Origin of the sequence: Alcanivorax profundi (assembly GCF_003597125.1) — a bacterium.
Classification (GTDB): Bacteria; Pseudomonadota; Gammaproteobacteria; order Pseudomonadales; family Alcanivoracaceae; genus Alcanivorax; species Alcanivorax profundi.
Genome location: NZ_QYYA01000006.1, coordinates 1 through 115,343, shown reverse-complemented (window position 1 = coordinate 115,343; position 115,343 = coordinate 1). Strand labels below are relative to the sequence as shown.

The following is a 115,343-nucleotide window of genomic DNA, read 5'->3' as shown; positions in this document are numbered from 1 at the left end:
CTGTGGCACCATCAGCTATGAATTGTTCTGTCAGATCACCGCACGTCCGGCACGTATTGTCGTTTAATCCGAAGGCCGCAACGCGAAACGGTTTGTTCGCACCTCAAGAGGTACGACTGCCGTGGCCTTGTAGACACCTCTCCCGGAGAGGTGGGCCCGCTGTTTTGACACGGGTTGAGTTGAAAGTTCAAAGTTTAAAGTTGAAAAGCGCGAGCGGTGTTTTGATGCCAAATGATGAGCGTCTGAGCCGCGCCGTGACCTTGTACACAAAAGGCGGCGGTTTTTTTACTTTGAACGCATTGCTCAACCCTAATCATGAATCGTGGGCATGGCTTGCCAGTGCGGCAAGGTCCTGGCCTGCGCTTCAACTTTACACTTTGAACTTTCAACTGGGTTCCCATGGCCAAGAAAAAAGTCGCTTTTGTCTGCACGGAATGTGGTGGAGATACGCCGAAATGGCAGGGGCAGTGCCCCTCCTGCGGTGCCTGGAATACCTTGCAGGAATTCGTTCACGACCCGGCTACTCCTGCGTCAAAAGGGGCGGGTAGCCGTGGTGGTTTTAGCGGTCAGCTCTCAGAGGTGCAAAACCTCAACGACATTGTGCTGGAGGAAACGCCGCGCATTGGTTCCGGTATGGGGGAGCTGGATCGGGTGCTGGGCGGTGGTCTGGTACCGGGGTCGGCCATTCTGATCGGGGGGCACCCGGGCGCGGGAAAATCCACCCTGTTGTTGCAGACCCTGTGCAAGCTGGCGGACACCCAGAAGTCCCTTTACATCACTGGTGAGGAATCGCTCTCCCAGGTGGCCATGCGCGCGGATCGTCTGAAATTACCCAAGGACAAGTTGCGACTGGCGGCGGAAACCGATGTGGAGCAAATCCTTGAGCTGGCCCGCAAGGAGCAGCCGCGGATTCTGGTGGTGGATTCCATCCAGGTTATGTATCTCTCAGCGCTGCAATCTGCCCCCGGCAGTGTGGCTCAGGTCCGGGAATGTGCCGCTGCGTTGACGCGTTTCGCCAAGCAGACGGGCACGGTGTTGTTGCTGGTGGGGCATGTGACCAAGGACGGAACCCTGGCTGGCCCCAAGGTGCTGGAACACATGATCGATTGTTCGCTGATGCTGGAAGGATCTACGGATTCCCGTTTCCGGACGCTGCGGGGCTTGAAAAACCGCTTTGGGGCGGTGAATGAACTGGGTGTCTTTGCCATGACGGGCGAAGGCCTGAAAGAAGTGAAAAACCCCTCGGCAATTTTCCTTAACCGTGCCGACGAGATTGCTTCGGGATCACTGGTGACGGTGGTCTGGGAGGGTACGCGTCCGCTGCTGGTTGAGTTGCAGGCGCTGGTGGATGCTTCCCACTTTGGTAACCCCCGCCGGGTTTGTGTCGGCCTGGAGGGGAACCGGCTGGCCATGTTGCTGGCGGTGCTGCATCGCCATGGCGGCATTCAGGTGGGCGACCAGGATGTGTTCATGAATGTGGTGGGCGGTGTGAAGGTGACGGAAACCGCAGCGGACCTGGCGCAGGTGCTTGCCATTGTCTCCAGCTTCCGCGACCGGGCACTGGAGCGGGAACTGGTGGTCTTCGGTGAGGTGGGGCTGTCCGGTGAGATTCGTCCGGTACCCCAGGGGCAGGAGCGTCTCCATGAGGCGGTGAAACATGGCTTCAAGAAAGCGATTGTGCCAAAAGCGAACCTGCCCAGGAATTTGCCGGAGGGGGTGGAGGTGATTGGGGTGAGCAATGTGGCGCAGGCGCTGGAATACCTCTAAGAGCAGTTAATAGTTAACAGTGAATAATTAATAGCTAAAAACTTGAAACCCCTCACGAGGCAGGTGAAAGGGGGATGTTTTGCAGGAGGCTCAACGTGTTGAGCGAAGGAACGCGCGCAGGGCGTCCCGCTACTGTTTGTTCAACTTCCAGTTGTAGTCCAGGTGGCGGATGGTGATGTCATCATTTTTCATCAACTGCCGTTTTTCTTCCGGTACCCCTAGTTTATCGGCGTAGGGCAGCAGGTATTCTGCCAGGCTGCCGGCGGCGTTTTCGAAATCTTCTTCGTACCAATCAAAAATTTTCGATACTTCCAAGGCGTTTTTGTCGGCGTTGAACCGGTTGCGTTGTTTGTCACTGAGGAATTTTCTGGTGCTGTCTTCCAGCTGGGCCTCCAGGTTGTCGGCGGTATAAGCCTCCGGGCGCAGGGCAGGGCAGCCGATGGAGGCGCAGTTCACCGCGAAGTGAATGCGCGGGTCCAACAAGTCCGGGTTGCCGCGGATCATTTCGTGCTCCAGTTCGTCAAGAGTACGTGCTTTGCCGAGCAGGAAAATGAACTCCTTGTCCCAGGGACCGGAAAGGAAATTGCCGATATCACGAATGGAGTCCGGTGTGTCTTCAAGCAGGATCAGCTTGATGGTGTAGGCGTTATAGGCATTGATCAGAAAAGCCAGCTTCTCATCACGGCTGAAATCCTTGAAGCCCTGTATGGAAACCCCTGACAAACTCTCCAGGTAAGCGTCGAGTTGCTCCTGATCGCGGCGCATGCCGGCATAGTCTACGGCGGTTGCCACGCCACCGCGCAGGGGGGCGACATGCTCGGCAAGCAGTGTATTCCAGCCGCTGTGGTCGAAGGCCAATAATGGTCCGCTGACGATCAGCAGGACGATTTGAAGCATCATGCGCATGGTCGTCTCCCTTGGTATCCAATTTCTCAATGTTCTTCCCTTGTGGCTTGTGGGTGCACCGAGTGAATTACCGGCGCCAGGCGTGCAGTTTTTCTACCCAGCGTAGCAGGCCTTCCGGCTTGCGGGCTTTTTTCCATTCGCCTGCGGCGAATTTGTTGGCCTCGGCCATAGTCGGGTAGATGTGAATGGTGCCAAGGATCTTGTTCAGGCCCAGTCCGTGTTTCATGGCCAGCACATACTCGGCAATCAGCTCGCCGGCGTGCTGGCCGACAATGGTAACCCCGAGAATCTTGTCGCTGCCTTTGGCGGTCAGCACTTTCACATAGCCCAAGTCTGCACTGTCGGCGATGGCCCGATCCAGGTCATCGATGCCGTAGCGGGTAACCTCATGCTCGATCCCTTGCTCGATAGCTTCCTGCTCATTGATGCCCACACGAGCCACTTCCGGGTCGGTAAAGGTGCACCAGGGGATCACGCGATAATCCACCTTGAACGATTTAAGAAATCCAAACAGGGCATTCACCGCGGCATACCAGGCCTGGTGAGAGGCGGTATGGGTGAACTGGTAAGGGCCAGCCACATCGCCGCAGGCATAAATATTCGGGTAGCGGCTTTGCAGTCGCTCGTTGGTCTGGAGGGTCCCATTGGTGTCGGTGGGCAGCTGAAGGGCATCGAGGCCCAGTCCGTCGGTGTTGGCTTTGCGGCCAACGGCCACCAGCACCTGATCGAAGGGCAGGGCGCTTTCCTGGCCATCCTGCTCCACGTATAGAACCTTCTCGCCATTGTCGTGGCAGAAGCGCACGGCCTTATGATTGGTCAGCACGGTGACGCCACTGTCCTGCAGAGAGCGGGTCACGATCCGGCTGGCTTCCTCGTCCTCACGGATCATCAGTCGAGGCAGCATTTCCACCTGGGTGACATCGCTGCCCAGTCGCGCAAAGGTCTGCGCAAGTTCGCAACCGATGGGGCCGCCACCCAGTACCAGAAGGCGTTTGGGTTGTTCCTCTAGCTGCCACAGGTTATCGGAGGTAAGAATGTCCATCTTTTCGATGCCGGGGATGGGCGGCACAAAGGGGCGGGCGCCGGTGGCGATAATGATGCTACGGGCGGTGAGTGTTTCGACCTGGTCGCCGTTGCGGATTTCCACTTCCCATGGGGAGACAAGGCGTGCCTCTCCCTGGCGGCAATCCACCCCCAGTTCGGTGTAGCGCTCCACGGAATCGTGGGGTTCGATCGTCTCGATGACCTTGTGTACCCGTTTCATCAGACGAGGGAAGTGAAACTGGCTGGAGATGCTGTCAAAACCGTATTGGTCTGCCTGTTTGTCGTGGTAGGCGACCCGGGCGCTTTTGATCAGTGCCTTGGAGGGAACGCAGCCCGTATTGAGGCAGTCGCCGCCCATCTTGTGTTTCTCGATCAGGGTGACTTTGGCTTTTACCATGGCGGCAATGTAGGCACTCACCAGGCCTGCGGAGCCGGCACCAATGACGATCAGATTACGGTCAAAGGTTTTGGGTTTGCGCCAGCCGGCGTAAACCTTGCGGGCTTGCAACCGTGCCATGATGGCCTTGGCGATCCACGGGAAAATCCCGAGCAGGACAAAGGCGCCCAAGAGTTGTGGAGAAAGCAGGCCGCCAAGGCTGTCGATTTGCCCAAGCTGGGTGCCCGCATTCACGTACACAGCGGTGCCGGCCAGCATGCCAATCTGGCTGACCCAGTAAAATGTGCGTGTCTTGATGGGGGTCAGCCCCATGACCAGGTTGATCACAAAGAACGGAAAGGCAGGCACCAGCCGCAGGGTGAAAAGGTAAAAGGCGCCTTCCTTTTCGATGCCCTGATTGATTTTTTTCAGGCGCTCGCCGAAGCGTTGCTGCACGGTATCCCTGAACAGAAAACGGGAGGCCAGAAAGGCCAGGGTGGCGCCAATGGAAGAGGCAAATGACACCAGCACCAGCGCAACGGCAAAACCGAACAGGGCGCCGGCGGCGAGGGTCATGATGGCGGCGCCGGGCAGGCTCAGAGCCGTTACCGCGACGTAAGCGGCAAAAAACGCCCCCAGCACCAGCGCGGGGTTGTCGGCATACAGGGCATCAAAGGCGCCTTGCTGCTCTTTCAGATACTCCAGGCTAAAAAACTGCCCCAGATCGAAGATAAAGTAGCTGGCAACGAGCGCGGCGATGATGACAACTAACAGCGCTTTTTTGAGGTTCATGGGGCGTCCTTGGTTAGTAAAAGTCGTGCTCGCATGGCGATTCAGCAGCAGCTGGCCGCGCCGCTATCTTCATTGTCCTCAAAAGGGACATTCAATCCGCAGCCTTCAAAGATGCCGTAGTGCGTATCGAAGTGTCCGATAAAGTCGAAGTGTTCCGCAAAACGACTTTGTTCCAGCATGAGCCAGGTGTTGCCGCAGACCGGGAAAACTTTGCCGGTTTCGATAATGTGATGGTCGTCGAGCATGAAGGCATGCGGGCAGTTTTCCAGGGTGCCCTTGTAGACCACCGCCTGGCCGTAGTCTTCGCAGGCAGGCTCCAGGTTGTCGATGTTAAACAAGCGGTAGGTGGCGGAGTAAAAGCGAATGCGGCCAAGCTTTCTCTCTATGGCCGGGTTTTCAATGGTGAGGCGACGTGATTCCACCAGGCGCGGGTCGGCAAAGCCGCAGCGTTTGCCAAGATTGATAAAGTCATTCCAGTAGAGCGCGCCGGAAAGGCACTCCCCGTAGAGTACGGGATCATTTACCAGTGCGACAGGTACCCGCCGGTCAGCATAGACGTCGGAGAAATAAAACTCGCCGCCCGGTTTGAGCAAGCGTTTCACATCCCTGAGCACTTTTGCCTTGTCGGTGCTCAGGTTGATTACACAGTTGGAGATGACGATATCAAAATAGCCGTCTTCCAGATCCAGGGTGTCGAGCGCTTCAATGTAGCCTTTTAAAAAGCGCACATTGCTGTTGGTGTAACCGAATGCGTCACGATGATAATCCTGGTGACGGCGGGCGACCTCCAGTTGTTCGTCGGTCATGTCGACGCCGACGACTTCGCCCTGCTCCCCGACCAGTGCAGACAGCAGGTATACATCGCGACCAGAGCCGGAACCCAGATCCAGAATGCGCATCCCCTGGAGTTGTTCGGGGGCCACCAGTCCGCAGCCATAGTAGCGGCTGACGACCTCGTCATGCAGACGGGCAAGCAGGGGTTTCAAGTGTTCGGGGGGCGCCTGATCGCAACAGGCATTGGTTTGCAGGTCGGCACTGGATTGCAGCTGCTTGCCATAGTAATCCTGAACATCTTCGCGCATTGCGAGGGCTCCTGAGTCGCGTGTGTGGGTTCTCAAAATGGATGCCGCTGATGCATGAACGTTACAGCGATAGCTTCCAGAATGACTCAGTAGTCTGGCCGCGACAAGCTAAAGGGTGCGTGAACATGGTGCGGACGTGATGCCGCCGGAGCGACTTGGTCGCGCATTAGCGGAACTGCTGATCAAGGCTCAGCAAGGTGTCATGTTCACGCAGCAGGTAAAGTGCCAGGCACGCTGCCAGCATGGGCCAGGCGGCAAAGAACAGCAGGTGGTCGAACGGATCAAGGTACTGGCGCCATGAGGAAAAGGTGGAGCCCGCATGCATTAGCAGTATGGCTCCGTAGCTGTACCGGCGCAGCGCTCCCGCCGCAAATGCCAAAACAATAACAAGTTGCAGGCAGGCCAGCACTGTAAGGGCCTCGCCTCCGAGTCCCTCGAGGCCATAAAACTTGGCGAACACTTTCCCGGTGTGGGCGGGGTTGATGAATTTATCAAGTGTCCACATGAACATGACCACGAATACCCCGATACGGAGTGAGAGCAACGAGATAGCGAGTTTGCGTTCCATTGAATTCCTTGTCAGTCAACAAAGGGAATGCGGCTGCTGCTCGGTCGTGTCTGGAAACGGCTAATTCCCTGGGGAATCGATCTTCTTCAGGATGCGTTTCGTCTGTTCATCGTCCAGGGGCTGGGGCTCATGGGGCAGGCTGGTCACCAAAGCATTTAGCTGCCGGATGTAGCGCCGGCAATGGTGGCACATAATCAAATGCAGACGCATGGCAAGGCGCTCTCGCCAGCTTAATGGCATGCCATCCACGAGGGCGTCTGCTTTTTCAACGACCTCTTTGCACTTCAGCATTCGCCTGTCTCCTGGAAATGGTCCACCAGCTCGAACAGCCTGGCACGGGCACGGTGTAGCAGCACACGGACATTGGATGCACTGATATCCAGCATGTTACAGATGGCATCGAAATCCATGCCTTGCAGATCCCGTAGTTCCAGCACCAGACGCTGATTTTCCGGCATTCTCTCAAGACATCTTGCCATGCAGTGACGAAGTTCATCACGGGTTAACAGGGCGTCCGGCCCGCCGAGATCCCATTGTCTGGGGCCATCCTGCCAGTGTCCGCCTTCTCTGAAACGGTGCGCCAGAGGGTCTTCTTCGCTGGTGGGGTCGAACTGAATCTCCCGACCCTGCTTGCGGAGCATCATGCGAGCCTGATTGATGACAATGCGTGTTAACCAGGTTCTTAATTGACTGCGTCCCTCGAATTTGCCAATTGCGCGATGAATGGCAATCCAGGCATCTTGCACGGCCTCTTCGGCATCGGCATGGGAGAGCATGCTGCGTGCTGTGGCAAGCAGGTAGTTATGCTGGTGTTGTACCAGTTGAGCGAAGGCTGTGTTGTCCCCTCGCTGCAGCCGGGCGACGAACTTCGGGGCGTCAATATCCAAGGCTAGTCCTCGCTCAGTATCGAAGCCGGATCGTCGTCGCCGTCTTCGCCCTGATGCAGGGCGACCAGACGACGCAAGTGCTGCATGACATCCACATCGGGTCGTTCGAAGTGGATACCTACCTCCATGGCTGCCTGGCGAATCACCCTGCCAGGCAGAGTGAGGGTCAGGTCGCTGTCATCAAAGGCAATCTGCAGCGTTACCGAAGCGTCGTCAGGGAGAGCGAGAGGGGTGGTGCAGATCACTCGAGCCCCGGAAATGGAGATATCCTGGAGCTCAACATCGTGACGGTCCTGCTCAAACAGCAGCTCCGCCTCTCCGTCGAAATCGACACGTCCGGCTCTGCGCCTTTCATTCATGAGCGACTGTCCTGATCAGATCACCGCAATGGCTTCTTGCCTGCCGCTGAAAAGCCACTTGCAGGCTCAGCGCAGCCAGAAAGATGCAGCTATTGTGTTTTGTTGCGACGAACATGGTCGTTCCCTTTCCTGGCGGCAGAGCGCAGCAGCTGCGCTCCGGCTCCCCGGGGGCTTCCCGGCTGCCCCATAGAAAGGGCGAACCCGCTTGCTAGACATCAATTCGCTTGTACTTCATGCGCTTGGGCTGCAAGGCTTCATCGCCCAGCTGCTTGCGCTTGAACTCTTCGTACTCGGTGTAGGAGCCTTCAAACCACTCCACTTTAGCATCCCCTTCAAAGGAAAGGATGTGGGTGGCGACACGGTCCAGGAACCAGCGATCGTGAGAAATGACAATGGCACAGCCGGGGAATGCCAGCAGGGCTTCTTCCAGAGCCCGCAGGGTTTCCACGTCCAGATCGTTGGTGGGCTCATCGAGGAGCAGCACATTGGCGCCCTGCTTGAGCAGTTTGGCCAGGTGCAGACGGTTGCGCTCACCACCGGACAGGTCGCCGACCCGCTTCTGCTGGTCGCCGCCCTTGAAGTTGAAGCGGCCCAGGTAGGCACGGCTGGGGACTTCGTAGTTGCCGATGCGCAGGATATCGTTGCCGTCGGACACTTCTTCCCACACGGTCTTCTTGCCTTCCAGGTCTTCGCGGCTCTGATCCACGTAGGCCATCTGCACAGTTTCACCGGTGGTGATTTCGCCCTTGTCCGGGGTTTCCTGGCCCGCCAGCATGCGGAACAGGGTGGTCTTACCGGCCCCGTTGGGGCCGATGATGCCGACGATGGCGCCGCGTGGCACCTTGAAGCTCAGGTCTTCGTAGAGCAGCTTGTGGTCGAATTCCTTGGCCACCCCGTTCAGCTCAAAGACCTGCTCACCGAGACGCTCGCCGGGCGGGATATACAGTTCCTGGGTCTCGTTGCGCTTCTGGAATTCCTGACTGGCCAGTTCCTCGAACGCCGCCACACGGGCCTTGTTCTTGGCGCGCCGGCCTTTCGGGTTCTGGCGCACCCACTCCAGTTCCTTTTCCACGGTCTTTCGGTGGGCGGATTCAGACTTGGCTTCCTGCTCCAGACGCTGTTCTTTCTGCTCCAGCCAGGAGGAATAGTTCCCCTTCCAGGGAATCCCTTCGCCGCGGTCCAGTTCCAGAATCCACTCACAGGAGTTATCGAGGAAGTAACGGTCGTGGGTTACTGCCACCACGGTGCCGGGGAATTCGTGCAGGAAACGCTCCAGCCAGGCTACGGATTCGGCATCCAGATGGTTGGTCGGTTCGTCCAGCAGCAGCATGTCCGGGGCGCTCATGATCAGGCGGCACAGAGCCACGCGGCGGCGTTCCCCCCCGGACAGGTTCTTGACGCTGGCGTCCCACGGCGGCAGACGCAGGGCGTCGGCGGCGATCTCCAGTTTGCGCTCCAGGTTATGGGCGTCACTGGTTTCAATGATGGCTTCGAGCCGGGCCTGCTCGGCGGCCAGCTTGTCAAAATCCGCGTCTTCCTCGGCATAGGCGGCATACACCTCTTCCAGGCGTTGCTGTGCCTCCAGGATCTCGGACAGGGCCTCTTCCACGATTTCACGGACGTTTTTGTTCGGGTCCAGTTCCGGCTCCTGGGGCAGGTAACCGATGTTGGTGCCCGGCTGCGGCCGTGCTTCACCCAGGAAATCCTTGTCCACCCCGGCCATGATCTTGAGCAGGGTGGATTTACCCGACCCGTTCAGGCCCAGTACGCCGATCTTGGCGCCGGGGAAGAACGACAGGGAAATGTCTTTGAGGATGTGCTTCTTCGGCGGGACAACCTTGCCCACCTTGTCCATGGTGAAGATGTACTGGCTCATAAACTCCGACCGCAATGTCGTTAAGTGTGCGGGGATGGGCGCAGCAGCCGCGAACCCCGGCGGAATGGCGCCTAAGCTAACGGAAAGCGCCCTCAAGTGAAAGGCCGCAGGGTCCATTGCGCGGCGGTTTTGGCCGCGCGTTGAGCATGAGACGACCGGCCAGTTCCCATGAGGCGTCTTCATGTGTCTTTATGGCCGGTTTTGGTTAGAATACGCGCCCCTGAATCCACCAATGACTGCGTAGGGTAGCCCATGTTCCCGAAATCCATGTCCATCGCCGAGTTTGATCCTGAAATCCAGGCCGCCATCAAGGCCGAGGAAGTCCGTCAGGAAGAGCACATCGAGCTGATTGCCTCTGAAAACTATGCCTCCCCGCGGGTCATGGAAGCCCAGGGCTCCGTACTGACCAACAAGTACGCCGAAGGCTACCCGGGCAAGCGCTACTACGGTGGTTGCGAGAATGTGGATGTGGTTGAGCAGCTGGCGATCGACCGTGCCTGTGAACTGTTCGGGGCCGATTGGGCCAACGTGCAGCCGCACTCCGGTTCTCAGGCCAATGCCGCGGTCTACATGGCCGTCCTGCAGGCGGGGGATACCGTGCTGGGCATGAGCCTGGACGCGGGTGGTCACCTGACCCACGGTGCCAAGCCGAACTTCTCCGGCAAGACCTATAACGCCATCCAGTATGGCCTGGACAACGAGACCGGCCTGATCGACTACGCGCAGGTAGAAAGCCTGGCTCGTGAGCACAAGCCGAAGATGATCGTGGCCGGTTTCTCTGCCTACTCGCAAGTGGTGGACTGGCAGCGTTTCCGTGACATTGCCGACGAAGTGGGCGCGATCCTGCTGGTGGACATGGCCCACGTGGCCGGTCTGGTCGCTGCGGGTGTGTACCCGAGCCCGGTGGGCATTGCCGATATCACCACCACCACCACTCACAAGACCCTGGGCGGTCCCCGTGGTGGCCTGATCATGGGCAAGGCCAACGAAGAGATTCAGAAGAAGATCAACTCTGCGGTTTTCCCGGGTGGTCAGGGTGGCCCGCTGGAGCACGTGATTGCCGCCAAGGCGATCTGTTTCAAGGAAGCCATGCAGTCTGACTTCAAGGGCTACCAGGAGCAGGTCGTCAAGAACGCCCAGGCCATGGCCGGCGTGTTCATCGAGCGGGGTTTTGACGTGGTCTCCAACGGCACCGAGAACCACCTGTTCCTGCTCAGCCTGATCAAGCAGGACATCACCGGTAAAGATGCCGACGCGGCCCTGGGTCGTGCCAACATCACCGTGAACAAGAACGCCGTGCCCAACGACCCGCGTTCCCCGTTCGTCACCTCCGGTCTGCGGATCGGCTCCCCGTCCATCACCCGTCGCGGCTTCAACGAAGCTGACGCCAAAGAGCTGGCCGGCTGGATCTGCGACATCCTCGACAATATGGGCGATGAGTCTGTGATTGACGCTGTTAAGGGTAAGGTGAAGGAAATTTGTGCGCGTTTGCCGGTTTACGAGCGCTGAGATTAGTGAACAGTTAACAGTGAAAAGTTAACAGCTAAAAGCAGAAAAAACGGGGGTCATGGATGACGGACCGGTTTGTGGCGCGGGAGAAATCCCGCGCTTTTGCGTTGCGGGTAGTAAAAAGTTTCCAGTATCTGCAAACGGTAAAGAAGGAATATGTGCTCAGTAAGCAGTTGCTGCGCAGCGGAACGGCCATTGGCGCTCTGGTGAGAGAGGCGGAGTATGCCGAGAGCCGGGATGATTTTATTCATAAGATGCACATTGCCTTGAAAGAGGCCAACGAAACGGATTACTGGATTGATCTGTTGTCGGACTCGGGTTACTTCAATGAGCTTGCAGGTGATTCTTTGCAGGCAGATTGTCGCGAGCTGTTGCGGTTGCTGATAGCCATTATCAAAACGACAAAAAGTCGAAGATAATGGGTGTTTCGCTATTAACTGTTCACTGTTAACTATTCACTGAGGTTTGTATGTATTGCCCATTCTGCTCAGCCCAGGACACCAAGGTGATTGATTCCCGTCTGGTTGCCGATGGTGGGCAGGTGCGTCGGCGGCGGGAGTGTTTGAGCTGTAATGAGCGTTTTACCACGTTCGAGACCGCTGAGTTGGTGATGCCCCGGTTGGTGAAGTCCGACGGCACTCGCCAGCCGTTTGATGAGGCCAAGCTGCGCGCAGGGATGCTGCGGGCGCTGGAGAAGCGGCCGGTGAGCATGGAAGATCTGGAAGCGGCGATCAGCCGGGTCTGCCACCGCCTGCGAGCCACGGGCGAGCGGGAGCTGCCGGCCAGGGAGCTGGGTGAATTCGTGATGGAAGAGCTGCAACAGCTGGACGATGTGGCCTATGTCCGTTTTGCCTCTGTTTACCGCAGCTTTCAGGATATTTCCGAGTTCTCAGCTGAGGTGGATCGTCTGCGCAGCAAGGGCGGCAGTCGTGACGAGGATCAGGCAAAATAGGGTTTCAGCCCATTCTGACAGGGCCGCATGGCTGCAACGGTGCCCCTGACGCCGTTTCTGTTGCCTGCATCAGTGATTTCCGGCCAGGTATTTTGCCTTGCCATGGGGTGGGTCACCCGCTGATTCCACTTCCTTGCAGCCACTGTGCAAGCAATAAATACAAAGGGATACCGGCCAGAACATTAAACGGGAAAGTGATGCCGAGTGATGCTGCCATGGAGAGGGTTGCATTGGCCTGCGGCAGGGCCACGCGCATTGCTGCAGGGACGGCAATGTAAGATGCGCTGGCGCCCAGCACGGCCAGCAGGGTAATTCCCCCAACGGAGAGTCCCAGTCCGTGTGCGAGTAATCCGCCAAGGGTGCCGGCCAGCAGTGGCATAAACACCCCGAAGGCTGCCAGAAAAGGGCCGTCCTGTTTGAGCGCGCCAAGCTGTTCGGTCGTGATCAGTCCCATTTTCAGCAGGAACAGGGCCAGCACACCCTGAAACAACTCCATGAAAAACGGCGACACTTTCGTGAGTGTGTCCCCCGAAAAAGCGCCGATCAGCAGACCTCCCACCATTACAACAATGCCAGGGCTGAGCAGTGTCTCGTGTGCCAGCTCGCGGTTGGCAATGCCTGCAGACAGCCCTTTGGCCAGCAGCAGGCCGACGATAATGGCGGGAATCTCCAGTAGCACTACAAACAAGGGGAAATAGGCTTCATAGCTGACGCCGCTGGCATCGAGAACGGCGACGGCGACGGCGTAGGTGGCGACGCTGACACTGCCGTAATGGGCTGCAATAGCCGCAGCGTTGGTCCGGTCGAGCCCGCCAATGTGTCGCAGCAGCGGGAACGCCAGCAACGGCAGGACGGCCCCAAAACTGATCACCAGAAGGGATTGCACGATGATTCGTGCGTCGGCGTGTTCAGCCAGAGCGGCACCGCCTTTTAATCCAATGGCCAGCAGCAGGAACAGCGTGAGGCTTTGGTAGAGGCTGGTGGGGAAAGGGATCCTGACTTTCAATACTCCGGCGATCAGTCCTGCCACGAAGAACAGCACTACGGCATCAAGCTGCATGGTTGTCAGTCTCCGTGAGGGGGAGAGCGCTCACCGAGGGTTGGCGACCGGTCAGCCAGGCGAGAGGCAGCAATACGATCCCGATGACGGCCAACGGTAAGCCGTCATGGTGATTGAGGACCAGTACGGCGGCAAGGAAGAGGTTGAGCAGGGCGACCAGGCTGATAAAAAGGCGTTGGCGGGTGAGCTGTGACATGGGGCCTCCAATAGTAAGCGGGGCCATTATCAATAGATTGAATGTTAGATAAAAATAGATACTATCTAGCTTTTATATAGATAAGGATCTATGAATGAGCCGGCTTCATGCCCGTGTGGGAACGCTGAGACAGTTGGAAATTCTGCTGGCGGTTCACGAGGCGGGCAGCGTGACAGGCGCCGCGTCTGCCTTGCATCTTACCCAGCCGACCGTGTCGGCCCAGCTGCACAAGCTTGCCGATGCCATGGGGGTTGCCTTGTATGAGCAGCACGGCCGCAAGTTGCGTTTTACGGATGCCGGGCTGGCTGCTGTGGCCTCCGCGAGGCGGGTGATGGAGGAGTTCGCGCTGCTGGATATGACCTTGGCGGACCTGCGTGGCCTTAAAGCGGGGACGCTGCGGTTGTCAGTGGTTACCACAGCCAAATATTTTGTCCCCCATCTACTGGGCCCTTTTTGTCAACGTTATCCCGGTGTCGACGTCTCTTTTCACGTGGGCAATCGAGGGCAGATTATTGATCGACTGGAAGAGGGGCTGGACGATTTTTATGTGTTCAGCCATGTCCCCGGGGGATTGTCCCTGGATTCGGCTGCATTTCTGGATAATCCGTTGGTGGCTATTGCGGCTGAGAATCATCCGTTAGCACAGGCGGAGTCCCTGCATTTTCAGGATGTCGCCTCGGTCCCTTTTCTGATGCGCGAGTCCGGCTCCGGTACTCGCCACGCCATTGAGCAATACCTGATTCAGCATGGGTATTCATTGAATGTGAAGATGACCGTAGAGAGCAATGAAGCCATCCGGCACTCGGTGATGGCCGGGTTGGGGATTTCCATCCTGTCAGCGCATACCCTCAATCTGGGGGGGKGGGTKGGGCTTGCTCCCTTGCCTGTTCAGGGGCTCCCCATCATGACCCAGTGGCATCTTGTGCGCCCTGCAGGTAAGCGCCTGTCTGTGATAGCTCAGGCTTTCCAGCACTTTATGGAAAAAGAGGGTAGAGAGGTGCTGGCGAACTTTGTTGATGATAGCGATCGCTTTGTTGCGACATCCCGCCCTGTGATCCAGTAGAATACTCCCATGTTCACCGACTTTGACCGTCAGATGATGGCGCGGGCTTTGCAGTTGGCTCGCCGCGCTCTTTATACCACCGACCCTAACCCCCGGGTCGGGTGTGTATTGGTGCGTGATGGGGTGGTTGTCGGTGAGGGATGTCATTACCGTGCCGGTGAGCCTCATGCCGAGCGGCATGCGCTGGCCGCGGCGGGTGAACAGGCTCGCGGTGCCACGGCCTACGTGACGCTGGAGCCATGCTCCCACACCGGTCGAACGGGCCCCTGTGCCGATGCGCTGGTCGAGGCCGGTGTGGCACGGGTGGTGGCGGCCATGGAAGATCCCAATCCCCGGGTGGCGGGTCAGGGGCTGCAGCGGTTGGCCGATGCCGGCATCGAGACGGCGTCCGGGTTGCTGGAGGCCGAGGCACAAGCGCTCAATCCCGGTTTTATCTCGCGCATGACCCGTCAGCGCCCCTTCAATCGTATCAAGATTGCCGCCAGCGTAGATGGCCGTACGGCCATGGCCAGTGGCGAGTCGCAGTGGATCACCGGGCCGGCAGCCCGGGAAGACGTGCAGCGATTGCGGGCGCGCAGCTCTGCGGTCATTACTGGGGTGGGCACGGTGCTGGCGGACCGTCCCTCCTACACGGTGAGAGCGGAGCAATGGGCTTGCGCCGATTATGGCAGTGACTGGGTGCGCCAGCCCCTGCGCGTGATTCTGGACCGGACCCTGAAAACGCCGCCGGATGTGCCGGTGGTCAGTGCCCCGGGGCATTGCCTGGTGATTGCCGGTGAACAGCATCGAGGGCGCCAGAATGCGCTGGAGTCGGCAGGGGCGGAAGTGATGCATCTGCCCGCATCCGGCTCGGGAATTGATCTGCAACAGCTGCTTAGGGAATTGCACCGGCGCGAATGCAATGAAGTGCTGGTAGAATGTGGCGCCACGCTGGCAGGCGCGTTCGTGCGCGAAGGCCTGTTTGATGAACTGATTGTCTATATGGCACCCGCCTTGCTGGGCTCGTCGGCCCGCCCGTTGTTGGGCTTGCCGCAGCTGGCCAGCATGAGCGAAAAGGTGGCGCTGAGATGGCAGGATGTGCGGATGGTAGGGAATGACCTGCGTCTGACGCTGGTTCCGGCCTGACAAACCCTGCTGTAGGAGCGTCGCTGGCGGCGCGATCAAGCAGTATCGAGTTGCGAGCTACGAGTTTCGAAAGGCAAAACCAAAAGATGGCACGGTCTGAAGGTTTTCGCTTCTCACCCTAATTATCGCGCCGCGAGCGACGCTCCTACGGAGAGAGGAAGAGGTTTTTGCATGTTTACCGGCATTATTGAAGCCATGGGCAAGGTGGCATCCATGACCCCCAAGGGGGGCGATGTGACCCTGCTGATTCAAAGCGACGAGCTGGATTTCAGCGATGTACAGCTGGGCGATTCCATTGCCGTGAATGGGGTCTGCCTGACGGCGACCGCCTTGCCCGGTGGGGCCTTCGCGGCGGATGTGTCTGGTGAAACCCTGTCACTGACATCCCTGAAGCAGATCAGCGTGGGCAGCAAGGTCAATCTGGAAAAGGCGCTCACACCCACCACCCGTCTGGGTGGTCACCTGGTCAGCGGGCATGTGGATGGGCTCGGCAAGATCGTCGAAATGAAACAGGATGCACGCTCCGTACGCATCGATATTGAGGCCCCGGCCGAGCTGGCCAAGTACATCGCTCACAAGGGCTCCATTACGGTGGATGGCATCAGTCTCACGGTGAACAGTGTTGCCGGGGCGGTTTTTTCCCTGAATATCATCCCGCACACCCAGGATGTGACCACCATCGGCCAGTGGAAGGTGGGGACGCCAGTGAACCTGGAAGTTGATATAATCGCCCGCTACCTGGAGCGCCTGTTGCTGGGAGAGAAGGCCGCCGAGCCCACATCCCAAGGAATTTCCATGGCGTTTTTGGCGGAAAACGGGTTTTTAAAAGGCAGTTGAAAGTTAAAAGTTGAAAGTTAAACCGCGGTTAAGAGCAGTGCGAGGCTGAAAGGTGAGCACTGCAATTACCGGTAAGACGCGGGCATTGCATGGCTCAACAGGCGTGTGCCTGATCTTCGCTTTTCAACTTTGAACTTTAAACTTTCAACTCCAACAGCGAGTGAAGTTATGCAGCTCAACACGATTGAAGAACTGATCGAAGATATCCGTCAGGGAAAGATGGTTATTCTGATGGATGACGAGGACCGGGAAAACGAAGGCGACCTGGTGATGGCGGCGGAGCATGTGGATGCCCAGGCCATCAATTTCATGGCCAAGTACGGCCGTGGCCTGATCTGTATGCCCATGTCCCGTGAGCGCTGTGAGCTGCTGGAGCTGCCGCTGATGGTGCAAAGCAATGGCAGTGGTTTTGGCACTAAATTCACCGTCTCTATCGAGGCTCGTGAAGGGGTGACCACCGGGATTTCTGCGGCAGACCGGGCTCGCACGGTGCAGGCTGCGGTAGCGCGTAATGCTCGCGCCTACGATATTGTCCAGCCCGGGCACATTTTTCCGCTGATGTCAGAGCCGGGCGGTGTATTGCGCCGCGCGGGTCACACCGAGGCGTCCTGCGATCTGGCCCAGCTGGCCGGCTGTGAACCTGCCGGGGTGATCTGTGAAGTCATGAATGAAGATGGCTCCATGGCCCGTCGGGAAGATCTGGAAGTGTTCGCCAAGGAGCACAATCTCAAGATCGGCACCATTGCCGACCTGATCCAGTATCGCGCCCTGAATGAGAAAACCATTGAACAGGTGTCCGATAATGAACTGGATACCTGGTATGGCGATTTCCGTTTGGTGGCGTTCCGCGACACCGTTGACGGCCTCACTCATGTGGCGTTGGTCAAAGGCGAGATCAGTGAAGAGCAGGTGGTCACCGTGCGCGTGCATCAGGTGGATCCGCTGCGCGACCTGATGAGCGCCAAGATGAATGGCCGTACCGGCTGGAACATGCACCGAGTACTGGAAGAAGTTTCCGGCTCGGATGCCGGGGTGGTGATTATTCTGGGGCAGGATTACGACTCCCAGGACATGGTCGACCGCCTTGATACGTTCTTCGGCGGCGGCACCCGCAAGCCCAAGGGCGAGTCCCGTGCTTATCGCAACATCGGTACCGGTTCCCAGATTCTCAAGGCCCTGGGTGTGCGCAAGATGCGCCTGCTGAGCTCTCCCATGCGCTTTAATGCCCTCAGCGGTTTCGACCTGGAAATTACCGAGTACGTGGAAGCAGACAGTTAAACTGGCGTCGGCACGTCGCCCTGGTGGCCGGCGTGTTTGCGCAAAGTGTGTTAGCGAGGATTACACATGCAAAACATCAAGACTCTCGAAGGTACCCTGAATAACGTCGGTGGCCGTTACGGCATCGTTGTCGCCCGCTTCAACAGCTTTGTGGTCGAAGCCCTGCTGGATGGCGCGATCGATGCGCTGGTGCGTCATGGTGTCAGCCGTGATGACATCGAAGTGATCCGCGTACCCGGTGCCTGGGAGCTGCCAGTGGCCGTGAAGAAAGTGATCGAGAAGCGTGACTACGACGCGGTCATTACCCTGGGCGCGGTCATCCGTGGGGGCACTGCCCACTTCGAATACGTGGCGGGCGAAGCCGCCAAGGGGCTGGCCGGTGTGCAGAATGCCACGGGCGTGCCGGTGATCTTCGGTGTACTGACGGTGGATACCATTGAGCAGGCCATCGAGCGTTCCGGTACCAAGGCGGGCAACAAGGGCGCAGAAGCGGCCATGTGCGCGCTGGAAATGGTTTCCCTGTTCAAATCCCTGTAAGAAGCCGGGCTTGGCCTTCTCGCGGGAAGCACCGCGTAAGGCCTCCCTGGCGTTAGACGCACCATAGAGAGTGTTATGAGCGAAGCAACACCCGCCGCCCGTCGCAAGGCACGACGTTTTACCCTGCAGGCGCTGTACCAGTGGCAGCTGGCCGGGGCCAGTGTGACGGATATTGAAGCCCAGTTTCTGGCGAACAACGATTTCGCCAAGGCGGATCGTGGCTACTTTCATGACCTGTTGCACGGAGTGCCCGGGCAGGTGAAGGAGCTGGACGAGTTGCTTACCCCTTTCCTGGACCGACGGGTGGAAGAGCTCTCCCAGGTGGAGAAGGCGATTCTGCGTATCGGCGCTTTCGAACTGAAAGAGCGCCAGGACGTTCCCTACCGGGTGGTCATCAACGAAGGGATCGAGCTTGCCAAGGTATTTGGTGCGGAAGAGTCCTTCAAATATGTCAACGGTGTGCTCGACAAGCTGGCGCGCAAGTTGCGCTATGCGGAAACCGCCGAGCGCCACACCCGCGACGAATAAGCGTTGTCGTGAGTTCCCCGCCCACCTCTGTAGCGCTGGATGAGTTTGCTCTCATCCGGCGCTATTTTCATCATGCCCAGGGGGACTCGGTGGTTGCGGGTCCCGGTGATGATGCGGCCATTGTGACTCCGCCTGTCGGGCACGAACTGGTGCTGACCCAGGACACCAGCCTGGCAGGGCGGCATTTTCCGTTGGATATGGCTGCCGCCGACGTGGGGTATCGTTGTCTGGCAGTGAACCTGTCGGATCTGGCGGCCATGGGCGCGCAGCCATTATGGTTCCTGCTGTCGTTAACGCTGCCGGAGGTGGATGAGGCCTGGCTTGAAGGTTTTGCTGCCGGCCTGTTCGAATTGGCAGATGCCACGGGGATTTCGCTGGTGGGCGGCGATGTGACCCGTGGCCCCTTGTCGGTTTCCATTCAGGCAACGGGTGCCGTGCCGGCCGGGCAGGCGCTGCGTCGCAGTGGTGCGCAGGTCGGTGATGCCATCTGCGTGGGGGGGGTCACGGGCGCCGGGTTGCTGGGGCTGCAACATTGGCAGCAAGGGCAGCGCGAGGGTGCAGCGGTGACGCATTTCCGGCGGCCGGTGCCCCAGCTGGCGTTGGGGCAGGCGCTGCGGGGTAGTGCAACAGCCTGTATTGATATCTCCGATGGCACCGTCGCGGATCTGGGGCATATCCTCACTGCCTCCGGTGGGCTGGGTGCCTTGCTGGACGAAGCGTGGTTGCCATTGGGCTCGCCATTGCTGGTTGACTGCGATGCGCAGACCCAGCGCCAGTTGCAGCTTCAGGGCGGGGATGATTATGTATTGCTGTTCACTATCGATCCGCGCACGACGCTGCCAGAAGGGTGTCATCGTATTGGTACGGTGGAGTCGCAGCCCGGCGTTCGTCTGAATAATTTGCTGGGCCAGCCTGTCCCGCTGACGCTGGGGGGGTGGCAACATTTCTGAGTGTCGCTGCCTCATGACAAGAATAGACAACACGAAGCCAATGGCCCCGGGCCACCGAGGAATGGAATGGAACTGAAACGCCCCAAGATGAGTAACCCGGTGCACTTTCTGGCCTTTGGTTTTGGCTCAGGCTTGGCACCGGTGGCGCCGGGCACCTTCGGGACAGTGGCAGCGATGCCTATCTGGTGGTTGTGCGCCCAGTTGCCGTTGTGGGGGTACCTGGCAGTGACGGCGCTGGTGATCGCTGTTGGCCCTTACCTGTGCGGCAAGACCTCCCATGACATGAATGTGCATGATCACCCGGGCATTGTCTGGGATGAAATTGCGGGCTTGCTCGTGACCATGATTGCAGTACCGGTTACCCCCTGGGGGGCGCTGGCCGGTTTTCTGGCGTTCCGTTTCTTCGATATTATCAAACCCTGGCCTATTGGCTGGCTGGATCGGCGCGTTGATGGCGGGCTGGGTATTATGGTGGATGATCTGCTCGCGGGGGTGTATGCCGCCGCCGTCATGCAGCTGCTGCTGTTCTATGTGCCAGCCTTCGCCGGCTAGCGACCGGTTTAAGGGTTGTCATTTTTTTGTCATGGATTTTGCGCCGTTTCAGGCCACAGCCTGATATCGTTTTGCTGGTACCGTTCACACTTTCCTGCTGGCCTGCGAGGCCATTCCTTTCTAGCCTGATATCATTAAGCAATTGCCTGTAGTTGCATACGGGCGGCGCAAAGGAATTGCCATGTCAGGCACAGATCCCCGATTTCGTCGGGTGGTAGTGCCGGGGGTTCGCTGGTTACGGTTTCCCCGGCGGCTGGAACGTGAGTACCGTGATTATCATTGTCGGGAGGCCGTAACGGCGTTCCGGGTCAATGCCTTTTATATTTTACTTCTCTATGTGCTGTTAATTACCGGGATTTATGCGTTGGCCCCGGAAGCAGTACGTGGTCGCTGGCTGGGTACCTACATCTGGGTAGGGGTCATTGTGCTGGTGGCCGGGTGCATGGCCCAGTTGCGACCCCTTGATCGGTATTTCCCTCTTTATGCCGGGATCGGCAGTTTTCTGGCGGTCACCTTGTCCATGGCCATCCCCGGGTTTCTGTATGGTCCGGCAGAGACCCAGCTGGCTCACGTTTCGGTGATTTATGCGTTGGTGATTGTCTATGCCATGGTCGGGCTGCGATTCACCCATGCTGTAATGGCGTGTTGGGGCGGGGGCGTGCTGGGCTGGATGCTGGCAGAGGGCTTTGGCGCAGGAATCGATTGGCAGATTGCTCACCGGACTTACACCGGGATCAGTTTGCTTGGCATGTTCCTGTGCTACACCGCGGAGGTGAGGGATCGATTACTGTTTTTTAACCAGCGCCAGCTTTACCGGCAGCAACAACGCACACAGGCACTGGCCGATCGTCTGCACCGTTTGAGCCGGGAGGATAGTCTGACTTCGCTGGCTAACCGGCGCTTCTTTGATGAGGCTCTGGAGCGCGAATGGCGCCGCTGCAAGCGGGAGAAAAAACCGCTCGCTGTGATGCTGGTCGATGTGGATCATTTCAAGGACTACAACGATCACTATGGACATTTGAAAGGGGATGAGTGTCTGCAGGCTCTGGCCACCGAGCTGCGACGCTATGGACGCCGGGGCGGAGATCTTGTTGCCCGTTTCGGGGGAGAGGAGTTTGTGTTGCTCTACCCCGGTGTTGAGGAAGCGGAAGCCATGCAGTTGGCATCGCGTGTTTGCCGTGCCGTACGCATGCTGGGCATGCCGCACAAGCCCAACCCTCGCGTGGGGGAGGTGACTATCAGTGTGGGAGCGGCGGTGATGGTGCCCGGGGAGCGGAATTGCGCTGAGCAGTTACTGGAGGCGGCCGATCGCGCCCTGTATCAGGCGAAGACCGCGGGCCGTGATACCTGGAAACTGTATTCTCCGCCTCCTCCGGTCAGACTGGTTAGCGATACTGCGAAGCCGGACGATTAATGCGTTACGGTTTTGCGTCGGCTACCGACCGGGATTGCTGCGTGTGGCGCGCCCGAATCTGTTGCTCAATGCCTGCCGCATCCAGTCCGGCTTCGGCCAGCAGTACGTCGCGTTTGCCATGATGAATAAAGTGATCGGGAAGGCCCAGATTCATCACATCCACCACGATACCCTCGTCGTGAAGCAATTCATTTACGGCAGAGCCTGCCCCTCCCATGCGTTGGTGGTCCTCTACGGTGACCAGCAGGGAGTGGCTGGCTGCCGCCTTGATAATGGCGTCACGATCCAGCGGCTTGACCCAGCGCATATCGATGACGGTGGCATCAAGGGCTTCACCGGCTTTGTGAGCGGCTGGAGTCAGGGCGCCAAAGGCGAGAATCGCAATCCGGTTACCCTCCCTTAGCGAACGGGATTGGCCGACGGGCAGGGCTTCCATACTGTCTTCAATCGCAACGCCTGGTCCGTTGCCGCGGGGATAACGGACCGCCGCGGGGCCTTCATGCTGGTAGGCGGTGTACAGCAACTGGCGGCATTCATTTTCGTCAGAGGGCGCCGCTACAATCATGTTGGGGACGGTGCGCAAGTAGGCAAGATCAAAGACTCCGCCGTGAGTGGCGCCATCCTCGCCCACCAGTCCAGCGCGGTCCAGGCCGAAGGTGACATCCAGCTCCTGCAGGGCGATGTCGTGAATCAGCTGATCGTAGCCCCGTTGCAGGAAGGTGGAATAAATGGCCACCACCGGTTTCTGGTTTTCGCAGGCAAGTCCGCCGGCGACAGTGACGGCATGCTGCTCGCAAATCGCCACATCGTGAAAGCGGTCAGGAAAACGCTGGCTGAATTCCACCATCCCGGAGCCCTCGCACATGGCGGGGGTGATCCCCACCAGACGCGGGTCTTGTTCGGCCATGTCGCACAGCCACTGGCCAAAAATATCCTGATATTTGGGGCGCTTGGGTTTGGGGGGGGGCGGAACGGCAACTTGCACCTTGGGCTTGGGTTCGATCTTGTTGATGGCGTGGTACCCCACCGGGTCAGCTTCAGCCGGGGCAAAGCCCTTGCCCTTGGTGGTATAGACATGCAGCAGCTGCGGGCCTTCCAGGGTGCGCATGTTGCCCAGGGTACGCACCAGCTCGTCCAGGTTGTGACCGTCAATAGGGCCGATGTAATTGAAACCGATGGCCTCGAACAGCATGTCCGGGCTCACCATGTTTTTCATGCTCTCTTCGGTGCGGCGAATGAAATCCCAGGCCGCCGGCATGGTCGAGAGCACCTTCTTGCCCCCTTCGCGCAGCGCGATATAGCTCTTGCTGGCCCAGATACGGGCAAAGTAATTGGACAGCCCGCCCACGTTGTGGGAAATCGACATGTTGTTGTCGTTGAGGATCACCAGCAGATTGGAACGGGTATGGGCCGCATGGCTCATGGCCTCGAAGGCCTGCCCTGCGGTCATGGCACCATCGCCGATGATGGCGACGGCTCGCCGGTCACTGCCGGCCATTTCGGCTCCCAGTGCCATCCCCAGCGCCGCACTGATGGACGTGGAGGAGTGACCTACACCAAAGGTGTCGTAGTCGGACTCGCTGCGTTTGGGAAAGCCTGACAAACCATGCTGCTGACGGATAGCTGTGAGCCCTTCGCGGCGCCCAGTCAGAATCTTGTGGGGGTAGCACTGATGCCCCACATCCCAGACCAGTCTGTCGTCCGGTGTGTTGTACAGGTAGTGCAGCGCGACAGTCAGTTCAACCACCCCAAGGCCGGCGCCGAAGTGCCCACCTGACTGCCCGACTGAATACAGCAGATATTCACGCAATTCATCGACCACGCGCTCCAGCTGACTGGCAGGCAGGCGGCGTAGATCCGCCGGGCTGGCCAGGGTGTCCAGCAACGGAGTGGCAGGGCGCGTCAGCGGTATCTGGGTAAAGGTTTTGGGCATAATTCCGGTTGCCAGGTCAGTGCATACTGCAAGTGTGACAAGTATACAGGGCCGGGAGGGTCGTCGTCAGTGATTGCGGGCGATGATGTACTGTGCCAGTTGTTGCAGCGGCAGGGCGTGAATGCCAAAGCCGTCCAGTGTGGCGATGGCGTCGGCACACAGTTGCGAGGCCCGCTGACGGCTGGCCTCCAGGCCAATCAGGGACGGGAAGGTGCTTTTGTCGAGCTTTTCGTCAGAGCCGGCGGGTTTGCCAAGCTGGTCCGTTGCCATGGTGATATCCAGAATGTCGTCCTGAATCTGGAAAGCAAGCCCAACCGCATCGCCAAAGCGGGTAAGACTGTCTAGCAGCTCGATATTGTCGATTTGGGCCGCGAAGTAACCCAGCTGGAGGCTGGCAGTAATCAGTCGCCCTGTCTTGAGGTAATGCATCTCCTCCAGTGCCGCCAGCGTCTGTTGTTGTCCCTGCGCCAACATGTCCTGCATCTGGCCGGCAGCCATACCATCAACCCCCGCGGCCTGACACAGGTGTCGGATCATGGCGATACGCGTATCGCTGCGGTAATCCCCACGGGTGGCCAGCAATTCAAAGGCTTTGGTATGCAGGGTGTCTCCAGCGAGGATGGCGGTGGCCTCGTCGTAGGCTTTGTGGCAGGTGGGTTGCCCCCGGCGCAGGTCATCGTCGTCCATGGCGGGCAGATCATCATGGACCAAAGAGTAGGCGTGAATCAGTTCGACTGCCGCGGCAGGTGTGTCGGCTTGTTCCGGGGTGCCGCCCGCCAGAGCGGTGGCGCCGTAGACTAGCAAGGGGCGAATGCGCTTGCCGCCGCCCAGCGCGGCGTAGCGCATGGCTTCACTCAGGCGTGACGCCGCGCTGATGGCAGGGAGAAACACATCCAGCGTTTGCTCAAGGCGAATCAGGCTGGTCTGGCGAAGCCCGTCCAGGGCGGTCAGTTCACTGCTCATCACTGCCGCCGCTAAACGGGGTAGGTTCGGCTTCGGTCGATTGTTCCAGCAGAATGCGAACTTTCTGTTCTGCCTGCTGCAAAGCCTGCTGGCACTCTCTGGACAGCCGCACCCCTTCTTCGAAGGCCTTGAGGGACTCTTCGAGGGTCAGATCACCGGACTCCATACGTTCCACCAGGGTTTCCAGGTTATCCAGGGCGGTTTCCAGTGCCGGGGGGGTGTTTTTGGCCATGCGTCTCTCCGGTGGATCGTAAGCGGGCATTTACGGCGGCAACAGTAATGCAGCCGGGCAGGTGAATCAATCGTCAGGGGCGGGCGGATTGCCGCGTGCGCCTGACGCTGGGCATCCGCAAGGGGAATGAGTCTTGGGAGAGCAGGGAATGGGCCTTTGGTGCGGTTTGATCTGTTTTGGCTATAGGTTCAGGCTGTTTGAAAGGGGGCTTATTTTGCGGTAATGCATTGATATAAAGAGGGTTTTTCGATGTTTTGTCGAAGGTTTTGTTTGATTCCAAATGATTCTAATAAAAGGGGTTCCTGGTCACAGGATGCCCTGCTTATAGTGATGGACCCGCCGGAATTCGCAGGCAGTTTCTTCCTTTGATCTCCTAAGCTATGGCGTTATGCCTGCGGCGCCGGCGGGGCTCTTGCCCCGCCTCTCACGCTGCCTTCTTTCACTGTCAGGTTCAGAAATCGAATCGCATCCCTACGGTAAACACCTGGCCGTCACTTTCTACCTGGTACCCGGCCAGCGGATTGAAGCTTTCGGAGTTGGGGGTGTAGATTGCATAGCCCAGTTCTTCATAAAAATATTCGGCGAAGAACTTCAGGTTCTCGGTGTGCCGGTAGTCCAGCCCCACCTGGGCCGAATCCCCCTGAAAGAATGCGTCGGCTTCATCAGACTCTTCGCCGTGGGCAATCATGGCCCGCAGTGTGTATTTGTCCCAGCTGTAAGAGCCGAGCAGGTTATAGGTCACCGGGTCGTCATCCTGAACCGTGTCATCATTGGTAAGAAGTTGCTCTACCTTGGCGGCAAAACGCCAGTTACCCGGAGACCAGGCGGCAGAAATCCCCATTTGGTCAGCGTGTTTGGCGGAGTCCTGCTCGCTGTCCTGATAGCCCAGCCCAACACTCCAGTCATTCACCGCGTAGCCGAGCGCGTACTGCAGGGTGTCCAGAAAGCTGGTGCCTTGCTGATCGGTGAGATCCACCCCGGAGACGGTGGCGGTAAAACCGCCCATGCTCGGGGTCTGGTAAGTCACCGCATCGCGACGGAAGGTGGATTGGGTGGCATAACCCGAATAAAACGAACTAAAGAAGTCCAGTGGGTAAGCGACATTGTTGTAGTAGGTAAGCCATTGTGTGCCCACCCGCAGGCTACCGAAGCTGTCGTGAGTGGCGGTGATATCGGCGACGCGCGGCTTGTTGTTTCCTTTGTAGCTTTCCTGGAAAAAGGTCGGATCCTCTGCCCGTAGTCGAGCGGAATTGATGGGGAATTCCACGGTGGCCGAAATTTTCAGGTTGTCGATATCGTTGTAGTTGGCGGTTACCCCCAGGCGGGAGTAGGCATCTCGCAGCCCGCTATAGGAATCGTCCTCACCGGGTTGCGCCTCATCGACGGAGACCGCTTCGGACTGGATCCGCAGTGAGCCATAGGGGGTTACTTCCAGTTCGGCGTGGGCGGGCAAGGCAGCAAGACCGGCCAGCAGTGCCGATGACAGGGGTAGCATGCGTGTCTGTTTCATTCGTCTCTCCCTTGGGTGGTATTCAAATCAGGGCGGAACCTAAAAGGGTGCCAAAATCATGTTGAAAAGGATGCCAAAAGGGGCGGGCGGGACCCGATGACGGGGGCGGGTGGCGCGTGTCGATCACCACTCCGGTGAGGCAGGAAGCCGAAGGAAAAGCCCTGTCGGCATGCTAAAACGGTTTGCGTTCCCTCTGTATTGAAACCCGGTCCCGCGGCAGCCATAAAATTTCCATGTTTTATGTGCGTTGCGATACACCGTTGCAAAAGCGACCGATGATTGCAAGTTGCAGGAAAGCTGTCATCTCCGTTTTCGTGGCTGAGTAATGGTCAATGCCGCTAGAATGCGCCCCATGAAACTTATTCTGGCCCCTATGGAAGGTCTGGCGGATTTCTGGGTTCGTCAGGCGCTGACCGATGTGGGTGACTTTGACTGGTGTGTGAGCGAGTTTGTCCGCGTGAGCGGCCAGCTACTGCCGCCCCGTGTCTTCTATCGCTGGTGCCCGGAACTCAAGAACGGCGCACGTACCCGTGCGGGAATACCGGTGCATCTTCAGCTACTGGGGTCAGATCCATCGTGCATGGCAGACAATGCGATGCGCGCGGTCACCTTGGGGGCGCCCGCCATTGATCTGAATTTTGGCTGCCCGGCAAAGACCGTGAATCGTCACCGGGGGGGCGCGGTACTACTGGACGAGCCGGAGCTGGTGCACGCTGTCACGGCAGCGGTTCGACGAGCGGTACCCGCGCAGGTAACGGTGTCGGTAAAGATGCGGCTGGGTAACCAGGATGATGCCTTGGCATTGGACAATGCCATGGCGGTGCAGGAGGCCGGAGCCGCCTGGCTGACAGTGCATGGTCGCACCAAACGTCAGGGATACCGGCCTCCTGCCTGGTGGGATCGGATTGGCGCCATTCGCGAGACGGTGTCTATCCCGGTGATTGCCAACGGAGAAATCTGGACGGTAGAGGATGCACGGCGTTGCCAGCGAGAAAGTGGTTGCGCTGATTTGATGCTGGGGCGAGGTGCGGTGGCGAATCCCTGGCTGGTGCGCGCCTTGCGAACAGGGCAAGCCTGTGAATGGCAGGATATCGTGCCGGTGCTAGAGCAGTTCGTGGGCGATGTCATCGGTTCCGGTACAGATGCCCAGGTCGCTGGCAGGGTCAAGCAATGGCTCAGCTATCTGCGTCGCCGTTGGCCCCAGGCCGGGGCGTTGTTGGAGCAGGTTAAGCGCGTCAATCAACCCGAGGCGATGCTGCCTTATCTACGGCAGGCAGTGGAGTTGCAGGGGCGCGCAGAGCCAACGACTGAAAAGGCCTGAGAACAACAAAGTCGCCATCGTGTCGGTCGGCCATGGCCTTAAAGGATTCGTCCAGATTATCCAGCAGCCAGGGCAGTGGCTTGACGTCTTCGGTGAGCTCAGTAAAAAAATTATCCCAATGCACTGGAATAATCGTGTGCGCCCCTACGGCCCCGACAGTCTGCTCATAGAACCGTTGCTGATAATATTCACTTTGCTTACCCAAACTGGCGCTTGCGAGTAGGGCATAGTCTGCCTGGTAACCGTCAAGTTCACCGGGCTGCATCCCTGCGCTTCCCTGAATAAGTACGGAGCCGCCGGGATGGGTGATGACCAACCCATAGCAACGGCCTTCTTCCCATGCCCCCAGATATGCCGGCGGTCTTACCGGTTCAGTGATGGCGCCCTTGCCTGTCCACTGTTCGATCACCCGGGGCAAGGGCACATGGCTGGCGGGAATAAAATAGACCGTAAAGTCACCAAAACGATATGGGTGGTGAGGCTTCACGGTAGTGATGCGCTCTTCCTTGAGGCCGCTTCCTCTACCGACCATGGCCGTTGAATCCGACCCCAGCAGCTGTGCGCCGGTCAGTTGTGCGACCAATCCGCTGTCCATGGCGTGATCAAAATGAGAGTGCAGCACCGGGATGGCGTCCAGTGTTGTGATCCCCGCTTTCTCCAGTGCCGCCTGAATACGATCTTTATCGGGTTCGATTCGTCCAAACAGTTGCGCAATGCCAACGCGGGTGAAGTATCCGTCTGTCAGGAGGTGATTGCGGCCATCGCTAATCAGAATGGTGCTTGTGCCAAGATAGGTGATTGAAACCTTTTCATGGCCCTGGGGGGGGTTGGCGACGGGCCAGTGTCCCAGCGAGGGAGAGAGCTGAAGTGCTGCAATCATCAAGATTGCCAGCAGCAACAGTGCGCCGATGAGCCATCGCGCTGTTTTCATGGAGTGTCCGTTTTTGTTGTTCGCATTAGGTCTTTCCTGACCACAAGGGCGCATTGTACGAAAAAATGACGCTTTGCGCAGGTTTGCACGTTCGTAACGCCGGCTGCGGGTTCGACTAAAGTCATACTGTGCGCCGTCGGCCCTTTGGCTAGTCTTGGTATATGCCGGCTCTTCACAGGAGAAGGCCACTTGTAACGAGGACGCAGAGGGACGAGTAATGAAAGAAGAAAATGCCCGCGCCTATTGGGCCGCCAACCTGCGATTGATTCTGACCTACCTGGCTATCTGGTTCGCTGTCTCCTATGGCTGCGGCATCCTGCTGGTGGACGAACTCAATCAGATTCAGATGTTCGGTTTCAAACTGGGATTCTGGTTTGCACAACAGGGAGCTATCTATGTGTTCCTGGTGCTGATCATCATGTACGCGCATTCGATGAACAAACTGGATCGCAAATTCGACGTCCATGAAGACTGAGTGAGGCTGCCCGATGGATATTCAAACGCTTACCTATTTGTTTGTGGGCGGTTCTTTCGCCCTCTATATCGGCATCGCCATCTGGTCGCGAGCCGGTTCAACCAAGGATTTTTATGTCGCGGGTGGCGGGGTGTCGCCTGTCGCCAACGGCGCCGCCACTGCGGCTGACTGGATGTCTGCCGCCTCCTTTATTTCCATGGCAGGGATCATCGCCTATGCCGGCTACGATGCGTCGGTCTACCTGATGGGGTGGACCGGTGGTTATGTGTTGCTGGCCATGCTGCTGGCGCCTTACTTGCGCAAGTTCGGCAAGTTTACCGTGCCGGATTTTATCGGTGACCGTTACTACTCCAATGTGGCGCGAACCGTGGCGGTGATCTGTGTGATCTTTGTGTCGTTCACCTATGTGGCCGGGCAGATGCGCGGTACCGGTATCGTGTTTGCCCGCTTCCTGGAAGTGGACGTGAATGTGGGTGTCGTCATTGGCATGGCCATCGTGTTCTTCTACGCCGTGTTGGGTGGCATGAAGGGGATTACCTATACTCAGGTGGCGCAGTACTGCGTGCTGATTTTTGCCTTCCTGGTACCGGCGGTCTTCCTGTCCATCATGATGACCGGGCATGTGTTCCCGCAGACCGGCTTCGGTGCCACGGTGCTGGATGCCGCCGGCAATGATTCCGGCGTATACCTGCTGCAGAAGCTGGATCAGGTGGTGACGGATCTGGGCTTCACCCAGTACACCGAAGGCTCCAAATCCACGATTGATGTGTTCTTTATTGCCGCTGCCCTGATGTGTGGTACCGCGGGGCTGCCCCATGTAATCGTGCGTTTCTTTACCGTGCCGCGTGTCAAGGATGCCCGTATCAGTGCCGGCTGGGCGCTGTTCTTCATTGCCTTGCTGTACACCTCTGCCCCGGCGGTGGGTGCTTTTGCCCGCCTCAATCTGATTGATACCGTTAACGAAACCCAGTACACCGAGCTGCCCGACTGGTTCTACAACTGGGAAAATTCCGGTTTGATTGGCTGGGTGGACAAGAATGGTGATGGTGCCGTGCAGATGCGTGCCGGTGCGCCGTTTGACGGCAAGCCGAACTTTGCCGGCAGCCGTGACGAAGCCAAGGGCAACCAGGGCGAGCGTGTGGTCACCAATGCGCCGACCGACAACGCCTCCGAGGTGTATATCGATCGCGATATCATCGTACTGGCCAACCCGGAGATCGGGAATCTGCCTGCCTGGGTAATTGCCCTGGTGGCTGCCGGTGGGGTGGCCGCGGCCTTGTCTACAGCCGCCGGTCTACTGCTGGTGATTTCCAGTGCGATTTCCCATGACTTGCTGAAGAAGACGATCAAGCCGGATATTACCGAGAAGCAGGAGCTGCTGGCGGCACGCGGTGCTGCGGTGGTAGCGATCTGTATTGCCGGTTACTTCGGGATCAATCCGCCCGGGTTTGTGGCACAGGTGGTGGCGTTCGCCTTCGGCCTTGCAGCCGCAAGCTTCTTCCCGGTGATTCTGATGGGCATCTTCTACAAGCGGATGAACAAGGAAGGGGCGATTGCCGGCATGCTGGTGGGTCTGACGTTCACCTTCTGCTACATCGTTTACTTCAAGTTTGTGTCGCCAGATCTGAATACGGCCGAGCATTGGTGGCTGGGCGTGTCTCCGGAAGGGATCGGTACTCTGGGGATGGTGCTGAACTTCGCGGTCGCCTTCGCGGTGTCCCGTGTCACTGCACCGCCGCCGGAGCACATTCAGCACATCGTTGAGGATATCCGTATCCCGCGCGGTGCCGGTGAAGCTCACGCTCACTAAAGAGCGACAATAAGAAAGGGAGAGCAGCCGGTGTGGATCGCGTATTCACACCGGCTTTTTTCGCCCTGTATGCCATGACCTGTACGGATACATCATGATCGAACAGGAACTGCACCAACATCCGTTCAGCCTGCTGGATGAGACTGCCCGCTCCCGGCTTCGGGACGGCGTGGACCTGGCCTACTTCGAGGCCGGCGACATTATCCTGGATGCGTCCAGCGCCAGTGAGTACGTGTACGTGGTGCACAAGGGCAGTGTGGCGGAACTGGATGTGCAGGCCCCGGATGGTCGAGAGCAGGTAGGGGTCTATGCTGCAGGCGATGTGTTCGGTGCGATCAGTGTGCTCAATGGCAAAAGTCGCTATCGCTTTCGGGCAGAACAGCAAAGTTTGTGTTACCTGATTCCCGCTGCGCTGTTTCTCACCCTGTGTGAGGATAACGCAGATTTCGGTCGGCATTTTCAACAACGTCTGGTGGAAAAAGGCCAGCGCTTGGCAGAGCGTCGCGAGGGCGGCGTGACCATGGCCGGTTTTATGCTGGCCCGGGTGGATGCCTGTATGCGTGAGCCGCTGATCATGGCTACCACGGCGACCCTGCACGACGCCGTGGTAGCGCTGAAGCAGCATGGTGTCGACAGTGTGCTGATCGAACATCAAGCGCAGTACGCGATCATCACCAAGACCGATCTGCTGACCGCACTGGTGTTGCAGCATCACGATGCCAGCACTGCTTTGAGTGTGGTGGCGGAAACCCGGCTGATCACCGTGTCGCCGTCGGATTATCTTTTTTCCGCGCTGACCCGCATGACCCGCCACAAGGTGGCGCGGGTGGTGGTGATGGAAGAGCGCAAGGCGGTAGGCGTGGTCGAGTTGACCGACGTGCTCAGCTTTTTTTCCAGCCGTTCCTACGTGGTGGGACTGGAAATCGAAAAGGCAGACAGTCTCGATGCCCTGCAGCTGGCCAGTGCCCGCTTGCCGGAACTGGTGGATGCGCTCATGGCCCAGGGCGTAAAGATGCGCTTTGCCATGGAGTTGCTGGCGGCCCTTAACGGTCGAGTCATGGGCAAGGCCTGGGAGATGGTCATGCCGGCAGACCAGCTGCAAGGCTGCCTGATTGTGATGGGCAGTGAGGGGCGTGGTGAGCAGATTCTCAAAACGGATCAGGACAACGGTCTGATTTTGGGCGATCACCAGGCTTGGCCCGGGTTGCCGCGCGATGCCGAGCGGTTTACCCAGGCCTTGTTGTCGATGGGGTATCCGCCCTGTCCCGGCAAGGTAATGGTGAATAACCCCGATTGGCAGGGGCCGGTCCAGCAATGGCAAGAGCGTGTCTATCATTGGGCGGGGGAGGCGGCCGGCAAGGGGGTGTTGAACCTGACGATTCTGGCGGATGCTCACTGTGTCGCCGGGGATCGCCGCTTGCTGGAGGCAGTGCGCGAGACCTTGTTCGATCGCTGTAGCGGCGATGATCTGCTGATGGCGCATTTTGCCCGGCCGGTACTGCAGTTCGCCACGCCGCTGAACTTGTTCGGCTCCCTGAAAAAACCGCAGCACGGAATCGATATCAAGAAGGGTGCGCTGTTTCCCCTGGTGCATGGAGTCAGGGCCATGGCCTTGCAGCACCGCATCGCTGAGACCTCCACGCTGCGGCGGCTGAAAAAACTGGTGGCAGCCGGTGCCATGGAGGCGTCCTTTGCCGAGGATTTGGGCGAAGCCATGGAGCTGTTCAGTGAGCTGCGGCTTAACCAGCAATTGGCGCAGTGGCATGGCCAACAGACAGAACTGCAAGACAACCATATCGTGGTGCAATCGTTGTCGTCGCTGGAGCGCGACCTGTTACGCGATGCGCTGCATTTGGTCGGTGATTTCAAACAACGGTTGTCACGCCGTTTTCATCTGGAATATTGAGGTCTGGAGAGCGGCGCGGGCAATGACGAGGCAGTGGAATTGGACAGGAGACTGGCACGCATGATCAGGCAGTTACGTCGCTATGCGGATCGTTACCGGCATGGCGCAGGCCCTTACGGCCACCTTTTTATGCCCTGCGAAGGGGATGAAGTGATCGCACTGGATTGTGAAACCACGGGCCTGGATAGCCGTGAGGCCGAGCTGGTGTCGGTGGCGGCGGTGCCGGTCAGGCAGGGTCGGGTGGCCAGCAGTGAGTGCCTGGACGTAAAACTTCAGGCACCCCGAAGTCTCGATGGAGACTCCATTCGTATCCACCGGCTGCGGCCAGTGGATCTGGAAGAAGGGTGCCAGGTGCAAGACGCGCTGGAGCAGCTGCTGGAAAAAATAGGCAACCGGCCCTTGGTGGGGTGGTGTATTGATTTTGATGTGGCGATGATCAACCGTTACCTGCGGCCACTGATGGGGTTTGACTTGCCGAACCCGGTCATCGAGTTATCGGCGTTGTACCAGAAAAAACAGCGCCACTGGCAGCCGGATATCACTCCGGACTTGCGCTTTGAGGCCATGGCCAAAGCCCTGCAAGTGCCCGTCATGGAGCGTCACACCGCTCGGGGTGATGCGGTTACTGCAGGGCTGATGTACCTGCAATTGCAAAAATCGACCCTGGATAGCTAATGGAACAACTCGACTCTCTTTTTCTGGTACTGGGTATTGCGGTGGTTCTCTGCAGTTATCTCCATTACTGGCGTCGTACCGGGGACGCCCGCGGGGTGTTGCTGTTCTGGCGTCGCGCTATGGCCATGAGCGTACTGGAGTTCAAGTTGCAGCGGGCCGGGTTGTTATTGATGCTGGTGGCGGTAGTGCTGCGATTTATCGGCGCACTGGGGTAAGCTCGAAGAAAAAACAGGAGCCGCCGTGTTTTCTTTATGGGAGCTGAGTGGGCTGGCACTGGGCTACGTGCTGGTACTCTTTGTTATCGCCTGGCTGGGTGATCGTGCTGCCCGCCAGCGCAAACACACCTTTCAGAATGCCTGGGTGTACAGCCTTGGGCTCGGGGTCTATTGCACCTCGTGGACGTTCTACGGGGCGGTAGGGGAGGCGGCCCAGAACGGCTGGAATTACCTGCCGATTTATCTGGGTCCCATCATTACTGTGCTGTTAGGGGGCTCACTGATATACAAAATGGTGTCAGTGGCCCAGCAGAATCATATTACCTCTATTGCGGACTTTCTGGCTGCTCGCTATGGGAAGTCCCGACGTTTGGCCGTTCTGGTGACTGTAGTGGCGGTGATCGGCGTGCTGCCGTATATCGCGCTTCAACTCAAAGCCGTGACATTGTCGTTCGACTATGTACTCAAGGATGCCTCCCCCGCCCAAAGCGACACTGCGCTGATGGTGGCGATACTGATGGCCTTGTTTACGCTGCTATTCGGGACTCGCCACATCGATACCACCGAGCATCAGTCTGGTCTGATGCTGGCGGTCAGTTTTGAGTCGTTTATCAAGCTTGTCGCTTTTGTGTTGATTGGGGTGTACTGCCTGTTTGGGATCTTCGACGGCCCGGTGGACGTGTGGCAGGCAGTTACGCAACGTCCGGACGTATTGCAGACATTTGAGCCCACCTTGTTTTCGCAGAGCTTTATCACTGCATTGTTGCTTTCCATGGCGGCGATACTTTGCCTGCCAAGGCAGTTTCATGCTGGCGTTGTGGAGAATAATGACTTGCGCCATTTGCGCACGACGCGATGGCTGCTGCCGTTGTATTTATTTTTGTTCGCGCTGTTTGTGTTGCCGATTGTGGTCAGTGGAGTGATTACCCAGCCTTATCTGCTGGGGCAGGCTGATACCTATATGTTGTCTCTGCCAATGGCGCAGGGAAATTCATTTATGCTGATGCTTTCCTTCATCGGAGGGATTGCTGCTGCAACGGGCATGGTCATCGTTTCTACCATCGCGTTGGCGATCATGTTGACCAATGAGGTGCTGCTACCGTTGTGGTTGCAGTCGCGTTTGAACGAAAAAGACCAGCTGTCGGATCTGGGTGGCAAGCTTCGCTTTCTTCGTCGTGCCAGCATCCTTGTTTTGCTCGGATTGGCGTTCGCCTTTCATACGCTGATAGATCGTTTCGACGGGTTGGCCAGTATTGGTCTGCTTTCGTTCGCAGCGGTTGCCCAGTTTGCTCCCTCGTTGATTGGTGCACTTTACTGGCGTAGCGGGCACAAACGTGGCGCATTTATTGGGCTTTGTCTGGGCTTTGTGGTGTGGTTTTACTGCTTGCTGGTGCCGGTCATTCTTCCCGTCGAATGGGTGATGTTGCTGAATGAGAACGGGTTGTTGGGGTTGGGTATGCTGCGCCCCGAGGCACTGTTCGGGATCGAGGGTCTTGAGCCCCTGACCCATGGCGTGTTCTGGTCGTTATCGTTGAATACTGCGGCCTTTATTTCCCTGTCCCGAAGCGCCACGCATGATGCTCTGGATGAAGCGCAGGCCGCACGCTTTGTGGATATGCCCACTGACTGGTGGCGTGAAGGGATGGGGCACCCTTCCATTACCACCGCCGAATTGCTGGAGGTCTGCAAACGGGGCCTGGGAAACCCGCGGGCCGAACCCTTGTTTTTTGACTATATGCAACGCCGCCATGTGTCGGAAGATTTGGCGTTGCCTGCCCCGCTTCATCTGGTGCGTTATGTGGAACGCCTGTTGGCCGGGACCATGGGGGCGTCGACGGCACGCATCGTGATGAGCTCGCTTCTGCGCAAGCAGAACAGCCGCCACGATGATGTTGTGCGGATGATGGATGAAGCGTCTGAGTTGATTCAGTTTAATCACCAGCTGTTGCGTACCACCATCGAAACCATTAGTCAGGGGATTTGTGTGGTAGACAGGGCCATGAAGGTAGTGGCCTGGAACCAGGCTTATGTGAAGCTGTTTGATTATCCCGACGGATTGATTCGGTTGGGCAGACCGATTGAGGAAGTGTATCGCTACAACGCAGAACGCGGCTTCTATGCAGGTAAAGATCAGGATGCCGATGTGGAAAAGCGGGTGAAGTTGTTACGCGATGGCAGTTCGCATCAATTCGAGCGCGAACTTCCAAGCGGCATTGTTGTTGAAGTGCGTGGTACTCCCATGGTGGGAGGCGGATTTGTCAGCACCTACATGGATGTGACGGAGCGAAAGCGGGATGAGTTGGCACTACGGCAAATCAATGAAAACCTGGAACATATGGTGGCCGAACGCACCCGGAAATTAACCGAGTTGAACGCCAAGCTGGCGCAAGCCAATGAAGGAAAAACCCGTTTTCTTGCTGCAGCAGGACATGATCTGATGCAGCCACTTAATGCCGCCCAATTATTTGCATCTTCCTTGAGGCAACAGTTAGCCAGCCAGACTGGATTTACGCAGGAGGTAGATGTATTGGGGCATATCGACAGTTCGTTGCAAGCTGCTGAGCAAATCATTACTGCGCTGCTTGAAATCAGCAAACTGGACACAGATACCATGCCTGTCCATATCCATCCGCTTCAGCTGAACAGGCTGATGACGCCCCTCGGTCAAGAATTTGTCGCGCTTGCCAATGCTCAAGACCTGTCCATGAAGGTAGTGGCGTGTTCGGCGGTAGTTGATAGCGATGAGGTGTTACTCAGGAGGGTATTGCAGAACCTGTTATCCAACGCTATTCGTTACACCGACAGTGGTCGAATTCTGTTTGGGTGCCGGCGTGAAGATCGCTGTATCCGTATTGATGTTTGGGATACAGGGCCGGGAATTCCGGATGATCAACATGAAAAAATCTTTCGTGAGTTCATGCGCTTGCCTCAGCAAGGGAAGCAATCGGTTAAGGGGCTTGGGTTGGGCTTGGCCATTGCCGATCGCATATGCCGTTTGTTGGGGCATACCCTGACAGTCAGGTCCTGGCCGGGCAAAGGGACGGTCTTCAGTGTCACCGTACCGCTCTCCTGCGGTGAGGCGCCGCCGGTTCTCTCTGAGGAAGCGGTACAAGAGCGTCCTGACGTGAGTGGTATGAGGGTGTTTTGTGTAGATAACGATGCTGCCTTACTGGCCAGTCTGGTTGGTGCCTTGCAGACTCTTGGCTGTGAGGTGGTTGCTGCAAGCGGACTGGAGGAGGCGAGGAAGAAAGCGGCATTTTGCCCGGCTCCGGATCTGTTGCTGGTGGATTACCAGTTGGACCATGAAAACGGTTTTGACGTCATCGAAGGGCTGGATGACTGCTGGGATGACGTCGTGCCTGCCATCTTGATGACCGCCGATCGACGTCCGGAAATCCGTCAGCAAGCTGAAGAGCAGGGTGTGGGTTTTTTGCAGAAACCGTTAACAGAGATGATGTTGAAAAGAGCGTTAGAGGCAGTTAACAGTTAACGGCGGAAGGCGTTGTCGAGTTATGAGGGGCTAGCTGTCAATTTTAACTGTCCGCTATGGGTTACTGTCGACTGACGGTGGCTCAATCGCCAGATCCTTCAGCGCCAATACGGCTTGTGTGCGGTTGCGGACGCCGAGCTTTCGGAAGATGGCGGTCATGTGGGCTTTGATGGTCGCTTCAGAAACGTCCAGTTCGTAAGCAATTACCTTGTTCTGCATCCCTTCCATCAGCATGCCCATGACCCGGAACTGTTGTGGCGTCAGGCTGGTAATGCGTTCGCTCATTGCGGAATGATCGGGCAGGGTGGGAGGCATGGCTCGACGCGCATATTCCGGTAACCATCGCTCTCCTGCCATGATCTTTTTCATGGCTTCGGTCATGGTCTCTACGGATGCGGATTTGGGAATGAACCCGTCTGCACCAAAGTGAATAGCCCGTTGTATGACATCCACATCTTCCGTTGCGGATATCACCACTAAAGGCACTTTCCGATATTGTTCCCTGAGATAAATCAAACCAGAAAAACCATGGGTTCCCGGCATGTGAAGATCCAGAAGAATGACATCAAAAGGGAGAGACTTGTGTCCGAGCTCTTCAAGTCCGGACAGGGAGTCAGCCTCGTGGATATTGGCATCGGTAAAGCTGGCCATCACCGCCTGTTTAAGGGCTGCACGGAAGAGGGGGTGATCATCTGCAATCAGTATGGTTGTCATGATCCTGTTTTAGCGATTTTTTGTTGTTGTGTATAGCCTTGTTTTGGGTGAGGGCTTTTTGCTGGTCTGAAATAAAAAGTGGCTGCCCGGGGAGGGCAGCACAGGGGAAAGAAACTGTAATAACAACAGAATCTTCTCAGCGAAAGCGCAACAGTCCACTGACTGCCCAAGGTGTAGGGCATATACAGAAAAGGGAGTGAAAACGGTCCTTTCCCTGGATTGTATGCGGTCTGAATTAATGGCCAATAGTGTGCTTGTCTGTCTTTTCTGTCGGTATTAGACCTTGGTCTTAGGTGGCAAGGACCGGCATCGTTGGAGAAGGTTCCCTGCCTTCGACCTATGGCTAATGGAGAAGGTTTCGTCCTCACAGCAAGCTGTCTTCGGAGTCACTTGCAATTTGATGACAACAAGAGGACAGGGCCATGAAAGCAATAATTCCCACGCGCCTGTGTGCAGCGATTCTGGTTGCTCATGCGGGTATTGCCGGGGCAGCGACGCTCGAAGAGCGCATTACCATTCTGGAAGAGCGTGTTGGTACCCCGGCTGAGGGGAATACTCAGATCGAGTTCGGGGGCTTTATCAAAGCCGATACCATGATCAGTAAATATAGCGACGGTGAAATAGCGGGTGGATCCGTTGGACGTGATTTCATGGTCCCGTCCACAATTCCTGTGGGAGGGGATGCCAGCTCTGCCGAGGTGGATTTCAGTGCCAAACAGAGCCGCTTCTGGTTAAAGAGTGCGACCATGACATCAGCAGGATTGGTCAAGGGGCATATCGAAATAGATTTTCAGACCAATGATATTGGCGATGAGCGTATCAGTAACAGCTATGCCCCACGTATCCGGCACGCCTACCTGAGTTGGGACAAGTGGCTGTTTGGCCAGACCTGGTCGACTTTCTTTAACGTCAGCGCGCTACCCGAGACCCTGGATTTCGTGGGTTCGTCAGGCACGATCTTTGAGCGCCAACCCCAGATTCGCTATACCCATGGCGGGCTGATGTTGTCGCTGGAGAATCCTTCTACCACCTTGTATGGCGGCACCCAGAATCCCTATGACGACAACGCCATGCCGGATATTGTCGCGCGTTATAACGTTACCGGTGACTGGGGCAACATGAGCTTGTCGGCCATGGGGCGTGAGCTGGCATACCAGGACACCATTGGTGGGGTTGATCAGGACGAAAGCGAATATGGCTATGGCGTATCCTTTGCGGGCCGCCTGATGCTTGGTGAGCGAGATGACATCCGTTTTCAGGCCAACTACGGCAATGCCATGGGCCGTTACTTCGTGCTCAATGCCTTCCGGGCCGGACAGATTGAAGCCAATGGTGATATTGAGCTGATCGATGCCTGGAGCGCGGTACTGGCCTTGCGTCATCACTGGAGTGAGCGCTGGCGTTCCAACTTCGCGGTTTCTCTCAGTGAAGCGGATAACCCTGATACCGTTGCGGCAACAACCAACAAGACCGTGGAAACGGCCCACGCCAATCTGATCTGGCAGGTGGCCAAGCCCTTGTCACTGGGGGGCGAACTGATCTACGGCAGTCGCGAGCAGGAAAATGGCGATGACGGTGATCTCAAACGCGTGCAGTTCACAGCCAAGTATGCGTTTTAACGAAGCACACCCCACGGAAAAAAGGGCGCTTCGGCGCCCTTTTTTAGGGTTCGCGGATTGGGAGTTTACTCTTCCCAACTGTCCACAGGAGCGTCGGTTTTCGCTCCGCTCACCCTTCGGGCCGCCCTGCGGGCGTTCCCTCGCTGCGCTCGGCGGCGGCGCGATTGTCAGGCGTATGGAATCGCGCCGCGAGCGACACTCCTACGGGATGGTTTTGCTGTGGCCTATTCTCCAAAACCGGTGAACCATAAAAAAAGGGACGCTAATGCGTCCCTCTTTCGTAGCGTGTAGCGTCTCTCTTATCAATCCAGATCCGCCGGGTATACGCCGTTCTCGTCGTGTACTTCCTTGCCGCTCAAGGGCGGGGTGAAGGCACAGGCAACGACCATATCTTCGTTCTCGCCACCATAAAGGTAATGTTCATCATGCTGGTCGAGCAGGTAGATAGTGCCTGGAGTCAGGTCGTAAACCTTGCCGTCATCCAGCGTTTCGATTTTGCCGCTGCCAGAAATCACATAGACGGATTCCCAGTGGTTGGCGTATTTGATGTGTGTCTTGGTGCCCTTGAAGATGGTGGTAATGTTGAAAGAATGGCCCATCTTGTCTTCTTTCAGGGACAGGCGAACAGACTGCCAGTTGCCGTTTTCGGCTTTGACGCAGCGTTCTGATTTCTCGGCTTCTGCCAGAGTGCGAACGATCATGAATAGAGTCTCCGGAATAAGGGGGAGGGAGAGGTTGGCCCGGCAAGGCGGGCCAACCAGAAGGGCTGGCAGTGAATTTAGCTGGCCAGGCTGGATACCGCGTGAGCTTCACCGCGCTTGATGCGGTCGGTCATCACTTCGCTGACGCTCTCCTTGACGATGTCCAGCGCGCGTGTCAGGTCTTCTTCGCTGATCGTCAGCGGACACAGCGTCTTGATGACCTGATCATCGGCACCGGAGGTTTCGATCACCAGCTGGCGCTTGAAGCACGCTTTGGTGATTTCTTCAGCTAGCTCGCCATCACGGGCCACCAGGCCCTGCATCATGCCGCGACCATTCAGGTAGAACCAGTGATCGTCATAACTGTTGGCGATTTCGCGGAAGCGGTCGGTGATGATGTCCGCCTTCTTCTGCACTTCCTTGGCGAACTTGTCGTCACGCCAATAGTGATTCAAGGCCGCTGCAGCTGTCACGAAGGCCAGGTTATGGCCACGGAAGGTCCCGTTGTGCTCGCCCGGTTTCCACTGGTCCAGATCCGGCTTCATCAGCACCATGGCAAATGGCAGGCCATAGCCGCTGAGGGACTTGGACAGGGTAATAATGTCCGGGTTGATGCCTACCTCGTCAAAGCTGAAGAAGGTCCCGGTGCGGCCACAGCCGGCCTGGATGTCATCCAGAATCAACAGCATGTCGTGCTTGCGACAAATCTTTTCGAGGTTGCGCAGCCACTCGAAGCTGGCGGCGTTGATGCCACCTTCGCCCTGAACGGTTTCCACGATCACGGCGGCAGGGTGGTCCACGCCGCTGGAAGAATCGCCCAATACCTTGTCCAGATATTCGGTGGTATCGAAGGCATCGCCCAGGTAGCCGTCGTAGGGCATCGGAGTCACGCCACCGAGGGTGACACCGGCCACGCCACGGTGGTGGCTGTTACCGGTAGCCGCCAGTGAGCCGAGGCTTACACCGTGGAAGCCATTGGTAAAGCTGATGATGTTTTCGCGACCCTTGATCACACGGGCAATCTTGAGTGCCGCTTCTACGGCATTGGTGCCAGTGGGGCCAGTAAACTGCATGACATGGTCCATGTCGCGGGGCTTCAGGATCACTTCATAAAACGCATCCATGAATTCACGTTTGGCCGTGGTATGCATGTCCAGGCCGTGAACAATGCCGTCACGCTGAATGTATTCCAGCAGTTTCTCTTTCAGAACCGGGTTGTTGTGGCCATAGTTCAGGGTGCCTGCACCTGCCAGGAAATCGATGTATTCCTTGCCGGTTTCGTCGTACAGGTAGCTGCCTTTGGCTTGGTCGAAGACCACCGGGAAGCTACGGGCATAACTCATGACTTCCGATTCGTGGCTTTCAAAAATTTCAGTATCCATGGTTCCTCTATCCTCGCTTGAATTCGGGTTGTTCGTTCGGGCTGTGGCGCTCTCAGGCGTCGTCGCGGTTGAACGGGCCAATACGCAGCAAATACTCGTCGTTATGCTCACCGGCAAAATGGATCCGGGAGTCGAAAAGAATGAACTCCTCGGTAGGCATGCTGCGCTCATAAGCGAAGCTGCGGAACATGCCCCATGACGCCTCATTGTCCGGAGTAATGGTGGTTTCAATGAACTGAACGTCGGTGCTTTCTTCCCTCTTGATCAGTTCGGCCAGCATGCGCTTGGCCAGCCCTTTGCCTCGGGCTTTCTGATGGACCGCAACCTGCCAGACAAACAGGACATTCTGTTGCTTGGGCGGGATGTAGCCGGAGATGAAGCCAACCAGATCGCCATCCATTTCGGCAGCGACAGACGTATCGGCAAAATGCGTGCACTGGAGCAAATTGCAGTAGACCGAATTCTCGTCCAGTGGCTTGCACTCGCTGATCAGTTTGTGAACCCGGCTGCCGTCCTGGCTCTCCGGTTTCCGGAAAGTAATGTCATCCGCTTTGTCGGTGGATGAATCCGCTTTCTTTACGTCGTCAGACATGGTTTCACTTATGGTCCGCTTTTGAATGGGTTGTTGCCTCTGTGCCGGCAGTGCGTGCCGACAGTTCCAGCGTGGGTTGGGCGCGGTCGATGGCGCCCAGGTCCAGCACTGGCGAGGCATCGATGTCCTCTGCGTTCATCATGGCCGCGACGCGCTGCAGTGAGCTGAGAATCAGTGATTGTTCCCAGTCTTCCAGGCGGTCAAAGCGGGCAATGAATTCGTCCTGCAGAGGGGTGGGAGCCTGGTCGATGATAGCCAGGCCTCCCTGAGTCAGGCAGGCATAAACGCGCCGCTTATCCGTTTCGCCCCGTTTGCGCTCAATCAGTTCGCGCTTTTCCAGGCGATCAAGAATGGTGGTGACCGTGGCTTGGCTCAGCGATACCTCGCTGGCCAGGTCGCCCATGGTCATCTCTCCCTTACCCGCAATGGCCTGCATGATCAGCAGTTGCGGTGAGGTGAGGCCGGAGACCTTGCTCAACTTGCGCGAGTAGAGGTCGGTGGCGCGAATAATCTGTCGTAATGCAATTAGCACGTCTTCGTGTCTGGCCATTGCCGTGAGTTCTCTTGATAACAAAGTAATATGACTGAATTGAGACATGGTATGTCTGATATCAATTTGAAGTGTAAGTAACTTTTCTCCATACAGAATCAGGGCAATGGCAAGTAATTCCCTGCGAAAGTTGGTAGGCTATTTTAGTGGTGTAATATTTAGATGTCAAAGTAAATGCTTGGAGATCAGGCCCGAACCACGCTGAAGCCCTGACAGTGCGGGGGACAGCGCCGTTTGGTCGGGTCAGTCCGGCGCGAGGGGATACCTGAATGCAACAGACGTTATTGCGACTGCTGGAAGGGGTGGACCGCGGTCTGCGCCTTCTTGAGCAATGTGTGGTGGGGGGCTGTATTCTGGCCATGGCCCTGCTGATGAGTGCCCATGTGGTGGGGCAGGCGGTAGTTGGGGAGGGGATTCCCGGTACCTATGAAATCACCAAGATGCTGATTCTCGGCATTACCTTTGTGGGCTTGGGTTACGCAGCACGCCAGGCCCGCCACATCCGGATGTCTGCCATTTATGAGCAGCTCAACGACCCTTCCCGCAAAGGGCTGCAGATTCTGATTGCCGCCGGTACCGCCGCGCTGATGTTCTTTTTCGCCTGGAAATCTGGTCAGTACGTGATGGATATTTATGAGCGGGGGCGGGTCAGCGCGTCACTGCAGATTCCCATGTGGACGGTCTATACCACTTTGCCAGCCGGGTTTGTGCTGGCCGGCATCCAGTACCTGCTAACCATCGTCCGCAACCTGACGACGGAAGGGGTATGGCGCAGTTTCACTGAGAAGGATGTCTATGCCAGCGTGCCGGAGCAGGGCGGTCATGATAAGGGGCAAGGAGACGCGTCATGCTGATTATTCTTGCCCTGATCATGTTGCTGTTGTTGCTCATGGGCTACCCCATGATGGTGCCACTGGCGGTCGGCACCTTGTTCATGATGTTCACGGACATGACATTTTTCGGCCCGGACCAGGCCGTGACCTGGATGATCACCGGGGTCAGCAGCTGGGTGCTGGCGGCAGTGCCCATGTTTATCTTTGCCGCGGACATTCTCACCAAGGGGCATACGGCCAACCGGTTGCTGGATCTGGTGGACACCTTTGTCCGTCATCTGCGTGGTGGGTTGCCGATTACTACGGCGGCATCCTGCGCCGTGTTCGGTGCTGTCTCAGGATCTACCCAGGCCACGGTCGTTGCTATGGGCGGGCCTATGCGGCCGCGTTTGCTAGCCAGGGGCTACTCCGACAAATTCGCGCTGGCCCTGATTATCAATGCCAGTGATATTGCCTTGCTGATTCCACCCAGTATCGGATTTATCGTCTATGGCGTGGTGATGAAGACCTCCATCGGTGATCTGTTTCTGGCCGGGATTCTGCCCGGCCTTCTGGTGTTGTTAATGTTTTCGGCCTACTGCTGGGCCGGGGCATATCTCAAGGGCATTGAGCCTGAACCTCGCGCCTCCTGGTCCGAGCGGTTGCGAGCGCTTCGGGGGGCTGCTCTGCCGCTGGGGTTTCCGGTGTTGGTGGTCGGCGGCATTTACGGTGGCTGGTTCAGTGCGGTGGAGGCATCCGCCATTGCCGTGGCCTATGCCTTGCTGCTGGAAGTGGTGATTTACCGCAAAGTCAAAATCCGTGATCTCGGGCCGTTGGCGCTTTCCAGCGGCATGATTACCGCCGTGGTTTTTATTCTGGTGGCGATTGGGGCGGCGTTCTCCCACACCCTGGGCACCGCCGGCATTCCCGAGCAGTTGCTGGGGCCGGTGATCGATTCCATTGGTGACAATCAGGTGGCGGCGTTGGCGTTGATTGCCGTGTCGTTTTTCATCGGCTGCATGTTTGTGGATCCCATCGTGGTGATCCTGATTCTGGTGCCGATTTTCAAACCGCTAATCCAGGCGGCCGGGTTGGATCCGGTCCATGTGGGGGTGATCGTCACCCTGCAGGCGGCTATCGGGTCAGCGACACCGCCCTTTGGCTGTGACATTTTTACCGCCATCGCGGTGTTCCGTCGTCCCTATCTGGAAGTGATCCGCGGCACGCCCCCGTTTATTGCCATGTTGTTGTTGGCCACGGTCATCCTGATCCTGTTCCCGGAGATTTCCCTGTGGCTGCCGTCGCTGGGCGGAGAGTAGGTTGTGACATGCGGGGTTTTATTGCACCCGCAACAGGTACAAAAAAACCCGGCATCCCTGCCGGGTTTTTCTGTTCAGGGAAGCCGCAATTATTTGGTTTCCTTGATCGCCTTCAATAGCGCTTTCATTGAGGCCTCGCCTCCGGCGCCAACCTCTTTTACAAAGGTTTTGCGAACGGGTTTGGCCATTTTTTCGAAGGCCTGTCGCTCTTTTTGGGTCAGCTCGATGATCTCGATATCGCTCTTGTCACGAATGATATCCAGTCGTTCCTTGTTGAACCGGGTCTGAATGTCGTGACCTTCCTTTACCAGCGACTTGGTAACCTCGTCTACCATGGTGCGCTGCTCATCGCTGAGGCTGTCATACCAGTCCGAGTTGCCGATCACTGTGGCAACAAACTGGGACTGGTCGGCAAAGATCATGTAGTCCTGTACCTCGTAGAACGCCATTTCTTGATGGGCGAAAACGGGTTGAATGTTGCCTTCGGCCTGACCTTGCTGGAGGGCGCTGTACAGTTCGCCATAGGCAATGGAGGTAGGGGAAGCCCCGTACGCCCGATAGGTGGAACGCAGCAAGGTGTTATCCATGACGCGAATGCCCAGGTTCTCCATGTCGGCAGGGGTGCGGATGGCCTTGTTCGCAGTCCATACCTGATAGCCTTCGGCCAGCTCGGCCAGCGGTACCAGTCCCCGTTGACGGAAGGCGTTCTGCCAGGCGTCGCTTTTCAGGAAGGTGTCTGAGTTCAGGGCCTGGGCGGTACGCCACTGGTCGGCGGGCATGATGTAGTTCAGGTTGAGTAGCTGGCTTTCCGGCACGGTGCCGCCCAATGCCCCTGAGGCGAAGCCGATCTGGATCGCGCCGCCCTGAATCGCGTCATAAAGCGCCGAGTAGCTGGAGCCCCATTTGCCGTAGGGTAGGAGTTGCACATCAATGTCGCCATTGCTGCGTTCTTCGATGCGTTTTTCAAATTGCTCGGCGTAACGATGCTGGACGCTGCCTTCTATTTCTTCCAGGCCAAAGCGCCAGGTTTCGGCCATGGCGGTGGTAGAGAGAGTGAAAACGCCCAGCGTGGCGGCGCCAATCAGTCGTCGCAAGTGCATGCTTATCCCTTTTGGTTGCCAAATGTGGAAACCACTACATGGCATCACAACATCACTGTCAACCGGTCGGCCCACATCCGTGACTGGAACCGACGTGTCCAGAATGCGACCATTACCGCACTGGGTAGCGCAAGCGATGAGGACAAAACATTGATGAAAACGTTTCTGCAGCAAGGTTGCGCAGTGCTGTTGGTGCTGTTCGCCATGACGGCCACCGCTGAACCTGACGCTGATGCGGCACAGGCCCCTCGCCTCGAAGCCCAGAGCGAAATCGAGAAGGGACCGGTGATATCCCAGTTCCGGGAGAACTGGATTCTTGGTGAGTTGCGAACCCTGCGTCAGGACATGATGGAATATCGCAACCAGATGAACCTTCTGGTGACCGATCGGGAGCTGGAAGTGGCCGACAAGGCCATGGGCTATGCCACCAATACGGTGACTTACTTTTTCTACTTGATCGCCGGTGCCGCTTCCATTCTGGCGCTGGTGGGCTGGTCGACGATTCGTGATCTCAAGGATAATGTGCGGGTCTATGCTGAGAAGGAGATGGCGCGGCTCACCAGTGAATACGAAGCTCGGCTGGCGGACCTTGAGCGCGAGCTGCGCAAGAAGTCGCGTACCATCGCGGAAAACCAGGAAGAGATTGAGCGAACCAACGAAATCCACAGCCTGTGGCTAAAGTCCACCAAGGAACCCAGTGCCCAGGCCAAGATCGAGATCTACGACCGCATTCTGGAGCTTCGCCCTGATGATCCGGAGGCGCTGGCCTGGAAGGCCGATGCCGCTCTGGAACTGGGAGAGCAACGCTGGGCGCTGAGCCTCTGTGACCGGGTGCTGGAAGTGGATGAAGAAAACGCGCATGCCCTCTATCAGCGCGCATGTGCCTGGTCCGGACTTGGCGAAATCGACAACGCCCTCAGCGATCTGGAGGCGGCGATAAATACCTCGGAAACCCTCGTCCGTCACGCTCGGGTAGAGGAAATGTTCCGACCACTGCAAGGACTGGAGCGCTTTGATGCGTTGGTCGGAAACGACAGTGACCTGACAGTCTCTGGCTGACGGCTTCTTCACGGGCGCCATAGTACTTTTCTGTCAGACTGATAGGTTGTAGGGGCCCGTAAATTGCCCCTTTGCGGGTCACTTTCTGCTAGACTTGCCCCCCCTTGTAGGAAAGGGTGATGACCCCCATATGACCGTTACATGGCTTGATCGAGGGATTTCACTTCGATTGGCCGATATCATCACCCCCTGTGGAGAAACCCATGACACGTGAAAACGGTGCCGACAGCACCAAGCAGATGCCGGATGTGGCATCCAACTCCATGGTGGATCATATCCATAGCACCCTGGACTGGGTGGGCATGAGTGAAATTCACTTGCCTGCGCGGGTCAGTGATACCCTGGCCGGTGAAAGACCGGTGAGCACCTCTATCCAGGCCTATGTGAATCTGGCAAATCCGGATGCCAAAGGCATTCACATGTCCCGTCTGTTCCTGATGCTGGAAGAGACCTTTGGCGACCATTCCGTCAGCTCTGCCTCCATCGAGCAGTTGCTGCGCAATTTTCTGGAAACCCACGAAGGGCTTAGTACCCGTGGCTTCGTGCAGCTGGATTTTGAATACTCCATGCGCCGCCCGGCGCTAAAGAGCAGCTATTCCGGCTGGAAAAGCTACCCGGTAAGTATCAAGGGCACTCTGTGCGAAGAAGGCATGCGCATCGAAATGTATGTGGAGGTGCCGTATTCCTCAACCTGCCCGTGTTCTGCTGCCTTGTCCCGCCAGCTGATCCAGGAGCAGTTCCGCAAGGACTTCCAGGATGGCAAGGTGGATGCGGAAGCGGTTCTGGAGTGGCTGGGTACAGAGGAAGGGATCGTTGCTACTCCGCATAGCCAGCGCTCTGTGGCGCAGGTGCGTGTGTTGCTGGATCACAACGAGGGTGATGCCTTCCCGATCACAGCCCTGATTGACTCCATCGAAGGCGCTTTGAAGACGCCGGTGCAGACCGCGGTTAAGCGTGTGGACGAGCAAGAGTTTGCGCTACTCAATGGCCAGAATCTGATGTTCTGTGAAGATGCGGCCCGCCGCCTGAAGCAGGCCATCGATCCGCAATCCTGCTACAAGGACTTCTGGCTGCGGGTGAATCACCTGGAAAGCCTGCACGCCCACAACGCAGTGGCCATTGTCACCAAGGAAGTGGACGGCGGTTATTTGCCGATACCCTGATTATTCGATATCGCGTGAAACCTGAAAGGGCGGCCTGTGGCCGCCCTTTCTCGTTTCTGGATTGGCTGACCGGGGGAACAGAGTTGGCGATATTGTGACCTTTAGCCGGGCTTGCTACCCTCGTTTTGCATATAGTCCGAGCATATCAACAATAATAAATGCGCTAGGCAGGCACAGGAATGGGCTCCACTGAGGCGTCGCCCCCGGTATCCGGGAGTTTCGAGCGCAGCGAACTGGTCGCGCGACTCGATGGTTGTGAATGTGTTCCACTTACGTTGTTGCTGGCGCCGGCAGGTTCCGGCAAGTCAACGCTGTTGCATCAGTGGCAGCAGCATCTGTCCGCGACACGGCCGGAAGCGCATGTGGTGAGCTTTGCTGTGCAGCCCATGGACGATGAGCCCGTGCGTTGTTTGCGTCGCTTTGCCGAGCAGACCCGTGCCGCCATCCCTGCCTTCGATACCTCCTGGTTCATGCCTTTTGATGTGTCCGAGCTGCCAGCGTCTTCGGTGGCTGAGGCGCTCTACGATGCACTGGAACAGATCCCCGAACCGGTCTACATCGTGTTTGATGACTTTCAGTACATCACCAATGACGAGGCCCTCAATGTCATTAATGCGCTGATTGCCCACCCGCCAACGGATGTCCGTCTCATTATTGCCAGCCGAAGCCGGCCACCACTGGATGTGGGGCGGCTGCGCCTGAATGGCGAGCTGCTCGAGCTGGATGCTTCGGCCTTGCGGGTCAGTCGTGCCGAGGTGGTGGAGTTAAATTCGCGCCTGGGAGGCGAGCCCCTGGAGGGAGGCGAACTGGATCACCTGATGGCCATTACTGAAGGTTGGGTGGCGGGAGTGAAGATTGCCCTGATGGGCGCCATGGGTGCGGGTGTCGGGGCGCTGAATAATTTTAATGCGAGCCAGCCGGAGATTATGGAGTACTTTGGCCATGCCGTCCTCAAGGGCTTGCCTGAATTTGCCCGAACCCTGTTTATGCAAAGCAGTCTGCTGGACAGCTTTGATGCCCCACTGTGTGACGCTGTTCTCGACACCACGTACTCGGCGCGTTTGATGGAGGAGTTATCCCGTCGCGAGTTGTTTATTCTGGCCGTTCCGGGGCGACCGGGCTGGTTTCGCTACCATGCCCTTCTGCGTGATTTCTTGCAGGCAAGAGTGGCCATTGATATGCCCGATTGTGTTGTCCCGATTCACCGTCGGGCTGCGCGCTATTTTATCGCCAAGGAAGATTACGAGCAGGCGCTATGGCACGCCAGGCGGGGGGAGGACCACGAAGCGTTTCTGGGTGCACTGGCCAGGGCGTTTGATTACTGGTTACGTGAAGGTTATGCCAGTCAGATTCTCGAATGGGCGGAAGACGTCTCGGACGAGGCGTTGTTGTCACGTATGGACCTGGCGGCACCTCTGATTAGCACCTTGACCTTGTCGCGCCGTTTTTTTCGTGCACGGTATTTTCTCGACGCGCTAAAAGCGGAACCACCTCTGGATTACCGGGGCCGGTACGGCGATGAGCATACTCTGGAGTTTCTCGAGCTCCATTTGCAGTTGTTCCAGCACGACACAGACTTCATGGAAGGAGCGAACCTGTCGCTGCTGATGGAGACCAGCAGTCACCATGATGTGCGTGCGTTTTCTCTTGCCATGGTGGCGTACTATCACTTGCAGCATGGCCGTTTGCAGTCGGCATTGGCTTTTTCCAGTCAAGCCCGTGACGTGCTGATGCAGTTGGGGCACCGTTTTACGGCAGGGTATGCCGGCCTCATCACAGCGCTTGCCAATCAGCAATTGGGGCATATTGCCGAGGCGGTAAGCTTCATTACCGAGCATTTCAGCAAGACGCCTCGGGATTGTCCCACCTGGTCTTTGTGGGCTACCGGGATGGTGGTGGTGTTGTATGACCAGAACCGATTGGACGAGGCCCGGCAATTGTGTGAAGACCTGTTGCCAATGGTGTCTACTGCTTCCGCTACAGAAGTAATTTCTACTGTTTACCTGACGCTGTCGCGGCTTCATCACCTGCAAGGCAACCGTAAGCATTCTGAACGCATGCTGGAAAAATTGTTGGGTATCCTGCAATTGGGAAACTACGAGCGATTCGTCAGCATGGCCCTGCTGGAAAGAGTGCGACAGGCCTATGTCAATGCAGACTGGAGCCAGCTGGATGTCATTGCAGAGCGTTTTGCACTGGCGGAATGGGTGCAGAAAAATCTGGATCTGCAAGATGTTCCCTACAGCCAAAGCTGGGAGCGCCGAGGGTTGGCCGCCGCTTATTGGCTAATGGCGGTTGGTCGTCACGATGACGCGGAGACGGCGCTGTTGCTCTTGCGCAAGGTGGTAAACGGTGCGGGAATCCGTACCCGTGGCTTGATCATGGAGGCAAACTTGCTGGTCTTGCATGCGCGCAGGAAGAGCGAGACAGAACAAATTCGTCAGATCGATACCTTGATCAGCCGCTATGGGCTGCTCAATGTGAATCAGCCAGTGTTCGACGAAGCGCCCGGTCTGGCTGCCCTGATGCAGGCGCTTTGGCAAAAAGGGCGGCTGGTTTTACCGGAGTTTTATACGCAGTTGTTTGGCGCTGTATTTACGTCGGTGACAACCGGTCATGCTCCCCTTGAGGTGGATCCGGCTTCTGTGTTGACCCCTCGTGAACACGAGATCTTCGAGTTGTTGCAAAGTGGCTTGAGTAATGCCCAGATCAGTGAACAGACTGGAACTTCGGTCACCACCACCAAATGGCACCTGAAGAACATCTACAGCAAGCTTGGGGTTTCCAATCGGACGGAAGCCGTGCTCCGCGCGTCGACACGGTGAGTTGAAAGTTGAAAAGCGCGGGTGAGGTCGGTGGGAATTTGCCGTGAGGTGCCCGCGCTCAAGGGCCTGATTGTCGCGTGATCCCGGAGCTGGAGTGCCTTGGCCGGGTCTTGATTCGCCTTTTAACCTTGAACGTTCAACAGCTCCCCAAACCTTGAACCGGTTCGCGATTTTTACTCCCTTTTGATTACCCCCTCCCAGGGGAGGGGGTGGAGGGGGGGGACCATTGCTAGAGTGCCGTCGTTGTCTGTAATTACCCCGAGAATAACAACGACGGAGGCTTATCATGGCTATGTCCCCCTGGGTCACCTGGCCGGCCCTGACCAAATTCGGCTCGCTGGGCGTAATGGCCGCGCTGCTGGTGTTGGCCGGCGAGCGCAGCGAACTGCTTGAAAACAACATGTTCGACACGGAAAACTGGGATGAAAAAAATGCCGGTATCACCTGTGACGAACGTAGTCTGACCGCCCGTACCGAAGACGGAACCTGTAACATCCTGGAAAACCCGGCAGAAGGGTCCGTGCACGTGAACTTCGGCCGTAATGTGGATCCGGCGTCTGTGTATGCCGAGTCCAACAGCGGCAACCTGCTGAACCCCAACCCCCGTGAAGTCAGTAACCTGATCATGTCCCGGGGCGGCGATTTCAAACCGGCCACCAGCCTTAACTTCATCGCCACCAGCTGGATCCAGTTCATGGTCCATGACTGGTTCGATCACGGCCCGCGTACCGATGCCGATCCCATCGAGTTTCCGATTCCTGCTGGGGATGTACTGGGTGGCGGCACCATGTCGGTGCAGCGTACCCGTCCGGATCCCTCTGTCAGTGGTGATGAAGGGATCATCACCTACGAAAACGTGAACACCCACTGGTGGGATGGTTCACAGCTGTATGGCAGCAGCAAGGAAACCAACGACGAAGTGCGTTCCTTCGTGGACGGTAAACTCAAGGTGGATGGTAATGGTCGCCTGCCTACCGAGTTCCTGAGCGGCAAGCCCATCACCGGTTTCAATGAAAACTGGTGGGTCGGGTTGAGCATGCTCCACCATATCTTCACCCAGGAACACAACGCCATCGCCGATATGCTCAAGGCCAACCATCCGGGGCAATCGGACCAGTGGTACTTCGACAAGGCGCGACTGATCAACTCTGCGCTGATGGCCAAGATCCACACCGTGGAATGGACACCGGCGATTCTCGCCAACCCGGTACTTGAGCGTGCCATGTACGCCAACTGGTGGGGCCTGGGTGGGGATCGCGATACCCGCGACAAATTCCAGGACGATCTCGACAACCTGAACAACAACATCGGCCAGTTGGGCGCCCTGTTCAATGCTGTCGGCATCGACAATGATCTGGGGCAGCAGGATACCGGTTCCATCGAGCATGCCCTTGCTGGCCTGGTGGGTTCCCGCACCCCCAACAACTACGATGTGCCCTATACCCTGACCGAGGAATTCGTGTCGGTGTACCGGATGCATCCGTTGCTGCGTGACGAGATCAAGGTGTACGACATCGGCTCCAACGTGGTGGATCAGGAAATCGCCCTGCAGGACACCCGCAACGGCGATGCCGAAGACCTGATGGATGATATTGGCCAGGACCGCCTGTGGTACTCCTTCGGTATTACCCATCCGGGCGCGCTGACGCTGAACAACTACCCGGACTTCCTGCGTAACTTGTCCATGCCGCTGATTGGCGACATCGATATGGCCGCTATCGATATCCTGCGTGACCGTGAGCGTGGTGTGCCGCGTTACAACGAATTCCGTCGCCAGATTGGCCTCAAGCCGTTGACCAGCTTCGAGCAACTGACCAACGACCCGCAGCTGCTGGCGGACCTGAAGTCGCTTTACAACAATGACATCGAATTGATCGATACCCTGGTCGGGCAGCTGGCTGAAGAAACCCGTCCGGAAGGGTTCGGCTTTGGCGAGACATCGTTCCAGATCTTTATCCTGAATGCGTCTCGTCGTTTGATGACCGACCGTTTCTTCACCACCGATTACACCGACGAAGTGTACACCGCCGAGGGTATCGACTGGGTAGAAAACAACACCATGGTGGATGTGATTCGTCGTCACTTCCCGGCCCTGGCGTCGAGCCTGGTGGGCATGGACAACGCGTTCAAACCCTGGGGTCTGAAGATTCCTTCTGACTATCAGGATTGGGATGCCGAAACCAAGCAGAACCACCTGTGGGTCAATGGCGCACTGCGTACCAGTTACGAAGAGGGTGAGGTCCCGGCTATCGAGCCTATCGATATTGGCGGTCTGATCAATTCCATCCTGTGGAAGAAAGTGCAGGACGTGACCGATGTGGCGCCTCCGGGCTACAGCAAGCCGATCCACCCCCGTGGTGCTCTGGCCAAAGTGAAGTTTGTCCCCAGTTCCGGGCATGATTTTACCGGGCTGTTCCAGGGGGCGGATCATGGTCTGCTGCGCCTGTCTGTCACCGGTGATCCGTCTGATCGAGGCTTTGCCCCAGGGTTGGCACTGAAACTGTTCGTGGACGGTAAGCGCTCTGAAAACGTCTCTGCGCTGTATACCCTCAGTGGTCAGGGAGACAATCACAATATCTTCGCCAACGAATTGTCCAACTATGTTCAGGCAGAAGTGAACGAAACCCTGGGAACCACGACCTTGTTCTCTCTGGTATCCAGCAAGCCGACCTTGCTGGTGATGAGTGACATGGCCAAAGTGAATCAGGATGGCTCAACGGTTGGCAGTGCGAAAACGCCATCGCAGATCTATTTCGTACCCAACAGCAGCCTGAAAAACAGCACCAGCGCCGCCCCGCACGATTTCCGTGATGACTTGACTGCGATTCCGGCGGGCACCAGGGTCTATGATGTCTATGGCACCACCAAGAGCATCAAAACCTCGATTTGGCCCTGGGTCACCGCGCGCTATGCCCGCGAGCGCCGTAACAGTGCCGTCAAGATAGGTGAATTGGTGACTGATTCCGAATTTACCCTGTCCCAGTTCGGCGACACCGGTATTTTCTTCAAACATCAGCGCTATGAAGACCGCTAAATAACAACAAGAAAGGTACCCCTGATAGCCCGGGCCTGCATCGCAGCCCGGGCTTTTTTTATGCAGCCTGATAAATGAGACAACAGGCCGCGATGTTGCATCCTGTCGCTTTATTGAAGTGATGTTCAGCACAGAGGACATCATCTTGATGCTCTGTCACCGATTTGCTGAAAAGGGGCTTGATCCCAATCCCTATCACGTCACCATTCTGTGAGGAGGCTCGGCTCGCGCGACGTCGAGCATGGAGTGATTCCTTTGCTCAGCAGGCTGTCTGTGGTTGTAAGAGATGGCTTACAGAAAAGCTCGCTGCTGGATATACCGTAACTTTGTTCGATGAGGAAAATAAAAGCACAGGTGTGCCGGTGCTGTGTGAAACGATTTGGGGTTTCTCAGAGGGGGTATATATTCAGTGCTGATGTGATGTGCTGCGTATATTGGGGGGCTGGAGTTTCAATGGGTGAATCTGAAATTATTTCTTTCGACTTTCATATTTCGCAGGGTGCAAATGACTGTGAGGTATCTCAAATCACGTTTTGGCAAACCAGGCATGGTGAAGATAATGGATAACGAGCTGCGGCAGCCGAATACGATTTCCGCTATTTTGTCGTTTCGATGCGCCGGCGGCGTACGTTGATTCACGGATAGTGAAGAAGGGAACTCCATGGAGAAGAACATTGCAGTGATTCTGGGTAGCCCGGATCCGGACAGTTTTTGCCGTGCGCTGGCGGACCGCTATGCCCAGGCGGCTGAGCAGGCCGGTCATCAGGTGCGTTATTTTCGGCTGGGGGAGGTCGAGTTTGACCCGGTACTGCGTCATGGCTACAACCAGCGACAGGAATTGGAGCCAGGTCTGCAGGAGATCAAGGAGGCGATCAGCTGGGCTGAGCATCTGGTATTGGTCTATCCGGTGTGGTGGGGCGGGATGCCTGCGCTGCTGAAAGGTTTTCTGGATCGTGTGTTTCTTCCCGGGTATGCGTTTCAATACCGAAAGAATTCGCCGCTTTGGGACAAGCTGCTGGCAGGGCGCTCTGCTCATGTCATCACTACCATGGATACTCCTCCCTGGTATTTTAAACTGGTCTATCGCAGCCCGGCCCACAACCAGATTCGCAGGACCATTCTCGAGTTTGTGGGTTTTAAGCCAGTAACCATAACGGTGCTTGGGCCGGTGCGTGATGCCTCGCGGTCCAGGAAAGCGGCCTGGCTGGACAAGATCGCCGCCTTCGCCAAGGCATCATGAGAGGCCCTGCCAGCGAGTGGGTTTTGGGCAAATAGTGAGATTGAGTGTGCTCCTGGATTCACTGTTATGGGGGCTCTGATTCAACAACGAAAGCAAGGTTCGTTATCGCGATTGGCGATCGTGCCATGCGGGTTTACCTGCAACAGGAATGGGTCATGACATTTCAGACGATCCCCGTGCTTCGCATCTTTGATGTGGAGAAAGCAAAAGCCTTTTATCTGGATTTTCTCGGCATGAAGGTAGAGTGGGAACACCGGTTCGAGGCGGATTATCCTGTGTATATGCAGGTGTCGAGAGACGACTTGGTGTTTCACCTGAGTGAGCATTCCGGTGATGGAACGCCGGGGTCCAAGTTGTTCGTGAAGACGGCGGATCTGGAAGGGTTGTACCGGGACATCATGGCCAAAGGGTATCGATACTGCCGCCCGGACATTTCCGTTGCCCCTTGGGATAGCCGGGTTTTTGAAGTCGTGGACCCGTTTTCCAACCGGATTCTTTTTAGCGAAGGTTAGGGTTTCACGCCGTGGGGCCTTGGCGCTGTACTGCCACTCACAAAAAACCGCGCGGCGGCGCGGTTTTTTATGGGCAATATTCCGATCCGTATCAGAAGCGGCCGTTCAGGCCCAACCCAAGATTGGTGACTTCATCGCCACTGCGGTCGACAACTCGCATGTACTCGACGCTGACGAACATGTTGTGGGTGATGGTGACATCAACCCCAAGGCCGAGGGAGATGTCCTTGTAGTTTTCCCCGTCACTGCTACCGAAACGGTTTTCTTCGGTGGTTTCCATATAGGTCAGGCCGATCAGACCGTAGGGGCGTACTGGCAGGGTGTTGGGGAATTGGCCACGGAAGTAGGCGCCGTAGTAACGGTCGATTTCCACATCGACGCCATTGCTGAGTTCGTCGTCCCCCATGCCCAGCCCCAGACGCAATTCGCCGCCCAGGGTTTCATCCTTGTTGATCCAGCTGCCGAACTTGAATTGCACGGCCTCGGGTTTGGCACTGGCGGTGGTGTTGTCCGGTTCGATCTTGCTGCTGATGTAATCAAGGCCGGCGAAACCACCTGCGTTGGCACACAGAGGCAGTGCCAGGGTGGCGGCAATCAGGGCTTTCTTCATGATCTCTCCCGCAGGGTCTGTAGTCACAACGATGTCATGTGAGAGATTGTAGTGAAAAGCAGCGCCTTCGGCGACTGATAGGAAATGGCGCCCCGGGCGGGGCGCCGTCGCAACCGGTATGGCTTAGTGGTCATGACCATCATGGTCATGTTCGTCACCGTCTTCATGCGCTTCCCCCAGCCCGGCCCAGGCCAGTGCGGCCGGTGGGAAATTGAGGGCGAGCGGAGTTTCAATGCTGCCTTCTTCCAGGTGGATGACAACAATATTCTGGTTGCCGGCATCAGACAGGAAGGCGTGGGCGGGTTCACCTGCCACGGTCATGGAGACGCGGCTGCCGTGGCCGCTTGATGCGGGTGCGGCGCTATCGGGGTCAATGGCATCTTCAAGATGGGCGTGCTCGCTCCAGTCGGCGGTGTCGATGATGCGAAGATCGCCGGTATCGTCCAGCAGGACCAGATGCTCGGCATGGGGATCAAGGCTGTGATTATCCAGGGAGACCGAGGCCCCTTCTGTCCAGTCGAGCTCAGTTGCCGAGGCGGTATCAGGATCAATGATCAGGACGCGATCACCGGCGTAACCAACAAACTCTGCCAGTTCATGGTGGCTGTCGAAGCTGCCGACACGCTCGCTGCCAGTGAGGCCCAATGTCGCATTGCTGACATGCTGGGCGGTGAAGTCCTCACCGTCCTGATGCACGATCAGTACACCGTCGCTGCAGCCGAAAATAGAGTAGTCTTCGTTGGAACCGGCTCCGTGAAGGTCCGGGCAATCCAGGCTGATGGTGTCTTCCTTGTGGTAGTGATCATCGTGCTGATGGTATACGTCTACCTTTTCCGGCAGGCCTGAGGCGGCGGTGCGGAACGTGGCCAGCAAGATGTCGCCACGAGGTTCAGCGACACCATGGTGGGCGCTTGCCAGAGTCTGGCTGGCTACGCTGCTGGCGGATTCCAGGGTGTCGTCGGTGACGACGTCAACCTCTGCCATCAGGCTGCTACCTGCATCACCGTCATAAAAAATGGCGGCTTGTTCACCGTGGACACGGTAATGGGTGGGGGCCGGGCCGGTCAGGGTTCCGGCGAAGCCGGGAGCGACTTCGTCAACATGGTCGTCATGGTAATACAGGCCGCCATCCACGATTTGTACCTGGTTTGCAGTACGCTGGAGGGCCAGCACAAAGCGCTTGCCAGGGCTGGTGTAAAGTGCGCTGGGTGCGTTATCCAGAGCCAGGGAACCGGGCAAAAGTGCGCCTTCCTCAAGGTCGTAGACGTACAGCTGGTCGCCCGCGCCATCCCGGGAGGCGATGACCAGCCGGCCGGGATGTTCGCTGCTGCCGTGGTCATGTTCGTCTTCGGCGCTTCCCAATGAACTGGTGCCCGTCTCATTACAGCCAGCCATCGCCAGCGCGACGACCAGTGACAGGGGCAGGGCGGCGTGGTGTTTCAGGTTTTTCATCATGCGTTGCATGGTGTTCTCCAATTCGGTGTTGTCGTGCCTGGCGGATAAAGGCGCCAGGCGAGTTGCCGTTGTGATGTGCGGCGTCAAAATTCGATGCGGGTGCCTACCGTGAGATTGCGACCCGGTTCCGGCACGGTGCTGGCAAGGAAGGAGGCGTGATTGAATACCTCTTCGCCAAGCAGGTTGTTGCCCCGCACAAAGAAGGTGTAGCGCTGGTCACCGCGCAGGCGGTAGCTCAGGGTGGCGTTCACCATGTCATAGGAAGGGGTGGTTTCTTCGAATCCGGCGATCTGGTCCTGTGCGAAACTGCGGTAGAGTTCCAGCTCACCGTCAAAGTGACCAACATAACTCGTCAGTCGGGTGCCGGCACGCTTGGCAGGAATGCGAGGCAGATAGCCGCCGTCATCGAAGGTGGCGCGCACCATGTCACCAAAGACGGTGATGCCAAGCCGGTCGATGCCGTAGTAGCTCACCGAGCCTTCGGCACCAGTAAAGGTGGCGTCGCGCTGGCTGTACTTGATCAGACGGAAGTCTTCCTGCTGGTCCAGGGTACGGGCATAAATGTAGTTATTGATGCGGTTTTCAAATACCCCCAGATCGAACAGCCAGTCCCCTTCTGTTTTACGCAGATTCAGGTTGGCGCTCAGGCTGATTTCATCATCCAGAAGATCCCGCGGGGTACCACCGCAGTCGCTGAGCAGGCCACACTCATAGGTATTGGTAGCCAGATGGACACCATCGGCATAGAGTTCCTGCGCTGAAGGCGCGCGACCGGAATGGGTAGCCGACAGTACCAGCTCGTAACCGGGCGCGAAGCCCCAGTTCGCCGCGCCAGAGAAGGATGCATTATCCGCTGTGACTTTCAGCAAGGTGTCACCATCACGGGCATCCGGTGTTTGCGTAAGGTGTTCCTGGCGGGCACCAAACTCAAATGACCACTGATCGTTGAGGGTGTATTGCTCTACCACAAAGAGGGCAATGGACTCGGTTTCCGTTCTGGGAACAAAAGCCTCTGACCCCAGCGAACTGAAATCAAAGTTTGTGTATTGCAGGCCGACCACGCCACGCCAGTTTCCCAAGGGCGCATGCTCCACTTCAAGGCGCGCATCTCCACCTTTGTTGGTGAAGGTGCTGCCGATCTCGCCCTCTTCAATTTCGTGATGGCGATAATCGGTGTGGTTGCCCCGAAACCGGATAGAGGCAATGCCTGCGAAGGGATTCCGGTATTCGCCGCGGGCATCCACCCGGCGGCTGGCCAGATCCACGTAGGGAACCACCTCGCCATGGTCATGATCATGGTCATGATCCTCGGTGGGGCAGTCGAGGGATGTGCCATTGGCTTCACATTCCTCAAACTCATGGCTATGCCCTGGCAGACCGTAGTTATCACGGCGGTAGCTATAGGCCAGGCCGAAATACCCTTGGTCCCCGATCCACGATGCACCAATGCTGCTGTTATCGCTTTCCGCATAGGTACCCGGAACGGTCAGGCTTTCAAAGCCGTTGACCTCATAGTCATCAGCATCACGGCGGCTACCTTCTACCCGGAATACCAGATGATCGGTGGCGGAAAAGGTCACGCCAGCAGCAGTTGCGTTTTCATCGGCGACGGTGTTTGCCCGGGCTCCAACGAAGCCCTCCACGCCGTCACGGGGGCGCTGGGTGGGGATACGGTTATCCAGCACATTTACTACCCCGCCACTTGCTCCGCTTCCATACAGAAGGGTGGAGGGGCCGCGCAGCACTTCGATCTGTCGCGCCAACATGGGGTCGACGGTAACAGCGTGGTCGGGGGAGATGGTGGAAGCATCCAGCACCTGCGAGCCATCATTAAGGACGCCCACACGAGGCCCGCCCTGGCCACGTATGACCGGACGACTGGCGCCACCGCCGAATGTATCGCTGTGTACGCCCGGTTCGCTCTTCAGTGTTTCGCCCAGTGTGTCTTCGTTTCGGCTGATAAGACTTTGCTGGTCCATCACCGAGTAGGGGGTGCTGACACTATCGCTACCCAGTGGCAGGGCAGAGACGTTCACCTGCTTCAGCTCATTGACGGTGTCGTCCTGGGTAGACGCATTGTTGTCTTCGGCCATTACAGCTGCTGGCGCATTCAGCACCGCAGCGACGCCCCCGGCCAGGGCCAAGCGTCGAAAATTCATGATTACCTCTGTCTTTACCGTTCATGCAGGGCATGAGCGCGCCGTATTGCCATGCAGGCAAGGGCGCTGTACTAGCCGCAGTTCGGCTGATACCCGTGATTGCGGAACTGTCGGATGAATCAGGGACGGTTCAGACAGCGGCCGGAGGGCCGCGGGGAGGATATTGGCTGCGCGATTCACTGCGCTGAAGCCGGGAGGGGCCCGTGACCGACGGCGTGGGCTCCACGTGCCCGGCGGTTATCGGGAAAAAGAGTGTTGGCAGTGCCAGCAGCCCTTGGCCGTTGGTGCATACCTGGCAGTCCGCAGGGGCCAGCAGCTCTTCGTGGGGGCCATGACCGTCGCTCAAGATATGCGACGGTGCGTGCCAGGCCAGCAGCAACTGGGCAAAGCCGAGCGACAGGATCAGTAACAGGGGGAGGGTGCGGTGACGCAGGCTCACGGTGGGGCCTCTCCCGATTCTGCCGGCTCGGTGCCGGGCACGTAATCGAAGCCTCCGGGATGCCAGGGGTGGCACTTGCAAATCCGTTTGACTGCCAGAGTCCCTCCTCGCACGGCACCATGCAGCTCAACCGCCTGCTTCGCATAGTGCGAGCAGCTCGGATAGAAGCGGCATTGGTTGCCTGTCCAGGGACTCAGCACCTTCTGGTATACCCAGATAATGCCAAGCAGCAGTGGTTTCACGGATCGCGATCCTGAGTTGTTAGGTTATAACATGTATGTAAAAAAGCATGATAAAGCCTGAGGCACCGGATTTTCCAGTTTTCCTTGCAGTCATATCTACCCTGTTACCTTGAAAGGAGTATGACATGGAGAGGTCAGGCGTTACGAAATGGTTTGCGGCAGGGTTGGTGGTCGGCAGTTTGGTATGGGCGCCGATGGCTCAGGCTGCCGGCTGGGAGCCGGTCAAACAGGGTCAGGGACGTACGGAGGTAAGCACCTACGAAAAGGACGTGGCCGATAGCCCGGTGAAGGCATTCCGGGGGGTGACTGAGGTCAAGGCACCGGTACTCAGCGTGCTTGCGGTGCTGGCCGACGCCCAGGCCTGTGCTGAATGGTTGTACCAGTGCCAGTCGCTGGAGTTGCGTGACAATGATCAAGCCTATATCCGCTTCAAAGGTATCTGGCCTGCAAAGGATCGGGATGCCTTGATTCAGACTCAGACGACACAGAACGCTGACGGCGGCGCGATTACTATCGCATCCCGCAAGGTGGATGGTGAACCGCAACATGATGGCTACGTGCGTGTGGCCGCTCTGCGCGACCGCTTTGTGTTGACGCCGCTGGATGATGGCTGGACCCGTATCGAGTTCGAGACCTTGATCGATCCGGGCGGTAATGTGTCGTCAGTGGCCAATGTGATTTCCAATCAGGCACCGAAGGAAACGCTGCAAGGCCTGCGGAAGCTGGCCGGCAGTGACGCTTACCAGGGGGCCAAGCTGGATCAGGCACTGGTGCGTTACCCGGCACTCAAGGGCATGGTGTTGCCCGAGAGCCACCAGCCTGATTGAGCTCCGCATAACGGCATCATGTTCACATCGTTGCACTGTGTGTCCGGGACAATCCGCTGGCCGGAACTTGTCTCCGGGATACTGCCGGGCATAATGCCTGGCGCATTTTCTGGCAGGAGAATAAATCGTGAGAGCGTTGTTTCTGGCTCTATTGGTAGTGGCAGGCCCATTGTGGGCGGAAGACTGGAAGACGACCCATCAGGGGCAGGAACGTGGGGATATCTTCACCTATGCCCGTGAGGTGGACAATAGCCCGGTGAAGGCCTTCAAGGGCATTGTGGAAGTCAAGGCGTCCATGGCGTCGGTGCTGGCGGTGCTGACGGGAGTGGACAACTTTGGTGAGTGGATCTTCCAGATAAAAGGCGCCGAGCGGTTGAGTGCGGATCACCAAGAGCGTATCCACATGCGCTTCAAGGGCATCTGGCCGGTCTCTGACCGGGATGTGGTGCTCGCCAATACCCTCACACAGGAATCGGGCTCGGGTACGATTATCTTGCATAGCGTTAATGCCGAGGGGTTCCTGCCCAAACAGGACGGGTATGTGCGTATTCCCGCCTTGGATAATCAGTTTGTGCTGACCCCGATGGAGGACGGCTGGATACGTGTCCAGTTTGAGACGTTCGTGGATCCCGGTGGCAGCGTGCCCGTCTGGTTGGCCAACCTGGTGGCGACCCGTGCGCCCTACGAAACGCTGGAAGGATTGAAGGAACAACTGGAGAAGCCGCGCTTTGCCAATGCGCGCCGCGAAGATCTGCCGGCACTGCCGGGAATGGATCAGCTGGAGTGGTAAAAGTCGTTGTCAGCGATGAGCTCCAAGGAAAAGCGACAACGCGGACAGGAGGTGGCGTAAGCGGAAGACAAAGCGGCCGCGTTACGCGATTGTTGGTCTTTGTGGGAGCAGGGTCTCCTGCAGCGCCTGTCTGATCTGGGCTGGGCGCTGCAGGGGGTCACCAGCAGGCCGGTGTCTGCGGCGGGGTTTCACATAACCCGACAGGCCCCAGCACAGCTTGTCTGTCGCTTTTTTCCATCGCTTACAGCTTATGGATAGCAGCTGATCTTACCGGCTCCAGCGGGTCCCTTCGCGGGTGTCTTCCAGCTGGATACCGGCGTCGGTGAGTTGCTCGCGGATCTCGTCGGCGCGGGCAAAGTTCTTGTCTTTCTTGGCCTGGGTACGTTCGGCGACCAGGGCATCGATTTCGTCGTTGCTGAGGCCGTCCTCGCTGGCGTTCTTGTTCTGGAACCAGGCGGTCGGCTCGACGGTGAGCAGGCCGAGCAGGTCGGCGGCGGCCAGCAATTCGGCTTTCCGCTTTGGCTTGTCTGCCAGCGCCGCTTTGTTCAGCTCGCCAGCAATGGCGTGCAGGGCGCTGACTGCTTCCGAGGTATTCAGGTCGTCCTTCAGGGCTTCCAGTACCGGGTGGTTATCCGGCAGCTGGTAACCGGCTTCAGGTTCCACGGTTTCACCCCGCCCAAGCAGGGCGTAGTAAAGGGTATCCAGCCCTTTCTCTGCATTTTCCAGCACGTCGGCAGAGAAATTCAGCGGCGAGCGGTAGTGACTGGAGACCAGCGCAAAGCGCAGGATCTCGCCGTGGTACTGGGTCAGCAGATCACGCACCAGCCGGAAGTTGCCCAGCGACTTCGACATCTTCTCGCCGTCGATGTTGATGTAGCCATTGTGCATCCAGTAACGCACGTAATCGGTGCCGTGGGCGCAGCAGCCCTGGGCAATCTCGTTTTCATGGTGCGGGAAGATCAGGTCCTGGCCGCCACCATGAATATCAATCACATCGCCCAGATGTTTGTGGATCATGGCGGAGCACTCGATGTGCCAGCCGGGACGGCCACGGCCCCAGGGGGAGTCCCAGCCGGGCTGTTCCTCGGTGGAGGGCTTCCAGAGAATGAAGTCGCCAGGATGGCGCTTGTAGTCGGCCACTTCCACCCGTGCGCCGGCGAGCATGTCTTCCAGTTTGCGGCCGGACAGCTTGCCGTAGTCGGGCATGGATTCCACCGCGAACAGCACCTGACCATCCGCCTCGTAGGCGTGGCCTTTTTCCACCAGTGTTTCGATCATCGCCAGCATTTCCGGGATGTGATCGGTGGCCTTGGGAATGATGTTCGGAGTTTTGGCGTTCAGGGCGGCCATGTCGTCGAGGAACGCCGCGCTGAAGCGCTCGGTAAGTTCGCCGATGTCTTCGCCATTCTCCGCCGCCGCCGCGATGATCTTGTCATCGATGTCGGTGATGTTGCGGGCATAGGCCACTTCCGGGTAGAGCCGCTGCAGCAGGCGGTACAGCACATCAAACACCACCACCGGGCGGGCGTTGCCGATATGGACGAAGTTATAGACCGTGGGGCCGCACACATACAGGGTGATGCGATTGGGGTCCAGCGGAATGAAGTCGTCCTTTTGCCCGGTCAGGGTGTTGTGCAGCTTGAGGCTCATTTTTTATAAAGCTCTTTCGGATCGATGATCGGCGTTTTGTCGATGGTCACGCTGGCGGTGTCGGCTTTCCAGTAGAAGCAGTCGCGGCGGCCGGTATGGCAGGCGGGGCCGGTCTGATCCACGCTGACCAGCAAGGTGTCAGCGTCGCAGTCGATGCGCAGTGCTTTCAGCATTTGCATCTGGCCAGAAGATTCGCCCTTACGCCAGAGTTTGCCGCGGGAGCGCGAGAAGTAGCAGACGCGCCCGGTTGCCAGGGTTTCCTCGATGGCATCGCGGTTCATCCATGCCATCATCAGAACTTCCCCAGTGTCATGCTGTTGGGCAATGGCAGGAACCAGCCCCTCAGCGTTGTATTTGAGGTTGTCCAGGGCTTCCTTCAGGGGAAGCTGAAAGCCTTCGGGCTGGTGTTCATTGTCTTTGAACATGACGCCTCCGGGGCGAGTCAATCGGCCTTAGGGGCGCCGCATGAGAGGCGACGCGGGTCAAGGTTATCCTCGATGGCCCTCGATTCGCACCCCGGCGACGCCCCTGCAGCGGCCTCGATCAGATCGGCATACGGGTGGCTGCGGCCAGATTGGCCACGGCCTCGTCCAGGGCGAAGGTCTCGGTCGCCTGTGAGCCCAGACGGCGAATGGCCACCTGCTGCTCTTCCTCTTCCTGTTTGCCGAGCACCAGAATCACCGGCACCTTGGCGCGGGAGTGTTCGCGCACCTTGTAACCGATTTTCTCGTTACGCAGATCCATTTCCACGGTCACGCCGGCGGCTTCCAGTTTGGCTTTCACTGTTTCGGCGTAGTCATCGGCGGCGTTGGTAATGGTGGCAATCACCACCGGTACCGGGGCCAGCCACAGCGGCAGGTGGCCGGCGTGGTGCTCGATGAGGATGCCGATAAAGCGTTCCATGGAGCCCACGATGGCGCGGTGCAGCATGATCGGGCGCTGGCGCTGGGAGTGCTCATCCACGTATTCCGCGTCCAGGCGCTCAGGCATCATGGGGTCGAACTGCACGGTGCCCATCTGCCAGGCACGGCCGATGGAATCCTTGAGGTGGTATTCGATCTTGGGGCCGTAGAAGGCGCCTTCGCCGGGCAGTTCTTCCCACTGGACACCCGCATTGCTCAGGGCCGCCCGCAGGCCGTTTTCCGCCTTGTCCCATGCTTCGTCAGTGCCGATGCGTTTTTCCGGGCGCAGGGCCAGCTTGACCGAGATATTCTCGAAGCCGAAATCGGCATAGACGGCCATGGCCTGGCTATGGAAAGCGGTCACTTCGGCTTCGACTTGGTCTTCGGTGCAGAAGATGTGGCCGTCGTCCTGGGTAAAGGCTCGCACTCGCATGATGCCATGCAGCGCGCCAGAAGGTTCATTACGGTGGCAGCCGCCGAACTCCGCGTAGCGGATCGGCAGGTCACGGTAGCTGTGCAGGGCTGCGTTGTAGATCTGGACATGGCCCGGGCAGTTCATGGGCTTCACCGCGTAGGTCCGCTTTTCGGATTCGGTGAAGAACATGTTTTCCTGGTAGTTGTCCCAGTGTCCGGAGCGCTTCCACAGGCTCACGTCCATGATCTGCGGGCCTCGTACTTCCTGGTAGCCGCTGTTGCGGTACACCTTGCGTACGTACTGTTCCACCCTTTGCCAGATCGCCCAGCCGCGGGGGTGCCAGAACACCATCCCGGGGGCTTCTTCCTGCTGGTGGAACAAGTCCATTTCCTTGCCCAGCTTGCGATGATCGCGCTTGGCCGCTTCTTCAAGCTGTTTGAGGTGGGCATTCAGTTCTTTCTTGTCGCGCCAGGCGGTGCCGTAGATACGCTGCAGCTGAGCTTTGGTGGCATCGCCGCGCCAGTAGGCACCGGCGACCTTGGTCAGCTTGAATCCATCCCCAAGTTTGCTGGTGCTGGGCAGGTGGGGCCCACGGCACAGGTCGATGAAATCGCCCTGACGGTAGAGGCTCACTTCCTGATCGGCGGGCAGGTCGCGGATGATTTCCGCCTTGAACTCCTCGCCCTTGTCGAGGAAGAACTGCACGGCTTCGTCGCGGTCCCAGACTTCACGGCGGATTTCCTCGTTGCGACGCACAATGTCCTGCATGCATTTTTCAATGGCTTTGAGGTCTTCCGGGGTGAACGACTCTTCGCGATGGAAGTCGTAGTAAAAGCCGTTTTCAATGGTCGGGCCAATGGTCACCTGGGTGTTGGGGAACAGTTCCTGCACCGCTTCAGCCATGACATGGGCGGCATCGTGGCGGATCAGTTCCAGAGCGTCATCGGTGTCACGGGTGATGATTTCGACTGTTGCGCCTGTTTCGATGGGCAGATACACGTCGATCAGGGTGCCGTTGACCTTGGCGGCAAGGGCCTGTTTAGCGAGTTTTTTGCTGATACGCTCGGCGATCTCCAGCGCGGAAGCCGGCTGATCAAACTCCATGCTTGCCCCATCGGGCAGTTGGTAGCTGACACTCATGGTTGAAGGATCCAGGTGATTGGCTCAGAACCGGAGGATGGTAGGCAATCGGACGTTGTGCTTCAAGGAGCAAAGTGCCGCAGTTGGCGCTTGTCAGTGATTATTGGACATACGGCTGATAATTGTAGGCAACAAACATGCCTTTTGCCTGAATGAAAGCACCGCCTTATGCTTGATACAGGCCGGTTGCCCGATGAGACCGGCAAGAATGGACGTTTAACGGGAGCTGGATAGCCCATGACCACGCCTGTGCCGCACACGCAGACGACAACCGATGAGTCCCTGCTGCCCCGCCTGCTGAAGGTCGCCCAGCATCTCAGCGAGCAAAAAGATGTTCCCCGGTTGCTGGATACCCTGCTTCAGGAGGCTGGTTCGCTGTGTGGTGCCGATGCGGGGCTTGCCTGGTTGTACGATGATGCCCGGGAAGGGGAGGGTTTGCGTTGCCTGTGTCGGGCGCCTGGCGCAGCCCAGTTCCGGGAGGCCGCGCGCTGGTTCAGGCCGCTGGATGCCGGAGGCCTGGTAGAAGCCTGCTTTCAGGTTGGCGAACCCCAGACCGTGCTGCTCGCAGAACAGACGCTGCCCGAGCAGGATCACGCGGTGATGGAGGCACTGGTCCCTGAAGCCCAGGCCTTGCAACTGTGGCCGCTATATAACCATGAAGGGCGTGTCACAGGGGTCTTGCAGCTGCTCTACCGCAAAGCGGTTCCGCGGAACCTGCAACGCCTTGAGCATGGCCATCTGATCTTCCAGTCGTTGCTGACTTATGGGGGAATTGCGCTCAGCAACCTCAGTCAGGTGCAGGAGCTCAAGGAACTGTTGGATGCCTTTATCAAGGTGCTGGCCCAGGCTATTGACGCCAAGAGCCCCCACACCAGCGCGCATTGCCAGCGTGTTCCGGTGATTACCGAGCTGCTTGCCCAGGCGGCTTGTGAAGACGAGGGTGATTTCGCGGACTTTCAGCTCGATGAGGAAGGCTGGTACGAATTGCATGTGGCTGCCTGGCTGCATGACTGTGGCAAGCTGGCGACCCCGGATTCGGTGCTCGATAAGTCCACCAAATTACATACACTGCACGATCGCATTGATGAAGTCGCCAGCCGCTTTGCCACCCTGCGGGCAGAAATCCGATTCCAGTACGAAAAGGAGAGCGTGCAGACCCCGGAACTGGAACCTTCGTTGCGTGAGCGCATGGAGCAGGAAATCGATGCGCTGACGGCTGACCTCGCGTTTTTGGAGAGAATCAATCGGGGCGGCGAGCGCATGCCCCCAGAGGATCAGCAGCGGGTACGGGATTTGGCCCAACGAACCTGGACCGATGCCTGGGGGCAGTGCCGCCCGTTGTTAACCGAGGATGAGGTGAAAAACCTGTGCATTCCCCGGGGCACTCTCACCCCGGAGGAGCGGCAGATCATCAATGGCCATATGGATGTGACACTGGACATGCTGGGCTCGCTGCCGTTCCCGGCCAAGCTGAAACGGGTGCCGGAATACGCCGGTGGCCACCACGAAAAAATGGACGGTACCGGCTTCCCGCTGGGCCTGACCCGCGAGCAGATGTCCATTCCTGCCAGAATCATGGCGATCGCCGATGTGTTCGAGGCGCTGACCGCCAAAGAGCGACCCTACAAGACGCCGTTGAAACTCAGCGAAGCGCTGGCGATCATGCAGCGCATGCGCGATAACCATCATCTTGACCCCGACTTGTATCAGCTGTTCATCCGTTCGCGTGTGTGGCGCCGCTATGGCGAAATGCATCTGGACCCGGTGCAGCTGGACGTGGAGGATGGGGCGGCCTTTGCCTGACAGGCGCGGGCTGGAGGCTGAACGGCAGAGTGGGGGCGGTCGTCCGACCGTGCTTGCTGCGGCCGGCTCTTTATTCGCGGTGGAACCACCGCTCCCACAGTTCGGTTGTCCCCCAGTGGGAGCTTGCTTGCAGCGATGTGGCATCGGGAATGCTCTATCGCCAGCGTGCGGGCTCCCTCATCGGCTTCGCAGCCAGGGTGGCTAAATACTGTTGTCACGGTTCATCTATCAGGAGACGGAATTGCAAAGCATGAGAACACTTGCCGTGCTGGCGGCATGGCTACTGGTGAGTCCCGCCTTCGCCGGCGACTGGCTATTGTCCCTGAACGGTGAGCGCACCCAGGGCACATTGTTGCGCGGTCAGGTGGCGCCAGGAGTCTCCGTGTCCTTGGCCGGCAAACCGGTGCGAACCACGGGTGACGGTTTTTTTGCCGTCGGTTTCGGTCGCGATGCGGCGCTGGAACAGACACTGGTTTTGCAAAAGGAGGAGGTGACTCAGCAAGTGTTGGTCACCCTGAGCCAGCGTGAGTACGACATCCAGCGTGTGGAAGGGGTGCCCCAGCGGACGGTGGCGCCTCCCCCGGAGGCAGTGCTCAAACGTATTCGTCGCGAAGCCGCAGGTATCAAAGCCGCCAGAGCGACGGATTCTGACAGCGAATCGTTCCTGACGAATTTCCAGTGGCCGTTGACCGGCCGAATCAGTGGCGTGTATGGCAGTCAGCGGGTCTACAACGGCAAGCCGGGCCGCCCCCATTACGGCGTCGATGTGGCCCGTCCCACCGGCACGGTGGTGGTGGCTCCGGCCGATGCGGTGGTGACCCTGGTCCAGAACGATAATTACTACTCCGGAGGCACCCTGATTCTGGATCATGGCTATGGGGTCTCGTCCACCATGATTCATTTGAGTGAGGTACTGGTAGAAAAAGGCCAGACCGTCAAGCAGGGCGACCCGGTTGCCAAAGTCGGCGCCTCCGGCCGCGCCACTGGCCCCCACCTGGACTGGCGACTCAACTGGTTTGAGGAGAAGCTGGATCCGGTGACGGTAGTTCCACAAATGGCAGGTAACAATGAATAGTTAACAGCGGCGTGGTCGCGCTGATTGGAACCTGAAACACATGGAAAACCGTCTCGCGGCGGTATTAATTAAGCATTTCTACCAGCCCCTGATTGCTCATCAGCGCCACCCGGTTACGGCCTGCGCCTTTGGCCTGGTAGAGGGCTTCGTCGGCGAGCTTGAGGAGTTCGGCACCGTTGTCGGCCTGGCCGTCTGAGCAGGCGACCCCGACGCTGATGGTGACCACCTGGCTGATGCGGGAACCGCTGTGTGGCAAGCCTAGTTGCTCGACGCGGTTACGCATGCGCTCGGCAAACACCAGCGCATCGTTGAAGCTGGAATCGGTCAGTACGATCACGAATTCTTCGCCGCCATAGCGTGCCACAAAGTCTTTTTCCGCCTGCACCATGGATAGCGGTACGCTGGCGACCTTCTTGAGGCATTCGTCCCCGGCAGGGTGGCCATAGGTGTCGTTGTATTGCTTGAAGAAGTCGATATCAAACAGCATCAGTGTCACGCGTTCAGGAGCGTCAGGGCTTTGCTTCTGGAGCAGGTGATAAAGATGATTCAATCGGGATTCCATACCCCGCCGGTTGATACACCCGGTCATGCCATCCACCGTGGCCTGATTCTCCAGAATCAGGTTGGCGGAGTGCAGTTCATCCCTGTGTTGAAACAGAACGTGTTCTGACAGGAAGTGCTGACGTAGCAGTCGTTCATACACGTATTGACCGAACAGGCTCATGCTGGAAAAGGCGAGGGTGACTAACATCAGAGTCAGCGGTTCGAATTCTACACGTGAAGGATCCATAAACAGGGTAACCCCAAGAGCGCCTATCATAATCAGAGACCCTCCCAGTGCCTGGTAAAAGGGGACCCGGATCAGCGTGCAGATCATGATTACGGCAATAGGGGTATGCAGAAAGAACGTGTAGGAAAGAGGGTGGGAAATGGTGTATCCAAGGTAGTTTCCCGTGCTGGCGATGGCAAGCCCCAGTGTGAGCGTAGCGGGGTGCAGCCACTCGCGCCCGCGAGGGTTACGGGCCAGTAGCAGGCAGCCCCCGGTGATCATCAGGGTAAACAGACGCGGACGCCACGAGTGGGCAATGATTTCGTCACCAACGACAGATTCCACCAGCATCGCACAGGCCAACAGGATACCGATCAGGAGGAAAGCGCCCGGGGCGACCTTGGCCACTGAGGCGCGAAAGTATAGGCGGAAGTCCTTCTCTAGCGCCTTGGGCAGGCGCAGATGCCAGGGCAGCGAGATGTCGCTGCCGGTGGGCAGGGGATTGGGAGACTGTGTTGCCGTCACGCCGGACCGGGCTCCTGTTCATTCCATGAAGTTGGCACTGCCATGGTAGCGCAAGCGCCACGAGACGGCATAAATTGTTTTCCTGACGGCGCGCACCGGAGATGAAAGGTCGGTTTCCCTGTTAGTCCAAAAGGGCAAGCAGGGCCTGCTGTTTGGTCACCGAAAGCTGGCGAAAGCGCTCCAGCAAAAACGCTTCCTCCGAACCTTGCGGCACGGCGGTTTCTCCCTGAGGCAGGGTTTCGGGCCAATTACCCAGGCTGTGCTCCAACCGGGCAATGATTTCTGCATTCATGCTGCGATGGCTATGGTTGGCCGCCGTTGACACTTCTGCACGCATTCCGCAAGGGAAACGCACCACGAACTTCTCGGTTCGCGTGGTGGCGTTGTTTGTCATAGTAACCTCTGATTCTTTCCCGGTGGCCTGATGCTTGGCTGCCTTTGCGGTATGCAGGGCGTTCGACTGCGCCGCCGGGAAATGGGTAAACAGGGAAAAACCACTACCTGTGAGAACAGTGCCGGATCAGATTCAGGCTTGTATTACTGTGCCGCACCGTGATCTACATGTGTCCACACCTTACGCATTTTTTTGTTATCAGGCGATACTGGCAGGTTGCCATTAGTGCAAAGGGGGACGTGGTTAACACCTGTCATGAGAGGTCTCGAAGTCTTGCACTAAGGCGTGGCGCGCCATGCCCACAAATAGTTCGGGCAGGGCGGGCGGGCCGGGTGTTAGAATCCATTTCAATGATGTGGATTTGATAGGTTATTCAAGCAATGAATATTGCCAGCGCAGACCTGAACTTGCTCAAGTACCTGGATGTGCTGTTGCGTGAGCAAAATGTGACCCGGGCTGCCGAGCAGTTGGGGATTACCCAGCCTGCCATGAGTAACTCACTTAAACGGTTGCGGGAAATGTTCGGTGACCCCCTGCTGATTCGAACCAGCGAGGGGATGACTGCCACCGAGCGAGCCCAGGAGTTACGGCCGTTGGTTCGGCAAATCCTTGCCCAGGCAGAGCAGTTGTTCGTCCCGGAAGATATTTTTCGGCCGGAAGCCAGTCGCCGGGTGTTCCGGATCATGACCAGTGATTATGCCGAGGCGACTCTGGTGCCGCATATTGTGCGGCGGCTGCGGGCAGAAGCGCCCGATGTGGTTCTGGATTTTCTGACCCCCTCGGATGTGAGCTATCAGGATATGGAGCAGGGCCGGGTAGACATGGCGGTGAACCGGTTCAACGAGATGCCAGGATCATTTCATCAGGTGAATCTGTGGAAAGATTCGTTTTCCTGTCTGCTGAATCGCGACAACCCCATTGCCATGGATTTCAATCTGGAGAGCTACCTGTCGGCTCAGCATATCTGGGTGTCGAAAACCGGGTTTGGTGTTGGCTTTGGCATGAATCCCGAGAAGTTGGGCGGGCTTGGCTGGATTGATCATGCCCTGGAGTTGCTGGGCAAGAGCCGGAAGATCAGTATTTTTACCCGCCACTATCAGATGCCGGCGTTGCTGGCGATGAACAATGATCTGGTGGCGACCCTGCCGTCCCGGGTGGCGAAAATGCAGGCACAGAATCCCCGGCTGCTGATCAAGCAGCCGCCTTTCGATATCCCGGAGTTCGAGCTGAAGATGGCCTGGTCATCATTGTTGCACCACAACGTGGCTCATCGTTGGCTGCGTCGACTGATTCAGGAAGAGGCAGAAAGCATTCTCTCGCAGGAGTAATGGGCCGCCACGCCGCTCGCCCCCGCCCTTTGTCTGCAGGGGGCGATGCTCCCATGGGGATCCGGCTGGATGTGCCCATGGCTCCTGCAGACAGGCCCTAGATTACGGCAGAACCGGCCAGCCAGCCCGATTGGGTTCGGCCGGGCAGATCCTCGCCCGCTTCGGCGATGGCCCCTTTGCCAACCCCCTCGAAGGCACGCACCCGGAAGTGCTTGCCGGGCGCCTCTACCGCAAGCTGCTCAGCAATGTGGGCGGCCAGCTGCTCCACGGTGGAGTCAGTATTGATCAAATAACAGTGATCTTCCGGGATGACCAGCTCGAATCGCCCTTGTGGTGCGTCGTACCGGAACCGGTGATGAGGAATCTCATCAATGTAGTAGGTGCCCTCGAGATCCTCTTCTGTGCCGATATAGATATCTTCCCAGCGGTCGGCCCAGAGCTTTTCCCAGTAACGGCTGCGGCGTCCATTTTCAAAGATATGGATGCTGGAGCGGTGGCCGTGAGCAATGCGCTGGCAGTTGCCGTCGTGCTTCTTCAGGCCATGGGAATAGTGGTAATAGGGAGCGGTACCGGTGTCTTCCTCGCGCAGAATGACGCGAACCTCTGCGACATTCTCAGGCACGATACTTTGTACCAGCTCCATCAGGTACAAGGTCAGGCTGGCCTTGGAGACTTCCGGGCCGGACATCAGCAACAGGCTTTCGCTGGGCACGACCATGCGAATCGTGCCGCCCCGGTATTGCCACTCCAGGCTGGTGTTGTTGTCGCGCTCGGCCACGGAGACCTGTTCGCAGTCCATCGGCACCAGCAGTCGGTGATCCACATTGTCGTCGATGATACGTTTGATGGATTTCTTGATGTGGCCAAAATCGAACACCATGCCCTGATGGTCCAGATCGCCGCTTAATTCCAGGTCAACCAGCCAGGATTCCCCGATCATGCCGCGTTTGGGGTGCAGGTAGGAAAAATCTGCAACGGTCAAATTTTCAACAAAGAGTGTCGCCATGCTGTCCCGGTTGATCAAAGATGGATTCAGAGAGCACTATAATGCCACCATTCTGACCTGCCGCTAAGGTTGTCGTCACCGTATTGGGTTATTTTCCGTGCAGTTATCGTGCGAGCTGTGAACCGGGGCACACCCGATACTCAGTGAAGTGCACATCCTGACGGTAAATGTCCTGCTCGCGGCTGGCATGCTAACCAGGAGAGAATCACACCATGGCTGAAACCCTGTTCTCCAAGATCATCGACCGGGAGATTCCCGCCGACATCATTTTCGAAGACGACCAGTGCCTCGCTTTCCGGGATATCAATCCCCAGGCCCCGACGCACTTTCTGGTGATTCCCAAAAAACCGATTCCCAAATTGTCGGATGCCGGCGCCGAAGATGCGTCGCTGCTGGGGCATTTACTGTTGATCGCCAGCCAGGTTGCCAAACAGGAAGGGCTGGAAGATTTTCGTCTGAATGTGAACAACGGTGCCGGCGCCAGCCAGACCGTTTTCCATCTTCACGTGCACGTACTGGGCGGCCGTTCCTTCAACTGGCCGCCGGGCTGAATCCTGCCGCGGGCCCGGTGTGAGTATGCACTGGGCACGCTCCGTGCAGTGTCATGAATTATCTGGCGCACCTTTCTCTGGCCAAGCCCTCCGTGCCTTCCAAGGTGGGCAATGTGCTGGGTGACTTCCTGCGTGGCGTGGACCGTTCAGCCCTGTCTGGTCCGGTGGCACGGGGGTTGGCCAATCACCTGCTGGTGGACCGCTTTACCGATGACCACCCCTGGGTCGTGGCCCAGCGGCGAGGTTTTTCTTCACAACGCAGGCGATTTTCCGGGGTGGCACTGGATGTGTTGTTTGATCATTTTCTATGGCAGCACTGGTCGGATTTTCATGCGGAGCCACGCGAGGAAGCCATTGCGCAGCACTACCGGGACCTGGAAGCGGGCTTGCCGATGATGCCGGCGACCATGCGCCCCCGGATGGAGGGGCTGCTGGAGCATGATCTGCTAAACCGGTACGCCCGCCTGTCGCAGGTGGGAGAAGCCCTGGATGCCATCGCGGCCAGGATCCGTTTTGCGAACCCGTTTGCCGGAATGGTCGAGGAAATCGAACCGCGTTATGAAACGCTGGAAGCCGGGTTTCTGGTGTTTTACCCGCAGTTGCGTGAGGCGGTAGAGCAGGCAGCCCTTGAGCTGCCTGTATCGCCTGAACGGCTATAGCGCGGGCAGGCCCAGCTCCGCCATGGTGTCGTAATAGAGGGTGTCTGCCAGCTTGCGGTTGCGGGCCAGTGGCGAACGCATGGCGGGTTTGAAATTGGCAAAGTACTCACCGCTGATGCCGGCATATTGTGGATCGAGGGCCAGGCTCACGGGCAGGCGGGCGGCCTTTTCCGGGGTGGTCAGTGTGGGCTTGATCAGCGCCATGATGGGTTTGGGCACATGCCGGAAAATGGGGGTGTCCACTCCGCCGGGGTGCAGGGCGTTGCTGGTGATGCCCAGTTCCTGGAGCCGATCTGCCAGCACATTGCTGAACAGGATGTTACCCAGCTTGGATTGTCCGTAGGCATCCATCACCAGGTAGGGTTTGCGGCCCCGCCAGGTTTTCTTGTTGATGCGCCCCAACCAGTGAGCCACAGACGCCAGATGCAGGATGCGGGGCTGTTCCCCCTTTTGCAGCAGTGGCAGCATCAAGTGGGTAAACAGCACGGGCGCCAGATAGTTGACCCCGAACTGCATTTCATAGCCATCCCGGGTGTACTCCTGCCGGGTAGGTACCACGCCAGCGTTGTTGATCAGCACATCAATGGCGCCCAGCTCACGATAGAGGCTGGCTGCGCTGTCACGGACATTTTCCAGATCAGACAGGTCCAGCGGAAACAGGCGTACGCCGGCATTGGGATAGCGGTTCTTGATGCGGGCAACGGCGGATTGGCCCTTGCTGATATTCCGGCAGGCCAGAGTCACGTCTGCCCCCTGTGCTGCCAGCTGTTCCGCGGTGCAAAGCCCGATACCTGAATTGCCACCCGTGATCAGTACCCGTTTGCTCATGGAGAGTATTCCCTGTGGTTGTCATCCGTGGCGACAGGGTAACAGTCTGGCGACATCTGTAACGTGCTGCTGGGGCCAATTCCTGCCTCTTGTTGCTGGATCCAGTCAATAATGCGCTGCGCGGTAGCCTGCCACTGATTGCCTTGCAGCAGCAGGTGAGGGGCTTGTGGCTGAAACTGCCAGCACAGGTGGGGGTCAAAATGCCTGCGCAGGGCATCGATACCGGCTTGCGGCACCGTGTTGTCCTTGCCGCCGTAGAGCAGCATCACGGGTAACTCGGGGTAAGCCGGGCTGGCGGCCTGGTTGCTGGCGGTATCGGCCAGTTGAATGAGCCCCCAGTAGGTGTCCAGCCTGACCTGTCGCATGACCAGGGCATCGCGGGCCAGCCGCCGGGCATTGGCAGGGGCCAGAGACGGGTCGTCCGGGTCACGGTTTACGGTGACGCGGTAACCGGGTGCGATAGCGGCGACGGTAGCGATGGCGGCATTCCAGCCGTAGCGCAAGCGTATGCCTTCTCGCACCGCCGGGGCGGCCAGCACCAGCCCGGCGACTTTGTCAGGGCGCTGTTGTGCGGCCAGGATGGCGACTGCGCCGCCCATGCTTTCACCCAGCACGAACACCGGTCGTTGGTAGGCTTGGTAAAGATGATCGATGCGTTGTACCGCATCCTCGACCAGCCGTTGTTCCCCTGGCCAGTGGCCCTGCTGCAGGCGTGAACCAAAACCGGCCTGATCATAACTGTCCAGCAGCAGGCCGGCCTCGGCAAAGCGCGGACGCAGTTGATCAAAGGCGGCGTGGTAGTCGCCGAAACTGTGCAGGGCCAGCACCACGCCACGGGGCGGTTGATCTGCCTCCCACGACGTCAGTGTTGGCTCGATGGGCGTGCGGGTCTCCACATAGGCCTGCTGACTGCAGGCGCTGTACAAAGGCAACACCATAATGAAAACCAGAAAACGGAGCATGGAATGAGTGTAACCCTGCCGAGGCAACGGAAAGTGAATGCGGGCGGCTTTGCATTGGCTGTGGTGTCGCTGACCTGGCTGGTGTCGTTTTGCGAGGCACAACCCGAGCCGGAAACCCTCACGGTCACTGCGACGGCGTACAACTCCCTGCACGGCCAGGGGCACGGCAAGGACCATGCCCTGGCGGCGTGGGGAGACAGGCTGGAGCCGGGCATGAAGGCCATTGCGGTGTCCCGTGACCTGATTGCGCTGGGGCTGGACCATAACACCGAGGTGGAGATCGAGGGGTTGCCCGGAACCTGGAAAGTCAAAGACAAAATGCACAGGCGTTGGAAGAAAAAAATCGATATTTACATGGGTGAGGACATTGAGGCCGCGCGGGAATGGGGGCGTCGCAAGGTCGTGATCCGGTACACCGTGCCAGCCCGTGAGAGCGGGCAGTGACGAGACGACATTCCTTGCTGGCGGGTTGCAGGGCAACCCGCCGCTGACACTATTCCCGACTCATGAACTGCATCAGCAGGCGTGTGGCCCGGCTGGGCAGCAGCTTGTTGCTCAGCGTCATCAGTTTGAAGACGCCACCCACCGGATTGTGCACAGGGGCAGTCTCGGTGGCAGCCTGGAAGACGGTGCGGGCGATGTCGTCGGCATCCAGGTTGACCCCCATACGATCGACAACCGGTGAACGGAAGCTGGCTTCGGTCAACATGGGGGTGCTGACAAAGGGGGGCATGATGTCGAGTACCCGAATGCCCTGGCGGCCCCATTCAATATCCAGTGCCTCAGTCAGCGCACGCACGGCAAATTTGCTGGCGGAATAAGAGGCGAAGTGCGGAGTGCCGTAGAGCGCCGAGGCGGAGCTCATATTGATGACGGCAGCACTGTTACTGTCTTGCAGTAGCGGATGGGCGGCCAGCGTCATGTTGATCAGGCCGGTGACATTGATGTCGATAATACGCTTGTGCTGCTCGGCGCTGATGTCTTCAAAATGCCCCATCTGCAGGATGCCGGCACAGTTGAACAGCACATCCAGTCCGCCGCTATCGGCAGCGAATTCCTGGCAGGCGTGACGGCAGGCAATGTCGTCGGTGACGTCCAGCTGCCGATGCCAGCACTGATCCAGCTCGCTGGCCAGCTCGACAAGGGCGTCGTGGTTGATATCCGTCAGCCCCAGTGTCCAGCCATTGCGGTGAAACAGGCGAGCGGTGGCCAGGCCGATGCCGCTGGCCGCGCCGGTGATCAGGATCCGTTTCATGGGCGGACGTCCTTCCAGTGTTGGTGAATGAAGCGGGCGCAGGTCATGAGTGCCTGGTCGGCATCAGCCAGTACCCCGGCGTGGAGCTGGAAGTCATGCCAGCGTTGAGGGTGCACCTGCAGGTGTGCGGGCGTGCCAGCGTCATTGAGTGCCTGGCACAGCCGGTGGCTGTCATTGAGCAGGATCTCGTCACTGCCGGCCTGAATCAGCACCGGTGGCAGGTTGCCCAGCTCACCGTTGATGGGCGAGCACTGCGGGCGGGCACGGTCGGTGTCTGCACCGGCGTACAGAAGGGCGCCGCTCTCCAGCCAGGCGGGGCTGAGCAGGCAATCACGGTCGGTGTCGAACAGTGCCGTGGCGGTCAGGTCGACCCACGGCGAAAACAGAATCACGCTGCTGGGCAGGGCAACCTTGCGGGCCTGCAGGGCCTGCAATAGCGCCATGGCCAGCCCGCCGCCGGCGGAGTCTCCCATCAGGGTGAGGGTGTCCGGGTGAACGCCTTCATCCAGCAAACCCAGGTAGACCGCCACCGCGTCGTCAATCGCTGCCGGGCAGGGGTGCTCCGGGGCGAGACGGTAATCTGGCACCACCACCCGGGCATTGGCATAGCGGGCCAGATGAGAGGTGATGGCTTTGTGGGTGTCGGGGCTTCCGGCCACATAGCCACCGCCATGCAGATACAACACCGTGCCTTGGGCATGAAGCGGTTGATAGTGACGGCAGGGCACGTCGCCAACCGGGGCGTCATGACTGCCCACGTCCCGTGCTGTCAGGGTGGTGCCGGCAATGAGGGTCATCCAGCGGCGTTGAGTCTGGATGCTGAAGCGCGGGTTGACCACCGGTTTGAACAGCAGCGCCAGCGAGGTGCGCAGGATCCCGGCCAGCACTTGCTGCAGCAAGGATTGAGACCGGCTGATGCGGTCAACGAACAAGCTCATAGTCGCTCCAGTTTACGTGGCGGGTAAGGCGGCGATAGTCGAAGGTAAAGCCCGGCCAGTTGTTAGTGTTCTTGCCGCTGTCAGTCTTGTACCAGCTATGGCAGCCCTTGTCCCAGACGGTTGCGCGTATCTTGCGTTGCACGTCGTCATTGAATTGAGCTTGTACCGTATCGCGGACCTCCAGTGCACGCAGGCCTTGCTCATCCATCTCTGCCAGACACTGGCGCACATAGTGAATCTGGCTTTCCAGCATGTAGATGATGGAGTTGTGTCCGAGATTGGTATTGGGGCCGTAGAGCATGAAGAGATTGGGGAAACCGCGAACAGTGATGCCCAGGTAGGCCTCGGCTCCGTCCTGCCACGCCTGGTTCAGATCCTGGCCGTCGCGGCCGATAACGGTCATGGGGGTGAGGAAGTCAGTGGCCCGGAATCCGGTGCCATAGATAATGACATCGGCTTGGTGGTGGGTGCCGTCGGTATCGGTCAGGCCGGTCGCATCGACCGAGGCGATGCCGTGGTTGATAACGTCCACATGGTCCTTGGCAAGGGCCGGATAATAGTCATTGGACATCAGGATGCGTTTGCAGCCCATGGGGTAGTCCGGGGTGAGCTTCTCACGCAGCGCCGGGTCGGCAATCTGCTTGCGCAGGTGGCGCTTGAACAGCCATTCGTAGATCTTCATGGCCTGCTGCAGGGACGTGAAGCCCAGCACCCGGGATTCATTGGCGGCGTAAATGCGCAGCCGGTCCAGCGTCTGGGTGGCCGGGAGCCATTTGAGCAGCCGGTGTTCCAGGGAATGGTAGGGGCGGTCGGGTTTGGCAATCACATGGGCCGCAGAGCGCTGGAACAGTTTTACCCGGGCGGCCTGTTTGGCCACTTCCGGGACAAACTGGATGGCACTGGCGCCGGTGCCGACCACCGCCACGGTTTTTCCTGTCAGGTCGATGTCATGGTTCCAGCGGGCGCTGTGGAAGTGCGCTCCCTGAAAATCCTCAATGCCGGCGAGGGGGGGATAGGCGGGCTGGTTGAGCTGGCCTGTCGCAGTAATCAGTGCCTTGCAGGTGAGAATGTCGCCATTGGTCAGGGTAACCTGCCAGGTGCCAGCGTCATCCTGGTAGCGGGCGTCGGCGACTTCGGTGTTAAAGCGAATGTGGCGGTAGATGTCGTATTTGCGGGCGCAGTATTGCTGGTAGGCAAAGATTTCCTGCTGCGGGGCAAATCGGCGACTCCAGGGGTAGTGCCGCTCAAAGGAGTACGAATACAAGTGGGACGGCACGTCACAGGCCGCACCGGGGTAGGTGTTATCGCGCCAGCAGCCGCCCACATCGTGGCCTTTTTCGATCAGCAGGAGATCATCCTGCCCCTGTTCCTTGAGACGAATCGCCATGCCAAGACCGCCGAAACCGGCGCCGATGATGATGACCTGATGGGTAGGGCTCATGGGGTATACATCCCGTTAACTGTTATTGATACCACTGTAGCGAGACCGGTTGCTGCTGTTTATGGCATTCTGGGACACAAAATTGTGGAAAACGGACACGGCCATGAGCACCCTGCGCGCCATCACCAGCGTACGACTGCAAGCCGCCTATGGCGCAGAGCAGGGGGTGCCTGTGTCGGTAGCACTGGCAGGTTCGGGGATTGATGCGGCCATGCTCAATCAGGCGGACGCCACCATTGAATCGGCGCAGGAACTGAAGGTGATCGAGAACCTCTGTGCGCACCTCGATGACCCCGTGTCTCACGGGTTGGCCATGGGACAGCGCTACCACCTCAGCAGCTATGGTGTGTGGGGCTTTGCCCTGCTGAGCAGCCCCACCTTTGGCGATGCCATTCGGTTGGGGGTGCGCTATCTGGGGCTGACCTTTGCGTTTGTGGATGTGCGGTTGCAGGAAACCCGGGACAACGCCGTCCTGGTGCTGGAAGATGCCGGGTTGCCGGAAGCGGTGCGGCCGTATCTGCTGGCCCGGGATGCCAGTGCCATCATGGTGATCCAGGAGGAGCTGTTTTCTTTGCGGGTGCCTTTGACGGCATTACGGCTGCGATTGCCGGACAGAGACCCCGCGCAGGTGATCTCGCTATTCGGTCGCGAGCCGGTATTCGACAGTGCAGTGAGTGAGGCCGCTTTCGCGCGCGGCTTGCTGGATATGCCGTTACCGCAGGCGAACCCGGTGACGGCACGGCTCTGCGAAGAGCAGTGCCACCAGTTGCTGGTGCAGCGGCATTCCCGCGGCGGAACGGCGGCCCGATTACGCCGGCGGTTGCTGCAGCAGCCGGGCCGCTTTCCTTCTCTGGAAACACTGGCTGAGGAGCTGCACATGAGTCCCCGTACCCTGCGACGCCATCTCAACCGGGAGGGAACCGGGTATCAGGAACTGCTTGATGAGGTGCGACGGATGTTGGCAGAGCAGTGGCTGACGCTGGGCATTCTGACTCTGGAAGAAATCAGCGAAAGGCTGGGGTACTCGGAGCTGTCCAACTTCATTCACGCTTTTCGGCGCTGGACTGGCCAGACCCCTGCCCGCTATCGGCGTGGCCGAGTCGCGGGCTGAAGCGGCCTCTCAGGGCATCTTCGGCAGCTGCATTTCCCCTTCCTTGTCGAAGGCCAGGGGGATGGGAACACCGGCCACCCGGGCCTTGCCCACTAGCCGGTATTTGAGTGGTTCACCCTGTTGCTGCTGGATCTTTTGCAATTGCTGCAGGCTGCTCATCAGGCTGGTGGTGATAGTGGTCGTCACCTTGGCATCGCCCATGGCAGGGAGGGTGACGGTGTCCCCGGTCAGGCCGCGGGCAAATTTTTCGCCGTTCACATAGATTTCGTAATCCAGGCTTTTCAGTGTCAGTTCCCGGTCATTGGGGTTGCGCGCTCTCAGGGTGAGCCCCCACTCCTGCTCGAACAGGGTGAAGCTGTTCAGGTTGATGCCCGTGACACTGACTTCCGGGGCTTCAAGCTGGCCAAGGGTATGGCAGCCGGATAGTAGCAGGGCGGTGGCCAGAAGCCAGGCAGAAACGCGTGCTTTCATTGGGAATCCATTTCGTGAGGGTGTGCGGTAAGACTCAGAGACTCACTAGAATACGGACAAAGGTTCATCGCGAAAAGCGAGAGGCGAAACGCAGTTGGTCTGGGGCGTGCCGGTGGAACCCGCTGGAGAGAGGGGTGGAACAAGTGCATGCCGGACGGCCCGGCCTCCCGCCACGCCACCGCGCCCCAAGGGGGCGCGCATGGCGCGGCATCCTGGCCGGGCCGCCGGCACGGTGTCGACCAAAGCCGACCCCTTGATAATGGTCCTCAAGGGGGAAGGATGGCAAGGGCCAACTGTGAGAAATTTGTATCTCACCGGCGAACAAGGCCGACAGCCGGCACTGTTTGTAACCATGGGATGAGACAATGCCGACAGTCATGGCGAAAAGACTGTGCTAGATTGCTGAAAAACCATTGAAAGCCTGAATTCGGGGGAACGATGCGCCGCGTAGTTGTGATGCTGTTGTTACTGGTGATGGGCCAGTTGCATGGGGGCGAGCTGGACAAGGATCTGGCAGATTTCAAACGGGATGTACTGGAAGTGAACAAGCGCCTGCTGCTGCTGGAGGAAGAGTTGTTGTTCCCGGCGGATACCCAGGTGGGGATCTATGTCTCCCTGGATGTGGGGCACTTTTTCCAGCCAGACAGTATTACCCTGGAGTTGGACGGCGAAGTGCTGGCCAGTCATCTTTACACCGAAAAAGAAATTCGGGCGCTGATGAATGGCGCGGTGCAACGACTGGCGCTGGCTAACGTAAAAAACGGTGAGCATGAGCTGACAGCTTTCGTGACCGGTACTGGTCCCAGTGGCCGGGAAATCCGTCGTGGGGTAAACGGCCAGTTCGAAAAAGCCCATGGCCGTCATTTCATTCAGCTGCATATCGAAGATGACGAGTCAAAGCAGCAGCCCCGTTTTCGCTTTCGGGACTGGCGCTGATGCGTGGTGTGTTCTATCTGCTGCTGCTGTGCAGCAGTCTGGTTTGGGCGCGATTGGATGAACCGCACAAGGTGGAGGAGCCCGCCTATGGTGAGGTGGCCTATCTCTATTTGCAGGGCGATTACTTCGCGGCCTTGACCCGGGCGCAGATGGCACTGGAGCGCGGTGAAGTGCAGGTTCATAAGCCTGAGCTTCAGGTGTTGCTGGGTGCCATGTATAGCGCTTATGGCATGCCGGAAGATGCCCAGCAGGTGTTTGATTCGCTGCTCGACAGTCAGGTTAGTGATGGTGTTGCCCAGCGGGCCTGGATTCATCTGGCGGGTCTTTACTATCGACAGGGCAAATACAAGCAGGCGCTGGCAACCCTTGAGCAGCAGGTAGGGGAGCAACCTCCCGAGGCGTTGCAGGAGGTGTTCTACAGCCTGCGAGCCAAGATTTTGATGCGTTTGGGGAGGTATGAAGAGGCGGCTGAGTCTTTGGATGCTTTCTCGGAAAATCACCCGCTCAATGCTTACCTTCGCTATAACCTCGCCATCAGCTGGATCAACGGCGAGCATCCCTCTTTGGGGCAGGAGTGGCTTTGGAAGTTGGCCAACCTGCCGCCCGGTAGTGCAGAGACCAACGCGATCAAAGACAAGGCCATGTTGGCTTTGGCCATCTACATGTTGCGCAGCGAACAACAGGATCGCGCGTTGCAACTGCTGAGCAATGCCCGTCTGGAGGGACCGTTCTCGGATATTTCCCTGCTGCTTTATGCCCGCGCTCTGCTGTTGGCCAACCAGCCAGGCAAAGCCTTGCCTGTGTTGCAGAAGCTGGATCAGGGGTCGATTCAGCGTGCCACGGTTCAGGAGGCTCAGCTGGCCATACCTTACCTGTATGAGTCGTTGAACAATCAGAAGGCGGCAAGGCAGGCATTCGAAACTGCGCTGGACCGTTTTGACAAGTTGGATACCTACCTGGTCGAAGTGGAGGCGCAAATTGCCGGTGGCGAATGGTTTGCTGAGATGGTTGGCTCGCCGCGCTGGTCCACGGCCATGGATCCAGTGCCCGCTTTCTTGCCTCAGCGGGTGAGCAGTTTTCCTACCTTTTACGAGTGGTTCGCTACTGCGGAATTCCAGCAGGGCTGGAATCAGTATCATGAGTTGATGCGTCAGCGGAATCTGCTCAGCCTTTGGCAGCAGAAGATGCCGGGCCTGTACACGATGCTGGCAGCCCATGAACGCAAGCACAACACCTTGCGCCCGGAAGCAAAAGCTTTGTTGAAAGATCTTGCTGGCCAGGATTTTCAGGGGCAGATGACCCGTCTGGAACGTCGTTTTAGCGAGGCGGTCGAGTCCCAGGATCCGCTCCCGTTTGCCACGGATCGCGAGCAGAAGCTTTGGACTGCCCAGCAGCAGGCGAGAGAGCATACGCAGGGGTGGGGGCAGCAGGCGCGCCCGGATATGGTGGAGAAGCTGGACTTCTACAAGGGCGTGTTGCTATGGGAAATGCAGCAGGACATTGTTCCCAGACAATGGGACCGTGAGCGTGAAATCAAGCAGATAGAAGGTCTGCTTGAAGAAAACCGCCTGCTGCGTAGCCGCGTGCTTTATGCCACCTACAGAGTCGATCGCCTTGAGGTCTTTCAACGTGAGCTGCCGGAGTTGGAAGCGGAACTTTCCAATTTGCAAAAGCGGGGCGAGAGGCTGATGCGCCGCCAGCAATACGGTTTGCAGGCATCGGCGTATGAGCAGGTAACGGCAACCCGCGCCCGGCTCAAACGGTTCTCGGCTTCCGCCCATGAAGGATTGGCGGACCTCTATCACCGGGCCTTGCGTGAGCGTCGCGGGTCACCCGCACCAGTGGAAGGCCAGGGCCTCGAATCTCTGCAAATCCAGCCTTAAACGGCACCCTGACAGGAGGCATGCCCGGCGGGCATGCTTCAGCGTCAGTCTGATGAGGGAGGCGTAGCCGTGGCAGGGGCAGCCAGGTCGTTGGAGTAGCTTACCTTGCCGTGCTGATCGATCAGGATTGCCGAGGTGTTGGGTAGTCTGTCGATGAGTGCCAATCCCTTTTCCTTGCCGAGGATAAATACACTGGTTGACAGGGCATCAGCATCCACACTGTTGTCGCACAGCACGGTAACACTGACCAGTTCCCCGACACTCTTTCCCGTCTTTGGGGAGATAATGTGGTGGATGCGTTCGCCATCCTGAATGAAGTATCGCTGGTAATCGCCAGAGGTAGACATGGCGACATCGGAAATAGGGAGTCGCATGGCAATGCCGCTGCGATCGCGCGGGTGTTGTATGCCGACTTCCCAGGGGCGACCACGGTGGTCTCCCAGCACATAGCTGTCACCGCCCAGTGACAGCCAGGCATGTTCCACCCCTGCGGCTTTCAGCAAGGCGATCCCTCTGTCGATGGCGTAACCTTTGGCGATCCCGCCCAGATCGATGCGTGTCCCCGGGTCGCTGAAACGCACCTGATGGTTATCCAGTAACGCTATCCGTGAAGCACCGATATGCCGTGTGGCACGCTTCAGTGCTTGAGCATCAGGTGCCTTGCCTTTCCGGTAGTCATACAGGTGGCCTGCACTGGCGAAGGTAATGTCAAAGGCGCCGTCGGTGAGCTGGTAATAATGTGCGGAGCGTTCCAACAGGCGATAAAACTCGGCACTGATGGTTTGCGGTTTACTGGCTGCCAGTCGGTTGAGTTGTGCCAGTTCGCTGTCTTCTACCCAGGGGGACAACAGCTGATTCAGCCGAGCCATTTCGTTTTCCAGGGTCCGGAATAGCGGCGCCGCAGGGGTTGGGGACCACAGGGTTACGCTGGCACGGGTTCCCATGATGTCCCATTGATGCTGTTGCCATTGAGCAAAAACGGGCATGCAAAGAGCGACAAGAAGGCTGCCGGCCAGCAGGCGGGCAGAGGGTCGAAAGGCCATGGTGAGGGTCACCTTTACATTGTCAGTGAGCCGACCGCGGGGCCGGCAGGCAGGTAGGCGAGGGATACCTTACCTTGCCGCCGACAGGGCTCAGGGTCGCTAGATAGTACCACTGACAATGGGTTCAAAGGCGGTTAGTCGATCCATGGATGCCGCATTACCCAGGCTGTGGTTAGGGAATTTGCTGGCAAATTGCCCTTGCTCTCCATGCAGAGCCAGGTAATTCAGCCACACCACCTCGGCCAGCAGGTTCACGTTGTTGGCTGCCGGGCTGCCGGCGGTTTCCACGGAGGCGTCGGGTCGCATCCAGCCGATTTGCTGCTGATCGTTATTTAGCGTGGGGCGTCCGTTGGGGCTGTAGACCAGAATGAACGACGCGGCAGTGGAGGAGTTGTCGCCGGTCCATTCACCCTTGCCCCTGCCTGCCTCAGAGTCATCAATGCGACCATTGCTGGAAACAGAGCCGTCGCTGAACACATAGATCATTAGTGGAACACCCTTGCGGCGGGCGTAATCCAGGCAGGCGCCCATGCAGCGCCCTGCGCGCAGATCGCGTTGCTCACCCGTGCCGCGTTCGCCGGTGTGGTAATCAAAGCCGCCCATGGAGATGCAGCCCGCTCCGGCATAGCCGTTGACGACCAATTTCATGATCGATGCGGTCTTCTGGAATTCCCGGTCCCGCAGTTCGTTTTCATCAAAGATGGCGAGGATGTCCAGGTCCTCCTCGATGTCCAGCTCAGCGGGGTCGCCAAAGCGTTCTGTGATATCGGCGGCTTCAACGTAGCCACAGCGCAACAGGTCCTCAAGATTGGCTCGTCGGTTACTGTCGGTGAGGCCGCTATCTAGCTGGTCGATACGCCGGTGGCTAATACGGGCAATGCTTTCCATCACGGACACTGCATCAGCCTGGTCCAGAAGGCCCACCAGCTTCCCGGTGTCCACCAGCCCGGTCACATCGGTCGCTCTGTCTACCTTGGTGGGACGGGCAGAGGCAATGATCGAGCCATCCGGGGCCATGGAGTTACCGCCTGATACCGAACTGCTGGAGCCAATCAGGGACATCAGTTCGCCATCGGCGCCTGCAGTAAAGATGCCGTACATGGGGTTGTGCGGATTATTGCCAGTATCGTTCTCCGAACGGGCAGGGATAACACACCCATTGGTGCTGGGCGCGGCGGCGGCGGCTTTTTCCATGATGCCTTGCAGGAACGGTGAATCGCTGTGGAAGGCCAGCCCCAGTTCCCGGTTTACTACGCCGGCATCGTTATTGGGGGCCATGCTGCCAGGCAGGCCCAGCTTGGAGTAGCCGCCGCTGGTGAGGAAATCTTCCTGGCCGCCCTGGCCGCCAACCAGCACATTGGAGCCAGCGATATTGGCGCCGCCTGCCAGGTCAAAGCAGATAAAGGGAATCTTTCCGGCTCCCGATGCGGCGATTCCGCAGGTTTCCTTCATGGCTTCCAGGCCACCACTGAGGGCCATGGCCTCACGCGGGTTGCTGAAAAGGCCAAATAATCCCACGGTGCCAAATGCTGCTCCGCTGACCAGCCCCCGACCCAGCATGTCCCGGCGGCTGACCGGTTTACCGTGACCGAGGTTTATCAGCGGCGCATCCGGGTGCAGGGGCTGCTGACGTTTCTTGAAAAAATGTCGTTTGATCATGTTTCGTCCCCTTTTATTGCACCAGCATGGTGGCACTGCCCAGCATTGCAGCGCAGGCGGCTTTGGTGGCAGTGGCGGTGCGTTCTATGCACTCCTCGTTGTCACCACTGCACTGCGTCAGATTAGTGGTGAACAGCAGGTCTTCCAGCTCGCCTTCCACCGCATTGCGTGATGGCTGATGATTCAGATCGAGACCCACCATGCGGTCAAACAATGGGGAGATAACACGATCACGCCATTGTTGCTCGGTAATGCTGTCTACCCGGGCGTTGTAGTTCATGCCGACGAACAACGGGGTCACACTGTTGTCGCCGTTGCGTTCGGCTTCGACCAGCGCGTTACAGTACTCGATGGCCAGTTGCGCAATACCGATTTGGTGAGCCGTCAGGAATGCCTCTATGTTTTCTTCGGTTGGCAGTTGCGTACGAAGGCGCTGGTAGGTGTCCGGGACGTCTCCGTATCCTTCGGGAACACCAGTAAGTTGGCTCATGGTGGCATTCACTTCGGCAAAGTCGCGAAGTCCAACACTGGGCTGTTCGCCGTACATGTTAGGCATCAGCGGCAAGGGAGTGGGCTCGGTGTAGACATTGGTGTGTTGGCCCAGTCGTTCGAAGGTCAGGAAGAATTCGTCGTTTTCCTGTCCCTGTTCTACCGGCAGCAACGTTCCGAGTCGTGACAAGTTTTCACCCTGTTCGCTGTAACCCTCTCCGCCGATGAGGGTTTCCAGCGTGGAGAAGGACTGGGCAACACCCGGAACACGGCCATTGATGCCAATACGAAGCCCTTCAAGCGGGGCTTCGTCCTCGACGATGTCCTGTTCCAGATTGATGAAGTAGGGTGCCGCAAAAAGATAGCTGTAGTTATCGAAGCGAGACACTTCGAATACCAGATATGCGCCTGGCTGATCGATCAGGTGACCGATATAGAATGGCAGGAAGTAACGTTCGCCAACCCCGGCTGCAAAGTTGGTCTGAACCTGTTCTGCGCTCAAGGCACGGTTATGGATCGCGGCGAAACGGATCACCCCTTCCCAGGGACGGTTGCTTGAGGCCTCGTTACCCAGCACCAGGGCAAAAGTGTCGTCCCAGGTATTCAGCAGGCCAGGGGGGGCTGGGTCCATAGCCCCGTTGAGCTCACCGTTGATGTAAAGCCGGCGACCATTGACCGGGTCGTAGGTTAGTGCGACATGTTGCAGGCTGGCCTGCAGCGGGTCGTCGTCCGTTGCCAGTACGGGCTCGCCGTTGGCGTCGGTGGCTTCTCCGATACGTTGATAAACCAGATAGTTGCTGGTGCTTTGCGCCAGGGTAAGGTTACGGGCATCGGGGCCGGCGGAATAACTGAGGATGTGGGCGTTGTCCTGGCCAGTGCTGGCGGGTACCAGCCAGGCTTCCAGGGTTAGCTCACCGGTGGCTGTGATCAGGTCGCTGAGCTTGCTGCTGGTGGCAGTGCTGCCCTGGGCTTTGGCAACGTTGCCATTCAGGCGAATGCCCCAGCCGCCTTCCCAGGTAACATCGCCGCTGAGCTGCAGATGCAAGGCCGGATCGACCCCTGAGGTGTCAAAGGCGGTGGTACCCTCGCCAGTCTTGAATTCGTAGCGAGCGATCACGTTGCTCTCGTAACGTCCGCCTCCTGCTGCCAGGGTGCCATCGTTGACGTTGAGCGCCTTGCTGAGAACCAGGTCTTCGTCCGGGGCTGTAGCCGTGATGCCATCGGCCATGGCCTGGATGGCATTTTCCATTTCCTGGGCATCATCATCACAGTCTGACCAGCAGTTATGGCTGTCTTCGCCGAGTCGTTCTACCAGGCGGCTGAGTGAAGGCTGGTTAAGATCAATTTTGCTCTGCGCTGCGCTGTAGGCTTCGTTGACGTCGTCGGAAGCCAGATAGGGACCTTGCGGAGTGCTGGCATCACTCTGATGACACTCGCTGCAGTAATCATTGAGCAGCGGGTATACCGTGGTCTCAAACAGGCCGGAATCAGAGGGGAAGTTCTTGCTGTTGCCGGGCTCCTTGATGGGAGGGGGATCCAGCTCTGTAGTGCCGCCGCCCAACCCCAGGGACTGCCCTGCCCAGGCGCTGATCCAGGTGCTGATCTGGTCGGCGCAGAATTGGGGATCGCTTTCCCAGCAATTGTGGCCACCAGCGACTTTCTGCACCATGCGCGAGGCGGAAGGCTGGTTAAGATTGATCAGTGGGTTGGCGGCGGCGTAGGCCGCATTAATGTCGCCGGTCTGGACAAAAGCCGGTTGCTGGTCGCGGTGGCAGGCGCCACAGCGTTGTTCTTCTACCAGGTTGTTCCAGATATAAATCTTGAATGCAGAGACGTCAGCACTGCGTGGTGCCGGCCCTGAATAATTCACGTTGTTGTTATTTGAGCCGGTGTTGGTGTTGGCTTCTGTGGAGGCACCACTCCCGCTGCCGCCACAGGCAGACAGCATGGACAAGGCTCCGAGCGCAACTGCGGTAAGTATCCAGTGTCGCATCGCTTAGTCCCCCATGCAGTAAACGGCCGCATCGGCAAACAGCGACTTCATGCGGTAGTTGTTGTTTTTGAAGGCCGTCGTCATGGAGGCCACTTGCTGGGTATCGGTGCTGTCTGCGGGTTTGCGAAGGCAAACGGCCTCGAATACTTTTTCTGCCTGGCAGGTGGCAAAGGTGTCACTGTGGGCGAGCTCGCGGCCAAGGCTGGCGGCGCCGTTTCCGTACCCCTGGCCAGTACTGTCCCAGCCCAGGTTGGCGTTGGTGCCTTCCCGCCAGTAATTGTCCCAGCGATCATCCGGGGTGATGTAGCCCCAGGGGAAATTGTTGCTGTTGATCAGATATTTGCCCTGGACCCGGGTTCCGGTGTCGGGGTCGCTGGAGGTGTTGTAAAGCATCCGCCCACCATCCCCTTCCTGGTCACCTTGCCAGTCGTAGTAGGCAAAAGCCTGGGCCATGGGATCCATGCCGCTATGGCAGCCGATACAGTTGTTGCGGAAGATCCGGCTGTCACCGCCTGGACTGCGACTGACATCTTGACGGATTCTGTCTGACGGTCGGTTCACGTCTTTGACCTGCTCCAGATCACGGCACATGTGATTCATCAGGGTGAAACGGAACATGGCCCGGTTGGTGCCCGCGTAGAAAAATGCCTGGGCCGCAGCCCGGCTGGTCAGTACCCCGGCAACGGCCTCTGCGGGCGTACCGTACTGAGACACCTGGCTGGTGGGCTGCAGAACCTCTTTAAGGTCCGCATGCTGGTTTTCCAGATTTCGGTAATGTGCGTTGTTGTCCGCCGCGGCTGCGGGGCTGGCGTTACCGACGTAGAGCAGGTCGGCGTAGAGAATGCGGCGAAAATCCACGTCGTCACGGATGGCACCGATCACCGTAGCGGTGTAATCGTTAAGCGGAACGAACACATCCTGGGCTTCATTGGTCCAGGGAGCGGCAAACTGCTTGAGTGTGACGTTGTAGAACGCTGGGTGTTCCATGGCGAGTTCGGCAGCGGCCTGGGGGCCGCCAGCGCCATCAATCATGCTCGCCATGGTATCCAGTGTGCTGGCATCTGCAGGGACCCCTGCAAGCCGGTTGTGTATGCGTTGTGCCTGATCGCGGCTGCTGGCCTGGCCCTGCGTGCTGAGCAGTAGCGCCATTGTGGCTAGCACGATCCCCCGGGTGCGTCTCATTGGAAGCATCCTCTTTTGTTGTCTTCTCTGTGCCGTCGCATTATGGGCGACAGGCAAGCCAGTTGTTACGACCGTTCAACAGAATTCCCGTATCCCACTGTTATTCTGTATGACATTCTGCATCAGGCTCTGTGATATGGGCCCCAGAAAACTAAGAATAAGTTCGCGATACTGACGTAAAACTAAGAAAGACGGATGAACGGGTGAAAACAACAAGCTTATCCGGACTTCTGTGCCTGCTGGGGGTGATCAGCGGCTGCGGGGGTGTGGACGGGGGAGAACAAGGCCAGGATCCTACCGTGACCGATATTCCGGTGGCGTACGTGGAACGTACCGTGCCGGTTGCGGACATGGAGATGGATATGGAGCCTGACAGCCTGGAGCAGCCTGCGGCCTTTATGGCGGGGGCGAGACTGATGGTGCGCGATGGGCTGTCGAGTGGCGCCGTGGCACGTGATATTTCGACTCCCCTGTTGGGTGGTGGTCACGATATTCGCGACCTGGTGGTCAGCCCTGCGGGCGATCGGCTGCTGTTTTCGGCTCGGGCCCCAGAGATCGAGGATGCGGATGAGGATGAGCAGCCCACCTGGAATCTCTGGGAATACGATTTCAATAGCCGGGTTGCCCGGCGGCTTGTCACCAGCGACCTGATTGCCGAACAGGGGCAGGACCGTTACCCCGCCTACCTGCCTGGAGGCGGTATCGTATTTGCTTCCACCCGTCAGCGTCAGGCCCGGGCCCGGCTACTGGACGAGGGCAAGCCCCAGTTCGCCCCCCTCGAAGAAGGCCGTGACAGCTACGCTTTTGCCTTGCACGTGATGGGTGAGGATGGCAACGATATCGAGCAGATCACCTTTAATATGAGCCATGACGTTGCACCGTTGGTGATGGATGACGGCCGCATTGTCTTCCAGCGCTGGGACAACAAGGATAACGAAGACCGGTTTGATCTTTACCGCGTTAACCCGGACGGTACCTCACTGACACCGCTCTATGGAGCTGATAGTCATGCTCGTGAAGATCAGGAAGACCGCCAGTTCCTGCCGATGACCATGATGGGGGATGGGCGTGTGCTGACGGCTGTTCGATTGAGGGAACTGGTCGCTGGCAATTCCCTGGTACCGGTGGCCATCGATGTGGCTCGTTTTGTGAACCAGGACACTCCTCTGTTTGGCATTGTGGGCGCTCAGGCTGAACAGCCCCTGCCTATTCCGGTGACGCGACTTTCGGGCGACATCACCAGCGGAACAGTTGCCGATGTCCTTGATCTTGGTGATGGTACGGGACGCTACCTGATGGCCTGGTCCCCTTGTCGTTTGCTGGAAGGGCAAACCCTGCGACCCTGCACCGACGAATATTTGTCGCAGGACTTGCCAGCGGCACCTCCTGCCTATGGGTTGTGGGTGTTTGACCCTGCGGAAGGCACCCAACGGCCAGTGGTAAACCCCCGCGATGGCTTGTGGGTGACGGAGCTTGCGGTCGCCACGCCACAGCCGTCTGCGGCGCCGGCAGTGCTGCCGGAGCGCGACGATGCGCTTGCTGAAGACAATATGGCAATGCTGGATATTCGCAGTGTTCATGACCGGGATGGTGCGTTCGCTACGTTTGATGGGGGAGTGGCAGGAGTCAACACTATTGCGGATTACCGCGATCCGAACCAGGTAAGTCCCGAGCAACGCGCGGTCCGTTTTCTGAGAATTACCAAGGGGGTACTGATTCCCGATGACGATGTTCGGGATATCAGTGGTGCCCAGTTTGGCCGGGCTCCCAATTTCGGAATGCGTGAAATCGTGGGGTACATCCCGGTTGAACCCGATGGATCGGTTCGCGTGCAGGTTCCTGCGGATGCTCCTTTAGGCCTTCAGTTGGTGGATGCGGAAGGCAAGGCCGTGTATTCCCGCCATGGAGCATGGATCAATTTGCGTCCCGGCGAGACCCTGCAGTGTCAGGGATGTCACAGTAACAACAGCCCGTTGCCCCATGGCAGGATTGATGGCATGGCGCCTTCTCTCAACGCTGGAGCCCCCTTTACCGGCCAGCCTTTCCCCAATACCCGCTCTGATGTGGTCGGTTTCGCGGATGCGGGAGAAACCATGGCGCAGGCGCTGACGCGCTTGTATCCCGAACGCGCCATGCCGTCGGTAGACCTGAGGGCATTTGACGCCTGGAGCGATCCCGCGCCAGATCCGGATACCGAAGTGTTGTTGTCCTACGAGGACCTGAACACCCCAACCCCGGTGACACCTGAGTGCCAGGGTGCCTGGGCGCCGGGCTGTCGGGCGACCATCCATTATGAGGACCACATCCAGCCGTTGTGGGATTTGCCCAGGGTCGCCGACGTCGATGGCTCCATGCAGGATGTCACCTGTTCAGTCTGTCACAACCGTCGCGATAGCATGAATGCCCTGCAGGTTCCTCCCGGGCAGCTTGAGCTCACTGGTGATCCCTCTCCGGATCAGCCGGACCAGCTGACCAGTTATCGGGAACTGCTATTCAATGACAACGAACTTGAATTGCAGGATGGTGCACTTGTAGACCGTTTGGTCATTGTCTTCGATGATGAAGGGAATATTGTGTACCAGACGGATGAAGAGGGTGAGCTGGTGCTGGATGGCGACGACAATCCTGTCCCTGTGACAGAGCCGGTACCCGTGGCGGCCGCTATTCGTGCAGGACAAGCACGCAATTCGGACCGTTTCTTTGATACATTTGCGGTTGATGGAGGGCATGAGGAATGGCTAAGCGCTCAGGAACTCCGTTTGATTGCTGAGTGGATCGATATTGGCGCGCAGCTGTATAACGATCCTTTCCGGGTACCGGAAAATTAATACAGCCTTGCGGCTGTCTATGAATAGAAAGGGGAGACGCACCCTGTGCGCCTTGTAGTGATCCTTTTGGCTTGTTGGCTGCCGCCGCTGCTGTTGGCCGCCGAGCCCGAGTCTGATGACGCCTTCGAGCGGGAATATGACGCCGTCCAGGTGAAAGTCTCGGACCCCTACGTGGAAGTTCACACGGGGCCGGGGCGGGGCTATCCCGTCTTTCATGTTGTGGAGCGCGATGCCCCGCTGACGATCCTGTACATGCGTGCGGGATGGTTAAAAGTGGAGACCGTTCGGGGGAAATCAGGTTGGGTTCCTCGCACCGCTCTTGCTGCCACTCTGGATGGCACCGGGGAAACTCCCGAGCTGGATGCTCTTGGGCACGAAGCTTTTCAGGAAGGCCACTGGCACGCTTCTGTCCTGGTGGGGGAGCTGGATGGTGCGACCTCCCTTGGTGTGGCTCTGGGTTACCGTTTTACAGAAAACCTCACTGGCGAGTTGATGTACTCGCAAGCCAGTGGCGATTTTTCGAATAACAACCTCTTTGATGTCAATGTGCAGCACCAGCTTTTCCCTCAGTGGCGAGTCTCTCCCTATGTGGCTCTCGGGACAGGAAGAGCGAGGATTGAGCCCCGGGCGACATTGGTCCAACCTGAGAATCGTGAGGAAAACTACGCTTTTGGTGGGATAGGGCTGAACGTGTATCTGGCACGAGGCTTTGTCATGAGGGGTGAGTACCGCAGCTATGTGCTGTTCACCGAAGAAAACGACAACCGGAATCTTGAAGAATGGAAACTTGGTTTCTCCGTCTTGTTCTGATCCTTGCCTGGATGACATCAGGCACTGTTTTTGCCGAAGGGACCGATGACCGTGAGTCGGTTGTGCGTGAGGCCTCTCCTGAATCTGTACTGGACCCGCGTATTGAACGACGCCGTATCCGGGAAGCCGAGATCGACACCGAAAACTTTGAAGCCGGAATTTACGCGGGACTGATCTCCATTGAAGATTTTGGTACCCAGCCAGTGATAGGGCTTCGTTTTGACTATCACCTGTCCGAGGATGTCTTTTTTGAGGCCGCCCTGGGGAGAGCCAAAGGGGATGAAACCAGCTTCGAAACCTTGAATGCAGGCGTGCAGCTGCTGACAGATGAGGAGCGGGAGTTTACCTATTATCAGGCATCAATTGGCTATAACTTGTTGCCTGGCGAAGCGTTCCTGACCCGTAATCGGGCTTTCAATAATTCGTTATTCCTGATTGGTGGTGCCGGGATGACAGATTTTGCCGGCGATGAATATTTCACCATCAGCGCGGGGGTTGGCTACCGGCTTCTCATCAATGACTTTACTGCCGTTCGCGTGGACATGAAGGACCATATCTTTACTCACGATATCTTGGGTGAAGACAAGACCACGCATAATCTGGAAATGACGGCGGGCGTGAGTCTGTATTTCTGAAAATAATAATCGGGGTGCGCAAATGAAACTGAAACGAATTCTTGCCGCTGTATTGATAGCAGGGCTGGCATTGACAGGCCCGGCGGTGGCGGCTGAGGAGGGCAAGCCTGCTGCAGGGTTTACTCTCGAGTCTCTTGACGGGCCTAACGTCAAGCTTAATGAGCTGCGTGGCACCGTGGTGCTTGTTAACTTTTGGGCCTCATGGTGCGGCCCATGCCGGACAGAAATGCCATTGCTTGACACCCTTTACCGTGAATACCGTGACTATGGTTTCACTATTTTGGGCGTAAATCTGGATGAAGACCGAAGTCAGGCGCTCAAACTGCTCGACAAGGTGCCGGTTACTTTCCCGATTCTGTTCGATCCCGACAATCTTACCAGTGAAACCTATGGGGTTGACGCCATGCCCACCACCGTACTGATTGACCGAAACGGTGTGGTTCGTCACCACCACCGCGGCTACAAGGATGGCTACATGGACAAGTACGAAGATCAGGTAAAGGCGTTGGTGCTGGAATGACCTTTCGTATTGTTCTGCTGCTGCTGGTTACGTTGCTGGCGGGTTGCTCTATCAAACCCTGGGTCAAACCCTATGAGAGGTCGCGTCTGGCCGATCCGGTGATGAATGCGGCAGGACATCCTGTGGCTGAAAGTTATATGAATCATGTGCATCAGGCACGTGAAGCCATGCGTGGTGCTGAAGGAAGTGCCGGGGGAGGCTGCGGGTGCAACTGATACGGGCAGGATGGCTTTTGTTGTTGGCGTTGCCGCTATCCTCGCAAGCGGCGGTGCTGCCGGAAGACCGCTTTGATCTGCTGGGGCACCAGTATGATGGTGGTGGGATGCAGATTGAGGGGCCGTCTGTGCTGGTGCGCAAGTCCTTCGCCGATACCGTTGCGGTCAGCGCCAATTATTACGTGGATGAGGTGTCTGCCGCTTCAATTGATGTGGTGACCAGTGCCAGTCCCTACACGGAAAAGCGCACAGAGAAGAGCGTTGGGCTGGACTATCTTCGTGGCAAGGCCATCTATTCCCTGAGTTATGGCAACAGTAAAGAGAATGATTTTGAGGCGAACTCCGCGCATTTTGATCTCAGTCAGGATTTCTTTGGTGATCTGACCACGTTGACCATGGGCTACTCCCTGGGCAAGGACGAAGTGTTTCGTACCGGTGACAGTGCGTTTTCCGATGAGGCCGAGCGGCGACATTTCCGGATCGGGTTATCGCAAGTCTTAACCCGCGATCTGGTTGGCAGTATCAAGGCAGAATTGATTACCGATGAGGGGTATCTGAATAACCCTTACCGCTCGGTCCGCTATCTCAATAGCGCCGGTGGCTACAGTTTTCAACCTGAACGCTATCCGCGTACCCGTACCAGTGAGGCCACTACGATCGGTTTGTCTTACTATTTGCCGTGGCGTGCGGGGCTGCATGGCGAATACCGGATGTATGACGATTCATGGGGTATCGACGCCACAAGCTGGCAGGTAAAACTGATCCAGCCTTTGGGGCAGCATTGGACGCTGGAGACTCGCTATCGACGTTACAGTCAGGGTCAGGCAGATTTTTATTCAGACCTGTTTCCTTTCCAGAATGCACAAAATTTTCTGGCCCGCGACAAGGAATTGAGTGACTTCGATTCCACCGTATTTGGGGTAGGGATTGGCGTGCAGTTCAATCGAGCAGAGCGGGAGACTTTCAATCGGGCAGGATTGCACCTGTGGGTGGACCAGTTCCAGTTTGACTACAACAACTTCCGGGACATCCGTGTCACCACCTTGCCAGGGCAGGAGCCGTTGTACAGCTTCGACGCCACCGTCACTCGTTTGCTATTTACGATCTGGTATTAAACTGCATCAGCCGCCACCGCTCCCACCGTTCCGGTGGCCTGTATAGGAGCTTGCCTGCCGGCGATGGAGTTCTTCGTCAGCAGGCTGGCTCCCACCGTGGCCTGGTCCCCGGGTCGGGTAACATCCAGACCGGAATTACAAAGAGTCTGTCAGCAGGATCCCCACGCTGAAGCGATTTTCGTAATTGTCATAGTTGATCAGTGAATCCCCGTATCCACTGAAGACCTGTACCAGGCCCTTGAAGCGCTTGCTCAACGGGAAAGAATAGTTCAGGCGGCCAGCCCCCTTGTTGTCAGACCGCAGGTTGTTTCGAACCATGATTTCCACCACATGGTTGCCAAACGGTCTGGCGACTTCCAGCTCGAAGTTACCCATGTATTTTTCGATGTCCGGATTGTCATCACCGCGGGGATCGGTGGGGTCATCTTTTTCGTCTTCAGGTAGCCGGTACCAGGGTTTGAGTGACCAGTAATAATCACCGGTCTTGGCGATATAGTTCAGGAAAATGCGATTCCAGCTTCGTGAAACCGGTACATCTTGCCCATTGGACTCGTGCACGATGCCCAGCGCCAGAAGTTCGGAATCCACAGGGCCAAACTGCCAGTTCACCGGTTTGGTGATAAAGATTTCCGGCTCGTAGTTTGCTTCCCTGAAGGGGGCGGATTCTTCCTTGTTATAGGCCTGCCAGAAAAAGGTCCCGGTGAAGGCCATCCACAAGGTGACATCGTCAACAAGGTTTTCCTTGATCGGTGCTTTTAGTGAGAGTTGGAACTTGACTTCGGTGTGATCCAGCGCGCTGTCGTCCTTGTCCGGGTCATTCCATTGACGGTTGGACCAGTAGCTGTAAGGCATCAGGTAATTACGCCGATGAGGGGTAATCACAAACGGGTTGCCCTGGGTGGTGTTTTCCAGCGCCAGCCGCGCGCGCAGGGCATCTTCATGGACACTGCGCTTTTTGACTTCGTCGCCATTGGTGCACCAATTACGGACCTCTTTCAGCGTTACTGCGTTATCGGCAGTCTGGGCGCTGCGTAGCAAACAATCGTTAAGTTGCTGCTGTTCGCTCATCTGGCTGGGTGGGGTTGATTCCGAGGGGACCTCTGCCTGCAGGTCAGGATCAGCAGTGGAGCCCTCGGCCTGCACATCGTTTGCGGCGTAAAGCGTACTGCTCAGCAGCAGGAAGGAAGAAGCGAAAGCCTTGCGCATGAAGTGTCCTTGCCAGAGTGACTGTGGGATTTAGAGGCTTTTCAGTTCGTCGTCATTGAGCGCTCGAGCCTGTTCTTCCAGCATGACAGGAATGCCATCGCGTACCGGGTAAGCCAATCCACTGGCCTTGCACTTGAGTTCGGCGAGCTTGTCGTCATAGATCAGCGGTGCCTTGCTGACCGGGCAAACCAGAATATCGAGCAGGTTGGGGTCGATCATTGTTCATGATTCCTTCATTGATTGCGGACGAGTATAGCAAGGGAAACGCGTTTTGCCGTGATAGTGGAAACACCGTGTGTATTTTTACGAATTTTAAAGAAATGCCAGTGAAATCATAGGGTTTAGAAAGCAAACGATGGTTTCAAACGCTTGTTTGACTTGCGGGTCACAAATAGCGCTGGAGACACCGCAAAGCGCTGACCTAAGATTACCCTCCGAATAAATTATCAATGCTCGGCGAGCCTCAGGCCCGCCCCATTTTCATAGTGTCTTTTAGGGAGATGTGAGATGCCGGATTACAAGGCTCCCCTGCGCGACATGCGCTTCGTACTGAATGAAGTCCTGGATCTGGATGGCCACTATGCCAGCCTGGGTCTGGAAGATGTAAACAGCGAACTGCTGAATGCTTTCCTGGAAGAAGGCGCCAAGTTCTCCGAAAACGAGCTGGCTCCCCTGAACCGTTCCGGTGACGAGGAAGGCTGTGGCTTCGACAACGGTGTGGTCACCACTCCGAAAGGCTTCAAGGAAGCCTACGCCAAGTACGTGGAAGGCGGTTGGCCGGCCATGGGCGGCGACGTGGAGTTTGGCGGTCAGGGCCTGCCGGGTTCTGCTGGTATTGCCATCTCCGAAATGACCGGTTCCGCGAACTGGTCCTGGAGCATGTACCCGGGTCTGTCCCACGGTGCCATCGCTACCGTGGAAGAGCACGGCACCGACGAGCAGAAGAATGCCTACTTGCCCAAGCTGATCAGCGGTGAGTGGACCGGCACCATGTGTCTGACCGAGCCGCATTGTGGTTCTGACCTAGGTATTCTCAAATCGAAGGCCGAGCCTAACGCTGATGGCTCTTACAGCATCACCGGCACCAAGATCTTCATCTCTGCCGGTGAGCACGACATGGCCGAGAACATTATCCATATCGTGCTGGCGCGTCTGCCGGGTGCGCCTGCGGGTACCAAGGGTATCTCCCTGTTCATCGTTCCCAAGTTTATGACCGACGGCAGTGGCGGCGTGGGCGAGCGTAACGCGGTGACCTGTGGCTCCATCGAGCACAAGATGGGCATCAAGGCCTCTGCGACCTGTGTGATGAACTTTGATGGTGCCAAAGGCTACCTGATCGGTCCGGAGAACAAAGGTTTGAACTGCATGTTCACCTTCATGAACTTCGCCCGTCTGGGTACCGCCATCCAGGGCGTGGCGCACGCTGAACTGGGCTTCCAGGGTGGTCTGACCTACGCCAAGGACCGTCTGGCCATGCGTAGCCTGTCCGGTCCGAAAAACCCGGAAGGTCCGGCGGATCCGATCATCGTTCACCCGGATGTGCGTCGTATGCTGCTGACAGCCAAGTCTTTCGCTGAAGGCGGACGTGCGCTGGTTTACCTGTGCTCCCAGCTGGGTGACAAGGTGAAACTGGCCAAGGACGAAGCCGAGCGTAAGGAAGCCGACGACCTGATGGCACTGCTGACGCCGATCGCCAAGGCTTTCATTACCGAAGCCGGTCTGGAAGCGGCCAACCATGGTGTACAGATCTACGGTGGTCATGGGTTTATCCGCGAGTGGGGCATGGAGCAGAACGTACGTGATGCCCGCATCTCCACTTTGTACGAAGGCACCACCGGTATTCAGGCGCTGGATCTGCTGGGCCGCAAGGTGATGATGACCCAGGGTCAGGCCCTGCGTAACTTCACCAAGATCGTGCACAAGTTCTGTGAAGCCAACGCCGACAATGCCGACATGAAAGAATTCCTTGAGCCGCTGGCCGGCTATAACAAGGAATGGGGTGAGCTGACCCAGGCCATCGGTATGCAGGCTATGCAGAACCCGGATTACGTGGGTGCCGCGTCTGTGGATTACCTGATGTACTCCGGTTACGTGACCTTGGCCTACCTGTGGGCGCGTATGGCCTCTGTGGCCCACGCCAAACTGGAAGCTGGCGCCGGTGATGAGGACTTCTACAAGGCCAAGATCAGCACCGCCCGCTTCTACTTCAAGCGTATCCTGCCGCGCGTTGCCGGTCACAAGGGTGCTATTGAAGGTGGTCTGGACTGCATGATGGACCTGGATGCCGAGCATTTTGCATTCTGATCCTGACGGTCCTTCGACCTGAAAAAGCCCGCCTTTATGGCGGGCTTTTTTGTGGCTCCTCGCTGGATTAACCGTAAACAAAACGTGCTATCCGACAAAAGTGTTGGGGGGGAGTGTCGTGCACCCTTCGAGCTGCCATCAGTAATGCTACCCCTTTTTCGTTCTGGTTCGCGCCGCCAGTGCCGTTCCTGCAAGAACACGGCGCGCACCAGAAGGGTTGCTCCATTCCACACTGAATCCTTTTGTGGGTGCTCTACGAAAAGTGGGAGCGTGATCTGGACCGCCGGAGAAAGCCTGCCTCAAAGCCATATGCCATGAATTCCGTTATAGTGACTGCTCACAAAATAATGATCGGGTACATGGAAGAAGGGGATTGCCCATGAAAGGCTTGTTGGCACTGGTTCTGGTGCTGGTTTTGGGGTGGCTGGGGGCCACTTGGTATGTTGGTATGCGCGCAGAAGAAATGGTGCGCAGTGAAGTGTCCAATCTTTCGTTACTGCCGGGCCGTGATGATATTGTGCTCGATGTGGTGCGTTACGATCGCGGCCTGTTTTCCTCTGAGGCAGATACCTGTCTGGTCATTCAGGGAGATCTGGCGGCGCTGGCCGGAGGTGCGGATCTGACCGGAACCCTGTGCATGAACAGCACCATTTATCATGGCCCGTTGATATTTGCCGATGGGGTCGCGTTGGGTCTTGCTGCTACCCGGGATGCCTTCGATGTCAGCGCGCTCCCGCCATCTGGAAAGGCGGTGCTGGAGGAAATTTTCAAGGGTCGAGCACCACTGGAAGGCCGTAGCTTTTACGGATTTGATGGAAGCCTGACTGCGACTCTCGAAATGCCCCCGGTGGATGTGGAATCCCCGATGGGGAAACTTGAACTCAAGCAGTTCTCTGTCGACATGGTGCGTCCCTCTGCGAATTCCTACCCGCTTAACAGCTACCTCACCATCAAGGGTTTTCACGCGGACAGTCCCAAGGGGGCAATCTCACTCGATTCCCTGAGTGGCTCCATGGATGTCGTTGCCATGCTGGATGACGAAGTGCCGCTGACCAATGTGAATCTTGCGAGCAAGGGATTCAGCTACATCCAGGATGGCCTGACCTTGCTTGCCTTTGATGCCATCCTGCAAGGGAACAGCCAGGATAAGGGGGCTGTTCTCAACGGCAATTCCGGAATCTGGCTGGAAAATGTCCAGGCACCGCTACTGCCCATTCCCATGGACAGTGCCTACATCGGCATGGATTTCGAAGGTATCGACAAAGCTGCCCTGGTTCGTCTGAACCGCATCACGCGGGAGCTGGATCAGGTGCAAACTGCCATGGCGCTCTCCGCCATCAGTGGAGAAGGCGCTGAAGACATTAACAGTCAAATCGAAAGAATGCAGACCCTCATGGACGACATGATGGGCGTTATGAGCGAAAAACTTCTCAAGCCAGGTGACAGCACCCTGCGGATGAAGATGCTGGTCGATCTGGATGGCAAGCGGCAATTTACTTTTGACAGCAAGGCGCGTTATCTGGGGCTGGAGGGTAAAAATCTGCCTTTCCATGAGTTGATGATGCTGGATGAGTCCGAGCTCAATACCATGCTCGATATGACGGTACATCTGGATGTCGCCGATTCGGTTATTCCTGTGCCGCTGCTGGAGCAACTGCAGGCTTACGAGGCTCAGGGGCTGGTTGTCCACGAAAACGATCGCTGGCGGGGGGATATTAATGCCCGCGGCGATTCCTTGATCATTAACGGCAAGGCAACGTCTGTGGCGGAAGTGAAAGCATTAATTGAGACGCTGAATCCCCCGCCGCAAGGGGATGACCTTTCTATGGAAGAAATGTACATGCTGGAGCTGGACGAGCAGTAACGTAGCCCGGGGCGGGCGACCTGAGGTCACTGTGATTGGTGATTTCTTCCCCGCCTGGTTTCCGGCATGCTGGACTGGAGTCGTGAAAGGGCAGGGCAATGGTTCGGATTCTGTGGTGGCGATCGGTAGCGGTATTGTCTGTGGCGCTAGGCATGATCGGTGTGATCATCCCGGGGTTGCCGACCGTGCCGTTCCTGCTGGTGGCGGCCTGGGCCGGCACCCGTGGCTGGCCAGAGCTTGAAGCCTGGTTGCTGAACCACCCGCGCTATGGACAGTCCATCCGTCAATGGCGGGAACAGGGCGCAGTGTCACGCCGCGCCAAGTGTGCGGCGTCTACCATGATGCTGATCAGTGTCATTCTTATCGCCTTTTCTGGTGCCCACGATGTGATAAAAGTTGCGGTGCCGCTGATGCTTTGTATTACCCTGTTATGGTTATGGAAACGGCCCGAACCCCGTGATTAGGGCGGTGACTTTGCAGTCATCGCGTGTTGGGGCCGGCATGAACGGTGGGTCACAAATAAGCCTGTCACCAAAGCGTCTGGCTGCCTAAAATTTGCGCCCTGCCAATTTTCGGGAGATGTGCAAATGGCGATCTATAAAGCGCCCCTCGAGGACATGCGTTTTGTTCTCAACGATGTGTTCAAAGCGGATGAGCAGTGGGCAACCATGCCGGCCACCGCCGAGGTAACCCGCGACCTGTCCGACGCCATTCTGGAAGAAGCGGGCAAGATGACTGAAGGTCTGTTGTTCCCCCTCAACCGTGAAGGCGACGAGCAGGGTTGTCAGTGGAACGACGGGGATGTGACTACCCCGGAAGGGTTCAAGGCCGCCTTCAAGACCTTTGCCGAAAATGGCTGGACCGCGTTTTCCGGTAACCCGGAATTTGGTGGCCAGGGCATGCCGAAGTCCCTCGCGGTGCTGTTCGAAGAAATGATGCACAGCGCCAACTCTTCCTTTGCCCTCTACCCGGCGCTGACCAGCGGTGCCTGCCTGGCCATTGATGCCCATGCCTCTGAAGCGTTGAAAGCCCAATACCTGCCGAAGCTCTACAGCGGTGAATGGAGCGGCACCATGTGCCTGACCGAGCCGCATTCCGGTACCGATCTGGGTATTGGTCGCACCAAGGCAGAGCCCAACGACGACGGTTCTTTCAACATCACCGGTACCAAGATCTTCATTACCGGCGGTGAGCACGACCTGACCAGCAACCATATCCACCTGGTGCTGGCCAAGCTGCCGGACGCACCGGCAGGCTCCAAGGGTATCTCCCTGTTCCTGGTGCCCAAATTCCTCCCGGACGCGGACAACAACCCCGGTGAGCGCAATGGCGCGACCTGTGGCTCCATCGAACACAAGATGGGCATCAAGGGGTCTGCGACCTGTGTGATGAATTTCGATAGTGCCAAAGGCTGGATCATCGGTGAGCCTAACCAGGGCCTGGCCTGCATGTTCACCATGATGAACTACGAGCGCCTGTCTATCGGTCTGCAGGGCCTGGGTCTGGGTGAAGTGAGCTACCAGAGCGCCGTGGATTATGCCCGCGAGCGTCTGCAGGGCCGCAGCGCCACCGGTGCCAAGAATCCGGAAGGGCCGGCGGATCCGATCATCGTTCACGGTGATGTGCGTCGCATGCTGATGAACATGCGTGCCATCAACGAGGGCGGTCGCGCACTGGCGGCTTACGTGGGTATGCAGCTGGATGCGTCCAAGTTCAGCGACGATGCGGACACCAAGAAGAAAGCGGAAGACCGGGTAGCGCTGCTGACCCCGATTGCCAAGGCGTTCTTCACGGACCGCGGTCTGGAAACCACCATTACTGGCCAGCAGGTTTTCGGCGGCCACGGTTATATCCGTGAGTGGGGTATGGAGCAATTCGTACGTGACTGCCGTATTTCCCAGATCTACGAGGGCACCAACGGTATTCAGGCGCTGGATCTGGCTGGCCGTAAAGTCGCTCGCAATGGCGGCAAATCCGTTGATGCTTTCCTGGCAGATGCCCAGGCGTGGGTGGATGCCAATGCCGCTAATGCCCAGCTGGCCGAGTATGTGGAGCCGGTGAAGGCCGCGTTGGCGCTGCTCAAGCGCGCCACCGATGAGCTACTGAGCCAGGCTGGGGGTAACCCGGATGCGATCAGTGCCGGTGCCGTGGAATATCTGGATATCTTCGGTTACGTAATCTACGCCTGGCTGTGGGCGCAGATGCTGGCGGCAACCGATGGTCGTGATGATGACTTTGTGAAAGCCAAGCGCATTACCGGCAAGTACTATTTCGAGCGCATCCTGCCGAAAGCAGAAGGCCTGTTTGCCCAGCTGAAGAGCGGTGCAGACACCATGATGAGCCTGGATGACGCGCTGTTTTAATAAGCCGCGTCTCGCAGGTGATTGACAAAAAACCGCCCCCGAGAGGGGGCGGTTTTTTTGTTGTGGATTCTATGCCGGTTTGCAGAGCCGGGGTTTGCGAAGGGCGCTTCCCGTGTTGTCTGTTAGGGAAACTGCATGTTCAGTGGTGAGGCGGCTTTGATGCTGTCTGCGCGGGCGGGGGCATCAATAAAGGGATTGCGGTTGCCCTGTACGTCGGCGATAACGTCATTGCGGCGACGTTCTTCCTCATCCACAGGATCTTCCTTGTTCCAGCGCTGGTACATCTCAAGGGTGCCAAGCAGTGGCAGTGCGTACTTCTCATGGAGGTAGAGCATGGCGCGGGCCACGTCCCCCTTGGCATGGGCGGGTGGCTGGAAAACCTGAAACGATTGTCGGTATCCGCACTCGCTATCTGCGGCTGTGGAGTCTGGTAGATCCCCAAACAGGGTGCGGCGACGGTCCAGCTCTGCCTTTCGTGTGACAGGGAAAAGACTGTGGCGATCCTGCAGGATTTCAGCAAATTCGGGTTGTTTTTCACACAAGCGGCTGGAGCGGCAGCCGAAATGCTGTGCGAGCTGACGTTTGTCGTAGATTTCTTCGACGGAAATCCTGTCCCCGGGCTTGAAGCTTTCCTGACAGTAAAGTGTCTTGCCGCCATTGGCGTAGACCTGTTTCAGAAACTGGTCTTCCATGTTGTCTGCCAAGCAGGCACCGGCAGACATAAGGAGTGCCATCAGCAGCAATGATAATTTGCGCATATTGTGAATCCTGTCACATTTCTAATCGCCATCTTAGCCCCCAAGGCCAGGGTGACAGATATCTACAATGTATACCGGAGCGACAGGCGGTGCCAATGACCCGTTTAGCGGTTGTCCAACAAAACGGTAATGCAATTGCGGACATGGGCATCGATAGCCTCGGCATCGGGAAGTTTATGCGGGGCCAGCAGTGCACATATCTGAAAATCGGTTTTCACCATGCCGAGAAATTGGCGGGCTGTGTGACGAGTAAGCCGATGGGAAGGCAGCTCTCCTCGATCTACGAGCCATTGCAGGTAGTCGTGGAGTTTTTCCAGCACCAGCGTCGGACCTGCTTCGTAAATCTGTTCTGCCAGGGTGGGGAAGGCGGGGGCAAGGCCAATCAGCTGGCGGTACAGCTCCAGATAGAGTGGCGAAAGCATCAGCTTCACAAAGGTGGATGACAGCCTGTGCAAACCCTCGCTGGCAGGAAGGTGTTCAACACCGGTGGCTTCCAGTTCCGCCATCATGGTGCCGACATGGTGTTGCATAACCGCACTGAAAAGCCCGTCTTTGTCACCAAAATACTGGTACAGGCTGCGCCTTGAGCCGCCCGCCCGGGCAATGATCATGTCCAGGGTCGTGCCGGTGTAGCCTTCAGTGCTGAAGATGTCGGTGGCCGCATCCAGCAGGGCCTGGCGGCGTTTCAGGCCGCGTTCAGTGCGTGGTGTATCCATCAATGGGTCCTGTTGCGTGCTGAAATGGTATTGGGCAAGACACTTTTCGGCAATGACTGCAGATGGAGATCGGGCTGACAGAAGCGCGCATGCGCATTATGAAAACTGGATGAAAGCATCAGGAAACGAGAGAAGCCGCACGTTTTCGGGGTTGATATCTAAACAAGAATCAATATCATTTCGCATCTCTTTACGACCCTTACAATTGTCCATGGAGGCGGACGGTACATGACCTTGTTGGGATTGTTGTTCTCCGGGCGCAAGGCGGCATTCGTTGCTGTTGTTGTTTTCAGTGTGCTCAGCGCCTTGCTGAGCGTGGCCGTGCTGGCCTTTATCGGGCAGCGGATGTTGTCGGCGCAGGCGGATCTGGGGCTGGTATTACTGCAGTTCTCCGGCCTGCTTGCGGCGTTGCTCGCGGCGGCGACGATCGCACAGGTCACGCTGCACAAGCTGGGTCACCGGATGGTCTACGGGCTGCGCCGGGATCTGGTGCGCCGTGTTCTCGCCACCGATATCGAACAGCTGGAAAAAGTCGGCGGGGCACCGCTGCTTGCCGCGCTGAGTACCGATGTTCGTAATCTCACCATCGCGTTCGTGCATCTTCCCGAGCTGGTGTATGGCTGCGCCCTGAGCGTGGCGGCGCTGGGCTGGCTGGCGTGGTTGTCGCCAGGCTTGTTCGGCGTCACGGTGGGCTGGCTGTTGCTCACGGCGGGCATGGGAATCTGGCTGGTAGGGCGAATCAATTTCCACGTTGGCCAGGTACGCGAAGGCGATGACCGGCTTTACCAGGATTACCAGGCCATGATTGATGGCCGCAAGGAGCTGGCCCTGAATCGTCATCGTGCGGCCCGTTTCTTTGATGAAGAGTTTGATGGTCATGCCGAAGCCTATCGCGACCATGTGACCCGTGCCGATATCCACAATGGTATCGCGGGCAACCTGGCCAATGTGTTGATGCTGGGGCTGATTGGTGTGCTGTTCTTTCTGGCGGTGGGCCAGGGTTGGGCACCGGCGGATACCGCCTCCATTTTTGCGCTCACCATCCTGCTGCTGCGCACACCGTTGATTGGTGCGGTGGCGGCACTGCCAACCCTGCTGGCTGCGCGAGTCTCATTGAAAAAACTGGCGGGGCTGGCGCTGGCGGAGGCCGGTGAGGCGATTGTCCCGCAAGGCGATGACTTGTCCGGTTTTCAGCGTCTGGTGCTGCAGGGCATTACCTACCGGTACCCCGATCAGGATGGGCTCGGCGGCTTTGCCGTGGGGCCACTGGATCTGGAGATTCATCGTGGCGACCTGATTTTTGTGCAGGGCGGCAATGGCAGTGGCAAGAGTACCTTTGCCCGACTGCTGACAGGGCTCTACCGGCCTGCCAGCGGCGATATCCTTGTTGACGACGTGCCGGTCTGCGATGACAACCGGGTCGCCTATCGGCAGTTGTTCTCTTCGGTGTTTACCGATTTCCATCTCTTTTCCCGACTGCTGCGTGGTACGGGGGGCGATGTGCCTGCAACGGAAGTGGATCAGTGGCTGGCCACGCTGGGCATGCATCACAAGGTCGAGCACGACGGCCAACGGTTGTCGGATGTGCGTTTCTCTCAAGGGCAGCGCAAACGTCTTGCGCTGCTGATGGCCGCCGTGGAGCAACGTGACTGCCTGTTGCTGGATGAGTGGGCGGCAGATCAGGACCCGCAATTTCGTCAGTTCTTCTATCACGAGCTGCTACCCGCACTGCAATCGCAGGGCAAAACCATCATCGCCATTACCCACGACGACCATTACTTCGATCGCGCAGACCGGCTGCTGAAAATGGACGCCGGTTGCCTCACCGAAGTGGATGGCCAGACCGCACGACAAAGTGTGCAGGTCCTTCGCGAGGCAGGGGTCTGAACCCTGCCTGTCAGGACGCTCCGGCTTTGCAGGTGCGTCCAGCCTTGAGTCTCAACGACGAGGAATGTCATGAGCATTGATAACCCGGATACTGAATTTACGGTAGTGATCAACGATCAGGAGCAATACAGCATCTGGCCTACCTACCGCCCTGTGCCTGCCGGTTGGCAGACCGTGGGGGTCACGGGCAACAAATCAGATTGTCTGGCCCATATCAACGACGTCTGGACCGACCAGCGTCCCAAGCGCCTGCGTGACGCTCAGGCCTCCTGAGATTTTTCTGATACTTTCGGCAAGGAGCTGACATGACCGGGTCTGCCAATAACACTGCCCACCCCGGACCGCAGTGGTCTCCGCTTTCCTGTTCGCAGCAGCGGCTCTGGTTGTTTTCCCGACTGTCTCCGGACAGCACCGCTTACAACATCAGCGGTATCGTCTGGCTGGATGGCGAGCTTGATGTCCCGGCATTGCAGGACACCATGCGCTATATCCTGGCACGGCAAGAGATCGCCAATGCCCGCTTTGCCGAAATCGATGGCGTTGCCTGGCAGCGGCCGGTGCCGCGTTCCCCGGATGACATACCGCTGGTGGATCTGAGTAACGATGCCGATCCCCTGGCGCGAGCCTATCAGGAGGCTCGTCAGCTCAATGCCCGGCCCTTTGATCTGGAAGCGGAAAGCCCCGCTCGCTTCCGTCTGGTGCGATTGTCGGCTACCCGACATGCGATTCTGGTGTCCATGCATCACATCATTGGCGATGCATGGTCGCTGGGAGTGTTCTTGCAGGAATTCCTGTTTTCCTACAGCGCGTTTCGTTCCGGTGTTCAGCCGGCGGTGCCGCCACTGAAAAAACAGTATGTGGAATGGGCAGAAAACGAAGCGCAGTGGTTAAAGGGGGAGTCGGCCGCCAGCCAGCTGAGCTACTGGACCGATACCCTGGAACACGAAGGGGAGCCCCTGGCATTGCCGCGCCTGAAGCAGGACGCCGGCGCCTCACACCCTGCTTGCTGCAATGACTTTTCGCTCAGTGCCGAGGACAACCGCGAGCTTAAACAGTTGGCCACGCAGCTGGGTGTCAGTCGTTTCACCGTGCTGCTGGCGGCCTTTCAGTATTTGCTTGCCCGGGTGTCGGGGCAGCAGCAAGTGCGGGTGGGGGTGCCGAGTGCCAACCGCAAGGGTAGCAACCAGTTTCTGATTGGTTTCTTCGTCAACAATCTGGTCATTCAGGGCCGGGTGCAGCCGGGGATGACAGTGCGCGACTGGGTTGCGCAGATTCATGCCGCCCTGGACGGAGCCAAACAACATCGCGACCTGCCCTTCGACCGGGTGGTGGATGCCCTGTGCCGTTCCCGCGATCAGGGTAGTCATCCCTTGTTCCAGGTGGCATTCAATTATCGCCAACAGGGCAAGGGCATGAAGCTCGACCTGGGCAATCTTACCGTGACGGCGGAGGACGTGCCGGTCACGGAAACCCCCTTTGATCTGGTGCTGGATGCCTGGCCCGATACCGATGGCGGACTGGGCCTGCGGCTGGTGCATGGCGAGGGTGTGCTCAGTGATGATTTTGCCCGCTACCTGCGCGAGGCGTTTGTGGGGTTGCTGCAACAGTGGCTACACAACAGTGAGCTGACCCTGGCCGAGAGCGATGTGCTGCCGCCTGCTGATCTGGCGCGCTTGCAGCAGTGGCAGCAACAGGGGCAGGACGATTGGCACTGGCAGAGCTATCCCGCGCTGTTCGCTGCCCAGGCGCAACGTCAGCAAGAGGCCGTTGCGCTGGTGCACGGCGATCATCGCTGCACCTTTGCCCAGCTGGACGCCCGCTCCAATCAGTTGGCCCAGTATCTTCTGCAGCAGGGAGTGACGGCGGATGAGGTGATCGCGGTTTCCTTCGAACGTGGTATCGCCATGATCGAAGCATTCCTTGCCGTCATGAAAGCCGGAGCGGCATTCCTGCCACTGGACCCGGCTTATCCGTCGGAGCGACTTCACTACATGCTGGAAGACAGTGGTGCCCGGTGGTTGTTGACGGCCTCGGGACTGGTCAGTGCCTTGCCGGATGTCCCGGGGCTGAAAAAAGTGCCGCTGGATTCCCTGTCACTGCAGGGATTTTCCACCGAGCCTGTGGGTGTCAACGTGCACCCGGACCAACTGGCCTACGTGATCTACACCTCCGGCTCCACCGGCAAGCCCAAAGGTGTGGCGCTGACCCATGGTGGCTTGTCCATGCATGTGCAAACCATCGGCAAGCGTTACGGCATGACGCCGCAGGATGTGGAGCTGCAATTCGCCTCCATCAGTTTCGATGGTGCGGTGGAGCGCTGGAGCGTACCGCTGGCGTTTGGCTCCCGGGTGGTGATTCGCGACCAGGCATTATGGAGCGCGGAAAAATGCTGCGAGGTGCTGCAACAAGAAGGCGTCACCATCGCCTGTTTCCCGCCCAGTTATGTGGGCCCGCTGCTGGACTGGATCGAGCAGGAAAAGCCCGCACTCAACGTTCGCTCCTGGACCCTGGGCGGTGAAGCGTTTACCCGCGAAACCTTTGAGCGCATGCAGCAGGTGCTTCAGCCCCGGCGTATTCTCAATGGATACGGTCCTACCGAAACCGTCATTACACCGCTGTTGTGGGATGCCTATGCAGGGGACACCTTAACCAGTGCCTACGCGCCCATCGGTACCGCCGTGGGGCCGCGCAAACTGTATGTGCTGGATGCTTCCCTGAATCGTGTCCCGCCGGGAGTGGCGGGCGAGCTGTATATCGGTAACGAAGTGGGTCTGGCCCGTGGTTATCATGGTCGCGCAGACCTGACCGCAGAGCGTTTTCTTCCCGACCCCTTCGGTGAACCCGGTGAGCGAATGTATCGCACTGGCGACCTGGTGAAATTCCGCGACGACGGCGTCATGGAATATCTGGGCCGGGTGGATCAGCAGGTCAAAATCCGTGGCTTCCGCATTGAGCTCGGTGAAATCGAAAGTCGTCTGCTGGCCTTTGACTCGATCCGCGACGCCGCCGTGGTCGCACAACCTTCCCCCACCGGTGACCGGTTGGTGGGCTACATCGTGCCACGTCATACAGAAGACGCGCGAATCGATACCGGTGCCATCCTTGCAGAATTGTCCCACTCCCTGCCGGACTACATGGTCCCCAGCCAGCTGATGCAACTGGAAGCCCTGCCCCTGACCCCCGCAGGCAAGGTGGATCGCAAGGCGCTGCCGGCACCGCAGTGGCATGCCCGCACTACCGGTGAGGCGCCGCAGACGGATAACGAACAAACGCTGGCCACAATCTGGCAAGACTTGCTGGGGATGGAATCGGTGAATCGCGACGATCACTTTTTTGCCCTGGGTGGCGATTCCATTCTGGCCTTGCAGGTGGTCAGCCGGGCGCGCCAGCAAGGCTTGGCGCTAACCCCGAAACACCTTTTTGAAAAGCCCACGCTGCGCGCGCTGGCGGCAGTGGCCGGCGCAGTAACGGTCAACACGGCCAGTCAGCAAGCGCTGGACGGCCCGGTTGGGCTGTTACCCATCCAGCAACAGTTTATCGAGCAACAAGGATTAGCCGCCTGCAACCAGTACCTGCAGTTGTCGTTGGCGCAGCCGTTCCAGCTCGATGCACTGGAGAGCGCTCTGCAATTGCTGGTGCAACACCATGATGCCCTGCGTTTGCGGTTTTCCACCGAGAACCCGGCCCAGGCACTGGCCATGCCGTCAGCGTCGCATGCGTTGCTGCAGCGCTGCGCACCCGCTACCTCTGCCGAGCTGGAACAGTACAAAGACGCACTGCAGCGTTCACTGGATCCGGCGACGGGCAAGTTGTTACAGGCGCTCTATGTGGAGGGCGTGGAGGGCGAACCGCCGCAGCTGTTGCTGACGATTCACCATCTGGCGGTGGATGGTGTGTCCTGGCGCATCCTGCTGGAGGACCTGTTCTCTGCCTACCAGCAGTACGGTCAGGGCGGGTCGGCCAGTCTGCCGCGCAAGACCCACAGCGTGGTCGACTGGCGCAATGCCCTGGATGACACCTTGGTTTCTGTGGCAACACAGGAGCAGGATCTCTGGCAGCAGACAATGGCCATGCCGTCGCTGTTTACGCCTCAACGCGGGCTACAGGAAAAGCCGCAAGCGGCCAGCCAGTGGGACATCCAGATCGAGGCGTCTACCTTGGCTCGCTGGCAGCAGCAGGCCGAACGGCATGCCCGGCTGAATCTGGAAGAATTTTTGTTGATGGGGCTGGCCAATGCCCTGTGTGATTTTGCGGCCACGGATCAGGTCTGTATTTATCGTGAAAGTCATGGCCGTGCCGGCGATGTGGCTGAACTCGATCTGAGCCGTACCGTAGGCTGGTTTACCAGCCTCTATCCCCAGCGTCTTGATCGTCAGGGTTCTCTGGCAGAAACCCTGCGTTGTCAGAAAGAACAACTGCGTGGTGCCGCCCATGGTGGTTTGGGATTCGGGATCTTGCAGCAACGCGGTGAGCTCTCCACGGCGGCCGGTGACCGGCCTCGCGATGTGTTGTTCAACTACCTCGGCCAGTTCCGGCACGAGGGGCTGCCCGGTGTCTCGGTGACAGAGGCAGGGCTTTGGCAAGAAGCCGATGCCCCGGCAGATGCTGCACTCGCCATTAATGCCGAGCAACGGGAAGGCCAATTGCGGCTGCGCATTGAGACCGACGGCGTGCGTCTGAGCCGTGAACAGGGTGAGGCACTCGTGCAGCAATGGCTGCAGCAGTGCGAGCAACTGGCCCGGCACTGTGAGCAGCACGAACCGGTGCTGACGCCATCCGATGTGCCGCTGTCGACGTTGAGCCAGGCGGAACTGGATGCCTTGCCGGCACGGCCCGAGCAGGTGTTGCCGTTGTCCCCCCTGCAGGCGGGATTGTTGTTTCATTCCCAGCTCAGTGCCAGCAGTCGCACCTATGTTAACCAGCTGGTCTTGCCGGTGACCGGGCTAAACCCCCGCCGTTTCCGACAGGCCTGGCAGGCCATGCTGGAGCGACACGACGTGCTGCGAACCGGACTGCTGCCGGCGCATGCCAGCGCCGGGGAACGCCATCAAGCGGTCTGGTCTGCGCAGCAAGTATCGCTGTGCTGGCAGGAAACCGATCTGCGTGATGCCGGTGATGATGCCGCTGCCCGCTTCTGTGAGCAGAGGTTGAGTGACGGTTTCGATCTGGAAGTCGCACCGTTGTGGCGGGTGGACTTGCTGCAGCTGGGGGATGATCACTGGGAATCCGTGCTGACCCTGCATCATCTGCTGATGGATGGCTGGAGCACCGGCGTCATGCTCACCGAGTTGCTGGCGCTGTATCACCAGATGCCGTTGCCACCGGCGCCTCTGCAATACGTGGATTACCTGCATTGGTTGCACCGCCAGGACCGGGCGGCCACTCAGGCGTTCTGGCAAGAGTATCTTGCCCCGGTGCAGGCGCCTACCCGGTTGGTGGATGTGGTGGGGACGTCGGAGAAGGGCGAGTTCCGTCGCCATCCGATCACGTTTGATGCCGCCACCAGCGATCGGTTGCGACAGGCCGCCCGTGATCAGGGGCTGACAATCAATACCCTGGTGCAGGCCGCCTGGGCCCGGGTGCTGGGACGCTTTACCGGGCAGCAGCGGGTGGTGTTTGGCAATACGGTGGCCGGTCGGCCGGCGGATCTGGCAGGCAGCGATGCCATGCTCGGTCTGTTTATCAACACCCTGCCGATGACGGTGTCCCTGGCGGGCGACCAGCCGCTGGCGTCCTGGCTGGCGGCGTTGCAGGCCGACAATGCGGCCCTGCGTGAACACGGCCACGCACCGCTGTTCGATGTGCAGCAGGACGCCGGTTGGGGCGGGGAGAGTTTGTTCGATACCTTGCTGGTGTTTGAAAACTATCCGCTGGATGAGAGCTTGCTGGGCTCCGGGCAACAGACCCTGACTCTGGGGACGCCACGAAGTCACGAGTTTACCCATTACCCGCTCACCGTGGCGGTCTTGCCGGGCGATCAGCTGGATATGTTGTTTGCCCATGACACGGCGGCTTTGCCGATCCCGTTGGTGGACCGACTCGCTCGCCAGTTCCGCGATACCCTGCTGATGCTGGCGGAACAGGGTGGCGAAGAGACAGCGCTGCTGGCGACGCTGGATGCGCTGGGCGGCGATGAGGCGATCCTGCAGCAGTGGGGCGAAGGCGAAGGGGCATATGCGCCCCAGAGTTTTCCTGCACTGTTCTCGCAGCAGGCGGCGTTGCGCGGGGAAGCTATCGCCCTGGTGCATGGCGATACCCGCGTGTCGTTTGCTGAACTGGAAGCCCGTTCCAATCGTCTCGCGCGTTATCTGGTCGAGCAGGGAGTCACCGCGGATGACGTGGTCGGCGTAGCGTTCGCGCGTGGCGTCACCATGATCGAAGCGTTCCTGGCCGTAATGAAAGCGGGCGGGGCTTTCCTGCCACTGGATCCCGGTTACCCCACAGACCGTTTGCACTACATGCTCGAAGACAGCGGTGCCCGCTTGCTGTTGACCTCGTCGGATCTGGCGGAGACCTTGCCGCAGGTGGAGGGCGTCAGCCCGGTGTTCGTGGATCAACTGTCGCTGGCGAATACCGACGGCAGTTCGCTCAATAACGAACCCCATCCCGATCAACTGGCTTATGTGATCTACACGTCCGGCTCCACCGGCAAGCCCAAAGGCGTGGCGCTGACCCACGGCGGCTTGTCCATGCATGTGCAAACCATCGGCGAGCGTTACGGCATGACGCCGGAGGATGTGGAGCTGCAATTCGCGTCTATCAGTTTTGATGGCGCGGTGGAGCGCTGGACTGTGCCGCTGGCGTTTGGCTCCCGGGTGGTGATTCGCGACCAGGCATTATGGAGCGCGGAAAAATGCTGCGAGGTGCTGCAACAAGAAGGCGTCACCATCGCCTGTTTCCCGCCCAGTTATGTGGGCCCGCTGCTGGACTGGATTGAGCAGGAAAAGCCCGCACTCAAGGTTCGCTCCTGGACCCTGGGCGGTGAGGCGTTTACCCGCGAAACCTTCGAGCGCATGCAGCAAGTGCTCAAACCGCAACGCATCATCAACGGCTACGGGCCCACCGAAACGGTGGTCACGCCGATGCTGTGGGCGGCCTATGAAGGCGACAGTCTGACCAGCGCCTACGCGCCCATCGGCACCGCCGTGGGGCCGCGCAAACTGTATGTGCTGGATCAGGATTTGAATCGCGTACCCGCTGGTGTCGCGGGTGAGCTGTATATCGGTAACGAAGTGGGATTGGCGCGCGGCTATCACGACCGTCCGGACCTGACCGCTGAACGTTTCCTGCCGGATCCGTTCGGCGAAGCGGGTGAGCGGATGTACCGCACTGGCGATCTGGTGAAATTCCGCGACGACGGCGTCATGGAATATCTGGGTCGGGTGGATCAGCAGGTCAAAATCCGTGGCTTCCGCATTGAGCTCGGTGAAATCGAAAGTCGTCTGCTGGCT

100 protein-coding genes (1 of these 100 running past the window's edge) are annotated in these 115,343 nt (G+C 58.0%); 54 read left to right on the top strand and 46 right to left on the bottom strand.

The features are described 5' to 3' along the window. Positions 1–67: the 3' portion of an alanine racemase gene (gene alr / locus D4A39_RS15640; protein WP_022983789.1), read on the top strand. 995 nt of this gene lie to the left of the window's left edge; only the last 67 of its 1,062 coding nucleotides appear in the window; its start codon lies beyond the left edge, outside the window; it ends in the stop codon at positions 65–67. 332 nt (positions 68–399) lie between these two features. Next, on the top strand, positions 400–1,767 hold the full coding sequence (gene radA, locus D4A39_RS15635) for a DNA repair protein RadA (protein ID WP_031225735.1): 1,368 nt from the start codon (positions 400–402) through the stop codon (positions 1,765–1,767). A 129-nt stretch (positions 1,768–1,896) separates the two neighbouring features. Here the strand turns inward: radA and D4A39_RS15630 are convergent, their stop codons facing one another. From D4A39_RS15630 to ettA, 8 genes are all read right to left on the bottom strand, one after another. After that, positions 1,897–2,673 (bottom strand): DUF547 domain-containing protein, encoded by a 777-nt coding sequence (locus D4A39_RS15630; RefSeq protein ID WP_119918523.1) that lies wholly within the window; start codon positions 2,671–2,673, stop codon positions 1,897–1,899. A gap of 67 nt (positions 2,674–2,740) precedes the next feature. Continuing rightward, complete coding sequence (locus D4A39_RS15625; RefSeq protein WP_022983786.1) at positions 2,741–4,885, bottom strand: dihydrolipoyl dehydrogenase family protein; 2,145 nt, start codon at positions 4,883–4,885, stop codon at positions 2,741–2,743. A 41-nt stretch (positions 4,886–4,926) separates the two neighbouring features. After that, positions 4,927–5,967, bottom strand: coding sequence for a methyltransferase domain-containing protein (locus D4A39_RS15620; protein WP_022983785.1), 1,041 nt, complete (start codon positions 5,965–5,967; stop codon positions 4,927–4,929). 166 nt (positions 5,968–6,133) lie between these two features. Continuing rightward, positions 6,134–6,535: a hypothetical protein gene (locus D4A39_RS15615; RefSeq protein ID WP_022983784.1), complete on the bottom strand. Its 402-nt coding sequence runs from the start codon at positions 6,533–6,535 to the stop codon at positions 6,134–6,136. Between the two features lie 60 nt (positions 6,536–6,595). Continuing rightward, positions 6,596–6,826: an anti-sigma factor family protein gene (locus D4A39_RS15610; RefSeq protein ID WP_022983783.1), complete on the bottom strand. Its 231-nt coding sequence runs from the start codon at positions 6,824–6,826 to the stop codon at positions 6,596–6,598. Then, a complete protein-coding gene (locus tag D4A39_RS15605; protein ID WP_022983782.1) occupies positions 6,820–7,422 on the bottom strand; it encodes an RNA polymerase sigma factor in 603 nt (200 codons plus the stop codon). Before D4A39_RS15605 ends, D4A39_RS15610 begins: the two co-directional genes overlap by 7 nt. A 2-nt stretch (positions 7,423–7,424) precedes the next feature. Beyond that, entirely contained in the window at positions 7,425–7,781 is a 357-nt protein-coding gene (locus D4A39_RS15600) for a PilZ domain-containing protein (RefSeq protein ID WP_022983781.1), read from the bottom strand. A gap of 208 nt (positions 7,782–7,989) precedes the next feature. Further along, on the bottom strand, positions 7,990–9,657 hold the full coding sequence (gene ettA / locus D4A39_RS15595) for an energy-dependent translational throttle protein EttA (protein WP_022983780.1): 1,668 nt from the start codon (positions 9,655–9,657) through the stop codon (positions 7,990–7,992). A gap of 252 nt (positions 9,658–9,909) precedes the next feature. Between ettA and glyA the strand changes: the two genes are divergently transcribed. The 3 genes from glyA (at position 9,910) to nrdR (ending at position 12,118) form a co-directional block, all read left to right on the top strand. Further along, complete coding sequence (gene glyA / locus D4A39_RS15590; protein WP_022983779.1) at positions 9,910–11,166, top strand: serine hydroxymethyltransferase; 1,257 nt, start codon at positions 9,910–9,912, stop codon at positions 11,164–11,166. Between the two features lie 62 nt (positions 11,167–11,228). Further along, positions 11,229–11,585, top strand: a complete 357-nt coding sequence (locus D4A39_RS15585; RefSeq protein ID WP_022983778.1) for a four helix bundle protein — start codon at positions 11,229–11,231, stop codon at positions 11,583–11,585. 50 nt (positions 11,586–11,635) lie between these two features. Beyond that, entirely contained in the window at positions 11,636–12,118 is a 483-nt protein-coding gene (gene nrdR / locus D4A39_RS15580; protein ID WP_022983777.1) for a transcriptional regulator NrdR, read from the top strand. Positions 12,119–12,230: 112 nt separating this feature from the next. Here nrdR and D4A39_RS15575 read toward each other — a convergent pair whose 3' ends face one another. Beyond that, entirely contained in the window at positions 12,231–13,178 is a 948-nt protein-coding gene (locus tag D4A39_RS15575) for a sodium-dependent bicarbonate transport family permease (RefSeq protein WP_022983776.1), read from the bottom strand. Further along, positions 13,168–13,374, bottom strand: coding sequence for a hypothetical protein (locus D4A39_RS15570; protein ID WP_022983775.1), 207 nt, complete (start codon positions 13,372–13,374; stop codon positions 13,168–13,170). The genes D4A39_RS15575 and D4A39_RS15570 overlap by 11 nt, the downstream gene beginning before the upstream one ends. 94 nt (positions 13,375–13,468) lie before the next feature. Here D4A39_RS15570 and D4A39_RS15565 point away from each other — a divergent pair, with 94 nt between their 5' ends. The 9 genes from D4A39_RS15565 to D4A39_RS15525 all read left to right on the top strand — a co-directional run bounded on the left by D4A39_RS15565 (position 13,469) and on the right by D4A39_RS15525 (position 21,658). Next, the gene (locus D4A39_RS15565) at positions 13,469–14,437 is read left to right on the top strand and encodes a LysR family transcriptional regulator (protein WP_119918522.1); all 969 of its coding nucleotides are present in this window, start codon (positions 13,469–13,471) and stop codon (positions 14,435–14,437) included. 9 nt (positions 14,438–14,446) lie between these two features. Continuing rightward, a complete protein-coding gene (gene ribD / locus D4A39_RS15560) occupies positions 14,447–15,562 on the top strand; it encodes a bifunctional diaminohydroxyphosphoribosylaminopyrimidine deaminase/5-amino-6-(5-phosphoribosylamino)uracil reductase RibD (protein WP_022983773.1) in 1,116 nt (371 codons plus the stop codon). Between the two features lie 171 nt (positions 15,563–15,733). Next, positions 15,734–16,399 carry a riboflavin synthase gene (locus tag D4A39_RS15555; protein WP_022983772.1) on the top strand — a complete coding sequence of 222 codons (666 nt, stop codon included), beginning with the start codon at positions 15,734–15,736 and terminating at the stop codon, positions 16,397–16,399. Between the two features lie 168 nt (positions 16,400–16,567). Further along, complete coding sequence (ribBA, locus tag D4A39_RS15550) at positions 16,568–17,677, top strand: bifunctional 3,4-dihydroxy-2-butanone-4-phosphate synthase/GTP cyclohydrolase II (RefSeq protein WP_022983771.1); 1,110 nt, start codon at positions 16,568–16,570, stop codon at positions 17,675–17,677. Between the two features lie 66 nt (positions 17,678–17,743). Further along, positions 17,744–18,214 (top strand): 6,7-dimethyl-8-ribityllumazine synthase, encoded by a 471-nt coding sequence (gene ribH, locus D4A39_RS15545; protein ID WP_022983770.1) that lies wholly within the window; start codon positions 17,744–17,746, stop codon positions 18,212–18,214. Between the two features lie 75 nt (positions 18,215–18,289). Continuing rightward, positions 18,290–18,742, top strand: coding sequence for a transcription antitermination factor NusB (gene nusB, locus D4A39_RS15540; RefSeq protein WP_022983769.1), 453 nt, complete (start codon positions 18,290–18,292; stop codon positions 18,740–18,742). Between the two features lie 8 nt (positions 18,743–18,750). Further along, the gene (gene thiL / locus D4A39_RS15535; protein ID WP_233552499.1) at positions 18,751–19,692 is read left to right on the top strand and encodes a thiamine-phosphate kinase; all 942 of its coding nucleotides are present in this window, start codon (positions 18,751–18,753) and stop codon (positions 19,690–19,692) included. Between the two features lie 66 nt (positions 19,693–19,758). Then, on the top strand, positions 19,759–20,244 hold the full coding sequence (locus D4A39_RS15530) for a phosphatidylglycerophosphatase A family protein (RefSeq protein WP_119918521.1): 486 nt from the start codon (positions 19,759–19,761) through the stop codon (positions 20,242–20,244). 181 nt (positions 20,245–20,425) lie between these two features. After that, complete coding sequence (locus tag D4A39_RS15525) at positions 20,426–21,658, top strand: GGDEF domain-containing protein (protein ID WP_022983766.1); 1,233 nt, start codon at positions 20,426–20,428, stop codon at positions 21,656–21,658. 4 nt (positions 21,659–21,662) lie between these two features. Here the strand turns inward: D4A39_RS15525 and dxs are convergent, their stop codons facing one another. From dxs to D4A39_RS15505, 4 genes are all read right to left on the bottom strand, one after another. Then, entirely contained in the window at positions 21,663–23,591 is a 1,929-nt protein-coding gene (dxs, locus tag D4A39_RS15520; protein WP_119918520.1) for a 1-deoxy-D-xylulose-5-phosphate synthase, read from the bottom strand. Between the two features lie 66 nt (positions 23,592–23,657). Next, on the bottom strand, positions 23,658–24,554 hold the full coding sequence (locus D4A39_RS15515) for a polyprenyl synthetase family protein (protein ID WP_022983764.1): 897 nt from the start codon (positions 24,552–24,554) through the stop codon (positions 23,658–23,660). Further along, the gene (locus D4A39_RS15510) at positions 24,544–24,786 is read right to left on the bottom strand and encodes an exodeoxyribonuclease VII small subunit (protein ID WP_022983763.1); all 243 of its coding nucleotides are present in this window, start codon (positions 24,784–24,786) and stop codon (positions 24,544–24,546) included. The genes D4A39_RS15515 and D4A39_RS15510 overlap by 11 nt, the downstream gene beginning before the upstream one ends. Before the next feature lie 451 nt (positions 24,787–25,237). Next, on the bottom strand, positions 25,238–26,296 hold the full coding sequence (locus D4A39_RS15505; RefSeq protein WP_119918519.1) for a porin: 1,059 nt from the start codon (positions 26,294–26,296) through the stop codon (positions 25,238–25,240). Positions 26,297–26,639: 343 nt separating this feature from the next. On the opposite strand from D4A39_RS15505, the gene D4A39_RS15500 reads away from it, so the two are divergent. Beyond that, positions 26,640–27,617, top strand: coding sequence for a tRNA dihydrouridine synthase (locus D4A39_RS15500; RefSeq protein WP_199699477.1), 978 nt, complete (start codon positions 26,640–26,642; stop codon positions 27,615–27,617). Here D4A39_RS15500 and D4A39_RS15495 read toward each other — a convergent pair. After that, positions 27,532–28,548, bottom strand: a complete 1,017-nt coding sequence (locus D4A39_RS15495; protein WP_119918518.1) for an MBL fold metallo-hydrolase — start codon at positions 28,546–28,548, stop codon at positions 27,532–27,534. The two genes, D4A39_RS15500 and D4A39_RS15495, sit on opposite strands and share 86 nt — an antisense overlap. Before the next feature lie 217 nt (positions 28,549–28,765). Here D4A39_RS15495 and D4A39_RS15490 point away from each other — a divergent pair, with 217 nt between their 5' ends. The 6 genes from D4A39_RS15490 to D4A39_RS15465 all read left to right on the top strand — a co-directional run bounded on the left by D4A39_RS15490 (position 28,766) and on the right by D4A39_RS15465 (position 37,119). Continuing rightward, entirely contained in the window at positions 28,766–29,023 is a 258-nt protein-coding gene (locus D4A39_RS15490) for a DUF4212 domain-containing protein (protein ID WP_022983758.1), read from the top strand. Between the two features lie 13 nt (positions 29,024–29,036). Continuing rightward, positions 29,037–30,833 carry a sodium:solute symporter family protein gene (locus D4A39_RS15485; protein ID WP_022983757.1) on the top strand — a complete coding sequence of 599 codons (1,797 nt, stop codon included), beginning with the start codon at positions 29,037–29,039 and terminating at the stop codon, positions 30,831–30,833. Positions 30,834–30,927: 94 nt separating this feature from the next. Next, positions 30,928–32,739 (top strand): putative nucleotidyltransferase substrate binding domain-containing protein, encoded by a 1,812-nt coding sequence (locus tag D4A39_RS15480; protein ID WP_119918517.1) that lies wholly within the window; start codon positions 30,928–30,930, stop codon positions 32,737–32,739. Between the two features lie 60 nt (positions 32,740–32,799). Continuing rightward, the gene (locus tag D4A39_RS15475; RefSeq protein WP_102792666.1) at positions 32,800–33,414 is read left to right on the top strand and encodes a 3'-5' exonuclease; all 615 of its coding nucleotides are present in this window, start codon (positions 32,800–32,802) and stop codon (positions 33,412–33,414) included. Continuing rightward, complete coding sequence (locus D4A39_RS15470) at positions 33,414–33,629, top strand: hypothetical protein (protein ID WP_119918516.1); 216 nt, start codon at positions 33,414–33,416, stop codon at positions 33,627–33,629. Before D4A39_RS15475 ends, D4A39_RS15470 begins: the two co-directional genes overlap by 1 nt. Before the next feature lie 25 nt (positions 33,630–33,654). Next, the gene (locus tag D4A39_RS15465) at positions 33,655–37,119 is read left to right on the top strand and encodes a hybrid sensor histidine kinase/response regulator (protein ID WP_022983753.1); all 3,465 of its coding nucleotides are present in this window, start codon (positions 33,655–33,657) and stop codon (positions 37,117–37,119) included. A 54-nt stretch (positions 37,120–37,173) separates the two neighbouring features. Here D4A39_RS15465 and D4A39_RS15460 read toward each other — a convergent pair whose 3' ends face one another. After that, entirely contained in the window at positions 37,174–37,833 is a 660-nt protein-coding gene (locus tag D4A39_RS15460) for a response regulator (RefSeq protein ID WP_022983752.1), read from the bottom strand. Positions 37,834–38,255: 422 nt separating this feature from the next. Here D4A39_RS15460 and D4A39_RS15455 point away from each other — a divergent pair, with 422 nt between their 5' ends. Further along, positions 38,256–39,452, top strand: coding sequence for a DcaP family trimeric outer membrane transporter (locus D4A39_RS15455; protein ID WP_022983751.1), 1,197 nt, complete (start codon positions 38,256–38,258; stop codon positions 39,450–39,452). Between the two features lie 302 nt (positions 39,453–39,754). Here D4A39_RS15455 and D4A39_RS15450 read toward each other — a convergent pair whose 3' ends face one another. The 4 genes from D4A39_RS15450 to D4A39_RS15435 form a co-directional block, all read right to left on the bottom strand. Continuing rightward, positions 39,755–40,153 (bottom strand): ectoine synthase, encoded by a 399-nt coding sequence (locus D4A39_RS15450; RefSeq protein WP_022983750.1) that lies wholly within the window; start codon positions 40,151–40,153, stop codon positions 39,755–39,757. 77 nt (positions 40,154–40,230) lie between these two features. Beyond that, positions 40,231–41,535, bottom strand: coding sequence for a diaminobutyrate--2-oxoglutarate transaminase (gene ectB / locus D4A39_RS15445; protein WP_022983749.1), 1,305 nt, complete (start codon positions 41,533–41,535; stop codon positions 40,231–40,233). 52 nt (positions 41,536–41,587) lie between these two features. Further along, complete coding sequence (ectA, locus tag D4A39_RS15440; protein WP_022983748.1) at positions 41,588–42,127, bottom strand: diaminobutyrate acetyltransferase; 540 nt, start codon at positions 42,125–42,127, stop codon at positions 41,588–41,590. 4 nt (positions 42,128–42,131) lie between these two features. Continuing rightward, a complete protein-coding gene (locus D4A39_RS15435; RefSeq protein ID WP_022983747.1) occupies positions 42,132–42,677 on the bottom strand; it encodes a MarR family winged helix-turn-helix transcriptional regulator in 546 nt (181 codons plus the stop codon). A gap of 269 nt (positions 42,678–42,946) precedes the next feature. Here D4A39_RS15435 and D4A39_RS15430 point away from each other — a divergent pair, with 269 nt between their 5' ends. Both D4A39_RS15430 and D4A39_RS15425 read left to right on the top strand, forming a co-directional pair. Continuing rightward, complete coding sequence (locus D4A39_RS15430) at positions 42,947–43,531, top strand: TRAP transporter small permease (protein WP_022983746.1); 585 nt, start codon at positions 42,947–42,949, stop codon at positions 43,529–43,531. Then, positions 43,525–44,808: a TRAP transporter large permease gene (locus D4A39_RS15425; RefSeq protein WP_022983745.1), complete on the top strand. Its 1,284-nt coding sequence runs from the start codon at positions 43,525–43,527 to the stop codon at positions 44,806–44,808. The genes D4A39_RS15430 and D4A39_RS15425 overlap by 7 nt, the downstream gene beginning before the upstream one ends. Before the next feature lie 89 nt (positions 44,809–44,897). Here D4A39_RS15425 and dctP read toward each other — a convergent pair whose 3' ends face one another. After that, on the bottom strand, positions 44,898–45,908 hold the full coding sequence (gene dctP / locus D4A39_RS15420; RefSeq protein ID WP_022983744.1) for a TRAP transporter substrate-binding protein DctP: 1,011 nt from the start codon (positions 45,906–45,908) through the stop codon (positions 44,898–44,900). Between the two features lie 153 nt (positions 45,909–46,061). On the opposite strand from dctP, the gene D4A39_RS15415 reads away from it, so the two are divergent. The 6 genes from D4A39_RS15415 to D4A39_RS15390 all read left to right on the top strand — a co-directional run bounded on the left by D4A39_RS15415 (position 46,062) and on the right by D4A39_RS15390 (position 55,741). After that, positions 46,062–46,967, top strand: coding sequence for a tetratricopeptide repeat protein (locus D4A39_RS15415; RefSeq protein ID WP_233552498.1), 906 nt, complete (start codon positions 46,062–46,064; stop codon positions 46,965–46,967). Between the two features lie 203 nt (positions 46,968–47,170). Next, entirely contained in the window at positions 47,171–48,130 is a 960-nt protein-coding gene (folE2, locus tag D4A39_RS15410) for a GTP cyclohydrolase FolE2 (protein ID WP_022983742.1), read from the top strand. Positions 48,131–48,309: 179 nt separating this feature from the next. Continuing rightward, positions 48,310–50,955 (top strand): winged helix-turn-helix domain-containing protein, encoded by a 2,646-nt coding sequence (locus tag D4A39_RS15405; protein ID WP_119918514.1) that lies wholly within the window; start codon positions 48,310–48,312, stop codon positions 50,953–50,955. 286 nt (positions 50,956–51,241) lie between these two features. Next, on the top strand, positions 51,242–53,989 hold the full coding sequence (locus tag D4A39_RS15400; protein WP_022983740.1) for a peroxidase family protein: 2,748 nt from the start codon (positions 51,242–51,244) through the stop codon (positions 53,987–53,989). Positions 53,990–54,650: 661 nt separating this feature from the next. Further along, complete coding sequence (locus D4A39_RS15395) at positions 54,651–55,229, top strand: NAD(P)H-dependent oxidoreductase (RefSeq protein ID WP_022983738.1); 579 nt, start codon at positions 54,651–54,653, stop codon at positions 55,227–55,229. Positions 55,230–55,384: 155 nt separating this feature from the next. Further along, complete coding sequence (locus D4A39_RS15390; RefSeq protein WP_022983737.1) at positions 55,385–55,741, top strand: glyoxalase superfamily protein; 357 nt, start codon at positions 55,385–55,387, stop codon at positions 55,739–55,741. A gap of 91 nt (positions 55,742–55,832) precedes the next feature. On the opposite strand, the gene D4A39_RS15385 is transcribed toward D4A39_RS15390, so the two are convergent. The 5 genes from D4A39_RS15385 to yidD all read right to left on the bottom strand — a co-directional run bounded on the left by D4A39_RS15385 (position 55,833) and on the right by yidD (position 60,646). Continuing rightward, positions 55,833–56,351, bottom strand: a complete 519-nt coding sequence (locus D4A39_RS15385; protein ID WP_022983736.1) for an outer membrane beta-barrel protein — start codon at positions 56,349–56,351, stop codon at positions 55,833–55,835. 123 nt (positions 56,352–56,474) lie between these two features. After that, entirely contained in the window at positions 56,475–57,815 is a 1,341-nt protein-coding gene (locus tag D4A39_RS15380) for a hypothetical protein (RefSeq protein ID WP_022983735.1), read from the bottom strand. 74 nt (positions 57,816–57,889) lie between these two features. Beyond that, on the bottom strand, positions 57,890–59,965 hold the full coding sequence (locus D4A39_RS15375; protein WP_022983734.1) for a TonB-dependent receptor domain-containing protein: 2,076 nt from the start codon (positions 59,963–59,965) through the stop codon (positions 57,890–57,892). Between the two features lie 130 nt (positions 59,966–60,095). Then, positions 60,096–60,404, bottom strand: coding sequence for a hypothetical protein (locus D4A39_RS15370; protein ID WP_022983733.1), 309 nt, complete (start codon positions 60,402–60,404; stop codon positions 60,096–60,098). After that, on the bottom strand, positions 60,401–60,646 hold the full coding sequence (gene yidD / locus D4A39_RS15365; protein WP_022983732.1) for a membrane protein insertion efficiency factor YidD: 246 nt from the start codon (positions 60,644–60,646) through the stop codon (positions 60,401–60,403). The genes D4A39_RS15370 and yidD overlap by 4 nt, the downstream gene beginning before the upstream one ends. 125 nt (positions 60,647–60,771) lie before the next feature. Between yidD and D4A39_RS15360 the strand changes: the two genes are divergently transcribed. Then, on the top strand, positions 60,772–61,473 hold the full coding sequence (locus D4A39_RS15360) for an START domain-containing protein (protein ID WP_022983731.1): 702 nt from the start codon (positions 60,772–60,774) through the stop codon (positions 61,471–61,473). A gap of 127 nt (positions 61,474–61,600) precedes the next feature. After that, positions 61,601–62,263, top strand: a complete 663-nt coding sequence (locus tag D4A39_RS15355; RefSeq protein WP_022983730.1) for an START domain-containing protein — start codon at positions 61,601–61,603, stop codon at positions 62,261–62,263. A gap of 267 nt (positions 62,264–62,530) precedes the next feature. Here D4A39_RS15355 and cysS read toward each other — a convergent pair whose 3' ends face one another. The 3 genes from cysS to thrS all read right to left on the bottom strand — a co-directional run bounded on the left by cysS (position 62,531) and on the right by thrS (position 66,370). Beyond that, positions 62,531–63,913, bottom strand: a complete 1,383-nt coding sequence (gene cysS / locus D4A39_RS15350) for a cysteine--tRNA ligase (protein ID WP_022983729.1) — start codon at positions 63,911–63,913, stop codon at positions 62,531–62,533. Next, on the bottom strand, positions 63,910–64,338 hold the full coding sequence (gene hisI, locus D4A39_RS15345; protein WP_022983728.1) for a phosphoribosyl-AMP cyclohydrolase: 429 nt from the start codon (positions 64,336–64,338) through the stop codon (positions 63,910–63,912). Before hisI ends, cysS begins: the two co-directional genes overlap by 4 nt. Positions 64,339–64,456: 118 nt before the next feature. Continuing rightward, positions 64,457–66,370 carry a threonine--tRNA ligase gene (gene thrS, locus D4A39_RS15340; protein ID WP_022983727.1) on the bottom strand — a complete coding sequence of 638 codons (1,914 nt, stop codon included), beginning with the start codon at positions 66,368–66,370 and terminating at the stop codon, positions 64,457–64,459. Between the two features lie 237 nt (positions 66,371–66,607). Between thrS and D4A39_RS15335 the strand changes: the two genes are divergently transcribed. Together D4A39_RS15335 and D4A39_RS15330 are read left to right on the top strand one after the other, a co-directional pair. Next, positions 66,608–68,173: an HD-GYP domain-containing protein gene (locus tag D4A39_RS15335; RefSeq protein WP_022983726.1), complete on the top strand. Its 1,566-nt coding sequence runs from the start codon at positions 66,608–66,610 to the stop codon at positions 68,171–68,173. Positions 68,174–68,423: 250 nt separating this feature from the next. Next, positions 68,424–69,248: a M23 family metallopeptidase gene (locus D4A39_RS15330; RefSeq protein ID WP_022983725.1), complete on the top strand. Its 825-nt coding sequence runs from the start codon at positions 68,424–68,426 to the stop codon at positions 69,246–69,248. 64 nt (positions 69,249–69,312) lie between these two features. Here the strand turns inward: D4A39_RS15330 and D4A39_RS15325 are convergent, their stop codons facing one another. After that, the gene (locus D4A39_RS15325; protein ID WP_022983724.1) at positions 69,313–70,542 is read right to left on the bottom strand and encodes a GGDEF domain-containing protein; all 1,230 of its coding nucleotides are present in this window, start codon (positions 70,540–70,542) and stop codon (positions 69,313–69,315) included. Between the two features lie 121 nt (positions 70,543–70,663). Next, the gene (locus D4A39_RS15320; RefSeq protein WP_022983723.1) at positions 70,664–70,936 is read right to left on the bottom strand and encodes an Arc family DNA-binding protein; all 273 of its coding nucleotides are present in this window, start codon (positions 70,934–70,936) and stop codon (positions 70,664–70,666) included. A 380-nt stretch (positions 70,937–71,316) separates the two neighbouring features. On the opposite strand from D4A39_RS15320, the gene D4A39_RS15315 reads away from it, so the two are divergent. Then, on the top strand, positions 71,317–72,264 hold the full coding sequence (locus tag D4A39_RS15315) for a LysR family transcriptional regulator (RefSeq protein ID WP_022983722.1): 948 nt from the start codon (positions 71,317–71,319) through the stop codon (positions 72,262–72,264). A 97-nt stretch (positions 72,265–72,361) separates the two neighbouring features. Here D4A39_RS15315 and D4A39_RS15310 read toward each other — a convergent pair whose 3' ends face one another. Beyond that, positions 72,362–73,270, bottom strand: coding sequence for a 6-pyruvoyl trahydropterin synthase family protein (locus tag D4A39_RS15310; protein ID WP_022983721.1), 909 nt, complete (start codon positions 73,268–73,270; stop codon positions 72,362–72,364). Between the two features lie 212 nt (positions 73,271–73,482). Between D4A39_RS15310 and D4A39_RS15305 the strand changes: the two genes are divergently transcribed. Together D4A39_RS15305 and D4A39_RS15300 are read left to right on the top strand one after the other, a co-directional pair. Next, positions 73,483–73,821, top strand: coding sequence for a histidine triad nucleotide-binding protein (locus D4A39_RS15305; protein WP_022983720.1), 339 nt, complete (start codon positions 73,483–73,485; stop codon positions 73,819–73,821). 53 nt (positions 73,822–73,874) lie between these two features. Further along, positions 73,875–74,480, top strand: coding sequence for an acyl carrier protein phosphodiesterase (locus D4A39_RS15300; protein WP_022983719.1), 606 nt, complete (start codon positions 73,875–73,877; stop codon positions 74,478–74,480). Here the strand turns inward: D4A39_RS15300 and D4A39_RS15295 are convergent. Together D4A39_RS15295 and D4A39_RS15290 are read right to left on the bottom strand one after the other, a co-directional pair. Further along, positions 74,475–75,308, bottom strand: a complete 834-nt coding sequence (locus D4A39_RS15295) for an SDR family oxidoreductase (RefSeq protein WP_022983718.1) — start codon at positions 75,306–75,308, stop codon at positions 74,475–74,477. The two genes, D4A39_RS15300 and D4A39_RS15295, sit on opposite strands and share 6 nt — an antisense overlap. Continuing rightward, complete coding sequence (locus tag D4A39_RS15290; RefSeq protein WP_022983717.1) at positions 75,305–76,270, bottom strand: alpha/beta fold hydrolase; 966 nt, start codon at positions 76,268–76,270, stop codon at positions 75,305–75,307. Before D4A39_RS15290 ends, D4A39_RS15295 begins: the two co-directional genes overlap by 4 nt. Positions 76,271–76,273: 3 nt before the next feature. On the opposite strand from D4A39_RS15290, the gene D4A39_RS15285 reads away from it, so the two are divergent. Continuing rightward, a complete protein-coding gene (locus D4A39_RS15285; RefSeq protein ID WP_022983716.1) occupies positions 76,274–76,714 on the top strand; it encodes a 3D domain-containing protein in 441 nt (146 codons plus the stop codon). A gap of 49 nt (positions 76,715–76,763) precedes the next feature. On the opposite strand, the gene D4A39_RS15280 is transcribed toward D4A39_RS15285, so the two are convergent. Genes D4A39_RS15280 through D4A39_RS15270 form a run of 3 tightly spaced genes read right to left on the bottom strand, consistent with a single transcriptional unit; the run spans position 76,764 to position 79,904 of the window. Beyond that, the gene (locus D4A39_RS15280) at positions 76,764–77,525 is read right to left on the bottom strand and encodes an SDR family oxidoreductase (RefSeq protein WP_022983715.1); all 762 of its coding nucleotides are present in this window, start codon (positions 77,523–77,525) and stop codon (positions 76,764–76,766) included. Beyond that, the gene (locus D4A39_RS15275; protein WP_022983714.1) at positions 77,522–78,463 is read right to left on the bottom strand and encodes an alpha/beta hydrolase; all 942 of its coding nucleotides are present in this window, start codon (positions 78,461–78,463) and stop codon (positions 77,522–77,524) included. The genes D4A39_RS15280 and D4A39_RS15275 overlap by 4 nt, the downstream gene beginning before the upstream one ends. Further along, a complete protein-coding gene (locus D4A39_RS15270; RefSeq protein ID WP_022983713.1) occupies positions 78,447–79,904 on the bottom strand; it encodes a flavin-containing monooxygenase in 1,458 nt (485 codons plus the stop codon). The genes D4A39_RS15275 and D4A39_RS15270 overlap by 17 nt, the downstream gene beginning before the upstream one ends. A gap of 103 nt (positions 79,905–80,007) precedes the next feature. Between D4A39_RS15270 and D4A39_RS15265 the strand changes: the two genes are divergently transcribed. Beyond that, positions 80,008–81,015, top strand: a complete 1,008-nt coding sequence (locus tag D4A39_RS15265; RefSeq protein ID WP_022983712.1) for an AraC family transcriptional regulator — start codon at positions 80,008–80,010, stop codon at positions 81,013–81,015. A gap of 9 nt (positions 81,016–81,024) precedes the next feature. On the opposite strand, the gene D4A39_RS15260 is transcribed toward D4A39_RS15265, so the two are convergent. Next, the gene (locus D4A39_RS15260; RefSeq protein WP_022983711.1) at positions 81,025–81,486 is read right to left on the bottom strand and encodes an LEA/WHy family protein; all 462 of its coding nucleotides are present in this window, start codon (positions 81,484–81,486) and stop codon (positions 81,025–81,027) included. A 438-nt stretch (positions 81,487–81,924) separates the two neighbouring features. Here D4A39_RS15260 and D4A39_RS15255 point away from each other — a divergent pair, with 438 nt between their 5' ends. Both D4A39_RS15255 and D4A39_RS15250 read left to right on the top strand, forming a co-directional pair. Beyond that, positions 81,925–82,422, top strand: a complete 498-nt coding sequence (locus tag D4A39_RS15255; RefSeq protein WP_022983710.1) for a hypothetical protein — start codon at positions 81,925–81,927, stop codon at positions 82,420–82,422. Next, on the top strand, positions 82,422–84,305 hold the full coding sequence (locus D4A39_RS15250) for a tetratricopeptide repeat protein (protein ID WP_022983709.1): 1,884 nt from the start codon (positions 82,422–82,424) through the stop codon (positions 84,303–84,305). The genes D4A39_RS15255 and D4A39_RS15250 overlap by 1 nt, the downstream gene beginning before the upstream one ends. A gap of 44 nt (positions 84,306–84,349) precedes the next feature. On the opposite strand, the gene D4A39_RS15245 is transcribed toward D4A39_RS15250, so the two are convergent. The 4 genes from D4A39_RS15245 to D4A39_RS15230 form a co-directional block, all read right to left on the bottom strand. After that, on the bottom strand, positions 84,350–85,348 hold the full coding sequence (locus D4A39_RS15245; RefSeq protein ID WP_119918512.1) for an FAD:protein FMN transferase: 999 nt from the start codon (positions 85,346–85,348) through the stop codon (positions 84,350–84,352). A gap of 99 nt (positions 85,349–85,447) precedes the next feature. Further along, positions 85,448–87,007 carry a hypothetical protein gene (locus D4A39_RS15240; protein ID WP_022983707.1) on the bottom strand — a complete coding sequence of 520 codons (1,560 nt, stop codon included), beginning with the start codon at positions 87,005–87,007 and terminating at the stop codon, positions 85,448–85,450. Between the two features lie 13 nt (positions 87,008–87,020). Beyond that, positions 87,021–89,489, bottom strand: coding sequence for a LamG-like jellyroll fold domain-containing protein (locus tag D4A39_RS15235; RefSeq protein ID WP_031225692.1), 2,469 nt, complete (start codon positions 89,487–89,489; stop codon positions 87,021–87,023). A gap of 3 nt (positions 89,490–89,492) precedes the next feature. Beyond that, entirely contained in the window at positions 89,493–90,671 is a 1,179-nt protein-coding gene (locus D4A39_RS15230) for a DUF1585 domain-containing protein (protein ID WP_031225691.1), read from the bottom strand. A 203-nt stretch (positions 90,672–90,874) separates the two neighbouring features. Between D4A39_RS15230 and D4A39_RS15225 the strand changes: the two genes are divergently transcribed. The 6 genes from D4A39_RS15225 to D4A39_RS15200 are packed head-to-tail and all read left to right on the top strand — an operon-like array spanning position 90,875 to position 96,794. Continuing rightward, entirely contained in the window at positions 90,875–93,499 is a 2,625-nt protein-coding gene (locus D4A39_RS15225; protein ID WP_022983704.1) for an HzsA-related protein, read from the top strand. Between the two features lie 45 nt (positions 93,500–93,544). After that, positions 93,545–94,309, top strand: coding sequence for an outer membrane beta-barrel protein (locus D4A39_RS15220; protein WP_022983703.1), 765 nt, complete (start codon positions 93,545–93,547; stop codon positions 94,307–94,309). Then, the gene (locus D4A39_RS15215) at positions 94,279–94,944 is read left to right on the top strand and encodes an outer membrane beta-barrel domain-containing protein (protein WP_022983702.1); all 666 of its coding nucleotides are present in this window, start codon (positions 94,279–94,281) and stop codon (positions 94,942–94,944) included. Before D4A39_RS15220 ends, D4A39_RS15215 begins: the two co-directional genes overlap by 31 nt. 22 nt (positions 94,945–94,966) lie before the next feature. After that, positions 94,967–95,464: a TlpA disulfide reductase family protein gene (locus tag D4A39_RS15210; protein ID WP_031225690.1), complete on the top strand. Its 498-nt coding sequence runs from the start codon at positions 94,967–94,969 to the stop codon at positions 95,462–95,464. Then, positions 95,461–95,679, top strand: coding sequence for a DUF4266 domain-containing protein (locus tag D4A39_RS15205; protein WP_022983700.1), 219 nt, complete (start codon positions 95,461–95,463; stop codon positions 95,677–95,679). The genes D4A39_RS15210 and D4A39_RS15205 overlap by 4 nt, the downstream gene beginning before the upstream one ends. Continuing rightward, positions 95,670–96,794 (top strand): DUF3570 domain-containing protein, encoded by a 1,125-nt coding sequence (locus D4A39_RS15200; RefSeq protein ID WP_031225689.1) that lies wholly within the window; start codon positions 95,670–95,672, stop codon positions 96,792–96,794. Before D4A39_RS15205 ends, D4A39_RS15200 begins: the two co-directional genes overlap by 10 nt. Before the next feature lie 135 nt (positions 96,795–96,929). On the opposite strand, the gene D4A39_RS15195 is transcribed toward D4A39_RS15200, so the two are convergent. Both D4A39_RS15195 and D4A39_RS15190 read right to left on the bottom strand, forming a co-directional pair. Continuing rightward, positions 96,930–98,000, bottom strand: a complete 1,071-nt coding sequence (locus D4A39_RS15195; protein ID WP_022983698.1) for a phospholipase A — start codon at positions 97,998–98,000, stop codon at positions 96,930–96,932. 30 nt (positions 98,001–98,030) lie between these two features. Continuing rightward, positions 98,031–98,219, bottom strand: coding sequence for a Trm112 family protein (locus D4A39_RS15190; protein ID WP_022983697.1), 189 nt, complete (start codon positions 98,217–98,219; stop codon positions 98,031–98,033). 288 nt (positions 98,220–98,507) lie between these two features. Here D4A39_RS15190 and D4A39_RS15185 point away from each other — a divergent pair, with 288 nt between their 5' ends. The 4 genes from D4A39_RS15185 (at position 98,508) to D4A39_RS15170 (ending at position 104,531) form a co-directional block, all read left to right on the top strand. Then, positions 98,508–100,304, top strand: a complete 1,797-nt coding sequence (locus tag D4A39_RS15185; protein WP_102791917.1) for an acyl-CoA dehydrogenase C-terminal domain-containing protein — start codon at positions 98,508–98,510, stop codon at positions 100,302–100,304. 379 nt (positions 100,305–100,683) lie between these two features. Next, positions 100,684–102,168: a DUF945 family protein gene (locus D4A39_RS15180; protein ID WP_022983695.1), complete on the top strand. Its 1,485-nt coding sequence runs from the start codon at positions 100,684–100,686 to the stop codon at positions 102,166–102,168. Positions 102,169–102,266: 98 nt separating this feature from the next. Continuing rightward, positions 102,267–102,632 carry a YbaN family protein gene (locus D4A39_RS15175; protein WP_031225685.1) on the top strand — a complete coding sequence of 122 codons (366 nt, stop codon included), beginning with the start codon at positions 102,267–102,269 and terminating at the stop codon, positions 102,630–102,632. 123 nt (positions 102,633–102,755) lie between these two features. After that, positions 102,756–104,531 carry an acyl-CoA dehydrogenase C-terminal domain-containing protein gene (locus D4A39_RS15170; protein ID WP_022983693.1) on the top strand — a complete coding sequence of 592 codons (1,776 nt, stop codon included), beginning with the start codon at positions 102,756–102,758 and terminating at the stop codon, positions 104,529–104,531. A gap of 122 nt (positions 104,532–104,653) precedes the next feature. On the opposite strand, the gene D4A39_RS15165 is transcribed toward D4A39_RS15170, so the two are convergent. Both D4A39_RS15165 and D4A39_RS15160 read right to left on the bottom strand, forming a co-directional pair. After that, the gene (locus D4A39_RS15165; RefSeq protein ID WP_022983692.1) at positions 104,654–105,289 is read right to left on the bottom strand and encodes an endonuclease; all 636 of its coding nucleotides are present in this window, start codon (positions 105,287–105,289) and stop codon (positions 104,654–104,656) included. Between the two features lie 104 nt (positions 105,290–105,393). After that, positions 105,394–106,005 carry a TetR/AcrR family transcriptional regulator gene (locus tag D4A39_RS15160; RefSeq protein ID WP_119918511.1) on the bottom strand — a complete coding sequence of 204 codons (612 nt, stop codon included), beginning with the start codon at positions 106,003–106,005 and terminating at the stop codon, positions 105,394–105,396. A 228-nt stretch (positions 106,006–106,233) separates the two neighbouring features. Here D4A39_RS15160 and D4A39_RS15155 point away from each other — a divergent pair, with 228 nt between their 5' ends. The 3 genes from D4A39_RS15155 to D4A39_RS15145 form a co-directional block, all read left to right on the top strand. Further along, positions 106,234–107,892 (top strand): multidrug ABC transporter permease/ATP-binding protein, encoded by a 1,659-nt coding sequence (locus D4A39_RS15155; protein WP_022983690.1) that lies wholly within the window; start codon positions 106,234–106,236, stop codon positions 107,890–107,892. 69 nt (positions 107,893–107,961) lie between these two features. Beyond that, positions 107,962–108,165, top strand: coding sequence for an MbtH family protein (locus D4A39_RS15150; protein WP_022983689.1), 204 nt, complete (start codon positions 107,962–107,964; stop codon positions 108,163–108,165). A 32-nt stretch (positions 108,166–108,197) separates the two neighbouring features. Then, on the top strand, positions 108,198–115,343 hold a 7,146-nt coding region (locus D4A39_RS15145), incomplete at its 3' end, for a non-ribosomal peptide synthetase (RefSeq protein WP_119918510.1).

Bases quoted from the DNA above. Each gene is read 5' to 3' on its own strand.
- D4A39_RS15435 (WP_022983747.1), bottom strand. From the start codon at position 42,677: ATGGCCAGACACGAAGACGTGCTAATTGCATTACGACAGATTATTCGC.
- D4A39_RS15195 (WP_022983698.1), bottom strand. From the start codon at position 98,000: ATGCGCAAGGCTTTCGCTTCTTCCTTCCTGCTGCTGAGCAGTACGCTT.
- D4A39_RS15180 (WP_022983695.1), top strand. From the start codon at position 100,684: ATGAAAGGCTTGTTGGCACTGGTTCTGGTGCTGGTTTTGGGGTGGCTG.
- D4A39_RS15380 (WP_022983735.1), bottom strand. From the start codon at position 57,815: ATGCAACGCATGATGAAAAACCTGAAACACCACGCCGCCCTGCCCCTG.
- D4A39_RS15305 (WP_022983720.1), top strand. From the start codon at position 73,483: ATGGCTGAAACCCTGTTCTCCAAGATCATCGACCGGGAGATTCCCGCC.
- D4A39_RS15610 (WP_022983783.1), bottom strand. From the start codon at position 6,826: ATGCTGAAGTGCAAAGAGGTCGTTGAAAAAGCAGACGCCCTCGTGGAT.
- cysS (WP_022983729.1), bottom strand. From the start codon at position 63,913: ATGAGCCTCAAGCTGCACAACACCCTGACCGGGCAAAAGGACGACTTC.
- ribH (WP_022983770.1), top strand. From the start codon at position 17,744: ATGCAAAACATCAAGACTCTCGAAGGTACCCTGAATAACGTCGGTGGC.
- D4A39_RS15490 (WP_022983758.1), top strand. From the start codon at position 28,766: ATGAAAGAAGAAAATGCCCGCGCCTATTGGGCCGCCAACCTGCGATTG.
- D4A39_RS15415 (WP_233552498.1), top strand. From the start codon at position 46,062: ATGAAAACGTTTCTGCAGCAAGGTTGCGCAGTGCTGTTGGTGCTGTTC.
- D4A39_RS15390 (WP_022983737.1), top strand. From the start codon at position 55,385: ATGACATTTCAGACGATCCCCGTGCTTCGCATCTTTGATGTGGAGAAA.
- D4A39_RS15570 (WP_022983775.1), bottom strand. From the start codon at position 13,374: ATGTCACAGCTCACCCGCCAACGCCTTTTTATCAGCCTGGTCGCCCTG.
- D4A39_RS15175 (WP_031225685.1), top strand. From the start codon at position 102,267: ATGGTTCGGATTCTGTGGTGGCGATCGGTAGCGGTATTGTCTGTGGCG.
- radA (WP_031225735.1), top strand. From the start codon at position 400: ATGGCCAAGAAAAAAGTCGCTTTTGTCTGCACGGAATGTGGTGGAGAT.
- D4A39_RS15230 (WP_031225691.1), bottom strand. From the start codon at position 90,671: ATGAGACGCACCCGGGGGATCGTGCTAGCCACAATGGCGCTACTGCTC.
- D4A39_RS15485 (WP_022983757.1), top strand. From the start codon at position 29,037: ATGGATATTCAAACGCTTACCTATTTGTTTGTGGGCGGTTCTTTCGCC.
- D4A39_RS15400 (WP_022983740.1), top strand. From the start codon at position 51,242: ATGGCTATGTCCCCCTGGGTCACCTGGCCGGCCCTGACCAAATTCGGC.
- D4A39_RS15255 (WP_022983710.1), top strand. From the start codon at position 81,925: ATGCGCCGCGTAGTTGTGATGCTGTTGTTACTGGTGATGGGCCAGTTG.
- D4A39_RS15160 (WP_119918511.1), bottom strand. From the start codon at position 106,005: ATGGATACACCACGCACTGAACGCGGCCTGAAACGCCGCCAGGCCCTG.
- D4A39_RS15165 (WP_022983692.1), bottom strand. From the start codon at position 105,289: ATGCGCAAATTATCATTGCTGCTGATGGCACTCCTTATGTCTGCCGGT.
- D4A39_RS15455 (WP_022983751.1), top strand. From the start codon at position 38,256: ATGAAAGCAATAATTCCCACGCGCCTGTGTGCAGCGATTCTGGTTGCT.
- D4A39_RS15500 (WP_199699477.1), top strand. From the start codon at position 26,640: ATGCGCCCCATGAAACTTATTCTGGCCCCTATGGAAGGTCTGGCGGAT.
- dxs (WP_119918520.1), bottom strand. From the start codon at position 23,591: ATGCCCAAAACCTTTACCCAGATACCGCTGACGCGCCCTGCCACTCCG.
- D4A39_RS15315 (WP_022983722.1), top strand. From the start codon at position 71,317: ATGAATATTGCCAGCGCAGACCTGAACTTGCTCAAGTACCTGGATGTG.
- D4A39_RS15405 (WP_119918514.1), top strand. From the start codon at position 48,310: ATGGGCTCCACTGAGGCGTCGCCCCCGGTATCCGGGAGTTTCGAGCGC.
- D4A39_RS15330 (WP_022983725.1), top strand. From the start codon at position 68,424: ATGAGAACACTTGCCGTGCTGGCGGCATGGCTACTGGTGAGTCCCGCC.
- glyA (WP_022983779.1), top strand. From the start codon at position 9,910: ATGTTCCCGAAATCCATGTCCATCGCCGAGTTTGATCCTGAAATCCAG.
- D4A39_RS15295 (WP_022983718.1), bottom strand. From the start codon at position 75,308: ATGAGCAAACGGGTACTGATCACGGGTGGCAATTCAGGTATCGGGCTT.
- D4A39_RS15630 (WP_119918523.1), bottom strand. From the start codon at position 2,673: ATGCGCATGATGCTTCAAATCGTCCTGCTGATCGTCAGCGGACCATTA.
- D4A39_RS15310 (WP_022983721.1), bottom strand. From the start codon at position 73,270: ATGGCGACACTCTTTGTTGAAAATTTGACCGTTGCAGATTTTTCCTAC.
- ectA (WP_022983748.1), bottom strand. From the start codon at position 42,127: ATGTCTGACGACGTAAAGAAAGCGGATTCATCCACCGACAAAGCGGAT.
- D4A39_RS15285 (WP_022983716.1), top strand. From the start codon at position 76,274: ATGAGTGTAACCCTGCCGAGGCAACGGAAAGTGAATGCGGGCGGCTTT.
- D4A39_RS15375 (WP_022983734.1), bottom strand. From the start codon at position 59,965: ATGAATTTTCGACGCTTGGCCCTGGCCGGGGGCGTCGCTGCGGTGCTG.
- D4A39_RS15210 (WP_031225690.1), top strand. From the start codon at position 94,967: ATGAAACTGAAACGAATTCTTGCCGCTGTATTGATAGCAGGGCTGGCA.
- D4A39_RS15190 (WP_022983697.1), bottom strand. From the start codon at position 98,219: ATGATCGACCCCAACCTGCTCGATATTCTGGTTTGCCCGGTCAGCAAG.
- D4A39_RS15240 (WP_022983707.1), bottom strand. From the start codon at position 87,007: ATGATCAAACGACATTTTTTCAAGAAACGTCAGCAGCCCCTGCACCCG.
- D4A39_RS15495 (WP_119918518.1), bottom strand. From the start codon at position 28,548: ATGAAAACAGCGCGATGGCTCATCGGCGCACTGTTGCTGCTGGCAATC.
- dctP (WP_022983744.1), bottom strand. From the start codon at position 45,908: ATGCACTTGCGACGACTGATTGGCGCCGCCACGCTGGGCGTTTTCACT.
- D4A39_RS15510 (WP_022983763.1), bottom strand. From the start codon at position 24,786: ATGGCCAAAAACACCCCCCCGGCACTGGAAACCGCCCTGGATAACCTG.
- D4A39_RS15475 (WP_102792666.1), top strand. From the start codon at position 32,800: ATGATCAGGCAGTTACGTCGCTATGCGGATCGTTACCGGCATGGCGCA.
- D4A39_RS15150 (WP_022983689.1), top strand. From the start codon at position 107,962: ATGAGCATTGATAACCCGGATACTGAATTTACGGTAGTGATCAACGAT.
- D4A39_RS15470 (WP_119918516.1), top strand. From the start codon at position 33,414: ATGGAACAACTCGACTCTCTTTTTCTGGTACTGGGTATTGCGGTGGTT.
- D4A39_RS15555 (WP_022983772.1), top strand. From the start codon at position 15,734: ATGTTTACCGGCATTATTGAAGCCATGGGCAAGGTGGCATCCATGACC.
- nrdR (WP_022983777.1), top strand. From the start codon at position 11,636: ATGTATTGCCCATTCTGCTCAGCCCAGGACACCAAGGTGATTGATTCC.
- D4A39_RS15525 (WP_022983766.1), top strand. From the start codon at position 20,426: ATGTCAGGCACAGATCCCCGATTTCGTCGGGTGGTAGTGCCGGGGGTT.
- D4A39_RS15260 (WP_022983711.1), bottom strand. From the start codon at position 81,486: ATGAAAGCACGCGTTTCTGCCTGGCTTCTGGCCACCGCCCTGCTACTA.
- D4A39_RS15600 (WP_022983781.1), bottom strand. From the start codon at position 7,781: ATGAATGAAAGGCGCAGAGCCGGACGTGTCGATTTCGACGGAGAGGCG.
- D4A39_RS15425 (WP_022983745.1), top strand. From the start codon at position 43,525: ATGCTGATTATTCTTGCCCTGATCATGTTGCTGTTGTTGCTCATGGGC.
- folE2 (WP_022983742.1), top strand. From the start codon at position 47,171: ATGACACGTGAAAACGGTGCCGACAGCACCAAGCAGATGCCGGATGTG.
- D4A39_RS15215 (WP_022983702.1), top strand. From the start codon at position 94,279: ATGGAAACTTGGTTTCTCCGTCTTGTTCTGATCCTTGCCTGGATGACA.
- D4A39_RS15155 (WP_022983690.1), top strand. From the start codon at position 106,234: ATGACCTTGTTGGGATTGTTGTTCTCCGGGCGCAAGGCGGCATTCGTT.
- D4A39_RS15250 (WP_022983709.1), top strand. From the start codon at position 82,422: ATGCGTGGTGTGTTCTATCTGCTGCTGCTGTGCAGCAGTCTGGTTTGG.
- D4A39_RS15320 (WP_022983723.1), bottom strand. From the start codon at position 70,936: ATGACAAACAACGCCACCACGCGAACCGAGAAGTTCGTGGTGCGTTTC.
- D4A39_RS15505 (WP_119918519.1), bottom strand. From the start codon at position 26,296: ATGAAACAGACACGCATGCTACCCCTGTCATCGGCACTGCTGGCCGGT.
- thrS (WP_022983727.1), bottom strand. From the start codon at position 66,370: ATGAGTGTCAGCTACCAACTGCCCGATGGGGCAAGCATGGAGTTTGAT.
- D4A39_RS15300 (WP_022983719.1), top strand. From the start codon at position 73,875: ATGAATTATCTGGCGCACCTTTCTCTGGCCAAGCCCTCCGTGCCTTCC.
- D4A39_RS15395 (WP_022983738.1), top strand. From the start codon at position 54,651: ATGGAGAAGAACATTGCAGTGATTCTGGGTAGCCCGGATCCGGACAGT.
- ribBA (WP_022983771.1), top strand. From the start codon at position 16,568: ATGCAGCTCAACACGATTGAAGAACTGATCGAAGATATCCGTCAGGGA.
- D4A39_RS15205 (WP_022983700.1), top strand. From the start codon at position 95,461: ATGACCTTTCGTATTGTTCTGCTGCTGCTGGTTACGTTGCTGGCGGGT.
- D4A39_RS15385 (WP_022983736.1), bottom strand. From the start codon at position 56,351: ATGAAGAAAGCCCTGATTGCCGCCACCCTGGCACTGCCTCTGTGTGCC.
- ectB (WP_022983749.1), bottom strand. From the start codon at position 41,535: ATGGATACTGAAATTTTTGAAAGCCACGAATCGGAAGTCATGAGTTAT.
- D4A39_RS15430 (WP_022983746.1), top strand. From the start codon at position 42,947: ATGCAACAGACGTTATTGCGACTGCTGGAAGGGGTGGACCGCGGTCTG.
- D4A39_RS15615 (WP_022983784.1), bottom strand. From the start codon at position 6,535: ATGGAACGCAAACTCGCTATCTCGTTGCTCTCACTCCGTATCGGGGTA.
- D4A39_RS15480 (WP_119918517.1), top strand. From the start codon at position 30,928: ATGATCGAACAGGAACTGCACCAACATCCGTTCAGCCTGCTGGATGAG.
- D4A39_RS15280 (WP_022983715.1), bottom strand. From the start codon at position 77,525: ATGAAACGGATCCTGATCACCGGCGCGGCCAGCGGCATCGGCCTGGCC.
- D4A39_RS15460 (WP_022983752.1), bottom strand. From the start codon at position 37,833: ATGACAACCATACTGATTGCAGATGATCACCCCCTCTTCCGTGCAGCC.
- D4A39_RS15170 (WP_022983693.1), top strand. From the start codon at position 102,756: ATGGCGATCTATAAAGCGCCCCTCGAGGACATGCGTTTTGTTCTCAAC.
- D4A39_RS15235 (WP_031225692.1), bottom strand. From the start codon at position 89,489: ATGCGACACTGGATACTTACCGCAGTTGCGCTCGGAGCCTTGTCCATG.
- D4A39_RS15265 (WP_022983712.1), top strand. From the start codon at position 80,008: ATGAGCACCCTGCGCGCCATCACCAGCGTACGACTGCAAGCCGCCTAT.
- D4A39_RS15360 (WP_022983731.1), top strand. From the start codon at position 60,772: ATGGAGAGGTCAGGCGTTACGAAATGGTTTGCGGCAGGGTTGGTGGTC.
- hisI (WP_022983728.1), bottom strand. From the start codon at position 64,338: ATGTTCAAAGACAATGAACACCAGCCCGAAGGCTTTCAGCTTCCCCTG.
- D4A39_RS15585 (WP_022983778.1), top strand. From the start codon at position 11,229: ATGACGGACCGGTTTGTGGCGCGGGAGAAATCCCGCGCTTTTGCGTTG.
- D4A39_RS15335 (WP_022983726.1), top strand. From the start codon at position 66,608: ATGACCACGCCTGTGCCGCACACGCAGACGACAACCGATGAGTCCCTG.
- D4A39_RS15530 (WP_119918521.1), top strand. From the start codon at position 19,759: ATGGAACTGAAACGCCCCAAGATGAGTAACCCGGTGCACTTTCTGGCC.
- D4A39_RS15185 (WP_102791917.1), top strand. From the start codon at position 98,508: ATGCCGGATTACAAGGCTCCCCTGCGCGACATGCGCTTCGTACTGAAT.
- ettA (WP_022983780.1), bottom strand. From the start codon at position 9,657: ATGAGCCAGTACATCTTCACCATGGACAAGGTGGGCAAGGTTGTCCCG.
- D4A39_RS15275 (WP_022983714.1), bottom strand. From the start codon at position 78,463: ATGAGCTTGTTCGTTGACCGCATCAGCCGGTCTCAATCCTTGCTGCAG.
- nusB (WP_022983769.1), top strand. From the start codon at position 18,290: ATGAGCGAAGCAACACCCGCCGCCCGTCGCAAGGCACGACGTTTTACC.
- D4A39_RS15290 (WP_022983717.1), bottom strand. From the start codon at position 76,270: ATGCTCCGTTTTCTGGTTTTCATTATGGTGTTGCCTTTGTACAGCGCC.
- D4A39_RS15620 (WP_022983785.1), bottom strand. From the start codon at position 5,967: ATGCGCGAAGATGTTCAGGATTACTATGGCAAGCAGCTGCAATCCAGT.
- ribD (WP_022983773.1), top strand. From the start codon at position 14,447: ATGTTCACCGACTTTGACCGTCAGATGATGGCGCGGGCTTTGCAGTTG.
- D4A39_RS15625 (WP_022983786.1), bottom strand. From the start codon at position 4,885: ATGAACCTCAAAAAAGCGCTGTTAGTTGTCATCATCGCCGCGCTCGTT.
- D4A39_RS15450 (WP_022983750.1), bottom strand. From the start codon at position 40,153: ATGATCGTTCGCACTCTGGCAGAAGCCGAGAAATCAGAACGCTGCGTC.
- D4A39_RS15575 (WP_022983776.1), bottom strand. From the start codon at position 13,178: ATGCAGCTTGATGCCGTAGTGCTGTTCTTCGTGGCAGGACTGATCGCC.
- D4A39_RS15270 (WP_022983713.1), bottom strand. From the start codon at position 79,904: ATGAGCCCTACCCATCAGGTCATCATCATCGGCGCCGGTTTCGGCGGT.
- D4A39_RS15245 (WP_119918512.1), bottom strand. From the start codon at position 85,348: ATGGCCTTTCGACCCTCTGCCCGCCTGCTGGCCGGCAGCCTTCTTGTC.
- D4A39_RS15515 (WP_022983764.1), bottom strand. From the start codon at position 24,554: ATGAGCAGTGAACTGACCGCCCTGGACGGGCTTCGCCAGACCAGCCTG.